The organism is Xanthomonas euvesicatoria, assembly GCF_013112235.1.
GTDB classification, from domain to species: Bacteria; Pseudomonadota; Gammaproteobacteria; order Xanthomonadales; family Xanthomonadaceae; genus Xanthomonas; species Xanthomonas euvesicatoria.
The window spans coordinates 513,245-628,587 of sequence record NZ_JABFFS010000001.1; the positions used below are offsets into that span (position 1 = coordinate 513,245).

The following is a 115,343-nucleotide window of genomic DNA, read 5'->3' on the forward strand; positions in this document are numbered from 1 at the left end:
CGCGATTGGCTTCGAAAATACGTGGCCACAGATTGCCGTCGCCCAGATGGCGCTTGGCAATACTGGAGAGGCTGTCGCCGGCCTGGACGGTGACCGATTCTTCAACAAGCTGCGCGGTGCTTTGCACACTGGTGCGCACGTTGGAAAAATCCGGCGCAGGCGTCACTTCAGCGGTGCTATCGACCGATGAGGTGACGTTGGAGAAATCTGCTTTCTTGTCGACACTCATTGCTGCAATCCCTGTGCATCGCGGTGTCAGCAGGGTGCGCGGGGCGCTGTTAAGCGTGGATCGCGCCGCCGTGAAGCCCGCGCGATCCCGCATGAGCGCGATCTATTGGCGCAGGTCGCGGAAGATCGACAGCGGCGTCGGCACGCTGGCCGAACTGCGCAGCGGGTTGATGTCCAGGCCGCCACGACGTGTGTAGCGCGCTTCCACCACCAGCCACTGCGGCGCGCACTGGGTCAGCACGTCGTTGAAAATGCGCTCGACGCATTGCTCATGAAACTCGGCGTGGTCGCGGAAACTCACCAGATAACGCAGCAATCCCTCGCGATCGATCGGTGCGCCGCGGTAACGCAAGGTGACGCTGGCCCAATCCGGCTGACCAGTCACCGGGCAATTGGATTTGAGCAAGGCCGAGGTCAGCACTTCTTCCACCGCTGGCTGCGCGCGTGCGCAGAGATAGGCCGCGTTCGGCGGGCCGTAATCGTCGATGCTGACATCCAGCGCATCGATCGATTCGCCCTCGCCCACCGCGTCGATCGGCGGTAGGCCGAACTCCACCGCCACATCGGCACCAGCGCGCGTGGACAGGTCGGTGGCAATGCGCGTGCGTACCGCTTCGGCGCTGTTGAAGCGGGTGGCGTTGAGCGAGTTGAGATACAGCTTGAGCGACTTGGATTCGATCAGCGAAGGCGAATCGCAGGGCACATGCAAGGTGGCGGTGGCCACGCAGGGCTTGCCTTGCGCATCGAGCCAGCTGAGTTCGTAGGCATGCCAGCGATCGCGGCCGATAAACGGCAGCTCACCGGTCAGCCCGATGGCCTGGCGCCCGGCCGCACGCGGAATCGGAAACAGCAACGACGGGTCGTAGCCGCTCGGATAGGCGACCTCACGACCGAGGGTGGAATCTTCTGGGGTATTCATGCCGCCATTTTAGGCCGCACGGGCTGGCCGTGAGGTGTATGGCGAGGCGTATCACGGGCCAAGGGAGCACTCGCAGAGCATCGCTCGTGCCCAATCACCCCGCACCGCCGCCGGAAGCGAGAATCGCCCAGCCGCAGACGATTCCCGATTCCCGATTCACCCCTGCTGCAGATAATCCAGCGACACCTGCAACAGCGCGCGCAAGCCCACATCCAGCGACGACTCGTCCAGCAGGAACTGCGGCGAATGGTTGCTGGGTGCGGTGGCCGGATCGATACCCTTGGCGGTGGAGCCGACGAAGAAGAACATCGACGGCACCTGCTGGGCGTAGAACGAGAAATCTTCCGCGCCCATCTGCAACGGCGGCTCGTACACATTGTCGGCACCCACCACGGCCTGCAGGCTGGGCAGCATCTTCGCAGTCAATGCAGGGTCGTTGACGGTAGCCGGGTTGCCTGGCTGATCCGGCACCTGCGCCTGGACCTTGGCCCCGTGCGCGGCGGCGGTGTGTTCGGCCACGTTCTTGAGATCGGCAAAGATCTGCTGCCGCATGCCCTCGTCGAAGGTGCGGATGGTGCCCACCATTTCCACATCATCGGGGATGATGTTGTAGCGGATGCCGCCCTTGATCGCGCCGAAGCTGAGCACCGCCGGCTGCTTGGAGAGGTTGGCGCGGCGGCTGATCACCGTCTGCGCGGCGCCGATCATGTCGGCGCTGGCCACGATCGGGTCGATGCCGTTCCACGGCGCCGAGCCGTGGGTCTGGCGGCCGATCATCTTGATCGCGAAGCGGTCCGAGGCCGCCATCAGCGGGCCGCTGCGCACCGCGATCTTGCCGGCCTGCACGCTGGAGAACACATGCAGGCCGAACACCGCCTGCGGCTTGAAATCGGCGAACAGGCCTTCCTTGAGCATCAGCGAGGCGCCGCCCTCTTCGTTGCCGGGCGCGCCTTCTTCGGAGGGCTGGAAGATCAGCATCACTTCGCCGGGCAACTGCTCGCGCATGCCCACCAGCGCTTCGGCCACGCCGAGCAAGATCGCGGTATGCGCATCGTGGCCGCAGGCGTGCATCACCCCGACCTGCTCGCCGCGGTATTCGGCGGTGGCCCTGGAAGCGAACGGCAGCCCGGTCTGTTCTTTCACCGGCAGCGCGTCCATGTCGGCACGCAGCGCGATCTTCGGCCCCGGCCTGCCGCCCTTGATGATGGCCACCACGCCGTGATGGGCGATGCCGGTGCGCGGCTTGAGGCCCAGCTTGCGCAGCTGCGCGGCCACGGTGGCGGCAGTGCGCTCCTCGCGGTTGGACAACTCCGGATGCTGGTGGAAGTCGCGGCGCCATTGCACCAGCTTGGCCTGCAGCGGGGCGGCAGCGGCCTGAACTTCGGGCCGCTGCGCGGTCTGCGCGGTGGCGAGCGTGGGCAGGGCGAGCAGCAGCGCACTGGTCAGCAGGCGGGAGGGGCGCATCGGTAATCCTCGATAGATGGTTGCTTAATGTAGTGCAGGCGCGCGCCGGATGGGCTGCAGTGGGGCCCGATTCAGCCCGGCGGTCAACCGCGGCAGCCGTGGCGCGTTGCCGCTGCAGTGCACCTGTGACCGTTGCGGTCATTTCGCCAGCCGAGCCGTTACTTCAGTAACGCTCAATTGGCAGAGCGCAACGATATGCTTTGCACCGCCGCCCCCACGGTCGCATCCACGCGCCCGGCCCGCCCTCAGGAGTTGTCGCATGTCGCGTTTTTGGAAGATCACACTGCTGGTTGTCGCGGTGCTTGTCGTGGTGTTCGTCGCAATGCGGATGATGGGTGGGGGCAATCACGGCAAGCGCGCGGGCGCACCGGACGGCAATGACCCGGACAACAGCGGCCCGGTACCGGTGACGGTGGTGGCGGCCACCACGCAGGATGTTCCGGTCTATGCCAGCGCGCTTGGTACGGTCACCGCGCTCAATACGGTCACCGTCAGCCCGCAGGTGGGCGGCCAGCTGATGAGCCTGAACTTCAAGGAAGGCCAGGAAGTGAAGAAAGGCGATCTGCTCGCGCAGATCGATCCGCGCACGCTGCAGGCCAGCTACGACCAGGCGCTGGCGGCCAAACGCCAGAACCAGGCGCTGCTGGCGACCTCGCGGGTGAATTACCAGCGTTCCAACGACCCGGCCTACAAGCAGTACGTCTCGCGCACAGACCTGGACACCCAACGCAACCAGGTTGCCCAGTACGAGGCCGCGGTTGCGGCCAACGATGCGCAGATGCGCTCGGCGCAGGTGCAATTGCAGTTCACTCGCGTCACTGCGCCGATCGACGGCATCGCCGGCATCCGTGGCGTGGACGTGGGCAACATCGTCACCAGCAGCTCCACGATCGTCACCCTGACCCAGATCCGCCCGATCTACGTGTCTTTCAACCTGCCCGAGCGTGAGTTGCAGGCAGTGCGTACCGGTCAGACGGCGGCGCCACTGGCCGTGGCGGCATTGGATCGTGGCGATGCGCATGTGATCAGCAGCGACGGCAAGCTGGATGTGATCGACAACCGCATCTCCGCCGACAGCGGCACGTTCGGCGCACGCGCGATCTTCAACAACACCGACAACGCGCTGTGGCCGGGCCAGTTCGTCAATGTGCGCCTGCAGCTGCGCACCATCGCCGGCGGCACCGTGGTGCCGTCCCAGTCGGTGCAGCGCGGCCCCGACGGCGATTACGTGTACGTGGTGGGCAGCGACAACACCGCACAGATGCGCACCGTGGTGCAGGGCGTGGAGGTGGACGACAGCCATGTGCAGATCACCAAGGGCCTCAAGCCCGGCGAGCGCGTGGTGACCGAAGGCCAGTTCCGCCTGAAACCGGGCAGCAAGGTCAGCGCGCTCAAGCCGGGCGAGACGCCGCCGGAACCGACCGAGGCCGAACTCAAGGCCGCGAAGGACAAACAGAGCCGTGGCGGTGGCCCAGGCGGCCGTCGTGGCGGCGGTCCGCGCTAATCCTCGACCACCGGCGGCGGAACCTCCGTCGCCGATGTGCGCCGGCGCTGCATGCGCCGGCTTCGCTTGACGTCTTCAGCAAGGACACCCCCCGTGGGCTTTTCGACCATCTTCATCCGCCGCCCGATCGCCACTTCGTTGTTGATGGCCGGCGTCCTGCTGCTGGGCATCCTGGGCTACCGTCAATTGCCGGTCTCGGCATTGCCGGAAATCGACGCGCCCAGCCTGGTCGTCACCACCCAGTACCCCGGCGCCAATGCGACCACCATGGCCTCGCTGGTGACCACGCCGCTGGAGCGCCAGTTCGGGCAGATTTCCGGCCTGCAGATGATGACCTCCGATTCGTCGGCGGGCCTGTCCACGATCATTCTGCAGTTCTCGATGGAGCGCGATATCGATATCGCCTCGCAGGACGTGCAGGCGGCGATCCGTCAGGCCACCCTGCCCTCCTCGCTGCCGTACCAGCCGGTCTATAACCGGGTCAATCCGGCCGATGCGGCCATTCTCACGCTCAAGCTCACCTCCGATTCGCTGCCGCTGCGCGAGGTCAACCGCTACGCGGATGCGATCCTGGCCCAGCGCCTGTCGCAGGTGCCGGGCGTGGGCCTGGTGTCGATCGCCGGCAACGTGCGCCCTGCCGTGCGCATCCAGGTCAACCCGGCGCAGCTGTCGAACATGGGCCTGACCATGGAGTCGCTGCGCAGCGCGCTGACCCAGACCAACGTCAGTGCGCCCAAGGGCTCGCTCAACGGCAAGACCCAGTCCTACAGCATCGGCACCAACGACCAGCTCACCGACGCGGCGCAGTACCGCGAGACCATCATCAGCTACAAGGACGGCCGCCCGGTGCGGCTTGCCGACGTGGCCAAGGTGGTCGACGGGGTGGAGAATGATCAGCTGGCCGCCTGGGCCGACGGCAAACAGGCGGTGCTGCTGGAGATCCGCCGCCAGCCCGGCGCCAACATCGTGCAGACGGTGGAGCAGATCCGCAACATCCTGCCGCAACTGCGGTCGGTGTTGCCGGCCGATGTGCATCTGGAGGTGTTCTCCGACCGCACCGAAACCATCCGCGCCTCGGTGCATGAGGTGAAGTTCACCCTGGTGCTGACCATCGCCCTGGTGGTGGCGGTGATCTTCGTGTTCCTGCGCCGGTTGTGGGCCACCATCATTCCCTCGGTGGCGGTGCCGTTGTCGCTGGCCGGCACCTTCGGGGTGATGGCCTTCGCCGGCATGTCGCTGGACAACCTCTCGTTGATGGCGCTGGTGGTGGCCACCGGGTTCGTGGTCGACGATGCGATCGTGATGATCGAAAACATCGTGCGCTACATCGAGCAGGGCAAGAGCGGGCCGGAAGCGGCCGAAATCGGCGCCAAACAGATCGGCTTCACCGTGTTGTCGCTGACCGTGTCGCTGGTGGCGGTGTTCCTGCCGCTGCTGCTGATGCCGGGCGTCACCGGGCGGTTATTCCACGAGTTTGCCTGGGTGCTGTCGATCGCGGTGGTCATCTCGATGCTGGTGTCGCTGACGCTGACGCCGATGATGTGCGCCTACCTGCTCAAGCCCGATGCCTTGCCCGAAGGCGAAGACGCGCACGAGCGCGCAACCGCCGCCGGCAAGACCAACCTGTGGACGCGCACCGTGGGCGCCTATGAGCGCAGCCTGGACTGGGTGCTTGCCCATCAACCGCTGACCCTGGGCGTGGCGATCGCTGCGGTGGCGTTGACGGTGGTGCTGTATGTGGCCATTCCCAAGGGCTTGCTGCCCGAGCAGGACACCGGCCTGATCACCGGGGTGGTGCAGGCCGACCAGAACGTGGCGTTCCCGCAGATGGAGCAACGCACCCAGGCGGTGGCCGCCGCGTTGCGCAAGGACCCGGCGGTGACCGGCGTGGCAGCCTTCATCGGCGCCGGCACCATGAACCCCACGCTCAACCAGGGCCAGCTGTCGATCGTGCTGAAGACGCGCGGCGACCGCGAGGGCCTGGACGAGGTGCTGCCGCGGCTGCAGAACGCCGTGGCCGGCATTCCGGGCGTGGCCTTGTTCCTCAAGCCGGTGCAGGACGTCACCCTGGACACGCGGGTGGCCGCCACCGAATACCAGTATTCGATCTCGGACGTGGACAGCAGCGAGCTGGCCACCTGGGCCGGGCGCATGACCGAGGCAATGCGCAAGCTGCCCGAGCTGGCGGATGTGGACAACAACTTGGCCAACCAGGGACGTGCGCTGGAACTGAGCATCGACCGCGACAAGGCCAGCATGCTCGGCGTGCCGATGCAGACCATCGACGACACGCTGTACGACTCCTTCGGCCAGCGCCAGATCTCCACCATCTTCACCGAGCTCAACCAGTACCGCGTCGTGCTGGAAGTGGCGCCGGAATTCCGCACCAGCACGGCCCTGATGAACCAGCTGGCCGTGGCCAGCAACGGCAGCGGCGCGCTCACCGGCACCAACGCCACCAGCTTCGGCCAGGTCACCTCGTCCAACTCGTCCACCGCCACCGGCGTGGGCGCGCAGAACACCGGCATCGTGGTCGGTGCCGGCAGCATCATTCCGCTGGCCGCGCTGGCCGAAGCCAAGGTCACCAATACACCGTTGGTGGTGAGCCACCAGCAGCAGCTGCCGGCCGTCACCATCTCGTTCAACCTGGCGCCGGGGCATTCGTTGTCGCAGGCGGTGGCGGCAATCGAGAAGGCGCGCGAAGAACTCAAGATTCCGACCCAGGTGCATGCGCAGTTCGTCGGCAAGGCCGCCGAATTCACCGGCAGCCAGACCGACATCGTGTGGCTGCTGCTGGCCTCGATCGTGGTGATCTACATCGTGCTGGGCGTGTTGTACGAAAGCTACATCCACCCGTTGACCATCATCTCCACGCTGCCGCCGGCCGGTGTCGGTGCGTTGCTGGCGCTGATGCTGTGCGGGCTGAGCCTGTCGGTGGACGGTATCGTCGGCATCGTGCTGCTGATCGGCATCGTCAAGAAGAACGCCATCATGATGATCGACTTCGCCATCGACGCACGCCGCGAAGGGGCGAGCGCGCACGATGCGATCCGGCGCGCCTGCCTGCTGCGCTTCCGCCCGATCATGATGACCACCGCTGCCGCCATGCTGGGCGCGTTGCCGCTGGCGCTGGGCACCGGCATCGGCTCGGAACTGCGCCGCCCGCTGGGCATCGCGATCGTCGGCGGGCTGCTGCTGTCGCAGCTGGTCACGCTGTACACCACCCCGGTGATCTACCTGTACATGGAACGCGCCGGCGAGCGGCTGCGCGCCTGGCGCGCGCGCCGCGCAGCGCGCCATGACGGCGCAACCCCGGCATCTACCTCGGAGCGATCGGCATGACGACTGCTGACGTCTTCGCTGATCGCTCTGCCTGCCCACCGCATCGCCTGCGCACACGCACGCGTGGAGGCCGCGCTGGCTGTTGCCTTTACCGATTCCCGAATCCCGAATCCCGATTCCCGGCAGTCACCCGATGAACATCTCCGCGCCCTTCATCAAGCGCCCGATCGGCACCTCGCTGCTGGCGATCGGTTTGTTCGTGATCGGATTGATGTGCTACCTGCGGCTGGGCGTGGCGGCGCTGCCGAACATCCAGATTCCGATCATCTTCGTGCACGCCACCCAATCCGGTGCCGACGCCAGCACCATGGCCTCCACCGTCACCGCGCCGCTGGAACGTCACCTGGGCCAATTGCCCGGGATCGACCGCATGCGCTCGTCCAGTTCGGAGAGCAGTAGCCTGGTCGTGCTGGTGTTCCAGAGCAGCCGCAACATCGATTCGGCCGCGCAGGACATCCAGACCGCCATCAACGCATCGCAATCGGACCTGCCTTCCGGGCTCGGGACGCCGATGTACTCCAAGGCCAACCCGAACGACGACCCGGTGATCGCCATCGCGTTGACCTCGGAGACGCAATCGGCCGACGAGCTCTACAACGTGGCCGATTCGCTGCTGGCGCAGCGGCTGCGCCAGATCACCGGCATCAGCTCGGTGGACATCGCCGGTGCGTCCACCCCGGCAGTCCGCGTGGACGTGGACCTGCGCGCACTCAATGCGCTGGGCCTGACCCCGGACGATCTGCGCAATGCGGTGCGCGCGGCCAATGTGACCTCGCCGACCGGATTCCTGTCCGACGGCAACACCACCATGGCCATCATCTCCAACGATTCGGTGTCCAAGGCCGCCGATTTTGCGCAGCTGGCCATCTCCACCCAGTCCAACGGACGCATCGTGCGGCTGGGCGATGTGGCCACCGTTTACGACGGCCAGCAGGATGCCTATCAAGCCGCCTGGTTCGACGGCAAACCGGCGGTGGTGATGTACGCCTTCACCCGCGCCGGCGCCAACATCGTCGAAACCGTCGACCAGGTGAAGGCGCAGATTCCCGAACTGCGCAGCTATCTGCAGCCCGGCACCACGCTCACGCCCTATTTCGACCGCACGCCCACCATTCGCGCCTCGCTGCACGAGGTGCAGGCCACGCTGATGATCAGCCTGGCGATGGTGATCCTGACCATGGCGCTGTTCCTGCGCCGGCTGGCGCCCACCCTGATCGCCGCAGTCACCGTGCCGCTGTCGCTGGCCGGCTCGGCGCTGGTGATGTACGTGCTCGGCTTCACCTTGAATAACCTCAGCCTGCTGGCGTTGGTCATTGCGATTGGCTTTGTCGTCGACGATGCGATCGTGGTGATCGAAAACGTCATGCGGCATCTGGACGAAGGCATGTCGCGCCTGGACGCGGCGTTGGCCGGTGCGCGCGAGATCGGGTTCACCATCGTGTCGATCACCGCCTCGCTGGTGGCGGTGTTCATCCCGATGCTGTTCGCCAGCGGCATGATCGGTGCGTTCTTCCGCGAGTTCACCGTGACGTTGGTGGCGGCGATCGTGGTGTCGATGCTGGTGTCGCTGACCTTGACGCCGGCGCTGTGCAGCCGTTTCCTGTCGCCGCACGCCGAGCCTGAAAAACCCGGCCGTTTCGGCGCCTGGCTGGACCGCATGCACGAACGCATGCTGCGCGTGTACACGGTGGCGCTGGATTTCTCGCTGCGCCATGCACTCCTGCTGTCGTTGACGCCGTTGTTGCTGATTGCCGCCACCCTCTTCCTGGGCAGTGCGGTCAAGAAGGGCTCGTTTCCCGCGCAGGACACCGGCCTGATCTGGGGCCGCGCCAATTCCAGCGCCACGGTGTCCTTCGCCGATATGGTCAGCCGCCAGCGCCGCATCACCGACATGCTGATGGCAGACCCGGCGGTGAAAACCGTCGGCGCACGCCTGGGCTCCGGCCGTCAGGGCTCCAGCGCATCGTTCAATATCGAGCTCAAAAAGCGCGATGAAGGCCGTCGCGACACCACCGCCGAAGTGGTCGCGCGCCTGAGCGCCAAGGCCGACCGTTACCCGGACCTGGACCTGCGCCTGCGTGCGATCCAGGACCTGCCCAGCGACGGCGGCGGTGGCACCAGCCAGGGCGCGCAATACCGCGTGTCGCTGCAGGGCAACGACCTGGCGCAACTGCAGGAATGGCTCCCCAAACTGCAGGCGGCGCTGAAAAAGAACCCGCACCTGCGCGATGTCGGTACCGACGTGGATACCGCCGGCCTGCGCCAGAACATCGTGATCGACCGTGCCAAGGCGGCGCGCCTGGGCATCTCGGTGGGCGCCATCGACGGTGCGCTGTATGGCGCGTTCGGCCAGCGCTCCATTTCCACCATCTATTCCGACCTCAATCAGTACAGCGTGGTGGTCAATGCATTGCCGTCGCAGACGGCCACCCCCAAGGCGCTGGATCAGATCTTCGTGCCCAACCGTGCCGGCCAGATGGTGCCGATCACCGCGGTCGGCACCCAGGTACCGGGCCTGGCGCCGCCGCAGATCATCCACGAAAACCAGTACACCACGATGGATCTGAGCTACAACCTGGCGCCGGGCGTCAGCACGGGCGAGGCGGATCTGATCATCAAATCCACCGTGGAGGGCCTGCGCATGCCCGACGGCATCCGCCTCAGTGGCGACGACAGCTTCAACGTGCAGCTCAGTCCCAATTCGATGGGCATCCTGCTGCTGGCCGCGGTCCTCACGGTCTACATCGTGCTGGGCATGCTCTACGAGAGCCTGATCCATCCGGTGACCATCCTGTCCACCTTGCCGGCCGCCGGCGTGGGCGCGCTGCTGGCGTTGTTCATCACTAACACCGAATTGTCGGTCATCTCGATGATTGCGCTGGTGCTGCTGATCGGCATCGTCAAGAAGAACGCCATCATGATGATCGACTTCGCGCTAGTGGCGCAGCGCGTGCACGGCATGGATGCGCGCGCAGCCGCACGCGAGGCCTCGATCGTGCGCTTCCGCCCGATCATGATGACCACGATGGTGGCGATCCTGGCCGCCGTGCCGCTGGCGGTGGGCCTGGGTGAAGGCTCGGAGCTGCGTCGTCCGCTGGGCATCGCGATGATCGGCGGGCTGGTGTTCTCACAGAGCCTGACCCTGCTCAGCACCCCGGCGCTGTACGTGATCTTCTCGTGCCTGAGCGAGCGCTGGAAGGCGCGTCGCGCCCGTGCGCGCGCACGCCGTTCAGAACGCGCGGCAGCGCGTCGCCCGGCCACCCCGGCGCATTGAGGTTTCGCGTCGACTGACCCGCCCGGCCCGGCAGCGCAGCCTCGGTGCGAGCAACCGGAAACACGCAGGCGCTCGTCTGCGTGTGGACCCATGCCGTGGGGCGAGGACACCTGCGCAAAGCAAGCACAGACGCATGCGCTAAGCCCGGCTTGATACCGCCGACGCATGCGGCATGCGGCATGCCGCGATGCTACGCAAGCAACCCCTGCAAGGACTCCCGCTCCAGCTGCGCATACAGCGCGAATTCGTCGTGCACCTGCGCACCGAGCGCCTGCTCGAAACTGCGCTTGCTCGAATGGGCGGCATAGGCGCGTTGCTCGGCACCACCGAGGTTGGATTGGAAGATGCCGGCCGCGCTGACCGGCAAAAAATCTTCGTAAATGATCGGGTCGGCACTGACCAGGCCGAGCGCGATCGCGGTTTCTGCCGGCATGGCGGCCACCTGCGCTGGGTCGGCGCGGCCGGCATCGGTGAGCGCATAGCGGAAATAGCCCAGCCCTTCCTGCCGCAGCAACGCCTCGTCGTCGGGGAAGGCCACGAAGGCAGTCTGCAGCCGGGTGGCGTAATCGGTGCCGGTGCTGCCGGCGCCATCGGCATCGCGCGCCTGCGCCAGCAGCGCGTCGTACAGCGCGCGACCCTTTGGCGTAAGGGCAAGGCCGCGCTGCTCGATCTCGCCGAAGCGTGCGGTATGCGTGCCGTGTTCCGCTTGCCCGCCATCGCCGACAAAACGCACCGGCTCTTCCAGCGCCTTGAAACTGGTCTGCCGCAACAGGATCGGTACGCGCCGACGCGGCGGCCCCTCGATCACCGCCTTGGCATCGATACCGGCGCGCTGCATCTGTTCCTGCGCGGCATCGATGTCCAGCGTGCGTGGCGTGAGGTGATTGATGTGCGGGCCGTGGAAGCTCACCACATCGGCAATCAACTTATGCGCCTGGCTCAGCGCGCGATAGGTCGGCAACGACACCGTGGCATCGCCATGCCAGCGGAAGGTTTCCAGCGCTTCGGCCACGAACTGCCGTGCCTGATCGGCATCCAGCCCGCCCTGCTGTTCGTAGCGCTCGATCAACTGCAAGGCGCCGGCGGTAAAGATCTGGCGCTGCTGCAGGATCTGCTCGGCCTGTGCGCGCAGGGCGGCGTCTTCGATCAGTTCCAGCCGCAGCAGCGAGGTGAACACGCGAAACGGATTTGCCGACAGCGCCGCCTCGTCGATCGGGCGGAATGCGGTGGAATGCACCGGCACGCCGGCCACCGACAGGTCGTAATAGCCCACTGGCTGCATGCCCATCACTGCGAACAACCGACGCAAGGTCGCCAGTTCGGCCGCCGTGCCGACGCGGATGGCGCCGTGCCGTTCCAGATCCAGCCGCGCGCGCTCGTCGTTGCGCTGCAGCCGCTGCGCCAGCGCCGGATTGGCTTGCAGCGTCTGCGCGTTGACCTGCGCCACCAGCGACATCAGGTCGCCATACAACGGCACCTCGGTGCGATACATGTCCGACATCGCCTGGGCGAACCAGCTGCGGATCTGATCGGGAGAGACAAAGGCGGTATCGCGCATGGGCTGGTCTTGGGCAGGTGCCGGCCGAACGCCAGCGGTAGCGCATTCTCGCCGACCGCGGCCTGGGTCGACCAGCGGCACGGCAGCATCGCAGGCGACGTGTTGTTGCGCAGACAGCCGCGCCATGCCGGCAAGTGCATGGCGCGACGACGCAGCGACCGCGTCAGAGCCCGGCCTTCACCGCCGCTTCGGCCGCTTCGCTCGCCTGGCGCGCCGCTTCCAGGCGCTGCGCATGATCGCCGAGCTGACGCCGCAGCAACGCGTCCAGGGTGATCGGACGTTCCCAGCGGTCGTAGCTGGCCACGATGGCATGCCGCAGTGCGCGCATGTGCAGGTTGTCCGGTGCCACCGACAGCCGCGTGACCACACCCTCCCAGCCATCGCGATGGTCGCGGCTGTAAGCGCGTACCGTGTCCCGGCACGACAGCTGCACGGTCTGCGCCCAGAAGCACGCGAAATAGATGTCCCCGGCATGCCAGCCGTGCACCTGCAGCAGCGCCTGCACATACGCGCGCGGCGTGCCGGTATAGCGCGCCACCTCGTCGATGAAGCTGGCCGGATAGCGCTGCGCATAACTGCCCATATCGGCCAGGTGCTGATCCACCCAGGCGTCGCCGGTGCCTGGCGTCACCGCTGGCGCCGCTTCTTCCGTTGCAGCTGCGGTCGCCGATGCCGGCGAGGCCTGCGCTGCGCCCAGCGCCGGCCACAGCGAGGCCACCAGCAATGGCACGGAGCGCAACACGGATGAGCAAGAGACAGGCATGCAGCGATGATGCCGCATGCGTGCGGTGCTGTCAGGCCGGCGCCGGGTCAAGCGCCGCTGCTGGGCGCCTGGCACACCCGCGTATCAACGCCCACGCCTGGCGAGGAAGCGCAGCGCAGTGCCCCAGGTGCGCTATCGGGCATAGATCAGCGCGTCGGCCGCAGCGGCCCCGTGCGCACTGATTTCAACCAGCCATTGCAGTGGTCGTCAGCCGCGGCGCGCAGTCCAAGGTCCGGCGAAAGATCGGCCACGGCGATCTGCGCGGCAATGACACGGTACGTCCAATGGATGGCGTGGGCCGCACCCTGACTCCTAGCGCAGCTCGTAAAACCCGAACTGGTGAACCTCGCGGCAACCGCTCAGATCGCAGGAGCCGATGTAGCCGGGGCCGATGTAACGCTGGCGTGCGTCGCGGTTGTGCGGACTGCTGTACGGATCCGTACCATACAGACCATTGCCATAATACATCTGGCCGTAGGGGCGGTTGCGCGAAGCACCAAGGCGAAGTGGGCCACCAACGGCCCGATATCCGCCATCGCCCACATACCGGTCGTCGTACCCGGCGCCGACAAACCCGGTGCTGCGAACGCGCTCGCTCGCTCGAGCCTGCGACCTGGCGACACTCTCGCCGTGCGCATCCACATAGCCCTGCTCACGATCGAAGCGCACCTTACGGAAATACACCAACTCACCGCCCACACGGCGCGTTTGCAGGCGTACGTAATCGCCGCCGTCGTCGTAGTAAGGCTGCCCGTCGCGAAAGGTGACTTCGCTCGGGTTGATGATTTCCTCTTCCAGCTCGGCGGCAGCCAGCGGTGCGGCACCGATCAGCAGCCCGAGCAACAAGGCCAAACCGGCGCGCTGGGCAACGGACACCATGGTCATCGGCACTCCCTCCAAGCTCCGGCCGCGCACGCATGCACAGCCATAAACATCCTGTCGTTGGGCGCGTGAGGCGCCCGCGCGTTGACGCATCAACTTACCAAACCAGCATTGCCGCAACAACGGCGCCCCATCCCAGCTTAGCCCTGCCGCCGCGCCAACGCATCCAGCGCCTGCACCGCTGCCGGCCAGCCGGCAGCGTCGGGCACTTCGCGCATGCGCGGTTCGTCGGCCGCGACCCCATGCTCTTGTTCGTGCGCCCAGGTCACCGCGTACGGGGTGTAGATGCCCCAACCACCGATGGCCAGTACCGGTTCCACATCCGAACGCAACGAATTGCCGATCATTGCAAACTGCTGCGCCGGCAAACCGAATTCGCCGAGCACGCGCGCATAAGTCCGGGGATCCTTTTCGGACACCACTTCCACCCGCGGGAACAGATCGGCCAGGCCAGATTGCTCGATCTTCTGCTCCTGGTGAAACAAGTCGCCCTTGGTGATCAGCACCACCTGGTACTCGGCGGCAATCGCACTGACTGCCTCGCGCACGCCGGCAATCACATCCACCGGATGCTGCAGCGTGGCGCGGCCGATCTCGACGATGCGCTGGATATCGTGCGCGGCGATGCGCGCCTGGGTCAGTTCGATCGCGGTTTCGATCATCGACAGCGTCATGCCCTTGGCGCCATACCCGAAGACCTTGAGGTTGCGCCGCTCCACCGCCAGCAAATGCTGCTGCATGCGGCTGTCGCCCAGATCCAGGTACCCGGCCAGGACCGCTTCGAAATCCGCTTCGGCAGTGCGGTAATAGTCCTCGCTTTTCCAGAGGGTATCGTCGCCATCGAAGCCGACCAGTTGGATCGCCTGGCCGTCGCGCTGTGCAAGTGAGCTCATCGGGCAAGTTTAGCAGCGCACGGTATGGCGCCGTGCTCAATCGCCTGCAGCATCGCCCGGGCCAGGCTGATAACTGGCGAATTCCTCGCGCGACAGGCGCCCGTCGCCATTGCTGTCGAAGCTGGCGAAGTTTTCGCGCAACACCGGGTCGGCGCTTGCTTCGGCCAGCGTCAGCGATCCGTCGGCGTCTGTATCCAGGCTACGGAAACTGCGCGGTACCAGGCTGCCGGCGGCGGCAGCGGACGCCTCGGCACCGCTCGTGGACTTGGCGGGCCCGGGTGCCGTCGGCAGCAGGGGCGTGGTGGCCGGAGCCGGCGGATCGATCGGCAACGGCGACATCGCCGGTGTGGTGCTGCCAGCAGTTGCCGGCACCGACGTCGTCGGGGTGGCGGGCGGCAACACCGGCGGTGCGGCGAGCGCAAGCACGGGGTTCGCCAACCCGAGCAGAAGGGCAAGACGTAAGTGCGACATGATCGATGAGCGCTCGACACGGAACGGCTCACCCTAACCCGGCAGACGTCAACAAAACGGGAGCGACCCTGGCAGATCGCTCCCGCGTGTCCATCCTGTTGCAGTTGCAGGTCAAAGCTGGTCGCTTAGCGCCGACGGGACTCTGTGCCGGCGCGTTGCTTGCCTTACTTCCTCAAACCAGCGCTATGTCGAACGTGGCTTAGTTGCCCTGCGAACCGGTGGCACCGCCACCCTGCTGCTTGGCGACGAAGGCCTTGTACTCATCCGGGGTCAGCTTGCCATCGGTGTTGCCGTCGGCCTGATCGAAGATCTGCGCGAGGCCGGCGTTGACCTGCGCTTCCTGCTTGCTGATGGCGCCATCGCTGTCGGTGTCCACGCTGGCCCAGGTCTAGCCACCACCGGAGCTTGCACCGCTCGATTGTGCGGAGGTGGCCGAACTGCCCGATTGCGCCGCTGCGTCCTGAGAAGTGCTTTGCGCCATCGCCGGCAGCGCCAGGGCGGCAGCAAGAGCGGTGGTAGCGGCGAGCAGCGAGGTGCGGTTGCGATTCTTCATTGGGGTGGTCTCCTTATGCTTGGGAATGCGCGGTGTCGCCGCACATGGCACCACCCTACCCATCGCAAATGAACGCCCAACCCGGCGCAATTTCGCGCGAAACAGGCTTTTAACCACCACCTGAATATTTGCGGCTAAGCGCCTGTTAGGCGTAAGTGAGTCAAACCGAAGCGCCTCATTCAATGCATGGAATTTTGCGACCTGCCCCGCGCTTTATGCCGCATGCTCAGGCACTTGGCGGGTCGTTTTCCCAGCTCCCGGAACTGAACAGTTTCCAACCCAGCACCACGCCAGCGAGCGCGCCGGCCACTTCCAGCACCACGCGCGAGCCCAATTCGTTGGGGTCGTGGATCTTGGCCAGCGCCAGGTGCGCATACAACGGCGATTCCAGCCGCACGATGCTGGTGTAGACGAGATGCCAGATGTCGTATCCGGCACCGATGGCCACGGCCAGCAGGCACGCAATGCCCAGCGTGTGGCCATGGTTGAACTGCAACCGTCGCCCGCCCCGCTCCACTGCCGCAAAGACCACCACGCCCAGGACGAGCGCAATCAGCCCGGCCTCCAGTGAACCGAGCAGGCCGAAATGCAGGGGCAGATTCATTGTGACGATCCAGGCAGCAGGCGCACCAGTCTAGCGGCTGCAGCGCCTGGATCCGCGCGCCTTGCAACGCGGGTGCCCTGAACGAACCGGAGGCTGCCAGGCCCATGGCGCGGCCGTGACGACCTGCAGATGACAGGCGATTGCCGGCATACGCATGCCACCGGGCGCGCTACTGTCGCGTATCACAATCACAGGCGGGCCAGATGCGGCCGCCCGCACAATGGCTCAGGCGTCGTCCTGACCACGCGCAGTCACCTGCGCTTCGCCTTCTTCGTCCCAGCGCACGCTTACCGCAATCGGCTTGCAGCAGACCTGGCAATCTTCGATGTAATGCTGATCGCCGCCCGTCAGGTCCAGCGCCAGCGTGATCCACTCCCCGCAGTACGGGCAGGCGATATCGACAAAGCGTTCCGGGTCGGACATGACGGTTCCTTGGATCTATCGAAGCCAGTGACCGGACGTGGCGGGCGACCCCGGCCGATGCTGCTGGCGGACATCGGAGTGTACGACCGGCGCTGCGCTGGTGCTTGCGCCGTGCCGGTGAGGTGACCGATGCCAGCACGATCTGCATGAGGCGAGCGCGCGCCCGACCATGTAAGTGCGGCCGACGTCGACACGATGCCTGCCTCCACGGCTCTCGCGAGCGGCCAACCGATCGCGAGCACGACCAGATCGATCAGCGACCAAGAGCGTGTTGCCTGGTCGCTGTCAGTCTACCGGAACATCGTAGGCCGTCTCGGGCGTGGGTTCGGGACGCAACGTGAAATGCCACCATTCCATCGGATAGTTGGAAAATCCTTCGGCCGCCATCGCCTGCAACAGGCGCTGGCGGTGCGCGCGTTGCGCTGCGCTGATGTCGGGCGTGTTGGTGTGCGCCCGCGCATCGAAGAAGTCGAATCCTGTGCCCATGTCCACTGCACGGCACCCGCCCGGCAGGCACTCCAGCAAGCCCAGGTCCAGCGTCGCGCCACGGCTGTGCCCGGAGGTGGGCGCAATGTAATCGCCCAGCAGTGCGCGCTTGTCCACCCGCGGGTAGTACTGCGCCTTGGTCGATTGATCCTGCAGATCCGCAGCCCAGGTGACGAATGCCTTCACCGACCGCACCGGCCGATAGCAATCGAACACCTGTAGCCGATAGCCCTCGGCCTTGAGCGTCTGCGCTACCCGCGCCAATGCGTCGGCAGCCGGCCGCAACAGGTAACACCGCGGCGCGTCATAGCCCGGTACCATCCGCCCAGTGAAGTTGTTGCTGCTCGCATACCGCATGTCCAATGCGATATCCGGCGCGAGGGCGTGCACGTCCACAAGGCCGGCCTCTGCCGCGGTCCTTGCCGAGGACATATGCACCTGGCCGGCGACCAGCGCAAATGGCGCCACGGCGCTCATCAGCAAAGCGCCTTGAACAAAGCACTGACGCCAGCAGCGCCCATTCCGGAACAGCAGGTTGTCGGTCATTTCGGTTCCCTTGCAAGAGGCCGCATTTGCGCGGTAGATCAAGCCGCGCGTCTTTCGCCACCGGCTACAGCGTGGCGCGATCCCTGTGGGCCTAGTGGTCGTCGCCTTCAGTTGGCTCAAGCGCCGGTCGCGGGCTGGAAGGTCTCGCGTGGTGGGTCAACGCAGACAAGATGCGCAGGTCTTCGGCATCCAGGGTGGTGGCGCTGTTGCCGCGATAGTGGTGGTGAAACGCCTGCAGGGTGGCGGCCGGATCGTCGATGCTGTAGCCGATCAGGGCAAGCGCCTGCCGCGGGTCGAAACCTTCCGGGGCTGCGGGCGCGTCGGCAGCGGGCCAGCGGCCGAAACCGGCGTCGGCCAGGCGCTTCCAGGGGAACAACGGTCCGGGGTCGTTCTTGCGCGTCGGGGCCACGTCTTCATGGCCGACGATCTGCGTACGCGGGATACGCAGGCGCTGACACAGATCGTCCAGCAACACCAGCAGGCTGTCGATCTGCGCCGGCGCGAATGGCTCGCTACCGTCGTTGTCCAGTTCGATGCCGATCGAGGCCGAATTGATGTCGGTGATGGTGCCCCAGCGCCCGGCCCCGCCGTGCCAGGCGCGCTGCCCATCGCTTACCAATTGGTAGCGCTGGCCGTCTTCGCCGATCAGGTAGTGCGCACTGACGCGCCCGCCACTGTTGCGGCCGCGCAGGGTACTCAGGCTTTGCCGGACTGACTGCTGATCGGTGAAATGCAACACGATCAGGATCGGTCGCCGCGTGTCGTAGTTGGGCGATGGCACCCACTGCGCCAGCGGATTGCGCTGCGGTGCGTGGGCACAGGCGCCCAGCGACAGAGCGGCCAGGCAAACAGCTGCACGCAGCCAGGCCGATGACGAGAGAGAAAAGCTGGGCAGCACGGATTACTCCTGGGAAGGCCGGACGACCTGCGCAGCACCATTATCGGCCGAGTCGTGCTTGCGCGGCCGTCTGCCGATGGGACCGTCGGCAGCGCGGTGCCTTACGCGCTGCCATCGGTGAGTCGCAGGTGGTGTCTCCCAGCTTGGCAAGCATCGCCGTTGCGGAGACGGCAGTAGCGGCCACTCGCGTATCTACGGCTGCGGCAAGGAGGGTCACGGGCTTCCTGCACGCTCTGCACCGACGCGCCCCCACACGTCCCCTGCCGGCAAGAGTCGCCACGCAGTTAGGACATGTGGATACGCTCTGCGCCGCATGCCACTATCGGCCTTGCCTCGCAGCGCGCCAGCGGCTGCCTTCCTCCCGAGCCCTGCATGCCATTGTCGCGCCACCTGCTGATGTTGCTGCTGATCGCGCTTGCCCTTCCCAGCGGCGCCGCACCAGCGCCTGCTGCCACGCCGGCCGCGCAAGCACCGCCCTTTGTCGTCAGCGATGTACAGTTCACCGCAGAGTACTGGATCCGGCGCAGCCGCAACGCACAGCTGCCGCGGATCGACCCCGCGCAGATCGCCGACGTCAATACACGCATGCTGCGCGACGATGCATCGATGCATGACATCGCGCAACTTCCCCAGACGCTGCCCGCAGCCGATGTGAGAGCGCGTATCGACGCGTTATCGGCAATACCGACGCGTCCGCTCTACGACGCAGACGGGCGGCGTCTGGATACCGCACGCTTGGCGACATTGCGCACGGCCTTGGCATTGGATGCGATACCCGCACAGGTGCCACTGCGCTTTGCGCTGGTCGTCACACGTGGCGCATTGCGCACCTTCCCCACTGCGCAGCGTGTGTTCACCAGTACCGACGACCGCGATATCGACCGCTTCCAGGAATCGGCGCTATACCCCGGCACGCCGGTGGCGGTCCTGCACAGCAGTGCCGATGGCGCGTGGAAGTTCGTGATCGCCGCCAACTACGCTGCCTGGATCGCAAGCACGCAGCTTGCCGAAGGCAGCCGCACCGAGGTGCTGAATTACGCACAGCGCAGCCCGCGCCTGATCGTCACCGCAGCCCGCGGGCAGACCGCCTACACACCCGAACGTCCGGCAATTTCTGCACTGACCCTGGACATGGGCACCAGCCTGCCCTTGCTCGGCGACTGGCCGCCGCAGCAGCCAGTCAACGGACAGTTGCCGCTAGCGGCCCACGTGGTGCAATTGCCGGTGCGCAGTGCCGATGGGCATCTGCAGCTGGTGCCCGCATTGATGCCGCGCGGTGCCGATGTGCGCATCGACGCCTTGCCCGCCACCGACGCCGCACTGCTCCAGCAGGCCTTTAAATTCCTTGGCGAACGCTATGGCTGGGGCAACGACTACGATGCGCGCGATTGCAGCGGCTTCGTGCTGGATGTCTATCGCAGCCTCGGTCTCGCGTTGCCTCGCAATACCGGCGACCAGGCGCGCAGCGCGGTGTTGCACGGTGTTGCGTTCGACGCTGGCGCGCCGTTGGCGCAACGCCTGCAACGGCTCGCACAGCTGCAGGTTGGCGATCTGATCTACATTCCAGGCCATGTGATGCTGGTCATCGGGCATGCAGATGGCACGCCATGGGTGATCCATGATGTGGCCGGGGCCAGTTACCGCGCCGTCGATGGCAGCGTGCAGCGCGCGCGTTTGAATGGTGTGTCGGTCACCCCGTTGCTGCCGTTGCTTGCCAGCGATGGCACTGCATTCATCGACCACATCACCCGCATTCAACGCGTTTTTCCAACGGCCACCTTATGAAGATCACCGGCTTTCGGCTTGGCATGCTGCGCGTGCCCTTGAAAACACCGTTCAAGACCGCCGTGCGCACGGTGCAGGCAATCGAGGACGTGGTGGTGCTGTTGCAGACCGACAGCGGCCATATCGGGTATGGCGCCGCGCCCGCCACCGCGCCCATCACCGGCGACACCCATGGCAGCATCATTGCCGCGATCGAACACTGCATCGGCCCCAAGCTGATCGACCAGGACGTGGCCGATCTCAACCGGCTATGCGGGCGCGTCCAACACGCGATCGAACGCAACACCAGCGCCAAGGCCGCCGTGGAAATCGCACTGTACGATCTATGGGCGCAGGCGTTTGGTGCGCCGCTGTACCAGTTGCTCGGTGGCGGCACGCCGCGTATCACCACCGACATCACCATCAGCGCCGATGCGATCGACACCATGGTGGCGCAGGCGCAGGCCGCGCTCGCACGCGGCTATCGCGCACTGAAGATCAAGGTCGGCAAGGACATCGAGTCGGATGTCGAACGCGTCACGGCAATTCATGCGGCAGTGGCCGGGCGCGCATCGCTGCGGCTGGATGCCAATCAAGGCTGGACGCCCAAACAAGCGGTGCGCACCATGCGCACGCTGGAAGATGGCGGCGTCGCGCTGGAGCTGCTGGAGCAGCCGGTCAAGGCCGCCGACCTCGACGGGCTCGCCTTCGTCACCGCACGCATCGACACGCCGGTGATGGCCGACGAGAGCGTCTTCTCGCCCACGCAGGTGATCGAGCTGATTCAGCGTCGCGCCGCCGACATCATCAACATCAAGCTGATGAAGACCGGCGGGCTGTCCAATGCCATCCGCATCGCCGACATCGCCGGGGTGTACGGGTTGCCATGCATGATCGGCTGCATGATCGAATCCAGCATCAGTGTGGCTGCCGCGGTGCATCTGGCGGTGGCCAAGGCCGACAGCATCACCCTGGCCGATCTGGATGCACCTGCGCTCGGGCAGTTCGACCCCGCCGAGGGCGGCGCGCATTTCGACGAGGCGCAGATCCACATCGACGATTCGCCGGGACTGGGCATCCGCCGCATTCGTGGGCTGGAGCTGTTGCCGGCGTGAAAGCGGCCGACGCGGTGCAGCGCACGGCTCCCAAGTGGAGCAGACCGCGCTGAAACGTTGGTATGACCAGCGTTACTCGCCGATTCCGGGCAACGGACGCGCCTGCCTGCTGCGCGGCACGCATATGCACCACCGGGCGGCATTGCTGAGTACAGTAACGACGAGGCGGCGTCGATCACGCGACACCTGCGTGACCCCGTCTTCAGCAACGTGTGTCGCCCCTAGATTCATCCCGCTCGACCCAACACCCGGAGCCTGCATGCGCCTTGCCACCGTGTTTCGATCCCTTGTGCTGTTGGCGCTGACAAGCTGTAGCAGTCGCGCCATCGCGGCCAGCCCGGTCGATGCGTTGAATCAGGCACGCACGTTGATCGTGGTGACCACCGCGGACTGGGACAGCACCCAGGCGCATCTGCACACCTTCACCCGTGTGGATGGCAAATGGCAACCGGCTGCCCGGAGCTTTACCGTCGCGCTCGGGCGGCATGGCAGTGCCTGGGGCGAGGGCCTGCATCCGGCGCAGACGCAAGGCCCGCAGAAGCGCGAAGGCGATGGCCGCAGCCCTGCCGGCGTCTTCGCCATCGGCCCGGCGTTCGGCTATGCCTCGAAGATCGACACCGCGATGCCGTACCAGGCGATGAGCGCCACCCATTACTGCATGGATGTGCCCAGCTCGCCGCTGTACAACCGCATCGTCGATGCCGCGCAAGTGGGCGAGGCCGCCGTCGCCGGCTCGACCGAGCCGATGCGTCTGGATCTGCGCCACCCAGGCGATGCGCGCTACAGCGAGGGTTTCGTGATCGCGCACAACCCCAAGGCCATTCCCGGGCGCGGCAGCTGCATCTTCGCGCACTTGTGGCGCACGCCGGGCCAGTTCACCGCCGGCTGCACTGCGATGGCGGCGGCCGACATGCAACGCCTGCTCGCCTGGCTGAAGCCGGAAGATCGCCCGTTGTTCGTGCTGCTGCCACGCACCGAATACGCACGCCTGCACACTGCATGGCAATTGCCTGCACTGACCGAGGACGCGCCATGAGCACGCCGCAACCTGCGCCGGACGCGACGGGGTTGGTCCGTGTCGTCAGCCGATGGCAGATCGTCGGCCTGTCGATCAACGATGTCATCGGCAGCGGCATCTACCTGCTGCCTGCCGCAACCGCCGCGCTGCTCGGGCCGATGAGCCTGTGGGCCGTGATGCTGGCCGGCCTCGCGGTCGCCTTGCTGGTGCTGTGCTACGCGCAGGCGGGCAGCTACTTCGATACGCCGGGCGGCAGCTATCTCTATACGCGCGAAGCATTCGGCCCGTTCGTCGGTTTTCAGATTGGCTGGATGATCTGGCTTACCCGCATCAGCTCGGCCGCCGCCTTGAGCAATGGCCTGGCCGACGCAGTGGCGCGGTTCTGGCCCACGGCCTCCACCGATCCCTGGGCGCGCTTGCTGGTGGTCGTCGGCTCGCTGGGGCTGCTCACCGCCATCAACGTGATCGGCGTGAAGTCGGCCGCGCGCACCGGCATCGCGCTGGTCATCGGCAAGCTGGTGCCGTTGTTGCTGTTCGTGGCGATCGGCCTGTTCTATGTCGATTGGTCGTGGGCCTTTGCCGGCACCGCGCCCGATCTGCGCGACCTGGGCAATCTCGGTGAAGCGGCCTTGCTGCTGCTGTTCGCCTACGCGGGTTTCGAAAACATTCCGGCGGCCGCTGGCGAATACCGCAACCCGCGGCGCGATGTGCCATTTGCGTTGATCACCATGATCGTCACCGTCACCCTGATCTACGCCGCCGTGCAGGTGGTGGCGCAGGGCACCCTGCCCAACCTTGCGGCCTCGCCGACGCCGCTGGCAGATGCCGCAAGCCGATTCGGTGGCGAAGCGTTGGCACTGATCCTCACCGTGGGTGCCACCATTTCCATCCTCGGCACCACCAGCAACACCGTGATGCTCGGCCCGCGTTTTCTGTTTGCGCTTGCGCGCGATGGCTATGGCCCTGCGTTTCTCGCACGCGTGCATCCGCGCTTCCACACGCCCGCCGCGGCGGTGCTGACGCAGGGTGCATTGTCGCTTGCATTGGCGTTGTCGGGATCGTTTACGCAGCTGGCATTGCTGTCGATGGTCACCCGCCTGTTCGCCTACATCGGCACCGCCGCAGCAGTGATCGTGCTGGCGCGCAGGTACCGGCAGCGCACCGACGCGTTGCGCCTGCCCGGCGGCCCGGCCATCCCCATTGCCGCCTTGGTGCTGTCTTTGGGCCTGCTGGCCAGCGCCAGTTGGCAGAATCTGGCCGCAGCAGGCGTCGCACTTCTGGTCGGCTGGGTGTTTTATCTGTTTCCGCGCAAGCAGGTCGAAAGCGGCTGAGGGCACGACGAACTGCGGTTGAGCAGCCTTCGAGGCGGCATGCGCGCACGAACGCATGTTTGCTGCACGTTCCCGTCCATCGGGCAGTGAGCCGCGCGCCCGGCGATGACCTGCGATTTCGCGGCATGCTCGCGCAGCGCTCACGCACGCCTAACCGCGCGCACCCAACGCTGCGCTTCTACCTGCATGGGAGCTTGCGATGAAACTGCGCCATGTCTACAGCACCGCCGATCTCGACAGCGCCCAGCGCGTGCTGCAGGCCGCGCGCAGTACCGGCATCGACAATGATGCGCTGTCGTTGATTGCCCGCTCCGATATCGAGCTGCAGGAGGTGCCGGACGAACGTAAGGACGTCAAGACCGACTTCCTTCCCGCTGCCGCACGCGGCGCCGCCACCGGCGGTGCCGCCGGCCTGGTGGCTGGCCTGGTCGCCATCGCAGTACCGCCGATCGGGCTGACCTTGGCCGGCGCGGGCGTCATGGCACTGGCTGGTGCGCTGGTCGGCAGTTGGTCGTCGGCGTTGATCGGCGCCACGGTGCCCGATCCGGTGCGTCGTCAGTTCGAAGATCAAATCCAGGCCGGGCGCGTGCTGGTGATTATCGACGCAGAGCAGCCGGCGCTCCAGGACGCCGAGGCCGCCATGGTGGCGGCAGGTGCCACCCCATTGCCGTATGAAGCGGCCTCAGCGACCACGTGAAGCGACCGACCAAGCGCCTGCCATGCCACGCAACGTTGCAGCGATCGCGCGTTGAAAAGCGTGGCCGACGCCGCCCTTTGAGCATGCTGCGTTGATGTACTCCTCACCTGCCCTGGCAATGAAATTAACGGCAATCGGCCTAGGGTAATTCGCACATCCACCACGGAGACAGGCATGAACGTGCCGTATCAGATTCCGGGCCGGGCACCGGACGAAGACCGCAGTCAGAACATATCGACGTATTGGCGCGAACGCTTCACCGAAGAGCCGTATTACACCGAAGGTGATCGCTACGAAGATTATGAGGGCGCTTATCTTGCAGGTCATGAAGCGCGCATCCGCGACAATGCAGGTGCCTACGACCAGGTCGAAGCCGAATTGCATCGCGATTGGGAAGCCAAGCGCGGCACCTCGTCGCTGAGTTGGAGCAAGGCGCGGCATGCGGTCAAGCGCGCCTGGGAAAACGCAGCCGATTTCGTTACCGGCGACGATACGCATAAGCGCTGAGACGACAACGCCACCGTCAAGGTGGCGTTGTTGCATCCTACGATCTGCAATGGATCAGTCGAGTACTGGCGGCACGCTACGCGCACTGCGCGGTGCGTCGGTGATCTCCATCGCCTCGCGGGTATTGTTCTGACCGCAACCGCACCGAACAGGCTCAACGCATAAGCCATGGCATCAAAGCCTTTTTCGCTCAGCAACAGCGTCGCATTGATCAGGCCGATGGTCAGCAGCACCAATGCGACGATCAGCGAACACCAGTAAATGGCGTAGTACAAGCCAGTGACCGGAATCCCATCGGCACGGTCACGCACGCTCTTCTGCAATGATACCGATGCGAATAAACCGAACAGTAGCAGCGTGAAGTAGTAACCCTTTTCGTTGAGCAACCTCTCGGCATTCCACAACTCGATCAGATATGCCGCACTGCCTAGCAACAAGGCGGTCCAGGATGCAGTGATAAAAGCAGGCGAGGTTTTTTGCGTGGCTATGGAAACGTCTTTCCATGGTGAAACGATGCACGACATACAACGATGTGAGACGCGGGCGTCGTGCAGACAGTGATCTGCAACAAGGGTGCCCCCGGCGACGTCGTGTAAGGTACTTGAAAACCCGACGCGGGACACGTTGCGGGAGGGCTGCAACGTACCGCGCCCATCCCCAGGAGGACCCCATGTCTGTCCGTCGTCTGCTTGCCCTGGCCTGCTCGGCCACCCTGTTTACTGCCGGCACTGCAGTTGCTGCGCCCGCAGCCGCCCCCGCGGCCTCCATTCCCAAGGCACAGTGGCCATTTCAGGCCACCACGGTCGCCGATTTCGACGAACCGTGGGCAATGACCTTTCTGCCCGATGGCAGCTTGCTGGTCAGCGAAAAGCGCGGCGCCTTGATGCGACTGGACTTAAAGACCAAGCGCAAGAGCGCCATTACCGGTATTCCGGCCGTTGCTTATGGTGGCCAGGGCGGTTTCGGCGATGTGCTGGCGCATCCGCGCTTCGCCAAGAACGGGCTGGTCTACGTGAGTTATGCCGAGCCCGGCGAGGGCGACACGCGGGGCGCCGCGGTGGCGCGCGCCAAACTCACGCTGGATGCAACCGGCGGCGGCACGCTGTCGGACCTGAAGGTGATCTGGCGCCAGGATCCCAAGGTCACCGGCAATGGCCACTTCGGGCATCGGCTCGCGTTCGGGCCCGATGGCAAACTGTGGATCAGCTCCAGCGAACGGCAGAAATTCACTCCTGCCCAGGACATGAAAGCCAACCTCGGCAAGCTGATCCGGCTCAACGACGACGGCAGCGTACCGACCGACAACCCGTTCGTTGCGCAAGGCGGCGTTGCTGCGCAGGTGTGGTCGTTGGGTCACCGCAATATTCTTGGCCTGGCCTTCGACAGCAGGGGCCGCCTGTGGGAACACGAAATGGGCCCGCTCGGCGGCGATGAGTTGAACCTGATCCAGCGTGGCGCCAACTATGGCTACCCGATCGTCTCCAACGGCGACAACTATGACGGCACGCCGATCCCCGACCACTACACGCGCCCGGAGTTCGCCGCGCCCAAGATCAGCTGGACACCGGTGATTTCGCCGGCAGGCTTTGTGATCTACAGCGGCAAGCAGTTCCCGGCGTGGCGCGGCAATGGCTTCATCGGTGGGCTGTCGTCGATGGCGCTGGTGCGGGTGTCGCTGGGCGACCAGCCGCGCGAAGTGGCGCGTTACGACATGGGCGCACGCATCCGCGAAGTGGAACAAGGTCCGGACGGCGCGCTCTGGCTACTGGAAGACGAAGCCAGTGGCAGCACCGGACGTCTGCTGAAGCTGACGCCCAAGAGCAAGGCCGCGGTCGAGAACGACGCCTGATCGATTCCGCAGCATGAGCCGGTGTAGCTGACGCAGCGCACCGGCAGACGCGATGACGACATGAACAGTCGTCATCGCGTCTGAGCACCGCATCAGCGGGGGCTTCGTGTTGTAGCCGTGGTCATCCGTTCGCACGATAGCCGCTGGCTGTCGGTGCCAAGCGCGCCGCTATCAGCGTTCCAGCAGCTCGAAGCTGACGGCCTCGCCGCTCTTGGCCGACGCGCACACCCATAGATCGAACAGACCCGGCTCCGCACCGAAGATGCCCTTGTGGTTGGTGAATGCCAGCGCGTCGCGCTCCAGTGTGAACACCACCTCCTGGCTCTCGCCGGGCTGCAGCAACACCTTGCGAAATCCCTTGAGTTCGCGCACCGGGCGCACGCGGCTGGCCACGCGATCGTGCACATACAACTGCACCACTTCCTCGCCGGCGACCTTGCCGGTGTTGGTGACGCGCGTGGTAATGGTCAGTGTCTCATCCCAGCCGAGTTGCGCCGCGCTCAACTGCGGCTGCGCATACGCAAAGGTGGTGTAACTCAATCCATGTCCGAACGGATACAACGGTTCGTTTGGCATCTCGCGCCAACGCGCCTTGTACTCGGACAGGGCCGGCAATTCCGGGCGCCCGGTGCGCAGATGGTTATAGAAATACGGCTGTTGCCCGGTCACCTGCGGGAAGCTGATCGGCAGACGCGCCGACGGGTTGTAGTCGCCGAACAGCACATCGGCCACGCCGGTCCCGGTTTGCGTGCCCAGATACCAGGTCACGGCAATCGCATCGGCATCGCGCACCGCACCACTCAAGGCCAGCGCGCGGCCATTGCGCAACAACACCACCATCGGGGTACCGGTCGCTGCAATCGCTTCGGCCAGTGCCTGTTGCGCCGGCGGCAAGGTGATTTCGGTGCGCGATTGTGCCTCGCCACTGAAACGCTGCGGCTCGCCCAACGCCAGCACCACCACATCGGCCGCCTGCGCTGCATCGATCGCAGCGGAAATGCCACCCGGCAGCGCCTCTTCCAGTCCGCAACCGGCCACCACGCTCAGATCTTCAGTGCCGACCACCGCACGCACGCCCTGCTCCAGGGTCACGTAGCGTTCCTTGTCGCCGAACAAGGTCCAGCAGCCCTCGATGTTCTCGCGGTCCTGCACGAACGGGCCGATCAACGCGATGCGCTGGCCGCTCTTCTTCAGCGGCAACACGCCGCCTTCGTTTTTCAACAGCACGATCGAACGCCGCGCCGCATCGCGCGACAGCGCATCGTGCGCTGGCAGGTGCGTGGTGTCGGCTTCGCGCGCCGGGTCCAGCGAGCGATACGGATTGTCGAACAGCCCGATCGCGTCCTTCAGCTGCAGGATGCGCCGCACGCTGGCATCCAACGTGGCCATCGGCACCTCGCCGCTTTCCACCAGCGCAGGCAGATGCGCGGCATAAAAGCCGCTCTGCATGCTCAGGTCCAGGCCGGCCAGGAAGGCCTTCTTGGTCGCGTCGCGCTCATCGGCGGCATAGCCATGGGCGATCAATTCCATGTCGGCGGTGTAATCGGAAATCACCACGCCGGGGAATTGCCATTCCCCGCGCAGGATCTCGGTCAGCAACTCATGGTTGGCGCTGGCCGGCACGCCGTTGATGTCGTTGAAGGACGACATCACGGTCAACGCGCCGGCCTCGAAAGCGGCCTTGAACGGCGGCAAGTGCACATCGCGCAGCGTCTGCGGCGCGATGTCGACGGTGTTGTATTCCATGCCCGCCGCCACTGCGCCATAGGCGGCGAAATGCTTGGGCGTGGCCAGCAGGCAATCGTGGGCGGTCAGGTCGCTGCCCTGGAACCCGCGCACACGGGCAGCGGCAAAGGCGGCGCCCAGCATCACGTCTTCGCCGGCACCCTCGGCACCACGGCCCCAGCGCTGGTCGCGGGCGATGTCCACGGCCGGCGCGTAGGTCCAGTGCAGGCCGGCAGCGGTGGCCTCGATCGCGGTGGCGCGCGCGGTGCGCTCGGCCAACGCCGGCTCGAAACTGGCCGCCTCGCCCAGCGGGATCGGGAACACCGTGCGCATGCCGTGGATCACGTCGGCGGCCAGGATCACCGGGATCCCCAGGCGACTCTCTTCCACCGCGACTTTCTGGATCTGCACGCCCAGCGCGGCGCCCACCCCGTTGAACAGCGAGCCGACCCGACCCAGGCGCACCTGCTGCAGCACCTCGTCGGCATTGAGCACGTTGGCCTCGGGATTCACGTCCGGCGCGAACGGCCGCACCATGTCGGCGAACACACCCAACTGTCCGACCTTCTCTTCGACGGTCATCCGGGCAATCAGGGTTTCGATGCGATCAGCAGCCATGAGATCCTTGAGAAAACGTTTACATGGCCGTCAATTCTAGCCTGACGCACCTGCGCGCAGGCAAGTTTCGAGGGCCGGGAGTGGGATTTGGTGATTTGTAGAGGCCGGTTGCAACGCACAGTGCGCGCCAGAATGCCGCAGCGGCGCAGCCCTCTCCGCCAGGCGCCTCCAGCCCTCCCGGCTTCCGCCATGGAGTGAATGGCCGGCAGGCGGGTGCGCAGGCGGCGATCAGACCGCTCGTTCCCGTTCGATGATCACGCCCACCGCCTGCGCGCCGCGCACCGCCCCCGGCTTGCTCAGCTTCAAACGCAGCCAGTGCACGCCGAATTCGTCCAGCACGAGCGCCGCGCAGCGCTCGGCCAGCGTCTCCACCAGCCCGAAGTCCGAGGTTTGCACGAACTCGATCAAGCGCTTGCTCACCGCCTTGTAGTTCAGCGTATCGGCGATGTCGTCGCTGGCCGCCGGAATGCGGTTGTCAAAGCCCATTTCCAGATCGAACCGCAAGGTCTGCCGGATGCGCCGTTCCCAATCGTAGATGCCGATCAGCGCATCGATGTCGAGACCTTCAATAAACACTTTATCCATGGGGAATCGGGAGTCGGGAATAGGGAATGGGGAGGAGCAAAGACAACAGCGCACGTACGGACAGGATCGGCGTAAAGCTCTTCACTATTCCCGATTCCCCACTCCCGATTCCCGCGCCGCCGCCAGCGGCGGCAAGCCCGCCATATCCCACCGCGGCGTCACATGCACCGCCGCATCCGCATGCTCGCCGGCCTGCAGCCGCAGCGCGCCGGCGAAGGCGATCATCGCGCCGTTGTCGGTGCACAAGGCCGGGCGCGGGAAGCAGACCCGGCCGCCGCGGCGCTGGGCGGCCTCTTGCAGGCGCGCGCGCAAGCGCTTGTTTGCGCCCACGCCGCCGGCCACCACCAAGGTGTTGCAGCCGGCCGCATCCAGCGCGCGCAGGCACTTGATGGCCAGGGTTTCCACCACCGCGTCTTCGAAGCCACGCGCGATGTCCGCGCGGGTGGTGTCGGACTGGTCGCTGGACCGCCAGGCCAGCAGCACCTGGGTCTTGAGCCCGCTGAAACTGAAATCCAGGCCGGGCCGGTCGGTCATCGGACGCGCGAACTTATAGCGCCCCGGCGTACCGGTTTCGGCCAAGGCCGCCAGCTGCGGGCCGCCCGGGTACGGCAGGCCCATCATCTTGGCGGTCTTGTCGAAGGCTTCCCCGGCCGCGTCGTCCAGCGTCTCGCCCAGCACTTCGTAGCTGCCCAGCGCCTTCACCGACACCAATTGGGTATGCCCGCCGGAGACCAGCAAGGCCACGAACGGCGCCTGCGGCGGGTCGTCCTCCATCAACGGCGCCAGCAGGTGGCCTTCCATGTGATGCACGCCGATCGCCGGCACATCCAGTGCCCAGGCCAGCGAACGCGCCACCCCGGCACCGACCAGCAAGGCCCCGACCAGGCCCGGACCGGCGGTGTAGGCCACGCCATCGAGTTCGTCGATCCTCAACCCGGCTTCGCCCAGGGTCTGGCGGATCAGCGGCAGCAGTTTGCGCACATGGTCGCGGCTGGCCAGCTCGGGCACTACGCCGCCGTATTCGGCATGCAGCGCAATCTGGCTGTACACCGCGTGGGCGCGCAGCGCCGGCACGCCCGACAATGCGGTGTCATAGACCGCCACACCGGTCTCATCGCACGATGATTCGATCCCAAGGACTTTCACGGCAGCTCGGCATGCAGGGAGATGCCACTATTTTCGCAGCTTTTGCACTGCGCAGATCGGCCGATTCCCAGATGCTGCTCGGCCCTGCCGTGCCGGCCGCATATGGCCCGGGCGCACGCTTTATCAGTGTCGCGGCGGGAAATTCTGCCGGGGGCTTGCAGGTCGTCGGCAAGTCGTTATAATGCGCGGCTCGCCGGGGCAACCCGGAAATTCCGTCACGCGAGTCCGCTCGCACCCGCCCGGGGCTCCCGGACGGAAATCCCATTTCTGGAGAACACATGCCCAGCGTTAAAGTCCGCGAGAACGAGCCCTTCGAATTTGCGCTCCGTCGTTTCAAGCGCACCTGCGAAAAGGCCGGCGTGCTGGCCGAAACCCGCAAGCGCGAGTTCTATGAAAAGCCGACCCAGGAGCGTAAGCGTAAGGCTGCCGCTGCCGTGAAGCGTCAGCTGCGTCGTTCCTCGCGCGACGTCACCAAGCGCCAGCGCTTGTACTGATCGAACGCGGTTCCTTGCCGGTAGGTCTGCGCTGAAGGCGCGACCTGGCGTGAGCGAACCCAAGAGCCGGCACGCGCAAGCGTCGCCGGCTTTTTGTATTGGCCTGCCACAAGGCATTGCGCTGGAGACATCAGGCAGTCCGCGCCACGCGCGAGGCGCTGCAAGACATCTCTCCACGCACGCCCTGCCCCCGTTCGGCCGAGGTACCCAGCCCGCTTGGGCGCCTTGGCCACCACTCGATCCCTACACTCAGGAGTTACCGCATGTCCCTGAAGCAGCAACTCACCGATGACATGAAGGCCGCGATGAAGTCCGGCGACAAGCACAGCCTGGGCGTGATCCGGCTGATCAACGCCGCCATCAAGCAGAAGGAAGTGGACGAGCGCATCGAGATGGACGATGCCGCCGTGATCGCCGTGCTGGACAAGATGGTCAAGCAGCGCAAGGACTCGGTCACCCAGTTCCAAGCCGCCGCGCGCGACGACCTGGCGCAGATCGAGCGCGAGGAGATCGTGGTGATCGAGCGCTATCTGCCGGCCAAGATGGGCGAAGCCGAGATCGTGGCCGCCATCCGGGCCGCGATCTCCGAGACCGGGGCAAGCAGCCCGGCCGATATCGGCAAGCTGATGGGCGCACTCAAGCCCAAGCTGGCCGGTCAGGCCGACATGGGCCTGGTCTCGAGCCTGGTCAAGCAGCAGCTGGCAGGCTGATGGATCGCCGCAGCGCCCTGTGCCACGGCCAGGGCGCTGCGACCGGTGCGCAGCGCGCGCTGCGGCACTGCCTGCCGCATCACCGAGCGGCTTTTCCAGTGGAAGGCGGACCTTCCAACGAACAGTGATGGTGCAAGACGCCGCTGGAGCGCCACGGCCGTTGCACATCTGCCACGCGCAACGCATCAGGCAAGGCGCAATGCCGTCTTCAGACGCGTCTGGCCCAGCATGCGGACCAAGCGCTCTGCACAGTCTGCGCTCTCGTCATCGCGTGGACAGCCGGCAGTGCCTGGCGCGGTCTGATACAGGTAGATCGGCACCTGGCGCACATTGAATGCGCTGACAGACACACCGCGCACCTTGCTCCCGACGAGCAACAGGACTGCGCCTACCAGATGCGCCGCCTCCTGCTTTACCCACACCGCGTGCGCGCTTTCACCCGTCCTTCGATCCGGCCCTGCTAGAACGGGTGCGCCAGCGCAGGCATGGGCAAGGTCCTTCCGCATACCGACCTTGCCCTGACGTCGCCTGCGCGCCAACGGTATGCGCCAAGGATTCTCCCGCCGGTGACGACGCTTTCATCCGCCTATCTGCACAAGCATCTGAGCCGTCTGCAGCGCAGCGTGCCGATGGCGCTGCTGAACCGCTTCATCGAGATCGACGTGATGACGCAGGCAGCGTCGCTGTCGTTCTATGCGCTGCTGTCGCTGGCCCCGTTGCTGGTGCTGCTGTTGTGGCTGACCGCCTCGCTCTATCCGCCAGCGCAAGAAGCGTTGGTGCAGCAAATCGGGCAATTGGCCGGCGGCAGCGCGGCCGAAGTCGCCCAGACCATCATTCGCAATGCCACCGATCAACCTGGCGTTGGCTCGCTGGCCGGCGTGTGGAGCACGCTACTGCTGTTCATCGGCGCCACGGCGGTGTTTGCGCAGTTGCAGAACGCCTTGAACCTGATCTTTCGCACCGACAAGCAACGCCTGGACGGCTTGATGGCCTGGCTGCAGAAGCGGGTGTTCTCGTTCGGGGTGATCCTGGCGCTGGGCTTCTTGCTGATCGTGTCGATGATCGCCACCACCGCACTACAGGTGGTTTTTGCGCGCCTGCCCTCGGTCCTGCCGGCGGTCGGCTACGTGACAACGCTGGCCCTGTATTCGCTGGCGTTCGCGTTCCTGTATCGCTACCTGCCCGATCGCACCGTCGACTGGCGCCAGGCATTTTTGGGCGGCGTCATCACCGCGGTGTTGTTCGCGCTGGGCCGCTACGCCATCGGCGTGTACATCGCCACCGCCGCGCCGGGTAGCGCCTACGGTTCGATGGGGACATTGGTCATTTTGCTGGTGTGGATGTACTACGCCTCGGTGGTGTTCTTCGTCGGCGCCTTGATCACTGCGGTGATCGACGAGCGGGTGCGCTCGCATCGCAAGCTGCGCGAGGCGGGGGTGGACCCGGAGCATCCGCCGGTGATCGTGCCGCCTGCCGATGCGGCGCCTGCATCTTCAACGTCTGACTCGCACGCGCTGCCACGCGGCTGAGGACTGCTGCAAAGCCTGCCTCGCCGGCCTCGTCAGCGGGGGCGACGAAGTGCTGGCAGGCCGCTGGGATATCCTATCGGGATGGCCCGCATCCCCGACGCATTCATCGACGAACTGCTAGCACGCACCGACATCGTCGAGGTGGTGGGCGGTCGTGTGCCGCTCAAGCGTCAGGGCAAGGAATATTCGGCGCGCTGCCCGTTCCATGACGAGCGCTCGGCCTCGTTCACGGTCTCGCCGACCAAGCAGTTCTATCACTGCTTCGGCTGCGGTGCGCACGGTACCGCCATCAGTTTCCTGATGAATTACGACCGCCTCGAATTTCTCGATGCGGTCGACGAGCTGGCCAAGCGCGCCGGCATGGACATCCCGCGCGAGACCCAGCAACGCACCCCGCAACAGCAGGACGACAGCCGCGAGCTGTATTCGGCACTGGACGCGGCGACCAAGTTCTTCCAGCGCCAGCTCGAGGGCAGCGAACGCGCCCGCGACTATCTGGACGGTCGCGGCGTGGATGCCGACAACCGCGCGCGCTTCCAGATCGGTTACGCGCCCGATGGCTACAGCGCACTGAAGGACACCCTGGGCACCGATGCGCGCCGCATGAGCGTGCTCGAACGCGCCGGGCTGTTTTCCAAGAACGATCGCGGCCATGTGTACGACAAGTTCCGCGACCGGGTGATGTTCCCGATCTTCGACCGCCGCGGCCGCGTGATCGCCTTCGGCGGGCGCATCATGGGCGCGCCGGCCGATGGCCGCGACCCGGGTCCGAAGTACCTCAATTCGCCGGAAACCGCGCTGTTCCACAAGGGCCGCGAGCTGTATGGCCTGTGGCAGGTGCGCCAGGCCAATCAGAAGATCGAGCGGCTGATCGTGGTGGAGGGCTACATGGATGTGGTCTCGCTGTTCCAGTTCGGCGTGACCCAGGCGGTAGCCACGCTGGGCACCGCCACCACGCCCGAACATGCCGAGCTGCTGTTTCGCAACGCGCCGGATGTGTATTTTTGTTTCGATGGCGATAACGCCGGGCGCAAGGCCGGCTGGCGCGCACTCGAATCGGTGCTGCCGCGCATGAAGGATGGCCGCCAGGCGTTTTTCCTGTTCCTGCCCGATGGCGAGGACCCGGACACCATCGTGCGCAAGGAAGGCGCGCAGGCCTTCGATCAGCGCCTGAAGCAGGCCACGCCGCTGTCGCAGTTCTTCTTCGACGAGATGTCGCGTGAGATCAACCTGCACACGCTCGACGGCAAGGCGCGCCTGGCCGAACGTGCGCGCCCGCTGTTGGCGCAGATCCCCGAAGGTGCGTTCGGCGATCTGATGAAACAGGAACTGGCGCGCCTGACCGGGGTCGGTGCCACCGCGTCTGCGCAGCAGTCCGCACCCAGGCCACGGCCGCCCGCGCGCATGGGTGCGCCCACGCAGAAACGCAGCCTGGTGCGTGCGTCCATCGCCATCCTGCTGCAACGGCCGTCCTTGGCGATGAGCCTGGAGGGCGTGCATGATTTTTCCGGGCTGCGCCTGCCCGGGATCGACTTGTTGATGGAGTTACTGGACCTGGTGCGGCAACGCCCGGAAATCAGCACCGGCGCGCTGCTGGAGCACTTCGCCGAGCGCCAGGAGCTTGCTGCCTTGCAGAAGCTGGCGGCGCAGGAGCTTCCCGGCGACGAGCACAGTTGGACGCTTGAACTGCATGACGTCGTCGCGCAACTCGACAAGCAGTTGCTGCGTCAACGCGTGGAGGAGCTGCAGGCCAAACAGCGCGCGCAAGGGCTGGACGACACCGACAAATACGAAATGCGCGAACTGCTCAAGGCGCTCGCAGCGTTGTGATGCAGTGCTGCCTGGCCGAAGGCAGCGCAAGGCCATCGCGCACTGCCGTGCCGTTTCAGGCCTGACCGGTGACGTCGATGCCACAGCCAAGGCCTGCACGCATCGTAGAATGGCCCATACCAGGCGCAAGATCGCGCGCTACCGTTGGACCTCGATGAAGAAGCTGCTGGCGCGGTTGCGCATTGACCCCTTCACCCTCGCGCTGCTGTGCACAGTTGCACTGGCCTCGTTTCTCCCGGTCACGGGCACGGCTGCGGCGGTCATGGACGATGTCACCGACGTGGCGATCGCGGCGCTGTTCTTCCTGCACGGCGCGCGGCTGTCGCGCGAAGCGGTGAAGGCCGGCGCGTTGCACTGGCGCCTGCATCTGGTGATTCTGGGCTGCACCTTCGTGCTGTTCCCGCTATTGGGGCTGTTGTTCAAACCACTGGCGCATCTGGCACTGACGCCGGAGCTGTATGTCGGCGTGCTGTTCCTGTGCGCGTTGCCGTCCACGGTGCAGTCCTCGATCGCGTTCACCTCGATGGCGCGCGGCAATGTGCCGGCCGCAGTCTGCGCCGCTTCGCTTTCCAGCCTGCTGGGCGTGTTTTTCACCCCGTTGCTGATGGGCGCACTGGTCGGCAGTCAGGGCGCCATGGCGCATCCGGCCGAAGCGATCGGCAAGATCCTGCTGCAGTTGCTGGTGCCGTTTCTGGCCGGCCATTTCATGCGTCCGTGGATCGGCGGCTGGGTCGAACGTCACCGCGCCGTGCTGCGTTACACCGATCAAGGCACCATCCTGCTGGTGGTCTATACCGCCTTCAGTGCATCGGTGAACGAAGGGCTGTGGCAGAAGACGCCGCTGCCTGCACTGCTGGCGGTACTCGGCGCTGCAGCGTTGTTGCTGGCCATGGCGATGCTTTCGATCACCTTCATCGCCCGGCGCCTGCACTTCAGCCGCGCCGATGAAATCGCCATCGTCTTCTGCGGCTCGAAAAAGAGTTTGGCCACCGGCGTGCCGATGGCCAAGGTGATGTTTGCCGGCGGCGGGCTGGGCGCGATCGTGTTGCCGATCATGCTGTATCACCAGTTGCAGCTGATCGTCTGTGCCGTTGTGGCCGCACGGTATGCGCGCAGTGCATTGGGCCAGCCGCAAGGCGCAGCCGAGCGTCATTGACGCTGCACCGCGCCAGCACCTGCCCGCTGCGTATCGCATGACAGCAGTTCGCATCGCTGCACATCCAGGTTGTAAGCAGATGTACAACGGTGATGACGCACGCCCGCCCAGGTCCGCCAGCGGCCGCTAGAGTGCGCGATCGACCTTCTGCCGCCCCACGGTGATTTGCCATGACGCTGTCGCTGCCACGCCCTTCCCCTTCCTTGATCGCGCTGCTGGCAGTGCTGGCTGCGCTGACTGCCTGCGACAAGCCAGCACCGCCTGCGGCGCCCGCACCACCCAAGACGGCGTCCACGCCGGCACCCGTTGCCGGCATCGCCTGGCGCGAGGGCGACGTGGAAGACGCCTTTGCCGAAGCCAAGGACAGCGGCAAGCCGATCCTGTTGTATTGGGGCGCAGCCTGGTGCCCGCCCTGCAATCGCCTCAAGGCCACGCTGTTCAAGGATCCGGCCTTCATCGCGCGCACCCAGCAGTTCGTCGCCATGCACCTGGACGGCGATTCGGAGGGCGCGCAGGCCTGGGGCGAGCGTTTCGGGGTCAAGGCGTATCCCACCATCATCGTGCTGCGCCCGGACCGCAGCGAGATCACCCGGCTGGCCGGCAATGCCGACAACGCGCGCCTGGCCGAGGTGTTGCGGGTTGCGGCCAAGAGCACCAGTACCGCCCAGCAATTGCTCGACAAGGCGCTGCACACACCACAACAGCTCAGCGCGGACGATTGGGCCGTGCTCGGCAACTACGCCTGGGGCACCGACGATACGCTGGTCAAACCCGATGCCGCCGCCGACGTGCTCACCCGGCTCTCCACCTCGGCGCCACAGCCGGCACTGCAACGCAGCTTCGCCCTGGCCGCCATCAGTGCCGCCAGACACCCACCGGCTGCCAGCAGCGCCAACCGCACGCTGTTGGAAGCGGTGTTGGCCGACCCGGCAGAAGTGCGCGCCAATCTCGGCACGCTGAACTATGTGCCGGCACGCCTGGTCACCGCCGCCAGCAACGAGGCCGACGTGCGCAGCACGCTCTCCAACGCATTGAATCAGGCCTTGGACAAGGTCTACGCCGATCCTTCATTGCCGATTTCCGACCGGCTTGGCACCGCATACGCGCGCATCCAGCTGGCACGCCTGGCACAAGGCCAGCCCACCGAAACCGAAGCCGAAGGCCCGCAACCACCGTTGCCCAAAGACGTGGTGGAGGTGGTGCACCAGCGCGTGCAGTGGGCCACCGACACCGCCAAGACCGACGAGGAGCGGCAATCCACCATCAGCATGGCTGCCGCGTTGCTGAGCGAGGCGGGCGATCGCAGCGCGGCAGAGCAATTGCTGCTGGCCGAGTTGTCGCGCAGCAAGACGCCGTACTACTACATGCCCGAATTGGCGGATCTGGCCGAACAACGCGGCGACAAGAAGACCGCCCTGTTGTGGCTCAAACGGGCCTACGACAGCGCGCAAGGTCCCGCCACACGCGTGCAGTGGGGCGTGATGTACGTGGATGGGCTCATCCGGCTCAGCCCCGATGACACCGTCGGCATCGAGGGCGCCGCCACCCAGGTGATCGGCGAGTTGGCCGGTCAACCGGATGGTTACCGGCAACGGACCCGTCAGCGCTTCGCCACCCTCGGCACCGCATTGAAGACCTGGAGCAAGCAGCATCGCCGCGAAGGCAGTGCAGTGCTGGCGCGTCTGCAGCAGAAAATGCAGTCCAGCTGCGACAGCAAAACTCCCAGCGAGTGCGCCAGTTGGCTGAGTTGAGTCGACACAGTGCCGTGTGCCGGCAACGCATGATGATCAGAGCGTGGCAAGCCGCAAACCGCGGCGTCTGCTGACATGGACGCCGCTGGTGACCTCGACGCGGCGCACGCGGCACGCATCCGGCACCTTTCGCCACACGCGGCAGGCGCTGCAGGCGTGATCCATCCATCCGCCTGATTGCCACGCAAGTCATCGGGCAGAGCTACCGCATTGCCGCTCGTCTCGCTGCGGCGACTAGCGCACCCACGGCAGCAGCAGATGGTCGACCATCAGGAAGGCGAACAACGCCATCAGGTACACGATGGAGTACCCGAACATCTTCATTGAAAACAGTTCGTCCGGCGGGTTCAGCATGCGCCACGCGTACCAGAGGAACACCGCATTGAGCACGATCGCACCGCCCAGATAGAACACCCCGCTCATGCCCACCGCCACCGGCGCCAAGGTCACGATCGCCAGCAATACGGTGTACACCAGGATCTGCTTGCGCGTATGCGGCACGCCATGGGTCACCGGCAACATCGGGATCGCGGCCTTGGCGTAATCGGCACGGCGGAAGATCGCCAGCGCCCAGAAATGCGGCGGCGTCCAGATGAAGATGATCAGCACCAGCAGCGAGGCATTGATCCAGTCGGCGCTGGTCGGCAGCCCGGTCACCGCGGCCCAGCCCAGCATCGGCGGGGTGGCGCCGGCCAGGCCGCCAATCACGATGTTCTGCGAGGTCGCACGCTTCAGGTACACGGTGTAAATCACCGCGTACCCGATCAGCGAGGCGAAGGTCAGCACCGCGGTGATGACATTCACCCACACCACCAGAATGGTCATGGAGATCACGATCAGCGCGCCGGCGAACACCAGCACCTGCCAGGGCCGCACCTTGCCCACCACCAGCGGGCGCCATGAGGTGCGCGCCATCTGTGCGTCGATCTTGGCGTCGAGCAGTTGGTTGATCGCTGCCGCCGCTGAAGCCGCCAGCCAGATACCCAGGAAGCCCAGCGCGCCGGTGCGTACCTGCAGCCAGGTCGGCATGTCGGGAATGGCCAGGAACATGCCCACCAACGCGGTGAACACGATCAGTGCCACCACCTTGGGTTTGGTCAGATCCCAATAATCGCGTGCGCTGACAGCCATGCTCACTCCGGCGCGCGCAGCCGCGCCAGCAGCGAGACCAGCACGAACAGCAACGCCACCGCCCCGCCGTTATGCATGACCGAGACCTCCAGCGGCAGCGCCAGCTTCACGTTGAGCATGCCCAGGCTCACCTGCACGGCCACCAGCAGCGCCAATGCGCCGGCCCACACCCGCATGCCCGGCGAGCGCGACAAGCGCCAGGCCAGCCACCACAAGTACAGCGCGGTCGCAATTGCCCATAGCCGATGCGCCATCTGGATCGCGATACGCGCCGCACCGTCCAGCACGCCACCTTCGTAATCCACTCCGATGCCGCGCCACAGCGTGAAACCTTCACGGAAATCGTGCGGCGGCCACCACTGGCTGACACAGCGCGGGAAGTTGTCGGCCGACCAGCTGCCGCCGCCACACGCCAGCGCGGCGTAGTTGGCGCTGACCCAGCCACCAAGCGCGATCTGCAGGCCCAGCACCGCCACTCCCAGGCGCAGCAGCCACTTCAAGCGCGATGCATCGGCCAGGGTGATCGGCAAATGCGTCGCGCGCCAGGCCATCCACACCAGCAGCGAGAACATCAGCATGCCGCCCAGCAGGTGTCCCATCACCACGATCGGCTTGAGCAGCAACGTCACCGTCCACATGCCCAGCAACGCCTGGAAGATCACCACCGCCAGCGTCAGCACCGCTGCACGCGCCAGATCGATGTTGCTCCAGCGCAATGCCGCCAGCAGCAGGATGGCCTCGCCGGCGATCGCCACGCCGAAGGCCATGGCGTGCCAGCCGGACATATAGAGCGGGATCGACAACGCCACTAGCACCGCGGCCGACACCACCTGGGCAATGCCCATGCGACGGCGACGCACCGCCAGTAACGACAGCACCAGCACTTCCACGCCCAACGCACCGGCCAGGAAGCGGTGGACCTGTTCGCGCCAGGCCTTGTGCGATTCCAGCGGGCGGATCTTGCTGGCCACGTGCGTGTTGGCTTCGTCGCTGGTCTGCGGCCAGGTCACGCGGCCGTAGCAGGTCGGCCAGTCCGGGCAGCTCATGCCGGCATCGGACAAACGGACGAACGACCCGAACAGGATCGTGCTCGCAGTGAACAACGCGGCCAGCCAGGCCATGCGATGGAAGTGACGGAACAACGCCGGTGGCGCAAACAGGTTCATCGAAACGGGCTCACATCAGTTTCAGCAGCTTGACCAGATCCGACCGCAGGCCGGCCGGGTCGAAACCCGGGGCATACCGCAGGATCACAAAGCCATTGGGGTCGATCACATACACCGGCACGCCGGCCGCATCGGTGCCGCGCGGCAATGCCTGGCGCAGGCGGGTATCGTCGCGCAGCACGCGCAATGCAGGCATCGGCGGCAGCCCGGCCGGCGGTGGGCCGATCCACAGCACCTCCACCTTGTCGGCGCGGTGCCCGAGCAACTGCCACACCTTGTCCAGTTCCGCGGCCAACGCCACGCACTGCTGCGTGCAATCGGCCGGCGGCGCCACTGCAATGCGCCAGATGCGCTCGCTCGGGGCCCATGCATACGGTTGCCCGTTCGCACGGACCGGCACCAGCGCCCGCAGATCCGCGGGCGGCTTCAGCAGCTCGCCGTGATTGCGCATCGACGCCGGCTGCCATCCGGAGAAGCGCAGCACGCCGGCCAGCAACATCGAGCCGAAGAACAGCACCGCCAGGGCAATCAGCATCCTGCGGCCGCGTTTGACCGAATGCGGCGTGGCCGATGTGGAGGAGGTCATGCCGGCGATTTTCTCATGCCGCAGGCGTCAGTGCCCGCGGTCGCGGCGGCGCGCACGCCATGTCAGCAGCATTGCGGTCGCCAGGACCGCGACGGCCAACCCGAACCATTGCACCGCGTAACCCAAGTGCCGCGCGGGTGGTAGCGTGTTTGGCAGCATGTCCAGATCGCGCGCGTAGCCAACCGGCAGTGCAGGGTCCAGGCGCAGGACCTGCGACGAAATGTCGCGCCTGCCCAGCGTGCTGCGTAAGGCCTGCAGATCCAGTCGTGTGGCCAGCCAGGTCTGCGCCGCAGCCCCCGGCGCCAGCGCCGGTCCGATCGCCAGCCCCGCCGACGGCGGAGCGCTCAAGAGCCCCTGCACGGTCTGCACGCCTTTCAGCGCAACGATGCCGGGCAACTGCCGATCGGCCGGTAATGGCAGCCAGCCCAGATCCACCAGCACGTCTGTCGATCCACCTTCGGGCACTGCCAGTTGATACACGCGCACACCGGCACGCCCGTCATGCAGCTGATTGTCCAGCAAGACCAGTTGCGGCAAAAAACGCACTTGCCCACGTACCCATGCCAACTCATTCTGCGTCGCCAGCGCCGGTGCCAAGGGCAGCGTGGTGTCGCGCACATGTGCGGCACGGTCCAGCAAGGCTTGCTTGCTCTGCATGCGCTGCAACTGCCAATGCCCAAGCGCCGCGAAACCCGCGCTCACCAGCAGCGCCAGACACCAGCCAAACACCGCCGTGTGCTTGCGCGTCATGACAAGCGACGCAAAAAGGCGTGCAATGCCATCACCACGCCGACTGCACCCGGGGCTGTTGTGAACGATTCGCTCAAGACGCTGCTGATTGTCGCCTTCCTGATCGTGATCCTATGGAACCTGGGCGCCGGCCTCTACTACCTGCTGACCGACCGTGGCCAGACCAAGCGCACCGTCAACGCCCTGACCTGGCGCATCGGTCTATCGGTGGCATTGATCGCCATCGTGATCCTCGGCATCTACACCGGCTGGATCAAGCCACATGGGCTTGGCCGCTGAGGAGCCGGGATTGGGGATTCGGCATTGGGGATTCGTGAAAACTAAAGCCTTCCGCTTTTACGAATCCCAAATCACCAATCCCGAATCCCCGCCTCAAAGGACATACACGAACAAAAACAGCGCCAGCCACACCACGTCGACGAAGTGCCAGTACCACGCGGCCGCTTCGAAAGCGAAGTGGTTGTCGCGGCTGAAATGCCCCTTCGCGGCGCGCAGCCACATCACTGCCAGCATGATGGTGCCCAGCAGCACATGCATGCCGTGGAAGCCGGTCAGCATGAAGAAGGTCGAGCCATAGATGCCCGAGCCCAGGGTGAGATTGAGCTCGGTATAGGCGTGGATATATTCCTCGGCCTGCAGGAACAGGAACACGCAGCCCAGCAGCGCGGTCAACCCCAGCCACAACAGCAGCGCGCCGCGGCGCCCTCCCTTGAGCGCGTGGTGGGCGATGGTCAAGGTCACGCCGGAACTGAGCAGGATCAGCGTGTTGATCAGCGGCAGGCCCCAGGCCGGAATGGTCTGAAACTGCCCACCGATGGTGCCCGGGCCATTGGTCGGCCACGCAGCGGAATAACCATTCCATAGCAGCTCGTTGGTCATCACGCCGTCGCCTTCCCCGCCCAGCCAGGGCAGCGTCAGCACACGGGTGTAAAACAGCGCACCGAAGAAAGCGCAGAAAAACATCACCTCGGAGAAGATGAACCACACCATCCCCATGCGGAACGAGCCATCCACCTGGCGGTTGTAATGCCCGGCATTGGATTCGCGGATGACATCGCCAAACCACATGAACAACGTCGCCAGCAGCATCGCCACGCCGGCGAAGAAGGTCCAGCGCCCCCATGCCGCGTCGTTGAGCCAGCTGGCCACGCCGATCATCATCACGAACATCGCAATCGACCCGACAAAGGGCCATTTGCTCTGGCTCGGGACGAAATACGCATCGGCGTTGGGACTGTGATCGGCCATGGCGTTGCTTCCGTGTCGTGGTACGGGTGGATGGAAGGTTACGGCGCAGCGCGTGGCGCGCCAGCTGCGCCTCCGCCCTGCAGTTCGGAGGTCAGCGCGTCGTTGCGATAGAACGTGTAGGACAGGGTGATCGTAGTGACTTCCGGCGGCAGTGCCGGGTCGACGATGAAACGCAGCGGCATGTCGCGCGTTTCGCCGGCCTGCAAGGTCTGCGCGGTAAAGCAGAAGCACTCGGTCTTGTTGAAGTAGCCCGACGCACGCGCAGGTGCAACCGAAGGCACCGCACTGCCCACCACCGCACGTGCACCATCGTTGCGCGCGAAATACAGCGCCTCGTTGAGCTCGCCCGGCACTACGTCCATCGTCATCTGTTCGGGATGGAAGGTCCACGGCAGTTTGGAATTGACCCCTCCATCGAACTCCACGCGCACCGTGCGCTTGCCGGCGGCAGGCGGCGCGCCCGCGTTTGTGCGATTGCTCCCAGGCGCACGCTCCATGCGGATGCCAAACACTTTCTCGCAGGCGATGCGGTAGAGCGGCACCAGGGAAAACGTCAGCACGAACACGCCCAGCACCACGCCCAGCAGCTTGAACAAGCCGGCTGTGGGTGCGTGTGCGGGCGCGCGTGCACTCACCGCCCGATGACTCCCGAGGCGATGAAGCCCGCATAGATCAGCAACGCGATGATGCCGACCGTGATCGCGGTGCGGCGTACCGCACGGCGCTGCTGCGCCTGCCGTTCCGCAGCAGATAACAGACGCGTCACCGCCGGCTCCGAGGCGGACTCAGTGGCCGATGTCTTCATGTGCAAGATCTCCAGGCTTGATCACCGGCGGCACGGTGAAGGTATGCGCCGGGGCAGGTGACGGCACCGTCCATTCCAGACCCTTGGCACCTTCCCAGGAGCGGGCCTGTGCACGCGCGCCACTGCGCAGCGAGGACAGCAGGATCGCGGCCATCAGGAACGGCGTGACGAACATGCCGAACGCACCGATCGAACTGACCAGATTCCAGTCGGCAAACACCACGTTGTAGTCGGGAATGCGCCGCGGCATGCCGGCCAAGCCAAGGAAGTGCTGCGGGAAGAACAGCAGGTTGACGAACACCATCGTCCACCAGAAGTGCACCTTGGCCCAGGTCTCGTTGTACATCCGCCCGGTCCACTTGGGCCACCAGTAGTACACCGCCGCGATCAGCGCGAACACCGCACCGGTCACCAGCACGTAGTGGAAGTGCGCCACCACGAAGTAGGTGTCGTGGTACTGGAAGTCGGCCGGCACGATCGCCAGCATCAGGCCGGAGAACCCACCGATGCTGAAGAGGATCACGAACGCCACCGCCCACAACATCGGCGATTCGAAGGTCAGCGAGCCCTTCCACATCGTGCTGACCCAGTTGAACACCTTCACCCCGGTCGGGATGGAGATCAGCATGGTGGCGAACATGAAATAAATTTCGCCGCCCAGCGGCATGCCCACGGTGAACATGTGGTGGGCCCAGACGATGAAGCTCAGGAAGGCGATCGCGGCAATGGCGTAGACCATCGCCTGGTAACCGAACAGCGGCTTGCGGCTAAAGGTCGGAATGATCTCGCTGACCACGCCGAACGCCGGCAGGATCATGATGTACACCTCCGGGTGCCCGAAGAACCAGAAGATGTGCTGGTACATCACCGGGTCGCCGCCGCCGGCCGCGTTGAAGAAGCTGGTACCGAAGAACTTGTCGGTCAGCAGCATGGTCACCGCGCCGGCCAGCACCGGCATCACCGCGATCAGCAGGAACGCGGTGATCAGCCAGGCCCAGCAGAAGATCGGCATCTTGAGCAGATCGATGCCCGGCGCGCGCATGTTCAGCACGGTGGCGATGATGTTGATCGCGCCCATGATCGAGCTGACGCCGGCCACATGGATCGCAAATACGCTGAAGGCGACGTTGTAGCCGCCCTGCAGCGACAGCGGCGGGTACAGCGTCCAGCCGCCTGCTGGCGCGCCGCCCGGCAGGAACAGCGTCAGCAGCAGCAGGGTAAAGGCGACCGGCAACAACCAGAACGACCAGTTGTTCATGCGCGGCAACGCCATGTCCGGCGCACCGATCTGCAACGGAATCATCCAGTTGGCCAGGCCGACGAAAGCCGGCATCACGCCGCCGAAGATCATCACCAGTGCATGCACGGTGGTCATCTGGTTGAAGAACTCCGGTTTGACGAACTGCAAGCCGGGCTGCATCAATTCGGCGCGAATCACCACACTCATCGCCGCGCCGATGATGAACATCACGAAGGAAAACAGCAGATACAACGTGCCGATATCCTTGTGATTGGTCGAAAAGAACCAGCGCTCGACGAAACCGGGCTGGTGGTGTCCGTGGTGATCGACTGCGGTATGCGCCATGACGGAACGACCTCTGCGAAGCGAGCGGTTGCGGGCGATTAAAGAGCGGCGGTCGGTGTTGCGGCCTGGGCCGGTGCCGCCGCAGGCACGGCGTCACCTTGCGGAGCGGCCTGTGCACTGGTCGGCGTCGGTGCGGCCGCTGGCGCCGCTGCTGGAGCAGTGCCTGACGCACTACGACGCGACGCCAGCCAGCGCTGGAAGTCAGCCTTGGGCAGCGCCTCCACCACGATCGGCATGAAGCCATGATCCTTGCCGCACAACTCGGCGCACTGCCCGCGATACACGCCCGGTTGTTCGATGTTGGTCCAGGCTTCGTTGACGATGCCGGGAATGGCATCTTGCTTCCATCCCAGCGCCGGCACCCACCAGGCGTGGATCACATCGTCGGCGGTAATCACGAAGCGGATCTTGGTGTTGACCGGCAGCACCAGGCGGTTATCGACATCCAGCAGATAGTGCGGCTGCGAGGCCGCGGTGGGGCGCTCGCCGCTTTGGCGGATACGATCGGATTCGCGTGCCAGGCGGCTGGTAAATTCCACGCCCTGGCCCAGATATTCGTACTTCCACATCCACTGATAGCCGGTCACCTTGACCGTCATTTCCGATTCGCGGGTGTCGTACATCGCGATCAGTTTTGCCGTCGCCGGCCACGCCATCGCAATCAGCACCAGGACCGGAATCACCGTCCACAGCACTTCCGCGGTGGTGTTGTGACTGAATTGTGCGGCCACCGCGCCCTTGGACTTGCGGAACTTGAACATCGCATAGCCCATCGCCGAGAACACCAGCGCGCCAATCACCACGCACACCCACAGCGCCACCATGTGCGCCTCGTAAGCCATCCGCGCGGTCTGGGTCACCCCGCGCCCCATGTTGAGCTGCCATTCCTTGGGATCGGCCGATTGCGCCCAGGCCACCGGCGCGCTCAGCAGCGCCGCCATCGCCAGGCCCACGTGTCTGCAGGTGTTGATCGACTTCCAGCTGCTGCGTTGCGTCATTGCCTAGACCCTTACGTCATCGGTGACGGCCATTGGCGGCCGCGAGCAAGCGTTTGAGCGTTGTTGCCAGTTCCACACGTTCGGCCGGCCCGAGAAAACTTCCGATCTCGATCTGCTTGCCGCTGCTGACCAGCAACACCCTGTCATCGCGTCCTATGCAAAGCCGCACCCAGTGCGGATGTGCCTGAAACGCTGGTGGCGCATGCCCGGACGGAAACACCTCGACAACGGCTTCCCCCACCCGGATCGCTTCTTCGCGCTCGCCACTTCGCCACAACTGCCGTAGCGCCAGCGCCACCACACCACTGTGCACCAGGGCAAAGACCGGCGCGAACGCATTGCCGGTCCACCACCCCAGGCCTGCAAATAACCACATTGTTCCCGCCAGCACTGCGAACAGCTGCACGAATTGCCTGGCCGACAGTGCCCGCGGAGGCCGCAACCGCAGCTGCGTCCCAACCCCTTCGGACATCAACGGCAGCACTTCGATCATAAACGGCACGCAGCGCACTGCGGGAATAGCCCGATGGTAGACCCGCGCCAACGCATGGGGCAAGCATTTCCGGCGATCAAGAATTTGCTGCAGTGCAGCTAAAAGTGCGCACAAATCAATCACTTCCGCGTTGTTCGCCAATGGCCGTGCCGTCACTCTGCGCGATGGCGGCATGCACAAAACGGCGGGAAAGCCGCCGCTTCCACACAAGTGCGCAAGCCGTCTGGCTCACTAGAATGAGCACGGAATCCAAGGCACCTTTCGCATGAACGCACAGCTCGACCCGCTTGCCTCCACCTCAGTTGCGCGCCCGCTGTTGGCGCCCGAACTGCCCGCCGCACCTGGCGCATTGCGTGCCGCCATCACCGCGGCCTGGCTCAAGGACGAAGCCGAACACGTGCGCGAATTGCTCGAGCAGGCACGCCTGCCCGCCGCTGAGCAAGCCAAGGTGCAGGCGGTCGCGGCCGACCTGGTTACCCGTGTGCGGGCACGCGCGCAGGACCAGGGCGCCATCGAAGCCTTCATGCGCCAATACGACCTGGGCAGCGAAGAAGGCGTGCTGCTGATGTGCGTGGCCGAGGCACTGCTGCGCATTCCCGACCAGGACACCGCCGACAAGCTGATCCGCGACAAGCTCGGCGATGCGGATTGGAAGAAGCATATGGGCGGAAGCGATTCGGTGCTGGTCAACGCCTCCACCTGGGGCCTGATGCTGACCGGTCAGCTGGTGCAGCTCAACGACCTCACCCGCGCCGATGTGCCGGGCGCCTTCAAACGCCTGATCGGCCGCGTCGGCGAGCCGGTGATTCGCCTGGCCGTGCGCCAGGCCATGAAGATCATGGGCCATCAGTTCGTCATGGGCCGCACCATCGGCGAAGCGCTGTCGCGTTCGCGCAAGGGCGACAACGCCAACTACCGTTATTCGTTCGACATGCTGGGCGAAGGCGCGCTCACCATGAAGGATGCGCAGCGCTATCTGCAGGCGTATCGGGATGCGATTCATGCGATCGGCCGCAGCGGCAACTTCGTCGGTACCGATGTATTTGCCGCGCCCAGCATCTCGATCAAGTTGTCGGCGCTGTATCCGCGCTACGAACATGCCAAGCGTGCGCGAGTGATGGCCGAGCTAGTTCCGGGCGTACTGGAGTTGGCGCAGCTAGCCAAGTCCTATGGCATCGGCTACACCGTCGACGCCGAGGAAGCCGACCGGCTGGAACTGTCGCTAGACATCATCGAGGCCACCTTCTCCGACCCGTCATTGGATGGCTGGGAAGGCTATGGCCTGGCCGTGCAGGCCTATCAAAAACGCACGCCGTACACGATCGATTTTCTTGCCGATCTGGCGCGCCGTGTCGGGCGACGCATTCCGGTGCGCCTGGTCAAAGGCGCGTACTGGGACGCAGAGATCAAGCGCGCCCAGATCGAAGGGCATCCCGGCTACCCGGTGTTTACGCGTAAGCAGAACACCGACGTGTCGTACCTGGCATGCGCACGTCGCATGTTCGCGCACAGCGACGCGCTCTACCCGATGTTCGCCACGCACAACGCGCAGACCATTGCGGCGGTACGTGCGATTGCGGCAGGCAAGACCTACGAGCACCAGAAACTGCACGGCATGGGCGACGACCTGTATGCCGAGGTGATTCCTGCCGATCGTCTCGATCTGCCGTGCCGCGTCTATGCACCGGTCGGCTCGCACGAAGATCTGCTGCCGTATCTGGTACGTCGCCTGCTCGAAAACGGCGCCAATTCCAGCTTCGTCAATCGCATCACCGACGAGGATGTCGCCATCGAAGACCTCATCCGCGACCCGGTCGAGGCAGTGACGTCATTTACTTCCATCCCGCATCCCAAGATTCCGCTGCCAGCTGACTTGCTGCGTAGCCAGAACCAGAACAGGAAAAACTCCATGGGCGCCAATCTCGCCAACGACAACGATCTGCGCCAGCTGGCCGAGCAACTCAACGCCGCGATCAAGCCGTGGAAGGCCACGCCCCTGGTACCCGGTGCGCTGATCAGCACGCCCGGCCAGGCGGTGTTGAATCCGGCAGATCGCCGCGAGACGGTTGGACAGTGGCACCCGGCCGATCCGGATACCGTCCAGAAGTCGCTGGCCAGCGCTGCGGCCGCGCAACCGGCCTGGAACCGCACGCCTGCAGCGAGCCGCGCCACCATCCTGGAACATGCAGCCGATCTGCTCGAAACGCGCATGCCCGACTTCATGGCGATCTGCGTCAAGGAAGCCGGCAAGACGCTGCCCGACGCAGTGGCCGAAGTCCGCGAGGCCGTCGATTTCCTGCGCTACTACGCCGGCCAGGCGCGTGCGCAGTTCGGTGCGCCGGAGCGTCTGCCCGGACCGACCGGCGAATCCAACGAGCTGCAGCTGCACGGGCGCGGCGTCTTTGTCTGCATCAGCCCATGGAACTTCCCGTTGGCGATCTTCCTCGGTCAGGTCGCCGCAGCGCTGGCGGCCGGCAATACGGTCATCGCCAAGCCGGCCGAGCAGACCAACCTGATCGGCTTTGCAGCGGTCAAGCTGCTGCATGAAGCCGGCGTGCCGGAAGCGGCCGTGCAGTTCCTGCCAGGCGATGGCGCTACCGTTGGCGCTGCGCTGACCAACGACCCGCGCGTTGCCGGCGTAGCCTTCACCGGCTCTACCGAAACCGCGCGCATCATCAACCGCACCCTGGCCGCACGCGATGCTGCCATCGGCGTCTTGATCGCCGAAACCGGCGGCCAGAATGCCTTCATCGCCGACTCGTCCTCGCTGCCCGAAGCAGTGGTCAAAGACGCCATTTCCAGTGCCTTCATCTCGGCCGGGCAGCGCTGCTCCGCGGCGCGCGTCCTGTTCGTCCAGGACGACATCGCCGACAAGGTCATGACGATGCTGGCCGGCGCGATGGGCGAGTTGAAGATCGGCGATCCGGGCCTGCTCTCGACCGACGTTGGCCCCGTCATCGATGCTGATGCACTCAGGATTCTCGACGATCATGCGGCACGCATGGATCGCCAAGCGCGTCTGATCGGCAGCACCAACCTGGACGCCAGCACCGCGCATGGCAGCTTTTTCGCTCCACGCGCCTATGAGCTGACATCGCTGTCCCAGCTGCAGCGCGAGATTTTCGGGCCGGTGCTGCACGTGATTCGCTGGAAAGCCGACCAGCTCGATGCCGTCATCGAGCAGATCAACGCGACCGGTTACGGCCTCACGTTGGGTGTCCACTCGCGTATCGATGAGACGATCGACCGCATCACCTCGCGCGTGGCGGTAGGCAACGTCTACGTCAATCGCAACCAGATAGGCGCCGTGGTCGGCGTACAACCGTTCGGCGGGCAGGGCCTGTCCGGCACCGGTCCCAAGGCGGGCGGCCCGCATTACTTGCTGCGCTTCGCAACCGAGAAGGTCGTCACCGTCAACACTACCGCGGCAGGCGGCAACGCCTCGCTATTGACGTTGGGTGACTGATACCGGCCAGCAGATAGCGGCGTCCGCCCGCTGGTCGGTCCGTCATGACCCGATTGCAGCCAGATGTAACGGCAGTACCAACAAAAAACCCCGCTCAGGCGGGGTTTTTTGTTGGTTGGGCGCAACGTTTCAAGCCGTCAGTCGTAGTGAGTATCCCAACGACATAAAGCATCGCCCCCAGCATGGCGAAAACGGGGTGCCTTCGCGGTGCTTTGCCAGCTGTTCGAGTCGAAGGCTCCAGGCGTGCGCCCCGCGATGCACATCACTGGCTTCGAACCGAGATTTATCGAACACCTTCACCGCGCCTGGCGCTGCCACTGGTCTTGCATTTGGTCTCAACAAAGATGTGTGAAACATCTGCCTTGCATCTTGTCTCACCAAGGATGTGGGACCCATCGCTGATGCCGTGATCGATCCGCTCCAGGCCGTTCTTTGTATTGAGGATATGCGCACTAGGACGTCGGCCGAGCGAGGCTGTCATGGGCGACGTCTGTTATCGGCTTCAGCCACTACCGCACCCGTGCATCTGGCATTGGCCAGGCAGGTTTTTTGGCCAACAGATGGATCGCGCCCTTTTCTCCAAGAGATGGGCGCGTGGCGTGTGTGGCGAGGCTTGGTGCCAGCGTCCTGACGGGCTACCGGCCTCGGCGGTACTGCACGTACGGCACGACATCGGTACCGGTCGGCAAGCGGCGCAGGTGCGCCAGCGCCTTGCGCGGTAACGCGGGGCGGATGCAAGGCGCATTTACGCGCGGCGCAGCCCAGCGCTTGCGCAAAAAAGAAACCCTCAGTCCGTTTGGACTGAGGGTTTCGGGGTAAAGCCCCTGGCGATGACCTACTCTCGCATGGCTTGAGCCACACTACCATCGGCGCAGCTGCGTTTCACTTCCGAGTTCGGGATGGGATCGGGTGGTTCCACAGCGCTAATTTCACCAGGGAGACGGTTGGAGCGTCGCCATCCAAGAAACGGATTAAGGCGCCCAGTCTCGCAGAGTTAACTTGTGACGTAGCTTGCATTTGATGATCTACCAACGTTCGTTGGGACCAAGGCAACTTGAGGTTATATGGTCAAGCCGCACGGATCATTAGTATCAGTTAGCTCAATACATTGCTGTACTTACACACCTGACCTATCAACCACGTAGTCTACATGGTTCCTTTAGGGGGCTTGTGCCCCGGGAAGTCTCATCTTGAGGCGCGCTTCCCGCTTAGATGCTTTCAGCGGTTATCGCTTCCGAACATAGCTACCCGGCAATGCCACTGGCGTGACAACCGGAACACCAGAGGTTCGTCCACTCCGGTCCTCTCGTACTAGGAGCAGCCCCTCTCAAACTTCCAACGCCCATGGCAGATAGGGACCGAACTGTCTCACGACGTTCTGAACCCAGCTCGCGTACCACTTTAAATGGCGAACAGCCATACCCTTGGGACCGACTACAGCCCCAGGATGTGATGAGCCGACATCGAGGTGCCAAACACCGCCGTCGATATGAACTCTTGGGCGGTATCAGCCTGTTATCCCCGGAGTACCTTTTATCCGTTGAGCGATGGCCCTTCCATACAGAACCACCGGATCACTAAGACCTACTTTCGTACCTGCTTGATCCGTCGATCTTGCAGTCAAGCACGCTTATGCCTTTGCACACAGTGCGCGATGTCCGACCGCGCTGAGCGTACCTTCGTGCTCCTCCGTTACTCTTTAGGAGGAGACCGCCCCAGTCAAACTACCCACCATACACGGTCCCTGATCCGGATAACGGACCTAGGTTAGAACGTCAAGCACGACAGGGTGGTATTTCAAGGATGGCTCCACTGCAGCTAGCGCCACAGTTTCATAGCCTCCCACCTATCCTACACAGACGAACTCAACGTTCAGTGTAAAGCTATAGTAAAGGTTCACGGGGTCTTTCCGTCTTGCCACGGGAACGCTGCATCTTCACAGCGATTTCAATTTCACTGAGTCTCGGGTGGAGACAGCGCCGCTGTCGTTACGCCATTCGTGCAGGTCGGAACTTACCCGACAAGGAATTTCGCTACCTTAGGACCGTTATAGTTACGGCCGCCGTTTACTGGGGCTTCGATCAAGAGCTTCGCCTTGCGGCTGACCCCATCAATTAACCTTCCAGCACCGGGCAGGCGTCACACCCTATACGTCCACTTTCGTGTTTGCAGAGTGCTGTGTTTTTGATAAACAGTCGCAGCGGCCTGGTTTCTGCGACCCTCTTCAGCTATAGCTCGCACGAGCCACCAAAAAGGGTGCACCTTCTCCCGAAGTTACGGTGCCATGTTGCCTAGTTCCTTCACCCGAGTTCTCTCAAGCGCCTGAGAATTCTCATCCTACCCACCTGTGTCGGTTTACGGTACGGTCTTCGTGAGCTGAAGCTTAGGAGCTTTTCCTGGAAGCGTGGTATCAGTGACTTCGCCATAAAGGCTCGTCTCGGTGCTCGGTCTTAAAGGATCCCGGATTTGCCAAAGATCCAAACCTACCGCCTTTCCCCGGGACAACCAACGCCCGGTACACCTAACCTTCTCCGTCCCTCCATCGCACTCACGCGAGGTGCAGGAATATTAACCTGCTTCCCATCGACTACGGCTTTCGCCCTCGCCTTAGGGACCGACTAACCCTGCGTCGATTAACGTTGCGCAAGGAAACCTTGGGCTTTCGGCGTGCGGGCTTTTCACCCGCATTATCGTTACTCATGTCAGCATTCGCACTTCCGATACCTCCAGCAGACTTCTCAATCCACCTTCGCAGGCTTACGGAACGCTCCTCTACCGCGCATAAAACAAGTTTTATGCACCCCAAGCTTCGGTTCACTGCTTAGCCCCGTTAAATCTTCCGCGCAGACCGACTCGACCAGTGAGCTATTACGCTTTCTTTAAAGGGTGGCTGCTTCTAAGCCAACCTCCTGGCTGTCTATGCCTTTCCACATCGTTTTCCACTTAGCAGTGAATTTGGGACCTTAGCTGTGGGTCTGGGTTGTTTCCCTTTTCACGACGGACGTTAGCACCCGCCGTGTGTCTCCCATACAGTCCGTCTCGGTATTCGGAGTTTGCAATGGTTTGGTAAGTCGCGATGACCCCCTAGCCATAACAGTGCTCTACCCCCGAGAGGATACATATGAGGCGCTACCTAAATAGCTTTCGAGGAGAACCAGCTATCTCCGGGTTCGATTAGCTTTTCACTCCTAATCACAGCTCATCCCCGTCTTTTGCAACAGACGTGGGTTCGGGCCTCCAGTACCTGTTACGGCACCTTCACCCTGGCCATGACTAGATCACCCGGTTTCGGGTCTACTGCCCGCGACTATGCGCCCTTATCAGACTCGGTTTCCCTTCGCCTCCCCTATACGGTTAAGCTTGCCACGAACAGTAAGTCGCTGACCCATTATACAAAAGGTACGCAGTCACTCTTGCGAGCTCCTACTGCTTGTACGCACACGGTTTCAGGATCTATTTCACTCCCCTCTCCGGGGTTCTTTTCGCCTTTCCCTCACGGTACTGGTTCACTATCGGTCGGTCAGGAGTATTTAGCCTTGGAGGATGGTCCCCCCATATTCAGACAGGGTTTCACGTGCCCCGCCCTACTCGTCTTCACTGGAGTGGCCCTTTTAAATACAGGGCTATCACCTTCTATGGCCAATCTTTCCAGATTGTTTTTCTAAAGCCATTCCAGCTTAAGGGCTGCTCCCCGTTCGCTCGTCACTACTTAGGGAATCTCGGTTGATTTCTTTTCCTCCGGTTACTTAGATATTTCAGTTCACCGGGTTCGCTTCCAGCAGCTATGAATTCACTGCAGGATACTGCCGAAGCAGTGGGTTTCCCCATTCGGATATTGCCGGATCAAAGCTTGTTGCCAGCTCCCCGACACTTTTCGCAGGCTACCACGTCCTTCATCGCCTCTGACCGCCTAGGCATCCACCGTGTGCGCTTATTCGCTTGACCATATAACCCCAAGTTGCCTCAGGGTCATATGCCGTGTTGTGTGGGGTACAAAGCCACCAACGCGAACATACGACTCAATTATTTAGGGACTCGAAGTCCCCGCCTTAGCCTCAACGACACGTTTAGATAGATATCTCAAACGCTCGCTACGTCACAAGTTATAAAAGAACATGTCTCAGCCTCAACGCTGAGCCATATAAATTCTTAAGTGTGCACTACATTCAGAGTGGTGGGTCTGGGAGGACTCGAACCACCGACCTCACCCTTATCAGGGGTGCGCTCTAACCACCTGAGCTACAGACCCAAAGTCGTTTCACTCAAATGGTGGAGCCTGTCGGGATCGAACCGACGACCCCCTGCTTGCAAAGCAGGTGCTCTCCCAGCTGAGCTAAGGCCCCATGATGGGACTTTCGCATACCGGCCTGTGCCGATACGCATCTCTGAATGCAGGTAATTTGTGAGGACGCCCGACAGGACGATGACGTCATGCTCAAAAGGAGGTGATCCAGCCGCACCTTCCGATACGGCTACCTTGTTACGACTTCACCCCAGTCATCGGCCACACCGTGGCAAGCGCCCTCCCGAAGGTTAAGCTACCTGCTTCTGGTGCAACAAACTCCCATGGTGTGACGGGCGGTGTGTACAAGGCCCGGGAACGTATTCACCGCAGCAATGCTGATCTGCGATTACTAGCGATTCCGACTTCATGGAGTCGAGTTGCAGACTCCAATCCGGACTGAGATAGGGTTTCTGGGATTGGCTTGCCCTCGCGGGTTTGCAGCCCTCTGTCCCTACCATTGTAGTACGTGTGTAGCCCTGGTCGTAAGGGCCATGATGACTTGACGTCATCCCCACCTTCCTCCGGTTTGTCACCGGCGGTCTCCTTAGAGTTCCCACCATTACGTGCTGGCAACTAAGGACAAGGGTTGCGCTCGTTGCGGGACTTAACCCAACATCTCACGACACGAGCTGACGACAGCCATGCAGCACCTGTCTCACGGTTCCCGAAGGCACCAATCCATCTCTGGAAAGTTCCGTGGATGTCAAGACCAGGTAAGGTTCTTCGCGTTGCATCGAATTAAACCACATACTCCACCGCTTGTGCGGGCCCCCGTCAATTCCTTTGAGTTTCAGTCTTGCGACCGTACTCCCCAGGCGGCGAACTTAACGCGTTAGCTTCGATACTGCGTGCCAAATTGCACCCAACATCCAGTTCGCATCGTTTAGGGCGTGGACTACCAGGGTATCTAATCCTGTTTGCTCCCCACGCTTTCGTGCCTCAGTGTCAGTGTTGGTCCAGGTAGCCGCCTTCGCCACGGATGTTCCTCCCGATCTCTACGCATTTCACTGCTACACCGGGAATTCCGCTACCCTCTACCACACTCTAGTGATCCAGTATCCACTGCAATTCCCAGGTTGAGCCCAGGGCTTTCACAACAGACTTAAACCACCACCTACGCACGCTTTACGCCCAGTAATTCCGAGTAACGCTTGCACCCTTCGTATTACCGCGGCTGCTGGCACGAAGTTAGCCGGTGCTTATTCTTTGGGTACCGTCAGAACAATCGGGTATTAACCGACTGCTTTTCTTTCCCAACAAAAGGGCTTTACAACCCGAAGGCCTTCTTCACCCACGCGGCATGGCTGGATCAGGCTTGCGCCCATTGTCCAATATTCCCCACTGCTGCCTCCCGTAGGAGTCTGGACCGTGTCTCAGTTCCAGTGTGGCTGATCATCCTCTCAGACCAGCTACGGATCGTCGCCTTGGTGGGCCTTTACCCCGCCAACTAGCTAATCCGACATCGGCTCATTCAACCGCGCGAAGCCCGAAGGTCCTCCGCTTTCACCCGTAGGTCGTATGCGGTATTAGCGTAAGTTTCCCTACGTTATCCCCCACGAAAGAGTAGATTCCGATGTATTCCTCACCCGTCCGCCACTCGCCACCCATAAGAGCAAGCTCTTACTGTGCTGCCGTTCGACTTGCATGTGTTAGGCCTGCCGCCAGCGTTCACTCTGAGCCAGGATCAAACTCTTCACTTAAAACTACATGCCCGAAGGCAAATACTTTAGCTGCAGAAGTCCAACCACTGGCAACTTATCGCTTGCAAAGCAATTAATATGTTGCTTGATTAAACGTCTGCAAGATGGACAATCATCCTTCCTGCAGGCGTCCGCACAAATTACCTGCGCACACTGTCAAAGAACATGGGGAAGTGGCCTCAGCGCCGTTCCCGTCAGCTTCGTCGTTTCCGTCGAAGCGAGCCGCCCATTATAGCGGACTTTTTCTTGCCGTCAACACCTCATTTCGAGGCGGTTGACGCTGCTTCGTTTGAACCCGAAGGTTTTCTGCGAAGCGAGCCGGCCATATTAGCAGGCTTTTCATCCTCGTCAACCCCTCGTGAAGAGGAAGTTGCCGCCGCTGCACCTCAATCCGCCGTAGCGCCTTTCCGTGTAGCGAGCCGCCCATCATAGCCGGCTTTTTCGTTTCGTCAACACCTTATTTCAAGGCGTTTTCGAACCCTTTCGCTCTGGTTCCGCGTTTGCGGAGGCCGTTGCGTCGGGGGAGGCGAACTATATGCCCACCGATCCGATTTGGGAAGCGTTTTGTGAAAAATTTTTCACGAAGTTGCCAAAAACTTGCGCTACGCCCCAGTCACGCCAGCAGAAAAGCTTTGAGGGCCTTGGGACTGTCACTTCTATCCAACGTGTAAGACGCGTGAGATCACCGAGATTGCCGCCCTGCGGCAACCTCGGTGCGCTTTAGGCAGTGACGAGCAATACGCGGGCAAAATTACGCTTGCCTACCTGGATGACCCCTTCAAAGCCGTGCGTAAAGACGCGGCTGGGATCCTCTACCACTTCGCCGTCGATCTTGACCGCGCGTTCCTTGAGCTTGCGGGTGGCTTCGGAGTTGCTGGGCGTCAGGCCGGCGGCGGTCAGGAGCCCGGCAAGGCGCAGGCCCTCATCGGGAACCACCACTTCCTGCAGCGGTAGCAGGCTGGTGTCGCCCTGCCCCGTTACCACCGCGTGCCAGCCGGCAATGGCCTGCTCTGCGGTTGCGGCATCGTGAAACCGGGTGGCCAGCTCGCGTGCCAGGCGCAATTTGACCTCGCGCGGATGCAGCTCTCCCGCAGCGACCTGCTCTTTCAGGCGCGCCGCTTCGGCCAGGCTGATATCGAAGGACAGCAAGTCGATCCAGCGCCAGGTCAGCTCGTCGCCGATCTTCATCGTCTTGGTGACGATGTCGATGGCCGGCTCGTTGATGCCGATGTAATTGCCCAACGACTTGGACATCTTGGCTACGCCGTCCAGGCCTTCCAGCAGCGGCATGGTCAGCACGATCTGCGGCGCCTGACCGTAATGCTCCTGCAAGCCGCGCCCCATCAACAGGTTGAACTTCTGATCGGTGCCGCCCAGCTCGACGTCCGCCTTCAGGGCGACCGAATCGTAGCCTTGCACCAACGGGTAGAGGAATTCGTGGATGGCGATCGGCTGCTGGCTGCCGAAGCGCTTGGCGAAATCGTCGCGTTCGAGCATGCGCGCGACGGTGTGCTGGGCAGAGAGCTTGATCATGTCGGCCGCGCTCATCTGGCCGAACCATTCGGAGTTGAAACGCACCTCGGTGCGTTCGCGGTCCAGGATCTTGAAGACCTGCTCTTCGTAGGTCCGTGCGTTGGCCAGCACATCCTCGCGGCTGAGCGGCTTGCGGGTGGCGTTCTTGCCGCTCGGGTCGCCGATCATTCCGGTGAAGTCGCCAATCAGGAAGATCACCTGATGGCCAAGCTGTTGGAACTGCCGCATCTTGTTGAGCAGCACGGTATGGCCCAGATGCAGATCCGGCGCGGTGGGATCGAAGCCGGCCTTCACCCGCAGCGGCTTACCGGTGGCGAGCCGCGCCTGCAGCTGATCGAGCTTGAGGACCTCTTCGGCACCACGGCCGATGAGTGCGAGGGATTCTTCGATAGTGGCCAACCACAGACTCCAGCGGCGCTTGCCGTCAAAAACGTGAATGATGTTAAACGCGGGTTAATTCCGCGCCAAGTGAAAATAATGAACAGGCTCAATGGTTTGACGCGCTGTTACAGGCTGTCTATGGTACCGGCGATTGGGCTCGCACTTCGAGCCAGCGAGGAATTTGAACGATGCAGAACTCAGAGCAGGGCCGTGCACGCAAGCGGCGCTTTCACGAACGCCTCCACGTCCTCCACGACACTGCACTGCATCGCAAGCTCAAGGCGCATCTGCCGGCGGCATTCAATGACCGCTGGACCCGCCGTCACTGGATTCACGCCAGCCTGTTCGCCACCATCGGTGCGCTGGTCGCCACGATCGTGCCGGGTTTTTCCAACGCCATCGACGCACCGCTTTCCAGCCATTCCACGCTGGCATTGCCGTTGCCGCCGCTGGTTCCCAGCCGCAAGCAGCTGGCACCGAGCACCGATTGGGAAATTCTGCAGGTCAAGCCGGGCCAGACCCTGAGTACCTTGTTCGGCGAGCTGGGAATCCCGACCACGGTGATGTACCAGGTGTTGGCGCACCCGGGGACCAAGGAGGCGCTGACCAAGCTGCGTCCGGGTACCGAGATCGCCTTCGACATGCCGACGCCGGGGCAGCTGCGCGCACTGCGCTTCGATCGCGACGACAGTCATCGGGTGGAACTGCGCCTGCTGGGCGACGCCGTGCGCGAGAACGTGACCGAGCGGGCGACGACCACGCGCACGGTAGTGGCCAGCGGGGAGATCAGCAGTTCGTTGTATGCCTCGGCCGGCAAATCCGGACTGTCGCCGGCGGCGGTGGCGATCATGACCGACGAGATCTTCAAGTACGACATCGACTTCGACAAGGATCTGCAGCCCGGCGACCGGTTCAGCGTGGTCATGGATGAAACCTGGCGCGAAGGCGAGCGGATCAGCACCGGCGACATCCTGGCGGCGACGTTCACCACCGGCGGCAAGACCTATACGGGGTTCCGCTTCGAGCGCGCCGGCAAACCGGCCGAGTACTTCGACATCACTGGCCGCCCGCTCAAGAAGAGCTTCATCCGCATGCCGGTGGCCTATAGCCGGATCAGCTCCACCTTCGGTGCGCGCAAGCATCCGGTGCTGGGCACCATGCGCATGCACAAGGGTGTGGACTATGCGGCCGCCTCGGGCACGCCGATCATGGCAGCCGGCGATGCGCGGGTGGTGTTTGTCGGGACCCAGCGCGGTTACGGCAACGTGGTGATCCTGGATCACGGCAAGAACTACAGCACGCTGTACGGGCACATGTCGCGCTTTGGCAAGATCAAGGCCGGGCAACGCATCAACCAGGGCACGGTGATCGGCTATGTCGGCATGACCGGCCTGGCGACCGGCCCGCATCTGCATTACGAATTCCGCGTGGGCGGGCAGCAGCGCAACCCGATGTCGGTGACGATGCCGCCGCCGGAGCCGCTGCAGGGCGCCGAACTGGCGGCGTTCCGCGCGCAGACGGCGCCGGCCATGGCCCGTATCGAGGGCATGGAGAAGCTGATCTACGCCGACGCCGGCAAGCCGGCCAAGGGCAAGTCGCGCAGTTGAGGCCTGCGGCTGGTCACTGCCTCAGCTGCGTTGCGGCTGCGCAGGTGGGTGGCGGGCAGGTTCGGCGCTGCCTCCAGCCGTGTCGCCTGGTAGTTGCCGTGCAGCTACGGGTTGCGGCGCACTGCAGGTGTTGAGCGCTGCGATGTCCAATGCGGCACCTGGTCTTGGCTGTCGACCGACAGCTTCTGAGGCGACTGCAGACCTTGACGATGCCTGAGGTGGGCGGGGAATCTCGAGGCATGGGTCATTGTCGCGGCAGCGATTGGCGCGCGTGGCCCGACGATGACGCGCCCGCTGCACGGCTGCTGCCACCGGGGTAAGACCGGTTGACGGACCCGGCCCGGCTGCACAAGCTGGCCGGCCGTGTCTTTCTGGCTTCGGCATGTCTGTCTTGGAACACGTTGACTCCCCCTTGTATCTGGGCCTGATGTCGGGAACCAGCGCCGATGGCATCGATGCCGCGCTGGTGCGCTTTGCCGACGCCACCCACCGCCGCTGCGAATTGGTGGCCGGGACGACGGTGGCGTGGGAGCCGCAACTGCGCGAGACCTTGGTGGCGCTCGGCCAGGGCGCCGAGACGGTGGCCATCGATGCGCTGGGCCAGCTGGACGCGCAGGTGGGGCTGGCATTCGCGGCGGCGGCCAATCGATTGATCGGCGACAGTGGCGTGGAGCGCCGGCAGATTCGTGCGATCGGCTCGCATGGGCAGACCATCCGCCACCGGCCCAACGCCAATCCAGCGTTCACCTGGCAGATCGGCGATGCCAGCCGGATTGCAGAGCACACCGGCATTACCACGGTGGCCGATTTCCGCCGCCGCGATGTGGCCGCCGGTGGCCAGGGCGCGCCACTGATGCCGGCCTTCCATCTGGCCATGCTGGGCGCAGGCGATGAAGACCGCGCGGTGCTCAATCTGGGCGGCATCGGCAACCTGACCTTGATTCCGCGCGACGGCGCGGTGCTGGGATTCGATACCGGCCCGGCCAATGCGTTGCTGGACAGCTGGTGCCAACGCCATCACGGCACGCCGTTCGATGCCGAGGGTGCGTTTGCCGCCAGTGGGCGCGTGGATGCGGTTTTGCTGCAGGCGCTGTTGGCCGATCCGTGGTTTGCGTTGCCGCCGCCCAAGAGTACCGGCCGCGAGCAATTCCATCTGGACTGGGCCGTGCAGGCGATGGGCAGCGCGCGGTTGGATGCTGCCGATGTGCAGGCGACCTTGCTCGAACTCACCGCTGTCAGCGTGGCCGATGCCTTGTTGCGGCTGCAGCCAACCACGCGACGGGTCCTAGTCTGCGGCGGCGGCGTGCGCAACCCGGTGCTGTTGGCGCGACTGGCGGCGCGGCTGCCGGGCATGGTGGTGGAATCCAGCGCGCGGTACGGACTGGACCCGGATTACCTGGAGGCGATGGGCTTTGCCTGGCTGGCGGCCGAGCTGCTGGCCGGACGCGCGGCCAACCTGCCCGCGGTGACCGGGGCGGCCGGACCTCGGCTGTTGGGGGCGATCTATCCGGCGTGAGCCCGTGGGCCTGTGCTGGCCGGGATGAAGCTGCGGGAGCGCTAGGGATTATTTCCCGCCGGCAGCGCCTTGAGCGCGGCAATCGCCTCGGCCAGGGCATCGACCTCCGGGTGCTGCAGGCCGCCGGTGACTTCGTATTCGCTGGCGAACAGGCCTTGTTCGAGCAGATGCATGACGGTCTGGTGCTGGGTCCAGCCCCGAGCGACGGAAATGCGGCGAATACGGTCCACCAGCACCGGGTCGATGTCACGCAATACCAGATCGGTCATGCCCTGCCTCGTGCAATGCGCTGCTCCGCGCGCATCATCGGCAACCTTGGCGGACGTTTCAATCCGGCCGCCTGTCGTGCGCCAATAGCCGCGGCCATAGCCAGGCCAGCAGCATTAACGTGGGAATGACGGTCAGGGCGCTGAGGATGAAGAAGGTGCTGTAGGAGGTCGCCTGGACGACGAACCCGGACACGCCACCGGCAAACTTGCCCGGCAGGTTGGCCAGCGAGACCAGCAACGCATACTGGGTTGCGGTGAAGTTGCGGTCGGTCAGCGAGGACATGAAAGCCACCAGCACCGTGGCGGCGAACCCCTGGAAGAGATTATCGGCACTGAGCGCGGCATAGAACGCCCACAGCTTGCCGGGGTTGTGCGCCATCAGCAGGAACGCCAGGTTGGACAAGGCCACCCCCAGCGCGGCCACCAGCAACATGCGCCGGAACCCGAACGCGGCAATTGCCGCGCCGCCAGCGAAGGCGCCGACAATGCCCATCCAGACGCCGAACAGTTTGGAGACGGTGGCGATATCGGCCTTGGTGAAGCCCGAATCCAGATAGAACGGACCGGCCATGACGCCGATCACCTGGTCGGGAAACTTGTACAGGCCCACGAACAGCAGCAGCACGATGCCCAGCGCCAGCCCATTGCTGGAAAAGAAGCTGGAAATCGGTTGCCAGAACGCACCGGCGACGTCCACGCGGCGCACGACCGTCGCCTCGGGACGGTCGGGCTCGCGGCATAGCAAGGTGGTGGCGATCGGCACCAGCATCAGTGCGGCCATGCCGACGTACGCCCACGTCCAGCCGAGGTATTGGGCCATGTACAACGCACCGGCACCGCCCAGGATCAGGCCGATGCGGTAGCCCAGCGTGTAGGTCGCCGCCAACGCGGCCTGCGCGGCATCCGGAGCGATTTCGATGCGGTAGGCATCCACCACCGAGTCCTGGGTCGCGCCCCAGAACGAGGCGAACAACACCCAGCCGACCAACCCCGTAACGCTCAGGTCCGGGCGCGAAAATGCCAGCGCGAACAGGCCGATGGTGACGCCGATCTGCGCCACCAGCAGCCAGGAGCGACGGCGCCCCAGAAACGCGGTGAGCGGAAACGCATAGCGGTCGATCAGCGGCGCCCACAGGAACTTGAGCAGATAGAAGAAGCTGGCCAGGCTGATCAAGCCGATGCTGCCCAGGTCCAGCCCCACATCGCGCAAGCGCGTCGACAAGGTCTGCGAGGCGATCAGCAGGAACGGCAAGCCGCTGCCGAAGCCCAGCAGTGCCATGGTCGCCGCCGATGGCGTGGCGAAGGCGCGCTGGATACCACGCCAGCCCTTATAGCCCGGTGCAGACGTGGTCATGCGTCACTCCGGCGAGCACGAACGCCCGTGGTCGTGGCCGGCGCGGCCCACGGCACCGCTGCATGCAGCCCGCCGCGGAGGGCCGTCATCGCGTCACGCGTCCTGCCTTGAGCGGTCTGTGCAGGACCGTAACGTCGCACTCCCGTGCCGAAGCAGAACGTTGCGAAAGGCATCGGCCGACTGCGTAAGGGCCAATGAGAGCCGCCGCGCGTGCTGCAGTGGCCGAGCTGCCGCCGGATGGCGATGTTGCCGGCGAAGTCTTGGCCCCGTTCTGCAACATGCCGGCGCGCTATGACCGAAACCATAGCCTTGGCCTGCCTCACTGCGCGTAATCCACGATGTACGGCGCGTGGTCGGAGAAGCGCTCTTCGCGGTAGATCGAGCAGGCCTTCAAGGTGTCGCGCAGGCCGGGGGTGACCAATTGGTAGTCGATGCGCCAACCGACATTGTTGGCGCGCGCCGCGCCACGGTTGCTCCACCAGGTGTAGTCCTGGCCCTGCGGATGCAGCACGCGGTAGCTGTCGACCCAGCCGCGGCCTTCGGCGGGGTTGGTGTCTTCTGGCGCGTCGGCGCACAGGCCGTTGAGCCAATCGCGCTCGGGCGGCAGGCAGCCGGAGTTCTTCTGGTTGGATTTCCAGTTCTTGATGTCCAGCGCCGTGCGCACGATGTTCCAGTCGCCGCACAGCACATACTGGCGGCCACTGGCCAGCCACTGCTCCAGGATCGGCCGCAGCCATTGCATCACCTGGAACTTGTAGTCCTGGCGCAATTCGCCCGAGGAACCGGAGGGGATGTAGAAGGACACCACGCTGAGGTTGCCGAAGCGCGCTTCGATATAGCGCCCCTCTTCGTCGAACTCCGGCCAGCCCAGCGCGGTGCGCACCTCGTCGGGCTCGTGCCGGCTGTAGATCGCCACGCCGCTATAGCCCTTCTTGGTGCTGGCGTCGCGAAACCAGGCCTTGTAGCCGGTGGGCAGGAAGTCTGGCCCGGCCAGTTGATGCTCCTGGGCCTTGGTTTCCTGCACGCACAGCACGTCGGCGTCCTGGGCGGCGAACCACGCGAAGAAACCCTTGCTGGCGGCCGAACGCAGGCCGTTGGCGTTGAAACTGATGATGCGCATGGATGAAGAGCCGGGATTCGGGAATGGGGATTGGAGATTCGTCAAAGCGTACCGCATCAGCGGATGCCGCAAGGCGCGACCGGCTATGCTTTCCAATCCCGAATCCCTACTCCCCAATCTCGTCACATGACCGACCACCGCACCCGTTTCCTGCAGCTGGCCCTGGACGCCGATGCCCTGCGCTTTGGCGAGTTCACGCTCAAGTCCGGGCGGCTCAGCCCGTACTTCTTCAATGCCGGGCGCTTCGATTCGGGAGCCAAGACCGCGCAGTTGGCGCAGTGCTATGCCGATGCGATCGATGCGGCCGGGCTGGACTTCGACCTGGTGTTCGGGCCGGCCTACAAAGGCATTCCGTTGGCAACCGCGCTGGCCTGCGCCTACGCGGGGCGCGGGCGCGACCTGCCGCTGGCGTTCAACCGCAAGGAAGCCAAGGACCACGGCGAAGGCGGCACCCTGATCGGCGCGCCGCTGGCCGGCCGTAAGGTATTGATCGTCGATGACGTGATCACCGCCGGCACCGCGATCCGCGAGGCGCTGGCCATCATCCGCGCCGCCGGCGGCATGCCGTCGGGGATCGTGGTGGCGCTGGACCGGCAGGAGATCGCGTCCGATCAGGACCGCCGTTCCGCCGCCCAGGCAGTAGCGGCCGAGGCCGGCATACCGGTGATTGCGGTGGCCAACCTGGGCGACCTGCTTGCTTTTGCGGCAGGAAACGCCGACCTTGTGGGCTTCCAGGAACCGCTGCTGGCCTATCGTGGCCGCTACGGGACCGACACCACAGGCTGACGGCAGGCGACAGGGGGCTGCGATGATGCCAATACATACACGTTCGGCATTGTTCGCCGTTGCGGCGGCTGTCGCTGCGACCTTGGTCATGGCGCCGCCGGCCGGCGCGCAAGACAAGCCGGCCGGCAAGAAGCTGTATTGCTGGAACCAGAACGGCGCCCGCGTGTGCAGCGATACGCTGCCCCCGGAGGCGGTGAACCAGGCGCGCGACGAATTCAACGTCAAGAGCGGGATGCGCAGCGCCGAGGTGCAGCGCGCCATGAGCAGCGACGAGCGCGCTGCCGCTGCGGCCAGCGAGCAGCAACGCCAGGCCGATCTGGCCGCCGAGCAGATGCGCCAGCGCACCGACCAGGCGATGCTGATGTCCTATCAGAGCGAGGACGACCTGCGCCGGGTGTTCAAGGAGCGCATCGCCATCGTGGACAACAACATCCATACCGCGCGCTTCAACGTGACCAGCCTGCGCGAGGGGTTGGCCAGCCTGCTGCGCAGCGCCGGCGACCGCGAGCTGGCCGGCCAGGCAGTGGCCGACAAGCTGGCCGGCGACATCCAGCAGCGCCATCGCGATCTGATGGCGCAGTTGCGTCTGCAGATCAGCTTCGAGCAGCAACGGGTGGCGCTGGATGGCGAGATCGCCGACATCCTGCAGCGCTACCGGGCCATGAAGGAGCCACCCGCCGGCGCCCCGCCCGCCGGCTGACCGGCGCCTGCGTCATTCCGGCCGTGCGGCGCACCGCCGCGGGCGGCATTTCCCGATCCGACGCCCTGCCCGCATAATGGCCGGTCTTACTCTTTGCCCACGAGGCTCTCCCGCATGGCCCGGATCATCGCCATTGCCAACCAGAAAGGCGGCGTCGGCAAGACCACGACCGCGGTCAATCTGGCGGCCGGCCTGGCGCGCGCGCCCAAGCGTGTGTTGCTGGTGGATCTGGACTCGCAGGGCAACGCCACCATGGGCAGCGGCATCGACAAGCGCGATGTGGCCGCCTCCACCTGCGACCTGTTGCTGGGCGAAAACACCGCCGCGCAGATCCGGGTGGCCGCGCCGGAAGGCTTCGACCTGCTGCCAGGCAACATCGACCTGACCGCTGCCGAGATCCAGCTGATGGACCAGGGCGAACGCGAACAGCGGCTCAAGCGCGCCCTTGCGCCGATCCGCGACGAGTACGACTTCATCCTGATCGATTGCCCACCAGCGTTGTCGTTGCTCACGCTCAATGCGTTGACCGCGGCCGATTCGATCATCGTGCCGATGCAGTGCGAGTACTACGCGCTGGAAGGGCTGACCGCGCTGCTGGAAACCATCGAAGCGTTGCGCGCCAACCTCAACCCGACGCTGGAAATCGAAGGCGTGCTGCGCACCATGTTCGACATCCGCAACAACCTGGCCAATGCGGTATCGGCCGAGCTGACCGAGCATTTCGGCGACAAGGTGTTTCGCACCATCGTGCCGCGCAACGTGCGCCTGGCCGAGGCGCCCAGCCATGGCCAGAGCATCGTCGGTTACGACCGCACCTCACGTGGCGGGGTGGCCTACCTGGGCCTGGCCGGTGAGATCGTGCGCCGCCAGAACGACCGCAACAAGGCCGTCCGGCCCGTGGAGACCGTCTGATGAGCAAGCCGCCGCTGGCAAAGAAGCGTGGCCTGGGCCGTGGTCTGGAAGCGCTGCTGGGGCCCAAGGGCGCGGCCGCCGCCGCCGCACCGGCCGGTGCCGACGAACAGGCCTTGCAGCCCGGCGATACCCTGCGCACCTTGGTGGTGACCCAGCTGCAGCCGGGCAAGTATCAGCCGCGCCGGGAGATGGACGAGGTCAAGCTGGCCGAGCTGGCCGAGTCGATCAAGGCGCAAGGCGTGATCCAGCCCATCGTGGCGCGCGAGCTGGCGCCGGGGCAGTTCGAGATCGTGGCCGGCGAACGCCGCTGGCGCGCTTCGCAGCTGGCTGGGCTGACCGAAGTGCCGGTGGTGGTGCGCGAGCTGGACGACCGCACCGTCATCGCGATGGCGCTGATCGAAAACATCCAGCGCGAAGACCTCAACCCGCTGGAAGAAGCGCAGGCGTTGCAGCGGCTGATCGACGAATTTTCGCTGACCCATGCCGAGGCCGCCGGCGCGGTGGGACGCTCGCGTGCGTCGGTCTCCAATCTGCTGCGGTTGCTGGAATTGCCGGTGGCCATTCGCGTGTTGCTGGAAACCCGCCGGCTGGAAATGGGCCACGCGCGCGCGCTGCTCACCCTGGCGCCGGAGCTGGCCAGCAAGCTGGCCCAGGAAGCAGCCGACCAGGGCTGGTCGGTGCGCGAGGTCGAACACCGCGCGCAGCAGTTTGCCGCCGGCAAGGTGCCCGGCTCGCTGCGCAAGGGCAAGCCGGCGCCGGTGGCCCCACAGGCCGATATCGCCTCGCTGGAAACCGAACTGTCCGAGTCGCTGGGCACCAAGGTGGTGTTCAATCATGGCCGCGGCGGCAAGGGCAAGCTGGTGATCCATTACACCGATCTGGACACGCTGGACGGCGTGCTCGAACGCCTGCGCATGCAGCGCAGCTGATCGCTTGCACATCCAACAGGATCTTCGTCGGCCATGAATCCCGCCAAGGTGGACCGCCAGCACCTGCTGCAGCTGACCGACCTGCCCAACGTCGGGCCGGCCTGCGAAAAGGACCTGCGCCTGATCGGCATCCGCGTGCCTGCGCAGCTGCGCGGTCGCGATGCCTACGACATGCACGCACAGCTGTGCCTGCGCACCGGCGTGCTGCACGACCCCTGCGTGATCGATGTGTTCCTGTCGATCGTGCGCTTCATGGACGGCGAGGCGGCGCAGCCGTGGTGGAAGTTCAGCGCCGAGCGCAAGGCCAAGCTTGCCAGCGAAGCGCCGCTCGCGCTGCGGTGAACGAAGACGCGTGGCGCGCTGCAGCCTTTGTTTCGAGCGCCGCATGCGCTGCGACCGCGGCAAATCGCGCCTGGCACGCCGCGCACGGCAGGCGCGTTGGCAGCATAGAGATGCCGAACCCGCTCGCAGCGGCGCCTGCAATGCGCCGCGCATGCGCATCCGGAGCGCCAGCCTTTTGTTTCCGCATTTCCCAGGATCACAGCCATGACCATTCTCGTCACCGGCGCTGCCGGTTTCATCGGTGCCTATACCTGCCGCGCGCTGGCGGCCCGCGGCGAGACGGTGGTGGGGCTGGACAACTACAACAGCTACTACGACCCGCAGCTCAAGCACGACCGGGTGGCGGCGCTGTGCCCCGGCATCGATATCCGCACGCTGGACCTGACCGATCGCGAGGGTCTGGCCGCATTGTTCGATGAGATCCAGCCGACCCGCGTGGTGCATCTGGCTGCGCAGGCGGGCGTGCGGTATTCGCTGGAAAACCCCCACGCCTACGTGGACAGCAACCTGGTTGGCTTCGTCAACATGCTCGAGCTGTGCCGGCACCGCGGCGTGCAGCACCTGGTGTATGCCTCGAGCAGTTCGGTCTACGGCGATTCGGCCACCCCGCCGTTTTCCGAAGACCAGCGCGTGGACCAACCGCGTTCGTTGTATGCGGCAACCAAGGCCGCCAACGAATTGATGGGCTACACCTATGCGCAGCTGTATGGCCTGCGCGCGACCGGGCTACGCTTTTTCACGGTGTACGGGCCGTGGGGCCGGCCGGACATGGCGCCGCTGATCTTCAGCCGTGCGGTGCTGGCGGGGCGGCCGATCGAGGTGTTCAACCACGGCAAGATGCAGCGCGATTTCACTTTCGTCGACGATATCGTGGCCGGTGTGCTGGGCGCGCTGGACACGCCCAGCACCGCGCCGGTGCCGCACCGGGTGTTCAACCTGGGCAACCACACGCCGGTGGAGCTGGAGACCTTCATCGACGTGATTGCGCAGGCCGCCGGCCGCGCAGCCGAAAAGGTCTACCGGCCGATGCAGCCGGGCGACATGATCCGCACCATGGCCGATACGCAGCGTGCGCAGGCGGCCTTCGGGTTCGATCCGGCGACCCCGGTTGAGCGTGGTTTGCCGCAGGTCGTGGAGTGGTGCCGGCAGTATTTCGGCGAGCGCACCTAGCGCTTGGCGGGATTTACGGGGGGAGGTGCGAAGGCTCGATGGGCGCACGGAGCGCGGAGCGCCGAGGCTGCCATGCGAGCCAGATGCAGGGCCTACCTTCCAGCAGCCGCCCGGGCGTACGACCGCATGGCAGCCACGCAATGCATGGCGATGTGCCAGCTGATGCACCGGAAGAGGACGCGTGATCGGCCCGCTCGCCCACGCCTTCGCAGCCCTGCCACGTTCCCACCGTACGCTACAGGCTGCTTCCAACCGGTCCAATGCGCATAACGCGTGCATGCTTCATGCCTGACTCAGAGAGTCAGGGCACAATGCCCGATCTTTTTCGCTCAGCCTTCATCCGGCTACCCCGCATCCATGAGCCAACCTCAGCTGTCCGTCGTCGTCCCGGTATTCAACGAGCGCGATAACGTCGCCACGCTGGTGGGCGAAATCGTCCGCGCCCTGCGCGGCGTGGTGGCCTTCGAAATCGTGTATGTCGATGACCATTCGCGTGACGACACGCTCGCGGTGCTGCAAGACCTGAAGAGCACCACGCCGGAACTGCGCGTGCTGCATCATGTGACCCAGAGCGGCCAGAGCACGGCGGTGCGCAGCGGGGTGAAGGCCGCGCGCGCCAGCTGGATCGCCACGCTCGATGGCGACGGCCAGAACGACCCGGCCGACATCCCAAAGCTGCTCATCGCGCGCAGCCAGGCCGAGCCGCAGGTGAAGCTGTTCGCCGGCTGGCGGGTCAACCGCCAGGATTCCGGCTCCAAGCGCTGGGCCAGCAAATGGGCCAACGCGATCCGCTCGCGCATGCTCCGCGACAACACGCCCGACACCGGCTGCGGCATCAAGTTGTTCGAGCGCGAGGCGTTCCTGGACCTGCCGTACTTCGACCACATGCATCGCTATTTGCCGGCGTTGATGCAGCGCGCCGGCTGGCGCACGGTGAGCGTGCCGGTCAACCACCGCCACCGCACCGCCGGCGTGTCCAAGTACAACAATCTCAATCGCGCCCTGGTCGGCATCCGCGACCTGCGCGGCGTGGCCTGGCTGATCACCCGCAGCAAGCGCACCGTGGTGCAGGAACGCTGATGGACCCGTCCTTGCTCGACCAACAACTGACCTGGCTGTACTGGACCGGCATCCATGTGACCGGGTGGAAGCTGATCGGCTATGTCGGCGCACTGATGTTCGGTGGCCGCTGGCTGGTGCAGTTCGTTGCCTCCAAGCGCGCCGGCAAGCCGGTGATTCCGCGCCTGTTCTGGTACATGAGCGTGGTCGGCAGCCTGATGACGCTGAGCTATTTCGTGTTTTCGGCCAAGCAGGATTCGGTCGGTGTGCTGCAGAACCTGTTCCCGGCGTTTACCGCGTTTTACAGCCTGTATCTGGATGTGAAGCATCGCGGGTGGAAACGCGACCGGGCCGGTCATTGAGGCGGGGATTCGGGATTCGGGATTCGCATTGCCTGGTCCGGATGGTTGCTGGTGATCGAACGCCGTTGGTGAGCCGTGGCGGGTTGAGATGATCCCGGTGCGCTGCAAAGCGCGTTGCTGCATCCGATGTTCGGTGATCCATCGTGGTTGGCGATGCCTCAGCGTACGCAAGCGATACGGCTGCACTGCATCTCACTGACAAGGTTTTGGGCTGCGATGCAGCGTGATTGATGTGCGCCTACGCGCCTTGACGCCACCTGCGGCATCCACCCCATGCAGCGCAGCTTGCCGGAGGCGTGGCGATAGCGCTGACCGCTGATGCCCGCTTTTCGGACACGCCATTGCGCGCGCGGCCGACGCGATGATGGACTGCCCGCCGATGTTGCCGCTCTCGCGCCGCGGGCAACCTGTGACCATGTCCACTGCGCTCCGTCATCGCCTCCTGTCCACGCCGACGCTTGAAGCCACGTATTGGCATCTGCGGCTGCCCACGCATCAGCACGTGCCGCTATTCGCCGATTGGCGCTGCGCTCGCGCCGCGGCGGCCAGCCTGGCGCTGCCACGCCATTGGCAAGGTGCGCAGTTGCTGTGCTGGGTGCTGTTGCCTGAGGCGTGGTGCGGGTTGCTGCAGGCACCGAGCAAGGCGGTGTTGCTGCAATTGGCCGCGACGGCGCGACTGAGGACCGCCGATGCAGTCAATCGCGCACGCGGGCGTGGTGGAACGGTGTGGCAGCCGCAGATGCAGGTCTCGGCGCTCCCGCAGCAAAGCGATCATCGACAGTTCGCGCGCACGCTGGTCGCATTGCCCCTGCGGGCGGGCCTGGCCGAGCAGGTGGGCGAGTATCCGTACTGGGACGCAGTCTGGCTATTGACGGACGGTCACGACGCCGCGTCGATCACCACGCACTGCGATCGTGCCGAGCCAACCGGAACAGGCGCAACACACGGTTGATCGCGTACACCGAAGCGAGCCGGATAACGGCCCGCCGCGTCGCCCGCCGGCCCAGCTGCGCTGCCCCTGCCCAGGCAACGCAGCGGACGGTCCGCGCATCCGGCGATCAAAACGCCAATGGATGCTCCGGCAACAACGTCTGCAGTTCGTTGCGGAACAGCGTGCGAATCCGCTGCAATGCGGCCTCGCTGTCGGCTTCGAACCGCAGCACCAGGATCGGCGTTGTATTGGAGGCGCGTACCAGCCCCCAGCCGTCGATGAAGTCCGCGCGCAGCCCGTCGATGGTCGACAGCCGCGCCGATTCGAACGGCGATTCTTCGCCGGTCTGCGCACGCGCGACAAAGCGCGCCACCAGCGCATGCGCATCGCCTTCCACCGGCACCTTGATCTCCGGCGTGGAGACGCTCTCGGGCAGGGCGTCCAGCACGTCGGACGGGGTTTCCTCGCGCTGGGCCAGGATTTCCAGCAGGCGTGCGGCGGCGTAGATGCCGTCGTCAAAGCCGTACCAGCGCTCCTTGAAGAAGAAGTGGCCGCTCATCTCGCCGGCCAGTTCGGCATCGGTCTCGCGCATCTTGGATTTGATCAGCGAATGCCCGGTCTTCCACATCAGCGGACTACCGCCGTTGCGCAACACGTAGTCGGACAGCTTGCCGGTGCACTTCACGTCGTAGATGACCAATGCGCCAGGGTTGCGCTGCAGGACATCGGCAGCGAACAGCATCAGCAGGCGGTCGGGGAACACCATCGCGCCTTCCTTGGTCACCACGCCCAGGCGATCGGCATCGCCATCGAACGCCACGCCGATATCCGCATCGAAACGCTGCACCATCTTCACCAGATCGTTGAGGTTGTGCGGCTCGCTCGGATCAGGGTGATGGTTGGGGAAGGTGCCATCGATGTCGCAGTACAACGGCACCACTTCGGCGCCGATCGCTTCCAGCAGGCGCGGTGCGATCTCACCGGCCACGCCGTTGCCGGCGTCCACCACCACCTTGATCGGGCGATCGAGCTGGACGTCGTCGGCGATACGCTGGATGTAGGCATCGCTGATGTCGCGCTGTTCCAGTTCGCCAGGCGTGGCGGCGGTATGCAGGCGACCTTCGTTGATGCGCTGGTGCAGTTCGGCGATGGCGGCGCCGGACAAGGTCTCGCCGCCGATCACGATCTTGAAACCGTTGTAGTCCGGCGGATTGTGGCTGCCGGTGACCGCCACGCAGCTGCCGGCACGCAGCTCGTAGGCGCCGAAGTACACCACCGGCGTCGGTGCCAGGCCGATGTCGGTGACATTGCAGCCGGCGCGGCGCAGGCCTTCGATCAGGCCGTTGCTCAGCTCCGGCCCGGACAGCCGGCCGTCGCGACCGACCACCACATCGCGCAGTCCCTGCGCTTGCATCACGCTGCCGATGGCCTGGCCCACCAAGGCGGCAACGCCGGGGTTGAGGTCCTTACCGACCACGCCGCGGATGTCGTAGGCACGGAACATCTCGGTGGCGACCTGCACCGCCGGCACCAGCTCTGGCGGTGCCGGCGGTGCCTCGGCGTCCAGCGCGCGTGCCTCGCTGGCAACGCTGGCGTCGTGCTGCAGGCTCTGACTGAAGGTGGGTTCATCGGCGCCGGATTGGTCGGCAACCCGGCGCCGTGGCAAGGCCACCTGACCCCGGCTGGCCAGCACCAGCAGTACCGCAATGATCAGCAGCAATGCCGCCACGATGGCGCAACCGACGGCGCCCAGGCCCAGTGGGCCGCTGTCGCCTTGCGGCACCGCCGCAGCCACGCGCAAGCCGCTGGTCCCAAGCGGCCTGGCCAGCGTTTCGGCCGCATCGGCCAGTGCCATATCGCCCTGCTGGGCCACGTTGTAGCTGCCCTGGCGCACGGCCAGGTAGGCGCTGTCCGGTGCCGCGATTGCATCCAGCGGGCCGGTCAGGCGCAGTAACGGCAACCGCGCATACGCCACCGCCGGCTGCCCGCCAAGGCGCACCGCGGCAGCCACGCCCAGGCGGACTTGTTTGGCCTCGCGTACCACCCGGACCTGCGCCCGGTCGGCCACCTGCGCCGATTCGAGCAGGCTCAGACGCGCGTAACCGAAATCCTTGGGGTTGGCATAGGCCGCGGCAAGGTCGCCAGGCAGCACCTGCACATCCTCGGCGCCCTTGAAGCGCTCGCGGATGGCCGATGCGGCCGCCAGCGCGTCGCCACCGGCCAACGCAGCGATGACCGGCGGCTGCTTGAGCACCGCGTCGAGCTGGCTGGCCTGGGTGGCCATGGCCTGGCCCACGTCCTGCACCGCGCGGTCGCGCGCCTGCTCCAGCCCTTGCGCCACCGCGTCCTGGCGCCATTGCGCATAACTGTTCCAGCCGAACCAGGCAGCCAGCAGCAGCAATATGCCTCCCAACACCGGACCACTCGTACGCACGCTGGACATCCCCTGCCTGCGCTCGTTCGCCTTGCTCATGTAATTTCCCCTGTCAGCGCACGCCGGTGTGGCCGAATCCACCCGCTCCCCGCGCGCTGTCGACGAAAGTATCCACCACTTGCAAGCCCATACGCACGATCGGCAGGATCACCAGCTGCGCGATGCGGTCGCCCGGCTCGATGGTGAAGGCCTCGCGGCCGCGATTCCAGGTGCTGATCAGCAGCGGCCCCTGGTAATCGGCATCGATCAAACCGGTGCCGTTGCCGAGCACGATGCCGTGGCGATGGCCCAACCCCGAGCGCGGCAGGATCACCGCGCACAGCTGCGGGTCGGCCAGATGGATCGCGATACCGCTGGGGATCAGCGCCGCATCGCCCGGCTGCAGCGTCATCGGCGCCTCCAGCGCGGCGCGCAGGTCCATGCCGGCGCTGGATTCGGTGGCGTAGGCCGGCAGCGGCCACAGATCGCCGAAGCGCGGGTCGAGCAACTTCACCTGCAAGGACTGGGTTGGGGGGCTCATGCCTGCAATCTCTCCGCGATCAGGGCCAGCAGTTGGTCTGCCAACTCGGTCTTGCTGCTGCTGGGGAACACACGCTCGCCGCCCTGCCAATAGGCCGTAGCTGCGTTGTTGTCGCTTTCGAATCCGCCGCCTTCGATCCCCACCTGGTTGGCGATGATCAGGTCCAGCCGCTTGGCCGCCAGCTTGCCACGGGCGTAATGCTCCACATCGTGCGTTTCGGCAGCAAAACCGACCACCAGTTTCAGCGCCCCGGTCTGCGCGGCGACCTCGGACAGGATGTCTGGGGTGCGTACCAGCTCCAGGGTCAACGTTTCGCCGGTCTTCTTGATCTTTTGCGACACCACCCGCTTGGGGGTGTAGTCGGCCACGGCGGCAGCGCCGATGTAGATGTCGGCCGGGAATGCACCCAGCACCGCGTCGCGCATCTGCGCGGCCGAGCGCACGTCGATGCGCTGCACGCCCTCCGGGGTGGTCTGATGCACCGGCCCGCTGACCAGCACCACATCGGCACCCTGCCTGGCAGCGGCGGCGGCCAGGGCGTAGCCCATCTTGCCGCTGCTGCGGTTGCCGACGTAGCGCACCGGGTCCAGGTCCTCGAAGGTGGGGCCGGCGCTGATCACGATGCGCAGGCCTTCCAGCTGGGTGCTGCTGGGGATGAACACGGGCGCGGCAACGCTCTTGGTGCCCTCCGGGGCTGCGCTGGCGACCGCCGCGCCGCCGGCCAGCGCCGCAAGGATCGCGGCCGGTTCGGCCAGCCGGCCGGGGCCGGATTCGCCCTCGGCCAGCGGGCCGTCGTCAGGGCCTACCACCGCCACCCCGCGCGCGCGCAGGGTGGCGATGTTGGCCTGGGTGGCCGGATGCAGCCACATGCGGTGGTTCATGGCCGGCGCCACGGTCAGCGGCGCGGTCGTGGCCAGGCACAGCGTAGTGACCAGATCGTCGGCCAGACCATGCGCCAGACGCGCCAGCAGGTCGGCGGTCGCCGGGGCAACGATCACCCGGTCGGCCCAGCGCGCCAGTTCGATGTGGCCCATCGCCTGCTCGGCGGCGCTGTCCCACAGCGTGGTGCGGGTGGGCTGCCCGGACAATGCCTGGAAGCTCAGCGGGGTGACGAATTGTTGCGCACCGCCGGTCATGGCGACCTGCACCTGCGCACCGGCGTCGCGCAGGCGACGGACCAGTTCGAGCGATTTGTAAGCGGCGATGCCTCCGCCGACGCACAGCAGCAAACGCTGTCCGTCCAGGGGGCGGGCCTGAGTGGAGCCGATCACGTCGGAGTCGTCCTACGGTTACAAGGACAACTAGATTAGCCGATGCCTCTGCTTGGCCTGATGGGCGTCGGCGATGAGCACCGGCAATCTCGCCATATGCACATACACGACTGGCCCACCCACGAACGCCCGCGCGAGAAACTTCTGGCGCGCGGGGCCACTGCCTTGTCCGATGCCGAGCTGCTGGCAATCTTCGTCGGCTCCGGCCTGCGCGGCCAGGATGCGGTGCAGACCGCGCGCGATCTGCTGCACCGGCACGGCCCGCTGCGTCTGTTGCTGGACCGCCCGGCCAAGACGCTGGCGCGCCTGCCCGGGCTGGGCCCGGCCTCGGCCTGCAAGCTTGCCGCCGCGATGGAGCTGGCCCAGCGGCACCTGATGAGCGCGCTGGAGCGCGGCGAGGCGCTCAGCGACCCGCCCAGCGTGGGCCGCTATTTCTCGCAGCGGCTGCGCGCGCGGGCCTATGAAGTGTTCGCCGCGCTGTTCCTGGACAACCGCCACCGCGCCATCGCCTTCGAGGAACTGTTCACCGGCACCATCGACGGGGCCGACATCCACCCGCGCGAAGTGGTCCGGCGGGCGCTGCTGCACAACGCGGCGGCGGTGATCGTCGGGCATAACCACCCGTCGGGTAATCCGGAGCCCTCCGAGGCCGACCGCGCGGTCACCAAGCGGCTGCTGGACAGCCTGGAGCTGGTGGATATCCGCCTGCTGGACCATTTCGTCATCGGCGATGGTCGACCGGTGTCGTTCGCCGAGCGCGGCTGGCTGGAATGAGCAGTGGTGCGCTGACCTGAACCATCGGTCGGACCCTGCGCCGCGCGGTCGGGTAAAATCGCTGGTTTGGTTCCAAGCAGATCCCACGTGAAAGCCCTACTCCGCGCACTGATCGGCCAAGGCATTGAAGCCTTGCGCGCCAATGGCACCCTGCCCGCCGACACCCTGCCGCCGGATTTTGTGGTCGAGCGACCCAAGACCCGCGAGCACGGCGACTTCGCCACCAATGCCGCGATGCTGCTGGCCAAGGCTGCGCGCAGCAATCCGCGCGCACTGGCGCAGGCGCTGGTTGCCGCGCTGCCGGCCAGCGACGACGTAGCCAAGGTGGATATCGCCGGTCCGGGCTTCATCAATTTCCATCTGGCCCCCACCGCGTATCAGCGCGAAGTGGCGCATGTGATCAAGCAAGGCCACGACTACGGCCGCGGGCTGGCCGGCAACGGCCGTTCGGTGGGCGTGGAATACGTCTCGGCCAACCCGACCGGCCCGCTGCATGTCGGCCACGGCCGCGCCGCGGCGATCGGCGACAGCCTGGCGCGCGTGCTCGACGCCAACGGCTGGAACGTCAAGCGCGAGTTCTACTACAACGATGCCGGCGTGCAGATCGAGAACCTGGCGCTGTCGGTCCAGGCACGCGCGCAGGGGCTCACCCCCGACAGCGACGGCTGGCCGGAAAACGGCTACCGCGGCGACTACATCGCCGATGTGGCCAGTGCCTACCTGGCCGGCGACACCGTCGACCTGGAAGGCCATCTGGTCACCGGCACCAAAGACCCAGCCGATCTCGAATCGATCCGTCGCTTCGCGGTGGCGTACCTGCGTAACGAGCAAAACCACGACCTGGCCGCGTTCCGGGTCGATTTCGACATCTACTTCCTGGAAAGCTCGCTGTACAAGGACGGCAAGGTCGAAGAAGCGGTGCAGAAGCTGATCGCCTCCGGCCATACCTACGAAGAAGGCGGCGCGCTGTGGCTGAAGTCCACCGACTTCGGCGACGACAAGGACCGCGTCATGCGCAAGTCCGACGGCACCTACACCTACTTCGTGCCGGACGTGGCCTATCACCTGACCAAGTGGCAACGCGGCTATGAGCGCGCCATCACCGAACTGGGCGCCGACCACCACGGCTCGCTGACGCGCGTGCGCGCCGGCCTGCAGGCGATGGAACTGGGCATCCCGCAAGGCTGGCCGGAATACGTGCTGCACCAGATGGTCACGGTGATGCGCGGCGGCGAGGAAGTGAAGCTGTCCAAGCGCGCCGGCAGCTACGTCACCCTGCGCGACCTGATCGAAGAAACCAGCGCCGATGCGGTGCGCTGGTTCCTGATCGCGCGCAAGCCCGATTCGCAGCTGACCTTCGATATCGACCTGGCGCGCGCGCAAAGCAACGACAACCCCGTGTTCTACGTGCAGTACGCGCATGCGCGGGTGTGCAGCGTGCTGCGCCAGGCGCAGGAAAAGGGCTACAAGTACGACCAGGCCCACGGCCTGGCCGAGCTCGCTTGCCTGGACGACGAACACTCGCTGGCGGTGATGCTGGAGCTGTCGCGTTACCCGGAAGTGGTGGAAATCGCCGGCCAGGCGCTGGAGCCGTACCAGATCGCGCAATACCTGCGTGAATTGGCGCACGCCTTCCACACGTGGTATCACAACAGCAAGGTGCTGGTGGACGATGCCGCCGAGCGCGACGCCAAGCTCACCCTGGCGGTCGCCACCCAACAGGTGCTGGCCAATGGCCTGGAACTGCTCGGCGTCAGCGCTCCGGAAAAGATGTAGACAGGCGGCAGCTCCCGGGTGCCGGCGCAGGCAGCGGCGCGGCGCGTGGCACTGCGGCAGGCGCCGGCCTGCCACCTCGGGCGCCGATGGCGCTCACCGGGCAATCAGCGCAGCGGCGCGCATTGCCACAGCAAGCCGGGCCAGCGGGCCCGCAACGACACGATTCGGAGAAGTGGTAGATGGCAGCACGACGCGGTAAGAGTCAGGCCCGGCGCAACACCAGCAATGGCACCCCCGGTTGGGTGTGGCTGGTGGCTGGCGCCGCGATTGCGGCAGTGATCTTCCTGGCCGCACCCAACCTGTTCAAGAAGGACGGCGACGGTTTCCTGCGCGTGGGCCCGCGTGCCAATCCGGATGCGCAGCCCGAGCCGGTGGCCGATGCCGACGTGGACACGCCGGCCGAACTGCCCAAGCCCAGCGCGCAGCCGCCCAAGCCGCAGGCCAAACCCGGCGATGCGCAGACCCAGTACGACTTCTATACCTTGCTGCCCGGCAAGGAAGTGCAGATGTCCGATGCCGAACTGGCGGCCAGCGCACGCGCCGAAGAGGCCGCGCGTGCGCGTGCGGCGCTGGAAGGCAAACCCGTGCCCCCCGCACCCGGCGCCAGCGTGGCAGCCGCCACACCGGCGGCCAGCGTCCCGACGCCGTTGAAGGAAACCGCCGTCAGCGCACCCAAGCCGCTGCCGGAAACCGCACCGGCACGCCCGGCCGCCACGCCGGCTCCGGCCAGCACCGCCGCACTCACCACACCGGCCGCTGCCGCGCCCAAGCCCGCCGCAACCGCCGCCGCTGCAACAGCGCCCGCGGCTGCAGCGCCGGCGGTCGCCGACAACACCCGCTACATCCTGCAGGCCGGCTCGTTCGGCGCCTCCGGCGATGCCGAATCCACCAAGGCCAGGCTGGCGATGATGGGCCTGGCCGCACGCGTGGAATCGGCCGACATCAGCGGCAAGACGGTCTACCGCGTGCGCATGGGGCCCTATGGCAGTGCCAGCGAGCTTGCCGAGGCCAAGCAGAAGCTCACCGGCAGTGGCCTGTCCGCCATTGCGATCAAGGCGCAGTAAACGCCCGTGTTGCGACGTAGCGCTGGCGTGTTGCTGGGCGTGCTGGCGTGGGCCGGCCCGGCGCAGGCCACCGATCAACTTCCCGACCTGATCCAGATCGACGGCCAGCAGGCGACGCTGCTGGCCGAACCCTTGTCCGGCCCACTGGACGACCCGGCCACCTGGAAGCGTTTTGCGGCGCACGCAGGCAGCGCGCTGGGCAGCTGCAGCGCCAACTGGCGCGGCTACCGCGCCCATTGGCGTCTGGACGGGCAACAGCTGGTGCTCGACCGCGTGGTCCTGGGCGCCTGTAACGACGCGCCGCCCACGCTGCCGCTGGATGTGCTGTTCCCTGGCCAGCCAGCGTCCGTGCCCGCCGTCTGGGTGGATGGTGAGTTGATCGTCGCGCTGCCCGCCACCGCGACGAGCGCTGCGCACGCACCGGCCCCGTACGTGGTGCTGCAGCTGCGGCGTGGCCAGGTCGTCGCACGCCAGACCCTGACCGAAGAGCGACTGCGTGCGCAGCATGCCGCAACGGCGAAGCCGCGGCCTGCTCACTGAATCTGGTTCCCGCCCCCTGTCCCCCTGGAGTTCCCCATGTCCAAGACCGTCCTGATCACTGGTGCCACCTCCGGATTCGGCAGCGCCGCCGTGCGCCGCTTCGCTGCAGCCGGCTGGAAGGTCATCGCCACCGGCCGGCGCGCCGAACGCCTGCAGGCGCTGGCCGCTGATCTGCCGGCCGGGCAGGTCCACACCGCCGCGTTCGACATGCGCGATGCACACGCCTTGTCGGATGCGATCGACGCGCTGCCGCCGGCCTTCGCCGACATCGACGTACTGGTCAACAACGCCGGCCTGGCGCTGGGCACCGCGCCGGCGCAGCAGGCCGACCTGGCGCAGTGGCAGCAGATGATCGACACCAATGTCACCGCCCTGGTCACGCTCACCCACCGCCTGCTGCCGGCGTTGATTGCGCGCCGCGGCGCCATTATCAACATCGCCTCGGTGGCGGCAACCTACCCATACACCGGCGGCAACGTCTACGGCGGTACCAAGGCCTTCGTGCAGCAGTTTTCGCTGGGCCTGCGCTCTGACCTGCACGGCACCGGCGTGCGCGTGACCTCGATCGAACCGGGCATGGCCGAGACCGAATTCACCCTGGTGCGCACCGGCGGCAACCAGGCCGCGTCCGACACGCTATACCGTGGCGCCACCCCGATGACGGCCGAAGACATCGCCGAACAGATCTTCTATGTCGCCAGCCTGCCGGCGCATTTGAACATCAACCGCCTGGAAATCATGCCGGTGACGCAGTCTTTTGCGGGGTTCCAGGTGGCCCGCGACGCGCAGTGAGGCGTGCATCGAAGCAAGGGCTTAGGCGGTGGGCGTGCAGCGCGCCAGCCGCACCCCCCGCTGCGCCGCGCAAGCCCTACCGAGCATCGAACGAAGCATCGAAAAGCCGCGTACTGCGCGGCTTTTCGTTACATCAGCGCTGCATGGTCGCAGCAACTGCGCAGACCGGTTGCCCGACACCAGGTGCTGCAGCGGCGGCCGCCACGCCGCCACCCGTGCACGCTCGCCGTTCTCCGCAACCATCGCATCACGCACGTTCGGCATCGCGGCGCACGGCTGCGCGCCGCCGCAGCAACGCGCCGCGCAGCTGCAGGAACGGACGTTCCACCACGTAATGCAGCAGCGCACCCGCCGCCAGCGCCACCACGCCATACACTGCAAAGGCCAGGACACCACGGCCGTCCAGCGTGGCGCCGAGCCAGCCCTGGGTCACATGGAACATCGCCTTGTGGGTCAGATACACGCTGTAGGAAATGGCGGCCAACCAGGCGGCACCCGGCACGCGTAGCCGGCCCAGTGCGCTGTCGGTCGCGGTGCCTGCCAATACCAGCAAGGCCAGCCCCAGCGAAAGCACCGGCCAGCCCACCGCGTTGCCGATCAAACCGGTGCGCTCGCGGAACAACCACATCGCCAGTGCCAGCATGGCCACACCGGCCAGCGCCCAGGTGTTGCCGCGCTGCTGCAGCCATTGCCATGTGCGGGGGCGGAAGACCTTCGTCATTGCCAGCACCACACCGGCCAGCAAACCGTCCAGCCGGTTCCAGGTGGGGTAATAGAGATCTTCGACAAACCAGTTGCGCTGCTGGCCGCTGCCGATCTGATCCAGCGCCGTGTTGTGCAGCCACACGCTAGTGCGCAACGCGATGCCGGCGACCACCACCGCCACGCACACCGCGACCACGCGTGCCGCCGATGGACGCCGCAACAACAACGTGGCCAGCAACGGAAACACCAGATAGAAATGCTCTTCCACACAGAGCGACCATGCGTGCGAGAACGCCGCCTGCTCGGCGTAATCGACGAACAGATTCAAGGTGAAGGTGAGGAACATCCACCATGGCGCCAGCCCGGGCGATTCGCGAAAACCCGGCCATGCCATGTAGATCGCCAACACCACCAAAAACGCCGGCAGGATGCGGAATGCGCGGCGCAGGTAGAAATCGGCGAAGTCCAGTGGCTTGCCGCGCGACAGCGGGGTCAGCACCTGGGTGCCGATCAAAAAGCCGCTCAGCACGAAGAACAGGTCCACCCCCATCCAGCCGTAGCGCGATAGCCATTCCCAGTCCGGACCCAACCCGCCGACCACGAACGAATGGAACAGCATCACCCAGACGATAGCGATGCCACGCAACAGGTCCAAAGCGGGATAGCGCATGCGGGCCAGATCAACCGAGGGAGCCCGATTGTGCCGCATGCAGGCAGCGCGCAGGGCGTCGCCGCCAACCACGCACTGCTTCCACCGCGCCGCAGTGCGCGCATCAGCGCTGCGGCGGATGCGCAGCATCGCCATGCTTATGCGATGGCGTGCTGTGTGGTCCGTACGGCCGCCGCAGGCGTCACTGCCGCGGGTTCAAGCAATTGCCAGGCTTCCAGCTGATCGACCGCATTGCGGACGCCGTCTTCCTGGCCGATCCGTTGACCGAGTGCGCGCGCAGCCGCACGCATGGCCGGCGTGCCCGCCTGCCGGATGGCAGCGGCCAGGGCTTCGGGCTGCAGCCCGGCACGCGCCAGCGCTGGCGGCGCAACGCCGCGCTGGGCCAGGCAATGGGCCCAGAACGACTGGTCGTAGCCAAAGGGCAGCACCACCGAGGGAATGCCCGCCGCCAACGCGGCACCGCTGGTGCCGGCGCCACCGTGATGCACGGCCACCGCCACGCGCGGGAACAGCCAATCGTGCGGTGCCTGTTCCAGATGGAAGAAGCGCTCGGCATCATCGGCGACAGCGGCGTCCCCGGCCCCCAGACCGCCCCAGCCGCTGGCCAGCAACGCGCGCTGCCCGGTCAGTCGCACCGCTGCCTTGACCGTGGCAGTGAGCTGCGCGACCGCGCTGCTGGTCATGCTGCCGAAGCCGATATACAGCGGCGGCGGCCCGGCCTGCAAAAACGCCTGCAGCGCGGCCGGCGGTTGCCACTGCGATAGCGGCAGCTGCCAGAAGCCGCACACCTGCGCGCTCTGCGGCCAGTCCGGCGGACGCGGACACACGTGCGCGCTATAGCCGTAGATCACGCGTAGTGCGCTGCGATCCGGACCGCTCCACGGATATCCCGGCAGCCCCAACGCCGGACGCACGATATCGTTGAAGGCCGGCCGCATCAGCTGCCAGCCGACAAAGCGCATCAGGCGATGCAATGCCACGTTGACACGTCCCGGCAGACGCAGGTTGGGCATCAGCATCAACGGCAGGTGGCGCGACTCGGTGAGCGGCTGCAACTGCGCAAACGCCACCGGCACGCCATACGCCTCGCCCAGGCTATGGACGAGGAAACTGGCACTGCCCACGCCCAGGATCAAGCCGGCATCGGCACACGCCGCGCGGCCCTGCGCGGGCCAATCGCGCGCCCACTCCAGCAACTTCTTGCGCAAGATGCCAGGGGCACCGCGCATCTCGGCAACGTCCGGATGGTCGTGCAACAGTTGCTGGAGATCGCCGCTGAGCGGGAAGAATTCCAGGCCGTGCGCACGGATCAACGACTCGAAGTTGGAACTGGTCAGCACCCGCGCCGGATAACCGCGCCGCTGCAGGCCAAGGGCCAGCGCAATGATCGGGCGCACGTCCCCATGCGTGCCAAGGGTGGCGATCACCACCGGGCGCTGGCGTAACGGATCGGCGCTGGACTCAGGCATATTCGGTCACTCCGTCGCCGGCGACCGCGCCACGGCCGGCCTGTCCCACCGGCCGCACAGCCCGGGTGGCCTCTGCGGTGGCCGCGTGCAGCAAGGTGCTGAGCGTGGCCGCATGCGTCGGCGAGAGCATTGAATGGTGGTCGCTGTCCAGAACGTGCAGCTGCAGGTTACGCACGTATGGGTGCCACGCCTGGGGACGGTAATCCACCCACAGCGCATCGTCGCCGCCGGAGCTCATGCGCACGCTCGCTTCGACAAAGACCACATCCTGGTCCAGCTGCCTGGGCCGATGACGCCGCGCCAGCTGCAGGTGATGCTGGGTGAGGGCGCCCAGATCGTCCAGCAAGGTGGGACGTTGCTCCAGCAACTGGCGCACCGCAGGCAATTCGTTCAGCCCGTAGTGATCGCACAACAGGCTCGCCAGCTCGGCGACCGTGGTCGGCATCGACTGGCCCGGCGCCAGATGCAAGGCCAACGCGTGCACCGAGGCGCGCACGTTCTCCGATTCCGACAACGCTGCGGCCTGTTCCAGATGCGGGTAACTGTCGAGCATGGCCAACACCTCGACCTCTTCGCCCAGTGCATGCAATTCGGCGGTGATGGCGTGCGCGATCAAACCGCCCAGCGACCAGCCCAGCAGACGGTAAGGCCCCCTCGGCTGCACGCTGCGCAGACGCGCCAGGTAATCGCGCGCGATCGCCTCGATGCTCTCCGGACGGTGCTGCGGGTCGCTCAAGCCCGGCGATTGCAGCGCATACACCGGCCACTGCGGATCCAGCTGACCCAGCAAGGTGAGATACGACCAGCCCAGACCGATGACCGGATGGATGCAGAACAACGGCGTGCTGCCGGCGGTGCCTGCACGCAGCGGCAGCAGCACGCTCAACGGGTCGTTGGGCGTGTGTGCGCTGCGCTTGATCACCTCGGCCAGGCCGGCGATCGTCGGCGCATGGAACAACGTGCCCAGCGGCAGTTCCACCCCGAACATCTGCGGGAAACGCGCGGCCATTTCCGCCGCACGCAGCGAATCGCCGCCAAGCTCGAAGAAATTGTCGTCCACGCCCACCACTTCGATGCCCAGCACCTCCTGCAGCATCGTTGCCAGCTGGCGTTCGAGCGCATCGCGCGGCGCCAGGTGCGCGCGTTGCGGCAATGCGCCAGGCGCCGGCAACGCGCGCCGGTCCAGCTTGCCGTTGGGGGTCAGCGGCAACGCCTCCAGCGGCACCCACAGGGTGGGAATCATCGATGCCGGCAGGCGCTGCTGCAGATGCGCGCGCAACAACTCGATCGACGGCGCGTTGCCGTGCTTGCCCACCACATAGGCCAGCAGTTGCAAGGCATGCTCGCCATCGCCATCGCCGTGGCCCACCACCACCGCCTGCGCCACCTGCGAATGCAACAGCAGGGCGCTTTCGATTTCGGCCGGCTCCACCCGATGTCCGCGGATCTTCAGCTGCGCATCGGCGCGCCCGATGAATTCCAGCAGGCCATCGCTGCGTTGACGCACGCGGTCGCCGGTGCGGTACATGCTGCTGCCGTCGTCGGCGAACGGGTCGCGCATGAAGCGCTCGCTGGTCAGCTGGCGCTTGCCGCGATAGCCCTTGGCCACGCCTGCGCCACCGATATACAGCTCGCCGATCGCACCGGTCGGCAGCGGTTGCCGCTGCGCATCCAGCACATAGACGCGCGTATTGAGCAGCGGCCTGCCGATCGGCGGTGCGGCGGCATCGGTCAGCTGCAACGGCATGATGGTCGACCAGATCGTGGTTTCGGTAGGCCCGTACAACTGGGTCAGGCGCCCCACCCGGCTGAGCAGTTGCGTGGCCAGTTCCGGCACCAATGCCTCGCCGCCGATCAACGCATGAATGCGATCCAGCACCAGATCCTCATTGGCCAGCAGGATGCGCCACAGCGATGGCGTGGCCTGCACCACGCTGATGTGTTCGTCGGCGATCAACCGCGACAGGCCGCGCGGGTCGTGGCTGATACCGGCCGGTGCAATGACCACGCGCGCGCCCACCAGCAACGGCAGGTACAACTCCAGCCCGGCGATATCGAAGGTGATGGTGGTGACGGCCAGTACACGGTCGCGCGGGCGCAATGCCAGCTCGTGTTCCATCGCATGCAGGAAATTGAACAGGTTGCGATGGCTGATCTCCACGCCCTTGGGCGCACCGGTGGAGCCGGAGGTGTACAGCACGTACGCGGTGCCGTCGGGCGTCGCCAGCGGTGCGATTGCCTCCGGCAACACGGCCGGGCGCGGATCCAGCCAGACCATGCCACCGAGCAGATAGCGCTCGCACAGCGCTGGCTCGCAGACCAGGCCAATGGCACCGGAATCGTTGAGCATCTGGCGGTTGCGTGCGGCCGGGCTCTCCGGATCCAGCGGCAGATACGCCGCCCCGCTCCACATCACCGCCAGCAACGCCACCAGCAAGTGTTCGCTGCGCGGCAACGCCACCGCGACCACATCGCCAGGGCGCACGCCATCGGCCACCCATTGCGCAGCGATGCGCGAGGCAAGCTCGCACAGCGTGGCGTAGTCGAGCGTGCGGTTGTCGTATTGCGCCACCAAGGCCGCAGGCATCAACTCGGCGCGTTGCAGCATGCCGTGCAACAGCGTGGCCGGTTCCGGCAGCGGCGCTGCGGTGTTGTTCCAGGTATGCAGCAAACGCCGGCGCTCGCTATCGCCGAGCACATCGACCTGGCCCAGCGCGCATTCCGGATCGGCCAATACCGCGTCGGCCAGATGGGTCAGACGACGGCAGTGTTCGGCCAGCTCCTCGCTGTCGTACAGCGCCGGGTTGGCATCCAGATCGAAACGCAGCGCTGCCCCATCGCCGCGTTCGTAGCAGAAGATGGTGAGGTCGTCGGCCGGGCCGTTGGAAAGGTTATGCGGCACCGCGTACGCCTCGCCGAAGCGCAAGGTGTAGTCGAAGGCCTCGATGTTCACCGCCAGGCGCGCGAACTTCTGCTCCATCCCGAACATGCCCAGATCGCGGCGCACGTCCTCGAAGCGATATTGCTGATGGCGCAATGCATGCCGCACCACCGACGACACCTGCGCGAACAAGGTATGGATGGGCTGCTGCGGATCCATCTTCAGGCGCAGCGAAATCACGTTGGCCACCAGGCCTGCGGTTTGCCGGTAGCGCGCGTTGATGCGGCCGGTCACCGGCATCGCCAGCACCAGATCCTCGGCACCGGTGCAGCGGTAGTAGTACGCGGCAATCAGCGAAATCAGCATCTGCGGCAGGCTGGCGCCGTACTCCTTGCCCAGCGCGCGCAGACGCACCACCTGCTGCGGCGAGAACTGCCCGGTGCCGCGCAACAACCCGGTGGACAGCTGATTGCCCGGCCGCGCCAGCGTCGCCGGCGGCGGCAGATCGGCCAACTGCTGCATCCAATACTCGCGATCGCGTTGGAACCGATCGGAGTTGCGATAGTGCTGTTCCATTTCGAGCAGCGACAGTGCACTGCCGTACTGCGCGGGCGCAGGCTCCACGTCGGCCAGGTAGGCGTTATAGAGCACGGCCATGCGCTGCATCATGATCGACGCGCAATAGCCGTCCATCACCAGATGACTCACGCATTGCACCCACAGATGATGATCTTCGCCAAGACGGAACACCGCGCAATGCCATAACGGCCCGTTCTGCAGATCTTCCGGCTTGCGGATTTCTTCGTCGATCCAATGTTCGGCGGCATTACGCGGAGCAGGATCTGAGCTGACGTCGAAGTATGGAATCGTGCCGTTGTACGCGGGCAAGACCACCTGCGAAGGCACGCCCTCGCGCTCGACGATACACAGGCGCAGCGTATCGAACTCGTGCGTCAGCTGCATGCTGGCGCGGATCAGCACCTGGGGATTGAGCGGGCCGAACATTTCCAATACTTCGGCCAACATCAAGGTGTTGTCGGTATGCAACTTGTTGGCCACCCAAAGGCCACGTTGCGCCTTGGTCAGGGGAAAAACGGGAGAGGCGTCAGCGTGCATTGCGTGCATCCTTCTGGTGTGGCGCGCAGTCCGTCGACACCCCTCAACCGTCATACGGTCGATGGACGCCGAATCAGCACCTGGCCTAAGAAAACGAGGGGTAAGAAACACCGCCGACCACCGACAATTGCCGGTAATACGCGATGGAAACGCATGATGAAGACGCACAGCACAGCGACTCGCACAATCGAACAACGGTGTGCGGGTGACTCGTTGAAGCACTTGTATCCCGACAAGTTAAACGAACACTAACAATTCGCGCGGGGCCGAAACCGTGCAAAAAATCACGGAAATCGCGTGATACCTAAAATTTTTTCACTGAAGTGTGATTTGAACTAGTGTTCTGCATGCATACATCCGATCAATTTCCGCGCCGCATCCGGCGTAGGGCATGGCCGACGATACGCATGGGCTTCAAGACAAATATGCGCGCACCACGGCAGATAAAAAGCCGCATTGAATAAGACCAATTCCAAATCAGCGTTGTCGGAATTAGGTTATTCGGCAAATCACTTCAGGAGAAAAAAGACGCGTTCAACGCGTCTGCCTCGACAAGCGCACGATCACGCGATGGTCGCCTGATTGTCATCGGCATGCAGCACAAACGCGCGAAAAGCGTGAGTCGAACCGATCGACGGCGTCGCGCAAGGTAAGCGCAGGCGCTCTTGCTCGATGCGACGAAGCAGGTCGACTTGAAGTGCGAGATCGCACCCGACGTCGGCGCGATGGCGCATCGACGCGTTGCAGAACCTGCAGCGTCCATGTCGGTGATGTCCCTGCTGCTGCAAGCGGCGCTCGCGGCAGGAGCGCGTGCAAGATGGGCCATGTCGCGCACAGCCAGCGCTGCGGCCCAGCCGCAGCGTACTGCGGATCAGCCCAGCGGCTCGTCGGACAGATAGGTGTAGCCGGTCAGCCCCGCTTCCAACGCAGCGCCGAGTTCCTGCGCCCGCTCGGGCGACAGATTTGCGGCAGCAATGCGCTCGGCATAGGTGGCACGCAGCGTGTCCAGCTGATAGCCCACGTAGTCCAGCATCACGTCGGTGGTATCGCCGCGGCGCTGCTGTGCGATGCGATAGCCATCGCGATTCACCACGACTTCCACCGCATCGGTATCGCCGAATAGGTTATGGATATCACCCAGGATTTCCTGGTAGGCGCCCACCAGGAAGAAACCGATGCGATAGCTCTCGCCGGCATTCAAACCATGCAGCGGCAGCGAGCTGTCCAGGCTTTCGTTCTCGACATAGGTCTTGACCATGCCGTCGGAATCGCAGGTCATGTCGGCGATGATGCCGCGCCGCTGCGGCGCTTCGTTCAAGCGCTCGATCGGCACGATCGGGAACACCTGATCGATCGCCCACACGTCCGGGATCGATTCGAACACGCTGAAGTTGACGAAGTACTTGTCCACCAGCCGCTCGTTGAGCTCATCCAGCACCGGGCGATGGCTCTTTTCATCGAAGCTCAGGCGTGCGCGCACGCCATGTGCGATGGCGTAGAACAGATCGTCGATGCGCGCGCGCTGCGGCAGGTCGATCTGGCCCAGCGCATACGCGCTCAAACCTTCGGCATGGAAATGCTGGGCTTCCTGGAACAGCTCCACCGCCGGGCGCACATCGAGCTCGTCATGGATCTCGCGCAGGTGGCGGATCGCGGCCGGCTCATCGTCGTGCGCATCCGGCACGCGGCCTTCAGGCGCCTGCTCCACTTCCGACACGTTGGCGATCAGCACCGCATGGTGCGCCGTCATTGCGCGCCCGCACTCGGTGACGATGCGCGGCGGAGCCAGGCCATGCTCTTCGCAGGCGCTGGCCAACGGCTGCACGATGTTGCTGGCGTACGAGTGCAGGCCGTAGTTGATCGAGCAATAGCTGCGCGAGCGCGTGCCTTCGTAATCGATGCCCAGGCCGCCGCCCACGTCCACATGGCTGATCTTTGCGCCCAGGCGCGAGAGCTCCACGAAATAGCGCGTGGCCTCGCGCATGCCGTTGGCGATGTCGCGCACGTTGGAAATCTGCGAGCCCATATGGAAATGGAGCAGGTTCAGGCTGTCGGCGTACTCGGTGTCGCGCAGGGTCTTCCACAGGTCCAGCACCTGGCGCGGCGAGAGACCGAACTTGGCCTTGTCGCCACCGCTGTTCTGCCACTTGCCCGCGCCCAGCGAGGCCAGGCGCATGCGCACGCCCAGGCCGGGCTTGACGTCCAGCGCGCGTGCTTCTTCCAGCACCAGGGTCAGTTCGGAGGGCTTTTCGATGACGATGAAGGTCTGCAGGCCGAGTTTGCGGCCGATCAGCGCCAGGCGGATGTATTCGCGGTCCTTGTAGCCGTTGCACACGATCAGCCCGCCCGGACGCGACAGCGCCAGCACCGCCATCAGCTCGGGCTTGCTGCCCGCTTCCAGCCCGAAGCCCTCACCGTGGTGACCGGCCAGGGTGCCGGCCACGCCACGATGCTGGTTGACCTTGATCGGATACACCGCCGTATAGCCGCCGGCGTAGTCCCACTCCGACTGCGCCTGCGCAAACGCTGCCTGCAGCTTGCCCAGGCGCTGGCCCAGGATGTCCGGGAAGCGCACCAGTAGCGGCAGCTTGGCACCGGCTGCGCGCGCGACATCCACCACCTCGGGCAGCGACACCGCCGGGCCATCGGCGGTCGGGGTGACCACCACGTGTCCGGCAGCGTTCACATCGAAATACCCGTCGGCCCAATGCGGGATCGAATAGGTCTTGCGGGCTTGGTCGAGGGACCAATCGCTCATTTCGCTGTCTCGGCTGGAATAAAAAAGGGCGTGAAGTGTAACGCCTGGCATGCGCAGGGTCCGTTACAATCCGCGCCGACTTCACGCCCCGCTCCTGGTTGGAGCGGGGCCGAGCAAGGGTCAGCCGCCGTGCAGTTTGACTGCACGGGGCTGCACCCGACCCTCATCCGGCGCTTTGCGCCACCTTCTCCCGCCGGGAGAAGGAACTGCCCGCTTCTTTTCGATTAGGACGTCCGCATGAGCACCAACGACAACTGGTACATCGAACACTTCCAGCCGACCGGCTCGGCGATCGGCTTCCGCGTCAGCGGCAAGCTGGACGAGGTGCAGTCCCCGTTCCAGAAGATCGAGATCTACCAGACCACCGATTGGGGCAAGCTGATGCTGATCGATGGCGCGGTGATGCTCACCAGCCGCGACAATTTCTTCTACCACGAGATGATCAGCCACCCGGCGCTGTTCACCCACCCCGCGCCCAAGCGCGTGGTGATCATCGGCGGCGGCGACTGCGGCACGCTGCGCGAGGTGCTCAAGCACCCGGGCGTGGAAAGCGCCACCCAATGCGATATCGATGAGCAGGTCACCCGCATGTCGGAGAAGTATTTCCCCGAGCTGTGCGATGCCAACCACGACGCGCGCGCCGAACTGCTGTTCGACGACGGCGTGGCCTATATGGCCAATTGCCCGGCCGGCAGCGTGGACATCGTGATCGTCGATTCCACCGACCCGGTCGGCCCGGCCGAGGGCCTGTTCAACAAGGCCTTCTACGAAAGCTGCTTCAAAGCCTTGAAGGACGACGGCATCCTGGTGCAGCAGTCCGAATCGCCGCTGGCGCTGCTGGACCTGATCAACGAAATGCGCACCGAAATGGGCAAGGCCGGCTTCCAGTCGTTCAAGACCCTGCCGTTCCCGCAGCCGTGCTACCCCACCGGCTGGTGGAGCGTGACCATGGCCAGCAAGCAGGCCAACGCCGATTTCGCCTTCCGCCAAGCAGACGCGCAGGCCAAGGGCTTCGACACCTTGTACTACACCGCCCATTTGCACACCGGCGTGCTGGTTGCGCCGCCGTTCGTGGCCAAGGCGCTGGGCGAGTAATCGCGGTTGGCCGAGCATCGCCGGCAAAAAGCGCAGACGACATTCGTTGAATCGCGGCGCTTGGATGGACGTGGCGGGTTACGGCAGCCGGCCGCGCCCGCTTGGCGATAAGCCCGGCCGGTTTGCTAGTTTTCTGAATGACATGGCCTGCGTGCTTACGGCGCGGGCTGATGCATTCGCACCGATCAGGCTGCCGTGGTCGCGCGGCGCTGCTGGAGCGTGAGGCCAGTGCGCGGCCAGCAGCCTTCTGGCGCGGCGATCCACCGACAGCGCCGCCGTGCGATGGACGCGTCAGTTGCTGCGTCACTGCGATCCATGGGCCGACGTAGTTGAAGCCGACCGATGCGCGGATGTCCTGCGCACGCTATAAGCGCGCCAGCACCTCTGTCTTCTTGGCGTCGAATTCGTCCTGCGTGATCAGCCCCGCATCCAGCAATTGCTTGAGCTTGCTCAGCACCTGCACCGGATCGTCGATTGCAGGAACGGCACTGGCTTGCAAGGGCACTGCTGCGCCGTGCGCACCAGGCGCATGCACCACCACGCCACCGGCCGCCGCGCGCAACTTGTCGATCTCCAGCTGCTGGCGCTGTTCGTAGGCGGATTCTTCCACCTGCTGCGCATAGGCGTACACGCGCCGCGCCTGTTTCTTGGGCAGGCTGTCGATGGATGCGTAGGCGCCCTGCGTGGTGCGGCACATGATGGTGGCTCCGAGCATCTGTTCGCTCATGTGCACATCGAGCACCTTGCGCCAGGGGAAATCGCGGAAGGTCATGCCGAGCAGCTTTGGGTAGACCACGATGAAGCGGCGGTTGGTCAGCACCACCGCATCCGGCGACAGGTTCATCACCATCTTCTTCTGCACGGCGATGTACTCGACCTGCTCGTCGCGGGTCAGCAACTCGGTGATCTTGGGCAGGATCTTGCCCACCGCCACCGGGTCCTGTTCGTCTGTCAAGAACTGCGCCAATGCGTCCATCTGCCCTCGCCCATAGCTGAATCAGTGCGTTGACCAAGACACTACAGCAAGCCGCATGGATGGCTGTGCAATGCCGATGACCGTTTGCGGTGCAGCTTCAAACGGATTGCCGTCCGCGGCATCGCGCTGCATGCCGCGTGACCCAGAAGGGCGAGCGCTGCTGCCCGCCCTTCGACCGTTGCTAGTTAAAAGCGGACTTCCACTACTGCGTTCAGTACCTCTGCACGGTTGATGGTGGTGTCTTGGGCATAGTCGTAGTAGTCATTGGCGTAGACGTAGTTGGTGTACATCGCGCTCACGCTCGCATGCTTGCCGATATCGACGCCCAGGCCGAGGCTTGCGTAACCACCAAAGATTTCGTCGCTCATGTCTGCGACCTCGGCATACCATGAGCCGAGGCGGACTACCGCGAACAGCGGAGTGTCACCAAAATTGAAACGTGCCGTACCCCCGATGCCGCCAAACTTCACTGCGGGGATAAAGACATCGTCGGTTGTATCGCCGCGTTCCAGGCGTCCAATCGATCCCTCAAGTCCGATCAACGTGACCGAGCCAGCACGCCAGCGATAGCCGGCGCTGAGGCCAAGCATGTCTTGCTTATAGCCACTGAAAACCTCACCTCGACCACGCTGCACGCCGATGAACGCGCCCCTTTCAATGCGCGATTCCTCCACCCGTGTGTAGCGCGCTGCGGGGACAGGCGCTGCAGGGTAAGCAGCGGCAGGCTGAACTGCCACCGCCTCAGTCTGCTCGGTCACCGTAGTGAACCCGCCGGACGCACCAGGTTGGCCGCCGCTTCCACCGACAGCGGCCGGCGCTCCGCCAACGCCCGCTTGCGCCGGGCGCGAGGATGGCGCTGCAGGCGCGGTGGCGCGCTGGGTGCCGGTCTGCTGCTTTTGCTGTTGACGGTAGCTGTCCCAGCCGCGCGACAACGACTGCGCCGAGGCCTGAGCCGTGACGCCGAACGCCGTGCAAGCCAACAGCACTGTTGCGGTCCTTTTCATTGCATCCCCCATGAGTCGTACTCCATCGTTTCCGCATCCTTGCGCACGCAGGTGGCACCTGACGGGGTCTGGAAGTGGCGCAGTTGCGGTCGCATTCGGAGGCGCACCCGGCATCACCTGGATGTCGTACGACATCGATGCAGGCGACGCTCGAAGAGCGTGCCCGTGTTAACGCGTGCTGCAGCCCCCTGACCGCAGCCGGCACAGTGTCTGGAGTCTCAATCGCTGTCAAGAAGCGGCGTGACCGCTACCGCACGCCGGGTTGCGCTAACAGTGCCTGTCTTGAGGCAGGACGCAACGCTGGCGGGACGACACCGTGGCCTGGAGTGGCAGGTCTGCATGCATTCGCTGGCACATGCCGATTCTGATGGGGTCCGCCAAACACCTGATTCCAAAAGCTGTTCCACTCCCGGAACATTTCATTTGTTAAATAAATATAATTTCCATACTCACAAGTTCTAAAATTGGGCAGACCGATCCTCGCGATCACCGTGAACCTGCGCAACGCGTGACAGCTCCGCGCCGCCAAGGTCTGGAGAACTGCCATGCACTACCAGCCGCTGGACGTGTCCAGCCTGCACCTCGTCACTCCCGTTCTGCTCAAGCAAGGCACCCGGCTGCTCGAGCCGGACGTCTACCGCACCCATGTGAACGGGCAACCGGCAGTGGTCAAGGACTACGGCCGCTATCGCCGCACGCTGTTGTCGCCGATCGCCCGGCTCATGGTGCGCCACGAGGCCAGGATGCTGCGGCAGTTGCAGGGTTGGCGGCATGCACCGGCCTTGCTCGGCACGCTGGGCGGGCTGGCGCTGGGCATGGAATTCATTCCAGGCGACACGCTCAGCGCCAGCACCGTCGTGGGCCAGGAGGTCTTCCAGCAATTGCAGCAGGCGCTGCGCAGGCTGCATGCGTTCGGCATCACCCATAACGATCTGCACGGCACCAATGTGGTGGTCAGTGCCGGCGTGCCGGTGCTGATCGATTTCACCTCCGCGTGGCGATTTCCGCGCTGGCTGCGGCGCGGCACGCTGGCGCGTCAGCTGCAGCGCAGCGACGTGGCCAATTTTCAGAAAATGCGCCAGCGCCTTGCCGGCATCGCACCGACTGCCGACGAATCGGCCCGCAGTGCCGAACCGCGCTGGGTGCATGCGATTCGCAGCGGCTGGAAGCGGCTATATCGGCGTTTGAAAGGCAAGGCGTGATCAGCGCTGCTGGCTAACGGCGGCTGGGCACACCGTTACGCCCAGCTACTGCGCTGATGTCGTCGGTTTGATCTGCAGCACAGACGTCCTTCCAGCGCGCCATGCCGGGTGCTGCGATGCAGTGGCAATGGCGCTCCCGCATTTGCAGGCACAGCGACGCGAGCAATTCCCGATGCGCGTCGCTGTGTTATTGCACTCCCCCATCACTTTGCTGCTGCCGAGTCGGCAACCGCCGGCACGCGATAGGCGATCAAGCGCGGCGCTTGCGCGATGAAGCGGTCGAGCACGCCGTCAGCGAGCTTGACCGGGCCGCCGAAGCGCGTGGCGCCGGGAATCGTTGGGATCTGGCTTGCGACGGCGGCGATCGCAGCCGCCTCGGCAAACAAGGCCGGCGCCTGCGTGTGGCCGCGATTTGCCGCATCCAGCCCGGCTGCCGTCTTCTGCAGGGCCTGGCCCCAATCCTCCATTGCCTCCAGCCAGGGGCGCGATTGCTCGGCAAAGCCCTTGTCGGCGACGCCGTCGCGGATGATCTGCGGTGCCGCAGCCAGTTCGTCGGCAGCGCGTGCCAGTTCGGCAATCGCCTGCGTGCGCGTTGCCGCATCGCCAAGCGCGATTGCCTCGCGCACATGATCGAGCACGGCCTTCAAGCGTGGAGCCTGTTCCTGCCACGGCTGGCTGCCAAAGGTTGGCGCCAGATGCTGGGTGTCGAAGAAGGTCAGCAAGGCCGCAGCCACGCGCGCATCGCCGCCGGCCAGATCGCGCGCCGCCGCATGCCAGGTGCGTTGCGCGTCGTAGTCTTTGTCGTTCCAGGCGAACGCGGTCACACCCATCACCGCGACGCGGCTGGGCGCTTCCTGGTTCATCGGGTTGGAGACGATGCCCGACAACTCGGCCGACAGACCCGCCTCGCGCCGCGCATACGGCGCCATCAGCAGGCGCCCGGCCGACGTTTCGAAATCGTTGACCGGGTAGTTGTCCCACAACAGCGTCTTGCGACCGAACGCCTTGGTGGCCGCACGCGCATCGGGGATGGAAATGGCCGGCGGCACCACATCGGTGCCGGTCCACTGCACCACGATCTTCGGATCAAGATGCTTGCGCAAGGCTTCCTTGTACGGACTCTCTTTGGCGTCGTAGTACTCGGTCGGCACCATGATGAGTTCAGCGGCCGCATCGTGGCGCGCGACCAGATCGGCCTGCACCAGATTGAGCAGATGCGACTGCGCGATACCGGCCGCCTGCGCGCCGGACTCGCCAAAGGTGGTCTTGTCGCGTTCGCAATTCCACTTGGTGTATTCGATATCGTCCAGCGCCACGTAGAAGCTGCGCACGCCCAGCGCACGGAACGCATCGAACTTGCGCAACAAGGCCTTGGCATCGGCCGGATCGGAGAAGCACACGGTGGGGCCAGGCGAAATCGCATAGACGAAATCGACGTGATTGCGCTTGGCGGTAGCGGCCAGCTGGCCAAGCGCCTTCAAGGTCGCCCTCGGGTACGGCTCGCGCCAGCGATCGCGCGCGTAAGGGTCGTCCTTGGGGCTATAGATGAAGGTGTTGGCCTTGGTGCGGGCGAGGAAATCGATGTGCTTGCTGCGATCGCTCATCGACCACGGCGCGCCGTAGAAGCCTTCGATGGTGCCGCGGATCGGCATGGCCGGGTAATCCTGGATCGTCAACGTCGGGATGGCCGGCCGCTCGACCAGCTGCCGCAGCGTCTGCGCCGCATGGAACAGGCCATCGTCGTCGTGGCCGGCCAGCGTGATCAGGCTGCCGCGATCGAGCGCAACGCTGGCCAACGTGTAGCCTTCCTTATGGGTGTCCTGGGTCGCCTTGCTGCGCGTCAGCGCATCGCGCACCACTGCCGCATCGCCGGTGCCGAGCACGATGTGCGGGCGGTCCAGCGCGGCAGGCAGGCGTGTGGCGGTCGCAATCTTGGTGACGCCGGCGCTGTCGAGAATGCGGCGCACCAGCGCCACCGTGGCCTTGTCCGCGCCAGGGGCGACCACCAGCACCACCGAGCGGCCCAAGGTCACGGTTGCGCCATCCAGCGTGATCGAGACCGGCGTCGGATAGATCGCCGGCTGGGTGACCGGTTCGGTCACGGCCTGTGCCAACGCCGGAGCAGCCAGGCCCAACGCCACCAATACCGAAAGCAGGCGCACGCCCGGCGTACTGTTGCGTGGCTTCATCTCGAACTCCGGTATTGGAATGGTATTACGCCCTAGAGTAGGCAAGTCGGGCGGCGGCGACAAGCGCGGCCGGGATTTCCATCTGGCCAGCGCTAGGCTTCCGTGCGGTGACTTCAGCCTGTTTCTGCATCGCAATCCAGAAAGGTGCGGCAGCGATACATGGCGGTATTGAAATGGTATGAAACGTGGGGCGTTTGCGCCTGACAGCGGCCTGGCGCGGATGCACCCAGCCATGCATCAGCCGCGGTGATGCGCACCACAGCCAACGCAGTCAGCGCACGTGGCGCGCCGCAGGGCTTGGGCGGTCGAGTTCCTGTGAGCCGTGCGATGCCTGCAATGCGCCTGATCCAGCGCCACTAACTGCGGTGCTGGCTCAGCAATACGTGGCCCGGGCATCGTCGTTGCGCCGGCAGAGGGCAGCAAACCCCTCGCCACCCACCGCGCATCCGGCAAGCAGCGGGCGCCGCGTTGCGAACCTACAGCGCGTCGCTATCCAGCTCGCCGGTACGGATGCGTACCACCGTGCCCAGGTCGTACACGAACACCTTGCCGTCGCCGATCTTGCCGGTACCGGCCGCCGCGACGATCGCCTCGACCACACGCTCGGCCTGGTCGTCGGTCACCGCCACTTCGATCTTCACCTTGGGCAGGAAATCGACCACATATTCGGCGCCGCGATAGAGCTCGGTATGGCCTTTCTGCCGGCCGAAGCCCTTGACCTCGGTCACCGTGATGCCCGCCACCCCGCAGCCGGCGAGCGCTTCGCGCACATCGTCGAGCTTGAACGGTTTGACGATGGCCATGATCATTTTCATCGGTGCAGGTCCCAGGGCATGACGGCCGCGCAGCATACCGTGGACGGGCGCAACACTCATCCAACCGCGCGCCGCCATCACCGCGGACGACAGCCGAATGGGACTATCCTTACCGCCTGCCGACTGCCTTGCCGATGTCCCGCGTGTCCCGGCCTGCACTAGGCTTCCTACGGACCTGCGGAGAACACCATGATCGATTTCAACCAGCTCGACGACCTCGCCCGCCGCCTCAGCGACCTGGTGCCGCCGGGCCTGCGCCAATCGCGCGAAGAACTGCAAAGCACCTTCAAGGGCGCGCTGCAGGCCGGCCTGGGCAAGCTGGACCTGGTCACCCGCGAAGAGTTCGACGTGCAGCGCGCGGTCTTGCTGCGCACCCGCGAAAAACTCGACGCGCTGGAGCAGACCGTCGCCGCACTGGAGGCGCGCGCGCCCGGCACGCCACCCGCTGCACCGCCCACCATCCCCTGAGCGAAGGCCACCACCATGAGTCTGGCGCTGGTGCACAGCCGTGCCCGCGTGGGAGTGCATGCGCCTGAGGTTCGGGTGGAAGTGCATCTCTCCGGCGGTCTTCCTTCCACCCAGATCGTGGGCCTGCCCGAAGCGGCAGTGCGCGAATCGCGCGAACGCGTGCGTGCCGCCCTGCTGTGCGCACAGTTCGAATTTCCCGCCCGGCGCATCACCATCAACCTGGCACCGGCCGATTTACCGAAAGAAGGCGGCCGGTTCGATCTGCCGATCGCCCTCGGTATCCTGGCTGCCAGCGGGCAGATCGACCGCCAGGCCCTGGCCGATTACGAATTCCTCGGCGAGCTTGCGCTGACCGGCGAGCTGCGCGGCGTCGACGGCGTGCTGCCCGCGGCGCTGGCGGCCGCGCAGGCCGGACGACGGCTGATCGTCCCGCTCGCCAACGGTGCCGAAGCGGCCATCGCCGGACACGTCGAAGCCTTCACCGCGCGTACCCTGCTGGATGTCTGCGCGACGCTCAACGGCAGCCAGAAAGCGCCCGCCGCCGAGCTGGCAGTGCAGGCGCTCGGCGCCCGCGCCCTGCCCGACATGGCCGACGTGCGCGGGCAACCGCACGCCCGCCGCGCGCTGGAGATCGCCGCTGCCGGTGGGCACCACCTGTTGCTGGTCGGCAGCCCTGGCTGCGGCAAGACCCTGCTGGCCTCGCGCCTGCCCGGTCTATTGCCCGAAGCCAGCGAAGCAGAAGCACTGGAAACCGCTGCGATCACCTCGATCAGCGGCCGTGGGCTGGATCTGGCCCGCTGGCGGCAACGCCCCTACCGCGCCCCGCACCACACCGCCAGCGCAGTGGCCCTGGTCGGCGGCGGCACGCACCCGCGCCCCGGCGAGATCTCGCTGTCTCACAACGGCGTGCTGTTCCTGGACGAATTGCCCGAGTGGCAACGGCAAACCCTGGAAGTGTTGCGCGAGCCCTTGGAGTCGGGCGTGGTCACGATCGCGCGCGCGGCACGCAGCGTGGATTTTCCGGCGCGCTTTCAATTGGTCGCCGCCATGAATCCCTGCCCGTGCGGCTGGGCAGGCGATGGCAGCGGGCGCTGCCGCTGCAGTAGCGACAGCATCCGTCGCTACCGCAGCCGCATCTCCGGCCCGTTGCTGGACCGTATCGATCTGCATGTCGAAGTGCCGCGCCTCCCTCCGCAGGCGCTGCGCAGCGGCAACCTCGGTGAAGACAGCGCCAGCGTGCGTGCCCGCGTGGTCGCCGCGCGACAGCGACAGCTTGCACGCGGTGCGCTGCCCAATGCGCAACTGGACCAGGCCGACACCGACCGCCATTGCCGCCTGCAACACGACGATCAGGTGCTGCTGGAGCGCGCCATCGAACACCTGCAGCTGTCCGCACGCTCGATGCATCGCATCCTGCGCGTTGCGCGCACCATCGCCGATCTCGACGACAGCCCGGACATCGCCACACCCCATCTCACCGAAGCGATCGGCTACCGCAAACTGGATCGTGCGCTTGGCACCGCCAGCGCGGCGTAGCGTGCTCGGCAGGTCGACAGGCGCGCGCGATTCGCACGCCATCCGCTGGCGTGACACCTTGGTACCGCAAAGCGCCCGCATTGTCAGGGCATCGTTTCGGTTTCGGTTTCGGTGTCGGTGTCGGTGCGCAACCTCATTCGCCGCCACGGAGTTCATCGGATGCAGCCAATTGATCGCTCGCGCGGCATCGGCCCACGAGCGGCATCGTGCCAACCGGCCGTGCGCACCGAGCCGGTGCCCTCGCGGACGCCCGTCCTTGCTGCACGACCGCTGGCGCCACATCCCAACATGCATTTCATGGCGCTACACGTACAACAGGCGCCACTCCATTGTGCAGAGGCCTGTATGAGCCACCATCCCGAACTCGCCACGGTCCCTTCGCTGGATCTGAATCGCTACCTGGGCACGTGGTACGAAATCGCCCGCCTGCCGACCCGCTTCGAGGATGCCGACTGCACCGATGTGTCGGCGCACTACACCCTGGAAGAGGACGGCAGCGTGCGCGTCCAAAATCGCTGCTTCACCGCGGAAGGCGAGCTGGAAGAAGCGATCGGCCAGGCGCGCGCCATCGACGACACGCACAGCCGCCTGGAAGTGACCTTCTTGCCCGAAGGTCTGCGCTGGATCCCTTTCACCAAGGGTGACTATTGGGTGATGCGCATCGATGCCGATTACACCGCTGCACTGGTCGGCAGCCCGGATCGCAAGTACCTCTGGCTACTGGCACGCTTGCCGCAGCTGGACGAAAACATCGCCCAGGCCTATCTGGCGCATGCGCGCGAACAGGGCTTCGACCTGGCGCCACTGATCCACACCCCGCATACCGGGCGGCTGACCGAGCAACCGCTTCCGTAGGCGACCCCGGCTGGTTGGGGAACTGGTCAAACCGGCAACGGCAGCACCGTCGCGCCTGCAACCCCGGTCGCATCGAGGCACCGACCAAGGGACGACAGGCACGCGATGCTCTCAACGACCAGCCAGACGACACTCGCCCACCGACGCAATCGCCATGTCCACGGCCATGGCGACCCAGCGTACTGGCCTAGCCGTTCCATCGCGCAGGCCAGCGCTCGTCCTCTCAATCGTCGAGCGTGCCGAGATCCCTGGCAGCGGCCTGTGCACCTTCCAGGCTGTCGAAGGCCACGCCGGTATCGCCGACCACGTACTTGGTCAGCTCGCCGTCGCGTGTTGTTTCCTGCATCTTGAAGATCGGCACCGCATCGGTGCCGCCGACGCGTTCTTTCTGCGTTGTCATGCGTGATTCCTCCAGTGAAAGCGCCTTGCGTGGGACCGTTGTCCCGCCGCTCCCGGGCGGGAGCGCAGACGATCCGACCGTAGCGCGGTAGTGCGTGCAGTGGCGTGAATCCGCAGGCGGCCCCGACTGCCAGGATGCGACGCAGGACGATCGGAAAAAAATCACAGCCGCTTCGCTCCGCAAACGCGCGCAATGCACGCGTGTGTCGTACATTCGCGACGTGCAGCCTCATCAATCAATGCCGTGCGTCACCAATCGCTACGTGCGCCGTTCGCGCGTACCCGGTTGGCGTGCACCTTCCATCTGCCCAAGCCTGCGCTGGCGGCATTTCTCGAGGAGCCATGCGTGAACCGGCAGCACAGCCGTCGCAGGTGGTGAGGTGAAGCGCCAACGCATCATCAGTGTCACCGTGCTGCTGGTGTTGCTGAGCGCAACGCTGCCGATCGGCCTCTCCTACTACCTGGCCTGGCGGCTGGCCTTGGCGCGCGAAGAGGGCAGGCTGAGCCAGCTGGCTGCGCTGTCGATCCGGCGCACTGAAACCGCCTTCGACGAGGCGCATGGGGCATTGTTGAGCATGGCCGCCTCGCGGTTGCCACCGTGCTCGCCTCCGCACCTGGCACAGATGCGCGCCCTGGTGCTGACCAGCCACTACATCGTCGAGCTGGGACGGTTTCAACAAGGTCGCCTCAGCTGCACCTCATGGGGCCAACTGCGCAATACCATTCCGCAGCGCACCGCCGATTTCGTGGTCAAGCGCGGCATCGCGGTGACCACGCGGCTGCTGCCGTTGGCCAATCCGCAGCGTCCGCTGATGGCGCTGCAACTGGGCGACTACAACGCCCTGATCAACCCCGACACGCTGGCCGACATCAATATTCCGCCTGGCCTGCAACTGGCGATCGGCACGCCGGACGGGCAGATCCTCAGCAGCACCGGTACCGCCGCCGAACGCTTGCTGACCGACCCCCCAGCCACGCGTGAGCCGGGCGACCTCTTGCTGTCGCAGGTGTTGTTCGGGCGCGACCGTCGTGGCGACTGGGCCGCGGTGGTCACCGAACCGGTGGCCTATCTGCGCGGGCCGCTGGCGGCGGCACGGTTGCAGCTGGTACCGGTCGGCATTGCAGTGGCGCTGCTGCTGGTCGGTGCAGTGCTGTGGGTCTCGCGGCGGCGGCTGTCGCCACTGGCGCGGCTGGAGATCGCCGTGCAGCGTGGCGAGTTCATCGTGCACTACCAACCGATCATCGCGCTCGACAGCGGTGCCTGCGTCGGTGCCGAAGCGCTGGTGCGCTGGCAGCAGCCCGACGGCGTGCTGGTGCCGCCGGACGCCTTCATCCCGCTGGCCGAACAAAGCGGGCTGATCCTGCCGATCACCGATCTGGTGGTGGCCGAAGTCATCCGCGAACTCGGCCCCACCCTGGCCGCCGATCCAGCGCTGCACGTGGCCATCAATGTCTCCGCCGACGACATCAAGAGCGGCCGCGTGCAGGGCGTGCTGGCGCAGGCGTTGCGGGGCACCGGCGTGGACAGCGGCCAGCTGTGGGTGGAGGCGACCGAACGCAGCCTGATGGACATCGATGCGGCACGCACCACCATCACCCATCTGCGCGGGGCCGGCCACACGGTCTCCATCGACGATTTCGGCACCGGCTATTCGAGCCTGCAGTATCTGCAGGGCCTGCCGCTGGACGCGTTGAAGATCGACAAGTCGTTCGTGGATACCATCGGCACCCACTCGGCCACCAGCGCCGTGACCGCGCACATCATCGAGATGGCCAAGACACTGCGGCTGCGCACCATCGCCGAAGGGGTCGAGCGGCAGGAACAGCTCGATTATCTGCGCGCCCATGGCGTGGATCTGGCGCAGGGCTGGCTGTTCTCGCGCGCGTTGCCGGCCACTGGTTTCATCGCCTACTACGCACAGGCACGCAGCGCGACGCAGTGAACCGGCAAAAAAAAAGGCCGCCATTGGCGGCCTTTCGATGTCGATCATGCGTTGCGCAATCCGATCACGCGCCCTGCAATGCAGCGCTGCTCTGCCGCACCGGCTTGGGCCGGCTCGGGAAGGCATGGCGCACGATTCGCCACATCACCTGGCCGAACTGGCGCGGCAGCGAGCCGGTGTTGTAGTGCTGGCCGTAGCGCGCACAGACCTGCTTCACTTCGACAGCGATCTGCGCATAGCGGTTGGCCGGCAGGTCCGGATAGAAGTGATGCTCGATCTGGTGGCTCAGGTTACCCGACAGCACGTTCATCAGCTTGCCGCCGGTCAGGTTGGACGAACCACGCAGCTGACGCAGATACCAGTGGCCACGCGATTCGTTGCGGATGGATTCCTTCGGAAACACTTCCGCATCGGCCGTGAAGTGGCCGCAGAAGATGATCACGAAGGTCCAGATGCTACGCAGCACGTTGGCCGTCAGATTGCCCAGCAGCACGGTCAGGAAGAACGGGCCGGCCAGCAGCGGAAATACGATGTAGTCCTTGAGCATCTGGCGGCCCATCTTGCGGCCGACCGGCAGGAACGAGGCACGCAGTTCGGCCGCCTTCATCTTGCCGGCGAACCAACGGCCCAGGCGCAGGTCCTGGATCGCCACGCCCCATTCGAACAGCAGCGCGAACACCACCGCAATGAAGGGCTGCAGCAGGTAGAACGGGCGCCAGCGCTGCTCGGGGAAGATGCGCAGCAGGCCGTAGCCGATGTCGTCGTCCATGCCGCGCACGTTGGTGTAGGTGTGGTGCTTGAAGTTGTGCGTCTTGCGCCAGTTGTCGCCGGTGGCAACGATGTCCCACTCGTAGGTGTTGCCGTTGAGCTGCGGGTCGCCCATCCAGTCGTACTGGCCGTGCATGACGTTATGGCCCAGCTCCATGTTCTCCAGGATCTTGGACAACGCCAGCAGCAGCACGCCGGCGATCCATGCCGGAACCAGCACGCTGTGCACGAACGCACCCAGGAACAGCAGCGCACGACCGGCCACGCCGGTCCAGCGCACGGCGGCCACGATGCGGCGGATGTAGCGCGCATCGGCGGCGCCCACCTGGCTCAGCACGCGCGCGCGGATGGCATCGAGTTCGTCGCCGAAAGACTGCAGTTCGGCAGCGGACAGGGCACGGTTATGGACTCGGCTCATGAAGATTCCTTACAGATCCAGGATCAGGTCAGTGCTTGGCGCACTAATGCACAGGCGCACCTGTGCGGTGGGTTCGTTACTGCGTTCACCGGTGAGCAGGTGCCGGGTGGTGCCGGATTGGCGCGGGCAGGCGCAGGTGTTGCAGATGCCCATGCGGCAGCCATGTTTGGGCCGCAGGCCTTGCGCTTCCAGCCCTTCCAGCAGCGACTGGCCGCGCGGCAGGGTCAGGGTACGGCCGCTGCGTGACAGTTGGACCTGCACCTGGCCGGTCTCGGCCTGGTCCAGTGCCGGCACGCTGAAGGCTTCGGCCTGAAATGCAGCCACGCGTCCCTGCAGCCGTTCGCGCGCGGCCTGCACAAAACCACCCGGCCCGCAGGCCATCAAATGGCGCTGCTCCAGCGCGGCAATGTGGTCCAACGAATAGGTGTCCACGCGTTCTGCAGGAGTCTCGCCTTCGCGGGTGGTCAGCAGTTGCACACGCAGGCGCGGATGCGCCGCGGCCAGCGCGGCGAATTCGTCGACGAAGCAGGCTTCGTCGCGCTGGCGCACCCAATACAGCAGGTCCACGTCCATCGGCATGCCGGCTTGCGCGGCGGCCTGCAGCAACGCACGCATCGGCGTGATGCCGGAGCCGGCGGCCAGCAGCAGGAGCGGGGTAGGCGTGGTCGGCAGCAGCATGTCGCCGAAGGCCGGGGCCAGCGAGACCACCGTGCCCAAGGCCGCATCGTGCGCCAGGAAGCGGCTCACCAGCCCACCCTCGATCGCCTTGACGGTGATCGCCAGCCGGCCGTCGGCCTGCACCGTGGGGCTGTAGCTACGCAACAGCCGGCGGCCGTCGATCTCCACGCCCAGGCTCACGTGCTGGCCGGCCTGCAGGCCGCGCCAGTGGCCGTTGGGCTGCAACACCAGGGTCACCGCGTCCCGGCTGGCCGGGGTGCGCTGGACCAGCCGCGCCATCGGCTGTTCCAGCGTCCACAACGGGTTGAGCCGGGTTGCCCAGAAATCGAACAGTTGCGGCGACACCAGTCGGCGCGCCAGGCGTGCCGGCAGCGGGGACTTGGACTTACGAGGAGATGCCAGGTTCATGGGCCGCACTATACGCATGCATGCACACCCGTGTATACACTTGTATATTGCCAGAGGGGCTATGATTCAGGCCCACGCCCGGCTGCAGCCCCATGACCTCTATCGCCCTGCCTTCCCACGACGCGCCGCCGTCCCGCAAGCCGGCGATTTCACGGGAGGATCTCATCGCTGCAGCGCTGTCCTTGATTGGCCCGCACCGTAGCCTGTCCACGCTGAGCCTGCGCGAAGTGGCACGCGAGGCAGGCATCGCGCCGAACAGCTTCTATCGCCAGTTCCGCGACATGGACGAGCTCGCCGTGGCCTTGATCGATCGGGCCGGGCGTTCGCTACGCACCATCATCGGCCAAGCGCGCCAGCGCGCGACCTCCACCGACCGCAGCGTCATCCGTGTCTCGGTCGAAGCCTTCATGGAACAGCTGCGCGCCGACGACAAGCTGCTGCACGTACTGCTGCGCGAAGGCGCGGTGGGCTCGGACGCCTTCAAGCAAGCGGTGGAGCGCGAACTCACCTATTTCGAAGACGAGCTGCGCGTGGACCTGATTCGCCTGGCCGCGGCCGACAACGCCAAGCTGCACGCGCCTGCCCTGGTGTCCAAGGCGATCACCCGGCTGGTATTTGCGATGGGCGCGGTGGCAATGGATTCGCCACCGGAAAAAGATCCCGAGCTGATCGAGCAGATCTCGCAGATGCTGCGCATGATCCTGACCGGCGCGCGCACGCTGGGCACCCACGCAGGCTGATTGTCTGCACTGACGTTGGCGCGCGCGCTGGCGTGCGGGCGGAAGGAGCACCGCAGGCGGTCAGCGTCGTGCCGAATCACGGATCTTCAAAGACGTGGCGGGCGCGGCATCGCTCTTGCGAGCCACTCTGATCCAACACTTCAGGCCATCCTGCGTGACTGGCGACATGCGGGCGCACACAACGCGCGGTGACGTGTCGTCCCTCTGTCATCGGCACAGAGGCGAAACGGCCCGCAGCATCGATGCGCGACGAGCGATGCCTCGCCGAATGCGACGCATGCGGCATCTGGGCAAAAACTCTAGCTGCCGCCCCCTTCTCTCGAAGCGATGGAAGCGCTGCAGGCGAAGGCTTACATGGCCTACAAATCCACAAGGCTGCAGGCCGCGTGAGCGCGTCCAGTGTCCGCGTGGACATGGGGCGCGGGCTGCACCGGCCAACAGCGCGCCGCTTGAATTGCATGTCGATTGCTCGCCGCGCGCAGCGTCGGCTCGCCTGGTCCTGAATTTCGAAATCGTGGCATCGCTTGTGCCGACCATTCCACGCAATGGCTCTCGCCTGCTGCCGCGACGCGATTTTGATTCTGTTTCCGACGACCGACTCCGACCACCAGAGAGATAATCCAGAACATAATTGCATAAAGTGCTTGCATCGCTAAAAAGACACGGGTAATGTTCGCGCCCTCGGCAGCCACGTCTGCACTTTTACCCAATCGGCCTCATGTCCCTGCTCAACTCCGCCACACTCAACCGACTGCCCAGCGCCCACCGCGCGGCATCGTGTGTGCGCACGAAGAAAGCAGACGTGCGCATCACCCTCTTCGACTGATGTCCTGACAAGGAGATCGGTCACCCGATCTCCGAGGCAAGCGAACGCCCTCGGATGCAGCATCCGGGGGCGTTTTCGTATGCGTTCGCACCGACTCTTGTGGATGACCCTCCAGGTACCCGGGCATGGATTTCCCGACAGCACGGACGTTGCACGCGAACAGGCGTCAAAGCGCTATGTGCCGGGCACGGGTGGCGCGTGGTCATGCGCATACAAGAATTACCGTTTGAATAAAACGGTAATCAGAAACATTGCGAAAGATATTCAGCGGCCTGGAATTTATTCCAGCTGGTGCGCGCGGCAATGCCGTGGCGTATACCGAACTCTTTTTCGTGTTTCTCGCTACGGGTATCGGCTCCTGGTGGAGCGGCGGCGCAAGCCGTAGGCCTGGTTCAATTCCGGAATACCCACCACTGGATAGCTCAATTGGTAGAGCAGCAGATTTGTAATCTGTTAGTCGCGGGTTCGAATCCCGCTCCATGCATGACCTTTTCGGTCATTCCTCGGGACGCAAGTCCCTTTACGGAAACGCCCATGCCACAGGCAAACAGGCAAGCCATCGCCTGACTGCCTGCAGCAGCGGCGCCCCTGCCGGGCCTTTGTCCTGAACGCGCGTGCTGCGCCGTTCGCTGCCGTTGTGCAAGACATCGCACCGCATCAGCCACGCACCTGCAGGCGCCAACAGCGCATTGCGCCCCGCACGGCCGCCGTCACGGGCGTTTCCACCCTTCAACGCCGCGTTGCATCGGCACACGTTCCGCCAGCAGTCCGATCCGGGCGGCGGAACGCTTGCATTCCCGGATCGGACCACCAGAGCCAAACCTAAGGAGAAGTGCCATGTTCTGGACCAAGAGGGTCGTGATCGGTGACGGCGAGCGCGGCCTGGTGTATCGCAATCGTCGGTTCGAGCGGGTGCTCGTCCCCGGCGTCTATCGCCTGTTCGACCCGTTGGGTCGCAGCGAGGTCATCGTCCACGCCATCACCCAAGGCGCCTATGTGGGCCGCGATGCGGAGATGCTGATCGATACGCTCGGCAACACCCTGCCGCAACACTTCGTGCTGGCCGACATCGGCACCGCGCAGGTCGGCTTGCTGATCCGCAACGGCAAGCTCGAGGACGTGCTGCCACCGGGCACACGCACGCTGTACTGGCGTGGTCCGGCGGCAATCGAGGTGCAGACCCTGCCATTGGGCGATGGGCTGCAGGTGCCCACCGATGTGCAGCGCAGGCTGCGTCAGCTCGGCACGCTGTCGCGTGTGGCGGTCTGCATGGACGTGCCAGCCGAGTCGCAAGGGCTGGTGTTCGTCGACGGCAAGCTGTTTGCACCGTTCGGGCCGGGGGCGTATGCGTTCTGGAATTTCCAGAAGAACATCACCACCGACGTGATCGATCTGCGCGTGCAGTCGGTCGAAGTGTCCGGGCAGGAGCTGTTGACGCGCGACAAGGTGTCGTTGCGCGTCAACCTGGCCGCCAGCATGCGCGTCACCGATGCGGTGGCAACGCGCACGCGCGTGGCCAAGGCCGGCGATTACCTGTATCGCGAGTTGCAGTACGGCTTGCGGCGCGCGGTCTCGTCCAAGACGCTTGACGAGTTGTTGGGCGACAAGGCCTGCCTGGATGCGGATATCTTCGGGTATGTGCGTGGCAGCGTGAGCGGCTTCGGCATCGAGGTGCTTGGCGTCGGCGTCAAGGACGTGATCCTGCCGGGCGAGATGCGCGAGATCCTCAATGCGGTCGTGCAGGCGGAGAAGCAGGCGCAAGCCAACGTCATCCGTCGGCGCGAAGAGGCCAATGCCACGCGCTCGTTGCTCAACACCGCCAAGTTGATCGAAGACAGCCCGGCGCTGATGCGTTTGAAGGAACTGGAGGCGCTGGAAAAGGTCACCGAAAAGATCGACAAGCTCACCGTGTTCGGCGGCCTGGATGGCGTGCTGAAGCAATTGGTGACGATCAGGCAATGAAGGCTGCGCGTGGCGGAAGGATCTGCCACGCACTGCCGCAAGGCAATGACAACAATGAGTACATCACAACACTTTGAATTTCTGCATGCCGAGGGCAGCACCACCCCGATCAAGGGCTGGGTGCGCGGCGTGCCCCTGGAAGAGCAGGCGCATGCGCAGCTGCGCAATATCGCGGCGGTACCGTTTGTCGGTCCGTGGGTAGCGGTGATGCCCGACGTACATCTGGGTAAAGGCGCAACCGTGGGCTCGGTCATTCCAACCCGTGGCGCCATCATCCCGGCAGCGGTCGGCGTGGATATCGGCTGCGGCATGGCTGCGGTGCGCACCACGCTGCGCGCCAACGACCTGCCCGACAATCTGGCGCAATTGCGCTCCAGCATCGAGCGCAGCGTGCCGGTGGGTAATGGACGTGGCGGCGAGCATCGCAAGCTGCCGGACAGCATTGAGACCCGCATTGCGCAGTCCGGGCTGGTGCAGCGTCTGGATGCGATCAAGCAGCAGCACAAGCGCATCCGTACCGACAAGCTGGACTGCCAGATCGGCACGCTGGGCGGCGGCAACCACTTCATCGAGATCTGCCTGGACGAAACCGATGCGGTATGGGTGATGCTGCACAGCGGTTCGCGCGGCACCGGCAACCTGATCGGCACGTACTTCATCGAGCGCGCGCGCGAACAACTGGCGCATCGCGTGTTGGGTTTCCATCTGCCCGACAAGGACCTGGCCTTCTTCATGCAGGGCGAGCCGTTGTTCGACGAGTACGTCGAAGCGGTGTCGTGGGCGCAGGATTACGCCCGCGAAAATCGCGAGGCGATGATGGCGCGCGTGCTGGCCGAGATGCGTCACCGCTTGCCCAAATTCCAGCTGGAAAAGCTCGCAGTCAATTGCCACCACAACTACGTGCAGAAGGAAACGCACGCTGGTGAGGAATTGTTGATCACCCGCAAGGGCGCAGTGAGCGCTCGTGTCGGCGAGCTGGGCATCATTCCGGGCAGCATGGGCACGCGCAGCTACATCGTGCGTGGGTTGGGCAACGCCGACAGTTTCCACAGCTGCAGCCACGGCGCGGGGCGTGTGATGAGCAGGACCGCTGCACGCGCGCAGATCACCCTGGCACAGCATCGTCAGGCCACCGCACATGTGGAATGCCGCAAGGACGCGGCGGTGCTCGACGAGTCGCCTGCAGCGTACAAGTCCATCGATGCAGTGATGGCGGCGCAGCAGGACCTGGTCGAGGTGCTGCACACCTTGCGCCAGGTGGTGTGCATCAAGGGATAGAAAAGGGCCGCGCCAGCGGCCCTTTTCGCTACAGACACGTTGCAAGTGCGAGTGAGCAACCTCATCCGCAATGCAATGCACAGTTCAGTCATGTCGCGATCGCGCTCACATCAAAGCACGCACGTTTCACTCTTGCGACGCCATCGTTGCGCCTCGTTCGCGGTCTGATCTACAGGGCGCATCCATCAGATAATCCGGAGGCGGTATGAGCAATCTCGACAAGCAGGAACGCAAGGAAGAAGCAAAGGACTTGAACCGCGACCCGATCTCCGGTGCGCCTGGTTCGCATCCAGTTGGCGTCGGTGTGGGCGGCATCGCCGGCGGTGCGGCGGCAGGGGCGCTTGCAGGCACGGTGTTCGGGCCGCTCGGCACCTTGATTGGTGCAGCGGCCGGCGTGGTTGCTGGCGCAGCGGCTGGCAAGGGCGTGGCCGAACGGCTCGACCCCACTGTGGAGACCGAATACTGGCGCCAGGAGCATCGCAACCGCCCCTACTACAAGGAAGGCACCGACTACGATCGCGACTACGCCACCGTCTACGGATTCGGTTTGCAGGCACGCGAAACCCGCCCGACCAGCACCTGGGAAGAAACCGAAGCCACGCTGGCCGGCGAATGGCCGCGTAACCGCGGGCAATCGCGCCTGGAATGGGATGAAGCCCGGCTTGCAGCACGCGATGCATGGGAGCGTGCGGACCGTACCCACACTGTCTATCGCGACAGCGACACGCATTACGCAGGCCGCTTCGACAGCGCCAGCTACCGCGATGTCGACTATTCGTACGACGACTATCGCCCGGCCTATCGCTATGGCATGCAGGCACGGCAGCAGCACGCCGGCCGCCAGTGGGACGACCACCTGGAACGCGATCTGGGCGATGGCTGGGACCGCTTCAAGGCCAATTCGCGCCTGAGCTGGGAAAAGGCCAAGCATGCGGTACGTGAGGCATTCGACTCGGATCATCACGATGCAGCGGCGCGCCGTCACCCGACCGACCCGCGCGTCTAACGCGTGATCGCCGCGGCGCGGTCACAAGTGCCGCGGCCAGCGCACGACGTTGAACCAGAACGGGCCCATTCGGGCCCGTTCTGCCTTATGGAGTGATGCAGGTTCCTGCTCACTCGGCGGCGCTCAGGACAAAACAGTGCCGAGATGGCCTCAGGCTGACGAACCCACACGCCAATCCGCGCGCCCACCGGGTCTTCAACACACAGAAAGAGCGACGCGTGCGCGACCCCATGGCTTTGCACGCCACGTTTTCCCGGATCACTACCCTGCGGTCTTCTCCACCGCACGGATGTCGCCGCGAAATACCGCAGTAGTCTGTTCCGACGGGGCCGCAGCAGCGCCCTGTTGATCTTTGAGCAACTGCTTGCGCGTGGCCACCACCTCCTTGGCCAATGCAATGCGCCGGCCGACGACCATTTCGGTCAGCCAGTCGATCAGGGCACGCGTGTATTGCTGCTGGTGTTCCTTGATGCTGAGCGCATGGTCCGCGCCAGCGATGACACGCGATGTGAGCGAACGCGCCTGCACGAACGCTTGCGCATAGTTGTGCAGCACCGGCTGCGGCACGATCGCATCGTGCTCGGCTTCCACCAACAGCACATCGCCCTTGTACTCGGCGCAGGCGGCCAAGGCGATGTTGTCTGCCGGACGCAGGCGCTGCTGGCGGTACGCCATCAGGTCCGGGTCGGCGTTGAGGCTGACCTTGGGTTGATCCCAGTGGGCATCCTTGTAGAGCGCAGGCGAACGCAACGCCAGCCATTCCACCGGGCGCTCGCGCGTCAGCAATGCGGACAGATAGCCACCGTAGCTCAGGCCGACCACTGCGATCGACTGCGCATCCACGTAGGGCAGACCTGCCAGTTGATCGTAGGCAGCCTTGATGTCGTCCAGGTTCTGCCCGCGTGTCACGGTCTGGCGCATCGATGCGTAACCCTCATGCCCACGCAGATCGAAGGTCATGCAGATGCAGCCCAGGCCTGCTGCCTCGCGCGCACGTACCAGGCTGTGGTGCTGGCTGCCGCCCCAGCCGTGCACGAACAACACTGCAGGCATGCCTGAGGGCGTGAGCAAGGTGCCGCTGAGTGCGTCCTGGCCGACCGGAATGTCGATGCTAGAAAGTTTGGCTTCCATTACGTCGCAGAGATCCTCCTGTATTTGTAGCGCGGCCCTGGACCGGATTGGGTTGCGCGATAGTAGACCTGTGCATCGGCCGGCGGCTGGCCCTGATAGATTTCGTGTGTGGACGCCCTTACCCACTGCAATGCGGGATCTTGCTGAAAGGCGGCGATTGCAGCGAGTTCTGCCGGGGTTGCACCACCGATTCGCCAGGATTGTTCCAGCACGCCGCATACCGGGACATCGCCAGCATCTTGACCGCTGACCACATCGTAGTTGCGGCGGGAAATCTGCAGCTCAGGATAAGCGGCGGTGACGCATCGATCGTACCTGCACGCCTGCTCGACCACCCGTCGCTCCAGCGATGGCAAAGCTGTGGCCATCAGTGCCTCCAACGACCCGCGGTACACGCACAGCGACGAGCCGCCATACACATCGCTGCCGTCCGCATCGGGCACGCTGCATTGCGTGCCGTAATACGCAATCTGGACGCCGGCAAGACACAACTCGCCTACGCTGTGCGTCGTTGGCTGCAAGATATTGCGTTCCAGCACGCCGCCATGCGTGCCTAGATAGGTATCGGGCAGGCTATCCAGTACCTGCGCCAGCTGCGATGCGTCGGCAATGCGCCATTGGTCGTTGCCGCCCACGCCGGTGGGCAGCTTCAGACGCACGTTTCCACCATCAGACAGCGCCTCGAACGCATGCATCGCATCCGGGCGAGAAAACGCGGTGTAGCCCGGCAGCGTGGCGGGAATCAGCGACATGGCCAGCGCCTGGTCCCAGCCCGCAGTGCTTGCCGCGTCGTCAGAAACCAGTGGGTGACCGATGACCTTGGTGGCCAGAAACGCATGCGGCACGATACCGCCGAGCAAGTCACCGACGCCGTGGATGCCCAGCCCGCGCGCTTGCGCGGTAGTGAGCGTGTCATCGGGTACGTGGAATGTTCCAACTTCGATCACGCCATCGCCAGCGACGCCGGCATCGGGCACGCCCAGCAAATGCGCGACCTCGCGACAGACCCATGCGTGCGTTGCACGCTCATGACCATGCTCGGGCACCACGCGCGTGGCATGCCCAAGCACCTGCCGATAGTGTGTCTGTGCCATGACATCTCCCCTGCGGCGTGATCGCGCGTCGTTGCTGGCCTCGGTCGCAGCTGAGGGACGAGTCGTGGCAGTGGGTATCGCTGGAGCCTTACTTCAGTGCCAGATACAAGCCAAGCACAATCAGGAACACCACGATCAAACTGATGGCAATACGCCCGCCGCGCAACTCCAACAAGGCATGCCACCACACGCGCGCTTCAGGTGTGCCGCTTGCATGATGCGGCTTAGGGCTACGGGTCTCGCTGTCCTGCATCCTGGGTACTCTCGCTCCATTACGTCGCCGCCTACCTTAATGATCAGACGTTACACAGGTGTGGAGCGGTTCAGAATCTTCCGTGAAATGCGGCATTGCGAAAGCGATTTTGCCCGATCGGCGATCACCTGCCTGGTGTGATCAGGCCACGTTGCAGTCGTGACATCGAAACGCATGCGAGACCAACGCGTCGCTTCGACCACACGGGTTCAAACGCGTCACTTGGTACGCATTGACCACATGCACGCACCTGCATGCATTGCGTGTAGATGCACTCGAACAATCTGACCAGTTAAGCGTGCAATGCACCGAAGTGCTGCAATGGTCGGGTTCGATGATCAATCGTTGACATACCCGCAGTTACTCTGCAGGTCAAGTTTGTTTATACCGGAACACCCCAAGTCATGAGCAGAGATCCATCCGTCATCGATGTACAGGCCGAAATCGCGCATTGGCAGGCGCGGCATGCCCAGGGCAACCTCGGCGCAGGCAAGTTCAGCGAGTTGTCCCCGGTGGTGAAAATGGCCTGCGATATCTACCTGCAAGCCCCGCGTTCGAGCGACCAGGAACGTCTGCGCCTATTTCGGGACCGCTTGGAGCACCACTTCATTTCATCCAGCACACAGTCCAACTACGAACAATTGGCAACCGATTGCTGGCAGCGCTTGGGCGCGCGCAATAGTTGAGTCCGCAGTATCGAGCAACATCTGTTTTTCATTGGAGATCGTCATGAAAACCCCGTATCAAGTGCAGCAGGAGCTGGAACGACTGGAGCGGTTGGTACCGCACATCGTCAGCGACCAGGGCGACCGCGCGGAGGAAATCCTTGGCTTCCACGTGGCCAGTCTGTTGGGTAGCGCGCCGATCAGCGAACATGCGCTGATTCGCGAACGCACCGCTCGCATGGCACGTACCTGCCGCAGTGCGCAGGACGCCGTGCGCGCACCCAAGGCGCCCGCCAGACCATTGGGCATGGCGCCCGTTGCCCAGCCGCAGTGGGCCTGACCGACCTCCCCGGAGCCGCCTAGCGGCTCCTTTGCATTCCACCCCCGGCAATTGCCGATTCATTCCAGGATCTTCATGAAAGTCACGCTTCTCACCGCTTCGCTGTTGGCCATGCTCTCTCTGACTGCCTGCGACCGCCCCGGCGGCGATGCTTCGCGCACCGCGCCAGCGGTGTCGCCCGAGCCGACGGCTGCGCCCGTCAGCGGAAGCGGCGCGACCGAGCTGGCCAAGGGCGATGGCGCGGTGCTGGGCGTGCTGGCTGCGATCGACGACAACGAGATCGCACTTGCCAATCAGGCCATCGAACAGGATCTGGGCGGTGCCACCGGCGAGTTCGCGCAGCAGATGCTGCACGACCACGAGGCCAACCTTGAAAAGACCAAGTCGCTTGGCGCAACCGAGAGCCCGCGCGCGCAGGCCGTACGTGCCAAGGGCAAGGCGGCAGTGGAAGCGCTGTCCAAGACGCTGACCTTGCCTGACGGCAAGGATGCCTACCGCAATGCATTCATGCGCAACATGGTCATCGACCATGGCGACACCATCAAGATCATCGATTCGGAACTGCTGCCCGCCGCCGAAAGCGCGCCGGTCAAGCAACATCTGGAAGAGACGCGTCGCGTGGTCTCGGCGCATTTCGAACGCGCCCACGCGGTGTCTTCGTCCAAGTAAGCAGCCGATCAGGCGCTTGCCCTGCAAACGCGCCGGCC

General features: G+C 65.0%; 94 protein-coding genes, 2 tRNA genes, 3 rRNA genes and 2 pseudogenes (1 of these 101 cut by a window edge). 47 read left to right on the top strand and 54 right to left on the bottom strand.

Annotated features, from left to right (window positions below):
- The 3 genes from HLH45_RS02225 to HLH45_RS02235 all read right to left on the bottom strand — a co-directional run.
- Window positions 1–229: the 5' portion of a LysM peptidoglycan-binding domain-containing protein gene (locus HLH45_RS02225; RefSeq protein ID WP_003484545.1), read on the bottom strand. It extends 65 nt beyond the left edge of the window; only the first 229 of its 294 coding nucleotides appear in the window; its start codon is at window positions 227–229; its stop codon lies beyond the left edge, outside the window.
- 102 nt (window positions 230–331) lie between these two features.
- A complete protein-coding gene (gene queF, locus HLH45_RS02230; protein ID WP_008577380.1) occupies window positions 332–1,147 on the bottom strand; it encodes an NADPH-dependent 7-cyano-7-deazaguanine reductase QueF in 816 nt (271 codons plus the stop codon).
- A gap of 156 nt (window positions 1,148–1,303) precedes the next feature.
- A complete protein-coding gene (locus HLH45_RS02235) occupies window positions 1,304–2,611 on the bottom strand; it encodes a M20 family metallopeptidase (protein ID WP_008577382.1) in 1,308 nt (435 codons plus the stop codon).
- Window positions 2,612–2,870: 259 nt separating this feature from the next.
- On the opposite strand from HLH45_RS02235, the gene HLH45_RS02240 reads away from it, so the two are divergent.
- From HLH45_RS02240 to HLH45_RS02250, 3 genes are all read left to right on the top strand, one after another.
- Entirely contained in the window at window positions 2,871–4,115 is a 1,245-nt protein-coding gene (locus HLH45_RS02240; protein ID WP_008577384.1) for an efflux RND transporter periplasmic adaptor subunit, read from the top strand.
- A 93-nt stretch (window positions 4,116–4,208) separates the two neighbouring features.
- Window positions 4,209–7,457, top strand: a complete 3,249-nt coding sequence (locus HLH45_RS02245) for an efflux RND transporter permease subunit (RefSeq protein WP_008577386.1) — start codon at window positions 4,209–4,211, stop codon at window positions 7,455–7,457.
- 133 nt (window positions 7,458–7,590) lie between these two features.
- Entirely contained in the window at window positions 7,591–10,731 is a 3,141-nt protein-coding gene (locus HLH45_RS02250; RefSeq protein WP_008577388.1) for an efflux RND transporter permease subunit, read from the top strand.
- A gap of 190 nt (window positions 10,732–10,921) precedes the next feature.
- Here HLH45_RS02250 and hglS read toward each other — a convergent pair whose 3' ends face one another.
- From hglS to HLH45_RS02300, 10 genes and pseudogenes are all read right to left on the bottom strand, one after another.
- Window positions 10,922–12,289 (bottom strand): 2-oxoadipate dioxygenase/decarboxylase HglS, encoded by a 1,368-nt coding sequence (gene hglS, locus HLH45_RS02255; protein ID WP_008577389.1) that lies wholly within the window; start codon window positions 12,287–12,289, stop codon window positions 10,922–10,924.
- Window positions 12,290–12,452: 163 nt separating this feature from the next.
- Window positions 12,453–13,070, bottom strand: a complete 618-nt coding sequence (locus tag HLH45_RS02260; protein WP_046932126.1) for a hypothetical protein — start codon at window positions 13,068–13,070, stop codon at window positions 12,453–12,455.
- A gap of 294 nt (window positions 13,071–13,364) precedes the next feature.
- Window positions 13,365–13,937, bottom strand: a complete 573-nt coding sequence (locus HLH45_RS02265) for a hypothetical protein (RefSeq protein WP_008577392.1) — start codon at window positions 13,935–13,937, stop codon at window positions 13,365–13,367.
- Between the two features lie 137 nt (window positions 13,938–14,074).
- Window positions 14,075–14,827 carry an HAD family hydrolase gene (locus HLH45_RS02270; protein WP_008577394.1) on the bottom strand — a complete coding sequence of 251 codons (753 nt, stop codon included), beginning with the start codon at window positions 14,825–14,827 and terminating at the stop codon, window positions 14,075–14,077.
- Window positions 14,828–14,863: 36 nt separating this feature from the next.
- Window positions 14,864–15,265 carry an EF-hand domain-containing protein gene (locus tag HLH45_RS02275; protein WP_033479311.1) on the bottom strand — a complete coding sequence of 134 codons (402 nt, stop codon included), beginning with the start codon at window positions 15,263–15,265 and terminating at the stop codon, window positions 14,864–14,866.
- Window positions 15,266–15,497: 232 nt separating this feature from the next.
- Window positions 15,498–15,851 (bottom strand): annotated as a pseudogene (locus HLH45_RS02280) (EF-hand domain-containing protein).
- Window positions 15,852–16,077: 226 nt separating this feature from the next.
- On the bottom strand, window positions 16,078–16,455 hold the full coding sequence (locus HLH45_RS02285) for a hypothetical protein (protein WP_008577401.1): 378 nt from the start codon (window positions 16,453–16,455) through the stop codon (window positions 16,078–16,080).
- A 225-nt stretch (window positions 16,456–16,680) separates the two neighbouring features.
- On the bottom strand, window positions 16,681–16,878 hold the full coding sequence (locus HLH45_RS02290) for a CPXCG motif-containing cysteine-rich protein (RefSeq protein WP_008577403.1): 198 nt from the start codon (window positions 16,876–16,878) through the stop codon (window positions 16,681–16,683).
- Between the two features lie 285 nt (window positions 16,879–17,163).
- Complete coding sequence (locus HLH45_RS02295; RefSeq protein ID WP_008577405.1) at window positions 17,164–17,910, bottom strand: M15 family metallopeptidase; 747 nt, start codon at window positions 17,908–17,910, stop codon at window positions 17,164–17,166.
- 91 nt (window positions 17,911–18,001) lie between these two features.
- Window positions 18,002–18,808, bottom strand: coding sequence for an N-acetylmuramoyl-L-alanine amidase (locus tag HLH45_RS02300; protein ID WP_008577407.1), 807 nt, complete (start codon window positions 18,806–18,808; stop codon window positions 18,002–18,004).
- A gap of 372 nt (window positions 18,809–19,180) precedes the next feature.
- On the opposite strand from HLH45_RS02300, the gene HLH45_RS02305 reads away from it, so the two are divergent.
- The 6 genes from HLH45_RS02305 (at window position 19,181) to HLH45_RS02330 (ending at window position 25,240) form a co-directional block, all read left to right on the top strand.
- Complete coding sequence (locus HLH45_RS02305; RefSeq protein ID WP_008577409.1) at window positions 19,181–20,593, top strand: C40 family peptidase; 1,413 nt, start codon at window positions 19,181–19,183, stop codon at window positions 20,591–20,593.
- Entirely contained in the window at window positions 20,590–21,687 is a 1,098-nt protein-coding gene (locus HLH45_RS02310) for a dipeptide epimerase (protein ID WP_008577410.1), read from the top strand. The genes HLH45_RS02305 and HLH45_RS02310 overlap by 4 nt, the downstream gene beginning before the upstream one ends.
- Window positions 21,688–21,946: 259 nt before the next feature.
- Complete coding sequence (locus tag HLH45_RS02315; RefSeq protein WP_029820517.1) at window positions 21,947–22,723, top strand: L,D-transpeptidase family protein; 777 nt, start codon at window positions 21,947–21,949, stop codon at window positions 22,721–22,723.
- Window positions 22,720–24,036 carry an APC family permease gene (locus tag HLH45_RS02320; protein WP_008577415.1) on the top strand — a complete coding sequence of 439 codons (1,317 nt, stop codon included), beginning with the start codon at window positions 22,720–22,722 and terminating at the stop codon, window positions 24,034–24,036. The genes HLH45_RS02315 and HLH45_RS02320 overlap by 4 nt, the downstream gene beginning before the upstream one ends.
- Before the next feature lie 199 nt (window positions 24,037–24,235).
- Window positions 24,236–24,733, top strand: coding sequence for a hypothetical protein (locus tag HLH45_RS02325; protein ID WP_008577417.1), 498 nt, complete (start codon window positions 24,236–24,238; stop codon window positions 24,731–24,733).
- A 174-nt stretch (window positions 24,734–24,907) separates the two neighbouring features.
- Window positions 24,908–25,240 carry a hypothetical protein gene (locus HLH45_RS02330; protein WP_008577419.1) on the top strand — a complete coding sequence of 111 codons (333 nt, stop codon included), beginning with the start codon at window positions 24,908–24,910 and terminating at the stop codon, window positions 25,238–25,240.
- 54 nt (window positions 25,241–25,294) lie between these two features.
- Here the strand turns inward: HLH45_RS02330 and yiaA are convergent.
- Window positions 25,295–25,728: pseudogene (gene yiaA, locus HLH45_RS02335) on the bottom strand (inner membrane protein YiaA).
- 182 nt (window positions 25,729–25,910) lie between these two features.
- On the opposite strand from yiaA, the gene HLH45_RS02340 reads away from it, so the two are divergent.
- A complete protein-coding gene (locus HLH45_RS02340; protein WP_008577424.1) occupies window positions 25,911–27,089 on the top strand; it encodes a PQQ-dependent sugar dehydrogenase in 1,179 nt (392 codons plus the stop codon).
- A gap of 171 nt (window positions 27,090–27,260) precedes the next feature.
- Here HLH45_RS02340 and HLH45_RS02345 read toward each other — a convergent pair whose 3' ends face one another.
- From HLH45_RS02345 to tsaD, 3 genes are all read right to left on the bottom strand, one after another.
- Window positions 27,261–29,432 carry a glycoside hydrolase family 3 N-terminal domain-containing protein gene (locus HLH45_RS02345; RefSeq protein ID WP_008577425.1) on the bottom strand — a complete coding sequence of 724 codons (2,172 nt, stop codon included), beginning with the start codon at window positions 29,430–29,432 and terminating at the stop codon, window positions 27,261–27,263.
- A 228-nt stretch (window positions 29,433–29,660) separates the two neighbouring features.
- Entirely contained in the window at window positions 29,661–30,017 is a 357-nt protein-coding gene (gene folB / locus HLH45_RS02350) for a dihydroneopterin aldolase (RefSeq protein ID WP_008577426.1), read from the bottom strand.
- Window positions 30,018–30,101: 84 nt separating this feature from the next.
- Window positions 30,102–31,163, bottom strand: coding sequence for a tRNA (adenosine(37)-N6)-threonylcarbamoyltransferase complex transferase subunit TsaD (gene tsaD, locus HLH45_RS02355; protein WP_031425137.1), 1,062 nt, complete (start codon window positions 31,161–31,163; stop codon window positions 30,102–30,104).
- Between the two features lie 278 nt (window positions 31,164–31,441).
- Between tsaD and rpsU the strand changes: the two genes are divergently transcribed.
- Entirely contained in the window at window positions 31,442–31,657 is a 216-nt protein-coding gene (rpsU, locus tag HLH45_RS02360; protein ID WP_002808376.1) for a 30S ribosomal protein S21, read from the top strand.
- A gap of 263 nt (window positions 31,658–31,920) precedes the next feature.
- Window positions 31,921–32,367, top strand: coding sequence for a GatB/YqeY domain-containing protein (locus HLH45_RS02365; protein WP_008577431.1), 447 nt, complete (start codon window positions 31,921–31,923; stop codon window positions 32,365–32,367).
- A 185-nt stretch (window positions 32,368–32,552) separates the two neighbouring features.
- Here HLH45_RS02365 and HLH45_RS02370 read toward each other — a convergent pair whose 3' ends face one another.
- Window positions 32,553–32,717 carry a hypothetical protein gene (locus HLH45_RS02370; protein WP_155004274.1) on the bottom strand — a complete coding sequence of 55 codons (165 nt, stop codon included), beginning with the start codon at window positions 32,715–32,717 and terminating at the stop codon, window positions 32,553–32,555.
- Between the two features lie 216 nt (window positions 32,718–32,933).
- On the opposite strand from HLH45_RS02370, the gene HLH45_RS02375 reads away from it, so the two are divergent.
- The 4 genes from HLH45_RS02375 (at window position 32,934) to HLH45_RS02390 (ending at window position 38,633) form a co-directional block, all read left to right on the top strand.
- Entirely contained in the window at window positions 32,934–33,896 is a 963-nt protein-coding gene (locus HLH45_RS02375; protein ID WP_033479312.1) for a YihY/virulence factor BrkB family protein, read from the top strand.
- Between the two features lie 81 nt (window positions 33,897–33,977).
- Entirely contained in the window at window positions 33,978–35,726 is a 1,749-nt protein-coding gene (gene dnaG, locus HLH45_RS02380; protein ID WP_008577436.1) for a DNA primase, read from the top strand.
- Window positions 35,727–35,835: 109 nt separating this feature from the next.
- The gene (locus tag HLH45_RS02385) at window positions 35,836–36,882 is read left to right on the top strand and encodes a bile acid:sodium symporter family protein (protein WP_008577438.1); all 1,047 of its coding nucleotides are present in this window, start codon (window positions 35,836–35,838) and stop codon (window positions 36,880–36,882) included.
- Between the two features lie 170 nt (window positions 36,883–37,052).
- Entirely contained in the window at window positions 37,053–38,633 is a 1,581-nt protein-coding gene (locus HLH45_RS02390) for a thioredoxin family protein (protein ID WP_008577440.1), read from the top strand.
- A 234-nt stretch (window positions 38,634–38,867) separates the two neighbouring features.
- Here the strand turns inward: HLH45_RS02390 and cyoE are convergent, their stop codons facing one another.
- Genes cyoE through HLH45_RS02410 form a run of 4 tightly spaced genes read right to left on the bottom strand, consistent with a single transcriptional unit; the run spans window position 38,868 to window position 42,266 of the window.
- Window positions 38,868–39,764, bottom strand: coding sequence for a heme o synthase (gene cyoE / locus HLH45_RS02395; protein WP_011348837.1), 897 nt, complete (start codon window positions 39,762–39,764; stop codon window positions 38,868–38,870).
- A 2-nt stretch (window positions 39,765–39,766) separates the two neighbouring features.
- Entirely contained in the window at window positions 39,767–40,930 is a 1,164-nt protein-coding gene (locus HLH45_RS02400) for a COX15/CtaA family protein (RefSeq protein WP_008577446.1), read from the bottom strand.
- Between the two features lie 10 nt (window positions 40,931–40,940).
- Complete coding sequence (locus tag HLH45_RS02405; protein ID WP_008577447.1) at window positions 40,941–41,516, bottom strand: redox-active disulfide-containing membrane protein; 576 nt, start codon at window positions 41,514–41,516, stop codon at window positions 40,941–40,943.
- 27 nt (window positions 41,517–41,543) lie between these two features.
- The gene (locus HLH45_RS02410) at window positions 41,544–42,266 is read right to left on the bottom strand and encodes an SURF1 family protein (protein ID WP_008577449.1); all 723 of its coding nucleotides are present in this window, start codon (window positions 42,264–42,266) and stop codon (window positions 41,544–41,546) included.
- A 60-nt stretch (window positions 42,267–42,326) separates the two neighbouring features.
- Between HLH45_RS02410 and HLH45_RS02415 the strand changes: the two genes are divergently transcribed.
- Window positions 42,327–42,545 (top strand): twin transmembrane helix small protein, encoded by a 219-nt coding sequence (locus tag HLH45_RS02415; protein ID WP_003484642.1) that lies wholly within the window; start codon window positions 42,327–42,329, stop codon window positions 42,543–42,545.
- Between the two features lie 93 nt (window positions 42,546–42,638).
- Here HLH45_RS02415 and HLH45_RS02420 read toward each other — a convergent pair whose 3' ends face one another.
- From HLH45_RS02420 to HLH45_RS02445, 6 genes are read right to left on the bottom strand one after another with little or no spacing between them, the layout of a single operon-like run.
- Window positions 42,639–43,514 carry a cytochrome c oxidase subunit 3 gene (locus HLH45_RS02420; RefSeq protein WP_008577452.1) on the bottom strand — a complete coding sequence of 292 codons (876 nt, stop codon included), beginning with the start codon at window positions 43,512–43,514 and terminating at the stop codon, window positions 42,639–42,641.
- Window positions 43,515–43,552: 38 nt separating this feature from the next.
- Window positions 43,553–44,149 (bottom strand): cytochrome c oxidase assembly protein, encoded by a 597-nt coding sequence (locus tag HLH45_RS02425; RefSeq protein WP_008577454.1) that lies wholly within the window; start codon window positions 44,147–44,149, stop codon window positions 43,553–43,555.
- Entirely contained in the window at window positions 44,146–44,319 is a 174-nt protein-coding gene (locus tag HLH45_RS02430) for a hypothetical protein (protein ID WP_003484652.1), read from the bottom strand. Before HLH45_RS02430 ends, HLH45_RS02425 begins: the two co-directional genes overlap by 4 nt.
- Window positions 44,300–45,904 carry a cytochrome c oxidase subunit I gene (ctaD, locus tag HLH45_RS02435; RefSeq protein ID WP_005911527.1) on the bottom strand — a complete coding sequence of 535 codons (1,605 nt, stop codon included), beginning with the start codon at window positions 45,902–45,904 and terminating at the stop codon, window positions 44,300–44,302. The genes HLH45_RS02430 and ctaD overlap by 20 nt, the downstream gene beginning before the upstream one ends.
- A 38-nt stretch (window positions 45,905–45,942) precedes the next feature.
- Complete coding sequence (coxB, locus tag HLH45_RS02440; RefSeq protein WP_008577457.1) at window positions 45,943–46,902, bottom strand: cytochrome c oxidase subunit II; 960 nt, start codon at window positions 46,900–46,902, stop codon at window positions 45,943–45,945.
- A gap of 16 nt (window positions 46,903–46,918) precedes the next feature.
- Window positions 46,919–47,395, bottom strand: a complete 477-nt coding sequence (locus HLH45_RS02445; protein WP_008577459.1) for a DUF2244 domain-containing protein — start codon at window positions 47,393–47,395, stop codon at window positions 46,919–46,921.
- Window positions 47,396–47,660: 265 nt separating this feature from the next.
- On the opposite strand from HLH45_RS02445, the gene putA reads away from it, so the two are divergent.
- Window positions 47,661–50,861, top strand: coding sequence for a bifunctional proline dehydrogenase/L-glutamate gamma-semialdehyde dehydrogenase PutA (putA, locus tag HLH45_RS02450; RefSeq protein WP_008577461.1), 3,201 nt, complete (start codon window positions 47,661–47,663; stop codon window positions 50,859–50,861).
- Between the two features lie 822 nt (window positions 50,862–51,683).
- Here the strand turns inward: putA and rrf are convergent.
- The 6 genes from rrf to tyrS form a co-directional block, all read right to left on the bottom strand.
- Window positions 51,684–51,798, bottom strand: a 5S ribosomal RNA gene (gene rrf / locus HLH45_RS02455).
- Window positions 51,799–51,925: 127 nt separating this feature from the next.
- A 23S ribosomal RNA gene (locus HLH45_RS02460) occupies window positions 51,926–54,806 on the bottom strand.
- 227 nt (window positions 54,807–55,033) lie between these two features.
- A tRNA-Ile gene (locus HLH45_RS02465) sits at window positions 55,034–55,110 on the bottom strand.
- An 18-nt stretch (window positions 55,111–55,128) separates the two neighbouring features.
- Window positions 55,129–55,204: transfer RNA gene (locus HLH45_RS02470), tRNA-Ala, on the bottom strand.
- Window positions 55,205–55,299: 95 nt separating this feature from the next.
- Window positions 55,300–56,846: ribosomal RNA gene (locus HLH45_RS02475) — 16S ribosomal RNA — on the bottom strand.
- The 16S, 23S and 5S rRNA genes sit together here with 2 tRNA genes alongside, the layout of an rRNA operon.
- A gap of 720 nt (window positions 56,847–57,566) precedes the next feature.
- Window positions 57,567–58,778, bottom strand: coding sequence for a tyrosine--tRNA ligase (tyrS, locus tag HLH45_RS02480; protein ID WP_008571182.1), 1,212 nt, complete (start codon window positions 58,776–58,778; stop codon window positions 57,567–57,569).
- Window positions 58,779–58,948: 170 nt separating this feature from the next.
- On the opposite strand from tyrS, the gene HLH45_RS02485 reads away from it, so the two are divergent.
- Together HLH45_RS02485 and HLH45_RS02490 are read left to right on the top strand one after the other, a co-directional pair.
- Window positions 58,949–60,367: a M23 family metallopeptidase gene (locus tag HLH45_RS02485; protein ID WP_008571183.1), complete on the top strand. Its 1,419-nt coding sequence runs from the start codon at window positions 58,949–58,951 to the stop codon at window positions 60,365–60,367.
- 382 nt (window positions 60,368–60,749) lie between these two features.
- A complete protein-coding gene (locus tag HLH45_RS02490; protein WP_008571184.1) occupies window positions 60,750–61,883 on the top strand; it encodes an anhydro-N-acetylmuramic acid kinase in 1,134 nt (377 codons plus the stop codon).
- Window positions 61,884–61,924: 41 nt separating this feature from the next.
- Here the strand turns inward: HLH45_RS02490 and HLH45_RS02495 are convergent, their stop codons facing one another.
- From HLH45_RS02495 to HLH45_RS02505, 3 genes are all read right to left on the bottom strand, one after another.
- The gene (locus HLH45_RS02495) at window positions 61,925–62,152 is read right to left on the bottom strand and encodes a hypothetical protein (RefSeq protein ID WP_003489057.1); all 228 of its coding nucleotides are present in this window, start codon (window positions 62,150–62,152) and stop codon (window positions 61,925–61,927) included.
- A 58-nt stretch (window positions 62,153–62,210) separates the two neighbouring features.
- Window positions 62,211–63,506 (bottom strand): AmpG family muropeptide MFS transporter, encoded by a 1,296-nt coding sequence (locus HLH45_RS02500; RefSeq protein WP_008571185.1) that lies wholly within the window; start codon window positions 63,504–63,506, stop codon window positions 62,211–62,213.
- Between the two features lie 319 nt (window positions 63,507–63,825).
- Window positions 63,826–64,626 (bottom strand): exodeoxyribonuclease III, encoded by an 801-nt coding sequence (locus HLH45_RS02505; RefSeq protein ID WP_008571186.1) that lies wholly within the window; start codon window positions 64,624–64,626, stop codon window positions 63,826–63,828.
- Between the two features lie 126 nt (window positions 64,627–64,752).
- Between HLH45_RS02505 and pyrE the strand changes: the two genes are divergently transcribed.
- From pyrE to HLH45_RS02550, 9 genes are all read left to right on the top strand, one after another.
- Entirely contained in the window at window positions 64,753–65,412 is a 660-nt protein-coding gene (gene pyrE, locus HLH45_RS02510) for an orotate phosphoribosyltransferase (protein ID WP_008571188.1), read from the top strand.
- 49 nt (window positions 65,413–65,461) lie between these two features.
- Window positions 65,462–66,112 (top strand): hypothetical protein, encoded by a 651-nt coding sequence (locus HLH45_RS02515; protein ID WP_008571189.1) that lies wholly within the window; start codon window positions 65,462–65,464, stop codon window positions 66,110–66,112.
- 114 nt (window positions 66,113–66,226) lie between these two features.
- Window positions 66,227–67,024 (top strand): ParA family protein, encoded by a 798-nt coding sequence (locus HLH45_RS02520; RefSeq protein WP_008571190.1) that lies wholly within the window; start codon window positions 66,227–66,229, stop codon window positions 67,022–67,024.
- Window positions 67,024–67,953, top strand: a complete 930-nt coding sequence (locus HLH45_RS02525; protein ID WP_008571191.1) for a ParB/RepB/Spo0J family partition protein — start codon at window positions 67,024–67,026, stop codon at window positions 67,951–67,953. Before HLH45_RS02520 ends, HLH45_RS02525 begins: the two co-directional genes overlap by 1 nt.
- A gap of 33 nt (window positions 67,954–67,986) precedes the next feature.
- Complete coding sequence (locus tag HLH45_RS02530; RefSeq protein ID WP_008571192.1) at window positions 67,987–68,295, top strand: helix-hairpin-helix domain-containing protein; 309 nt, start codon at window positions 67,987–67,989, stop codon at window positions 68,293–68,295.
- Window positions 68,296–68,499: 204 nt separating this feature from the next.
- Complete coding sequence (locus tag HLH45_RS02535; protein WP_008571193.1) at window positions 68,500–69,465, top strand: SDR family NAD(P)-dependent oxidoreductase; 966 nt, start codon at window positions 68,500–68,502, stop codon at window positions 69,463–69,465.
- Between the two features lie 357 nt (window positions 69,466–69,822).
- On the top strand, window positions 69,823–70,545 hold the full coding sequence (locus HLH45_RS02540; protein WP_008571194.1) for a glycosyltransferase family 2 protein: 723 nt from the start codon (window positions 69,823–69,825) through the stop codon (window positions 70,543–70,545).
- Complete coding sequence (locus HLH45_RS02545; protein ID WP_008571195.1) at window positions 70,545–70,886, top strand: lipid-A-disaccharide synthase N-terminal domain-containing protein; 342 nt, start codon at window positions 70,545–70,547, stop codon at window positions 70,884–70,886. Before HLH45_RS02540 ends, HLH45_RS02545 begins: the two co-directional genes overlap by 1 nt.
- 379 nt (window positions 70,887–71,265) lie before the next feature.
- Window positions 71,266–71,838 carry a hypothetical protein gene (locus HLH45_RS02550; protein WP_033478400.1) on the top strand — a complete coding sequence of 191 codons (573 nt, stop codon included), beginning with the start codon at window positions 71,266–71,268 and terminating at the stop codon, window positions 71,836–71,838.
- Window positions 71,839–71,944: 106 nt separating this feature from the next.
- Here HLH45_RS02550 and HLH45_RS02555 read toward each other — a convergent pair whose 3' ends face one another.
- The 3 genes from HLH45_RS02555 to coaBC are packed head-to-tail and all read right to left on the bottom strand — an operon-like array spanning window position 71,945 to window position 76,042.
- Window positions 71,945–74,290 (bottom strand): phosphomannomutase/phosphoglucomutase, encoded by a 2,346-nt coding sequence (locus tag HLH45_RS02555; RefSeq protein ID WP_008571197.1) that lies wholly within the window; start codon window positions 74,288–74,290, stop codon window positions 71,945–71,947.
- Between the two features lie 13 nt (window positions 74,291–74,303).
- Complete coding sequence (gene dut / locus HLH45_RS02560; RefSeq protein ID WP_007964142.1) at window positions 74,304–74,771, bottom strand: dUTP diphosphatase; 468 nt, start codon at window positions 74,769–74,771, stop codon at window positions 74,304–74,306.
- Window positions 74,768–76,042 (bottom strand): bifunctional phosphopantothenoylcysteine decarboxylase/phosphopantothenate--cysteine ligase CoaBC, encoded by a 1,275-nt coding sequence (coaBC, locus tag HLH45_RS02565; RefSeq protein WP_046932101.1) that lies wholly within the window; start codon window positions 76,040–76,042, stop codon window positions 74,768–74,770. The genes dut and coaBC overlap by 4 nt, the downstream gene beginning before the upstream one ends.
- A gap of 96 nt (window positions 76,043–76,138) precedes the next feature.
- On the opposite strand from coaBC, the gene radC reads away from it, so the two are divergent.
- The 5 genes from radC (at window position 76,139) to HLH45_RS02590 (ending at window position 80,988) form a co-directional block, all read left to right on the top strand.
- The gene (radC, locus tag HLH45_RS02570) at window positions 76,139–76,816 is read left to right on the top strand and encodes a RadC family protein (protein WP_011348857.1); all 678 of its coding nucleotides are present in this window, start codon (window positions 76,139–76,141) and stop codon (window positions 76,814–76,816) included.
- A gap of 87 nt (window positions 76,817–76,903) precedes the next feature.
- Window positions 76,904–78,592: an arginine--tRNA ligase gene (gene argS, locus HLH45_RS02575; RefSeq protein WP_008576503.1), complete on the top strand. Its 1,689-nt coding sequence runs from the start codon at window positions 76,904–76,906 to the stop codon at window positions 78,590–78,592.
- A 179-nt stretch (window positions 78,593–78,771) separates the two neighbouring features.
- Complete coding sequence (locus HLH45_RS02580) at window positions 78,772–79,656, top strand: SPOR domain-containing protein (protein WP_046932099.1); 885 nt, start codon at window positions 78,772–78,774, stop codon at window positions 79,654–79,656.
- A gap of 6 nt (window positions 79,657–79,662) precedes the next feature.
- Window positions 79,663–80,196: a hypothetical protein gene (locus HLH45_RS02585; RefSeq protein WP_033478612.1), complete on the top strand. Its 534-nt coding sequence runs from the start codon at window positions 79,663–79,665 to the stop codon at window positions 80,194–80,196.
- A gap of 36 nt (window positions 80,197–80,232) precedes the next feature.
- The gene (locus HLH45_RS02590; protein WP_008572040.1) at window positions 80,233–80,988 is read left to right on the top strand and encodes an SDR family NAD(P)-dependent oxidoreductase; all 756 of its coding nucleotides are present in this window, start codon (window positions 80,233–80,235) and stop codon (window positions 80,986–80,988) included.
- Between the two features lie 247 nt (window positions 80,989–81,235).
- Here HLH45_RS02590 and HLH45_RS02595 read toward each other — a convergent pair whose 3' ends face one another.
- From HLH45_RS02595 to speA, 5 genes are all read right to left on the bottom strand, one after another.
- On the bottom strand, window positions 81,236–82,363 hold the full coding sequence (locus HLH45_RS02595) for an acyltransferase family protein (protein ID WP_033478901.1): 1,128 nt from the start codon (window positions 82,361–82,363) through the stop codon (window positions 81,236–81,238).
- Between the two features lie 137 nt (window positions 82,364–82,500).
- Window positions 82,501–83,832 carry a glycosyltransferase gene (locus tag HLH45_RS02600; protein ID WP_008574859.1) on the bottom strand — a complete coding sequence of 444 codons (1,332 nt, stop codon included), beginning with the start codon at window positions 83,830–83,832 and terminating at the stop codon, window positions 82,501–82,503.
- Complete coding sequence (locus HLH45_RS02605; RefSeq protein WP_033478898.1) at window positions 83,825–87,829, bottom strand: non-ribosomal peptide synthetase; 4,005 nt, start codon at window positions 87,827–87,829, stop codon at window positions 83,825–83,827. Before HLH45_RS02605 ends, HLH45_RS02600 begins: the two co-directional genes overlap by 8 nt.
- 563 nt (window positions 87,830–88,392) lie before the next feature.
- Entirely contained in the window at window positions 88,393–88,563 is a 171-nt protein-coding gene (locus HLH45_RS02610; protein WP_008574856.1) for a hypothetical protein, read from the bottom strand.
- Between the two features lie 137 nt (window positions 88,564–88,700).
- Complete coding sequence (gene speA / locus HLH45_RS02615; protein WP_008574854.1) at window positions 88,701–90,587, bottom strand: arginine decarboxylase; 1,887 nt, start codon at window positions 90,585–90,587, stop codon at window positions 88,701–88,703.
- Window positions 90,588–90,824: 237 nt separating this feature from the next.
- Here speA and speE point away from each other — a divergent pair, with 237 nt between their 5' ends.
- Window positions 90,825–91,682, top strand: a complete 858-nt coding sequence (speE, locus tag HLH45_RS02620; protein ID WP_008574851.1) for a polyamine aminopropyltransferase — start codon at window positions 90,825–90,827, stop codon at window positions 91,680–91,682.
- A gap of 364 nt (window positions 91,683–92,046) precedes the next feature.
- Here the strand turns inward: speE and HLH45_RS02625 are convergent, their stop codons facing one another.
- Complete coding sequence (locus HLH45_RS02625; protein ID WP_008574850.1) at window positions 92,047–92,658, bottom strand: PH domain-containing protein; 612 nt, start codon at window positions 92,656–92,658, stop codon at window positions 92,047–92,049.
- A 185-nt stretch (window positions 92,659–92,843) separates the two neighbouring features.
- Complete coding sequence (locus HLH45_RS02630) at window positions 92,844–93,662, bottom strand: hypothetical protein (protein WP_008574847.1); 819 nt, start codon at window positions 93,660–93,662, stop codon at window positions 92,844–92,846.
- A gap of 545 nt (window positions 93,663–94,207) precedes the next feature.
- Between HLH45_RS02630 and HLH45_RS02635 the strand changes: the two genes are divergently transcribed.
- Complete coding sequence (locus HLH45_RS02635) at window positions 94,208–94,864, top strand: RIO1 family regulatory kinase/ATPase domain-containing protein (protein ID WP_008574844.1); 657 nt, start codon at window positions 94,208–94,210, stop codon at window positions 94,862–94,864.
- Window positions 94,865–95,067: 203 nt separating this feature from the next.
- Here the strand turns inward: HLH45_RS02635 and HLH45_RS02640 are convergent, their stop codons facing one another.
- Both HLH45_RS02640 and HLH45_RS02645 read right to left on the bottom strand, forming a co-directional pair.
- Window positions 95,068–97,053: a glycoside hydrolase family 84 protein gene (locus HLH45_RS02640; RefSeq protein WP_008574843.1), complete on the bottom strand. Its 1,986-nt coding sequence runs from the start codon at window positions 97,051–97,053 to the stop codon at window positions 95,068–95,070.
- Between the two features lie 476 nt (window positions 97,054–97,529).
- On the bottom strand, window positions 97,530–97,904 hold the full coding sequence (locus HLH45_RS02645; protein WP_008574841.1) for a P-II family nitrogen regulator: 375 nt from the start codon (window positions 97,902–97,904) through the stop codon (window positions 97,530–97,532).
- A 153-nt stretch (window positions 97,905–98,057) separates the two neighbouring features.
- On the opposite strand from HLH45_RS02645, the gene ubiK reads away from it, so the two are divergent.
- From ubiK to HLH45_RS02660, 3 genes are all read left to right on the top strand, one after another.
- Complete coding sequence (gene ubiK, locus HLH45_RS02650; RefSeq protein WP_008574840.1) at window positions 98,058–98,336, top strand: ubiquinone biosynthesis accessory factor UbiK; 279 nt, start codon at window positions 98,058–98,060, stop codon at window positions 98,334–98,336.
- A 15-nt stretch (window positions 98,337–98,351) separates the two neighbouring features.
- Complete coding sequence (locus HLH45_RS02655) at window positions 98,352–99,872, top strand: YifB family Mg chelatase-like AAA ATPase (protein ID WP_008574838.1); 1,521 nt, start codon at window positions 98,352–98,354, stop codon at window positions 99,870–99,872.
- Between the two features lie 345 nt (window positions 99,873–100,217).
- Window positions 100,218–100,727, top strand: a complete 510-nt coding sequence (locus HLH45_RS02660; protein WP_008574836.1) for a lipocalin family protein — start codon at window positions 100,218–100,220, stop codon at window positions 100,725–100,727.
- Window positions 100,728–100,950: 223 nt separating this feature from the next.
- Here the strand turns inward: HLH45_RS02660 and HLH45_RS02665 are convergent, their stop codons facing one another.
- Window positions 100,951–101,127 (bottom strand): hypothetical protein, encoded by a 177-nt coding sequence (locus HLH45_RS02665; RefSeq protein ID WP_008574834.1) that lies wholly within the window; start codon window positions 101,125–101,127, stop codon window positions 100,951–100,953.
- 379 nt (window positions 101,128–101,506) lie between these two features.
- Here HLH45_RS02665 and HLH45_RS02670 point away from each other — a divergent pair, with 379 nt between their 5' ends.
- Window positions 101,507–103,069, top strand: a complete 1,563-nt coding sequence (locus HLH45_RS02670; RefSeq protein ID WP_008574831.1) for an EAL domain-containing protein — start codon at window positions 101,507–101,509, stop codon at window positions 103,067–103,069.
- Window positions 103,070–103,133: 64 nt separating this feature from the next.
- Here HLH45_RS02670 and HLH45_RS02675 read toward each other — a convergent pair whose 3' ends face one another.
- Window positions 103,134–104,255 carry a fatty acid desaturase family protein gene (locus HLH45_RS02675; RefSeq protein ID WP_008574829.1) on the bottom strand — a complete coding sequence of 374 codons (1,122 nt, stop codon included), beginning with the start codon at window positions 104,253–104,255 and terminating at the stop codon, window positions 103,134–103,136.
- A gap of 9 nt (window positions 104,256–104,264) precedes the next feature.
- On the bottom strand, window positions 104,265–105,341 hold the full coding sequence (locus HLH45_RS02680; protein WP_008574827.1) for a ferredoxin reductase: 1,077 nt from the start codon (window positions 105,339–105,341) through the stop codon (window positions 104,265–104,267).
- A gap of 92 nt (window positions 105,342–105,433) precedes the next feature.
- On the opposite strand from HLH45_RS02680, the gene fabR reads away from it, so the two are divergent.
- From fabR to HLH45_RS02700, 4 genes are all read left to right on the top strand, one after another.
- On the top strand, window positions 105,434–106,081 hold the full coding sequence (gene fabR / locus HLH45_RS02685) for an HTH-type transcriptional repressor FabR (RefSeq protein WP_008574825.1): 648 nt from the start codon (window positions 105,434–105,436) through the stop codon (window positions 106,079–106,081).
- Window positions 106,082–107,744: 1,663 nt separating this feature from the next.
- On the top strand, window positions 107,745–108,869 hold the full coding sequence (locus tag HLH45_RS02690; protein WP_008574821.1) for a slipin family protein: 1,125 nt from the start codon (window positions 107,745–107,747) through the stop codon (window positions 108,867–108,869).
- A 54-nt stretch (window positions 108,870–108,923) separates the two neighbouring features.
- Window positions 108,924–110,147, top strand: a complete 1,224-nt coding sequence (locus HLH45_RS02695) for an RtcB family protein (protein ID WP_008574819.1) — start codon at window positions 108,924–108,926, stop codon at window positions 110,145–110,147.
- Between the two features lie 205 nt (window positions 110,148–110,352).
- Complete coding sequence (locus tag HLH45_RS02700; protein WP_008574817.1) at window positions 110,353–111,153, top strand: hypothetical protein; 801 nt, start codon at window positions 110,353–110,355, stop codon at window positions 111,151–111,153.
- Window positions 111,154–111,414: 261 nt separating this feature from the next.
- On the opposite strand, the gene HLH45_RS02705 is transcribed toward HLH45_RS02700, so the two are convergent.
- Both HLH45_RS02705 and HLH45_RS02710 read right to left on the bottom strand, forming a co-directional pair.
- On the bottom strand, window positions 111,415–112,284 hold the full coding sequence (locus tag HLH45_RS02705) for an alpha/beta hydrolase family protein (protein WP_008574816.1): 870 nt from the start codon (window positions 112,282–112,284) through the stop codon (window positions 111,415–111,417).
- On the bottom strand, window positions 112,284–113,378 hold the full coding sequence (locus HLH45_RS02710; protein ID WP_008574814.1) for a DUF3182 family protein: 1,095 nt from the start codon (window positions 113,376–113,378) through the stop codon (window positions 112,284–112,286). The genes HLH45_RS02705 and HLH45_RS02710 overlap by 1 nt, the downstream gene beginning before the upstream one ends.
- A 657-nt stretch (window positions 113,379–114,035) precedes the next feature.
- Between HLH45_RS02710 and HLH45_RS02715 the strand changes: the two genes are divergently transcribed.
- From HLH45_RS02715 to HLH45_RS02725, 3 genes are all read left to right on the top strand, one after another.
- Window positions 114,036–114,317 (top strand): hypothetical protein, encoded by a 282-nt coding sequence (locus HLH45_RS02715; protein WP_003486531.1) that lies wholly within the window; start codon window positions 114,036–114,038, stop codon window positions 114,315–114,317.
- Window positions 114,318–114,360: 43 nt separating this feature from the next.
- Window positions 114,361–114,636: a hypothetical protein gene (locus HLH45_RS02720; protein ID WP_008574808.1), complete on the top strand. Its 276-nt coding sequence runs from the start codon at window positions 114,361–114,363 to the stop codon at window positions 114,634–114,636.
- Window positions 114,637–114,711: 75 nt separating this feature from the next.
- Window positions 114,712–115,305, top strand: coding sequence for a DUF4142 domain-containing protein (locus HLH45_RS02725; RefSeq protein ID WP_081397847.1), 594 nt, complete (start codon window positions 114,712–114,714; stop codon window positions 115,303–115,305).
- Window positions 115,306–115,343: the final 38 nt, after the last annotated feature.

What these genes read in the sequence shown, in the direction of transcription:
- HLH45_RS02400 (WP_008577446.1), bottom strand. Translation starts at nt 40,930, where the DNA reads ATGAACCTGTTTGCGCCACCGGCGTTGTTCCGTCACTTCCATCGCATG.
- radC (WP_011348857.1), top strand. Translation starts at nt 76,139, where the DNA reads ATGCACATACACGACTGGCCCACCCACGAACGCCCGCGCGAGAAACTT.
- HLH45_RS02430 (WP_003484652.1), bottom strand. Translation starts at nt 44,319, where the DNA reads ATGAAGACATCGGCCACTGAGTCCGCCTCGGAGCCGGCGGTGACGCGT.
- HLH45_RS02345 (WP_008577425.1), bottom strand. Translation starts at nt 29,432, where the DNA reads ATGGCTGCTGATCGCATCGAAACCCTGATTGCCCGGATGACCGTCGAA.
- HLH45_RS02715 (WP_003486531.1), top strand. Translation starts at nt 114,036, where the DNA reads ATGAGCAGAGATCCATCCGTCATCGATGTACAGGCCGAAATCGCGCAT.
- HLH45_RS02725 (WP_081397847.1), top strand. Translation starts at nt 114,712, where the DNA reads ATGAAAGTCACGCTTCTCACCGCTTCGCTGTTGGCCATGCTCTCTCTG.
- HLH45_RS02580 (WP_046932099.1), top strand. Translation starts at nt 78,772, where the DNA reads ATGGCAGCACGACGCGGTAAGAGTCAGGCCCGGCGCAACACCAGCAAT.
- HLH45_RS02700 (WP_008574817.1), top strand. Translation starts at nt 110,353, where the DNA reads ATGAGCAATCTCGACAAGCAGGAACGCAAGGAAGAAGCAAAGGACTTG.
- HLH45_RS02365 (WP_008577431.1), top strand. Translation starts at nt 31,921, where the DNA reads ATGTCCCTGAAGCAGCAACTCACCGATGACATGAAGGCCGCGATGAAG.
- HLH45_RS02705 (WP_008574816.1), bottom strand. Translation starts at nt 112,284, where the DNA reads ATGGAAGCCAAACTTTCTAGCATCGACATTCCGGTCGGCCAGGACGCA.
- HLH45_RS02690 (WP_008574821.1), top strand. Translation starts at nt 107,745, where the DNA reads ATGTTCTGGACCAAGAGGGTCGTGATCGGTGACGGCGAGCGCGGCCTG.
- HLH45_RS02550 (WP_033478400.1), top strand. Translation starts at nt 71,266, where the DNA reads ATGTTGCCGCTCTCGCGCCGCGGGCAACCTGTGACCATGTCCACTGCG.
- HLH45_RS02320 (WP_008577415.1), top strand. Translation starts at nt 22,720, where the DNA reads ATGAGCACGCCGCAACCTGCGCCGGACGCGACGGGGTTGGTCCGTGTC.
- HLH45_RS02555 (WP_008571197.1), bottom strand. Translation starts at nt 74,290, where the DNA reads ATGAGCAAGGCGAACGAGCGCAGGCAGGGGATGTCCAGCGTGCGTACG.
- HLH45_RS02595 (WP_033478901.1), bottom strand. Translation starts at nt 82,363, where the DNA reads ATGCGCTATCCCGCTTTGGACCTGTTGCGTGGCATCGCTATCGTCTGG.
- HLH45_RS02630 (WP_008574847.1), bottom strand. Translation starts at nt 93,662, where the DNA reads ATGAAAAGGACCGCAACAGTGCTGTTGGCTTGCACGGCGTTCGGCGTC.
- HLH45_RS02505 (WP_008571186.1), bottom strand. Translation starts at nt 64,626, where the DNA reads ATGCGCATCATCAGTTTCAACGCCAACGGCCTGCGTTCGGCCGCCAGC.
- HLH45_RS02665 (WP_008574834.1), bottom strand. Translation starts at nt 101,127, where the DNA reads ATGACAACGCAGAAAGAACGCGTCGGCGGCACCGATGCGGTGCCGATC.
- HLH45_RS02490 (WP_008571184.1), top strand. Translation starts at nt 60,750, where the DNA reads ATGTCTGTCTTGGAACACGTTGACTCCCCCTTGTATCTGGGCCTGATG.
- coxB (WP_008577457.1), bottom strand. Translation starts at nt 46,902, where the DNA reads ATGACGCAACGCAGCAGCTGGAAGTCGATCAACACCTGCAGACACGTG.
- HLH45_RS02385 (WP_008577438.1), top strand. Translation starts at nt 35,836, where the DNA reads ATGGCCCATACCAGGCGCAAGATCGCGCGCTACCGTTGGACCTCGATG.
- ubiK (WP_008574840.1), top strand. Translation starts at nt 98,058, where the DNA reads ATGATCGATTTCAACCAGCTCGACGACCTCGCCCGCCGCCTCAGCGAC.
- HLH45_RS02545 (WP_008571195.1), top strand. Translation starts at nt 70,545, where the DNA reads ATGGACCCGTCCTTGCTCGACCAACAACTGACCTGGCTGTACTGGACC.
- HLH45_RS02625 (WP_008574850.1), bottom strand. Translation starts at nt 92,658, where the DNA reads ATGGACGCATTGGCGCAGTTCTTGACAGACGAACAGGACCCGGTGGCG.
- dnaG (WP_008577436.1), top strand. Translation starts at nt 33,978, where the DNA reads ATGGCCCGCATCCCCGACGCATTCATCGACGAACTGCTAGCACGCACC.
- HLH45_RS02520 (WP_008571190.1), top strand. Translation starts at nt 66,227, where the DNA reads ATGGCCCGGATCATCGCCATTGCCAACCAGAAAGGCGGCGTCGGCAAG.
- HLH45_RS02290 (WP_008577403.1), bottom strand. Translation starts at nt 16,878, where the DNA reads ATGTCCGACCCGGAACGCTTTGTCGATATCGCCTGCCCGTACTGCGGG.
- pyrE (WP_008571188.1), top strand. Translation starts at nt 64,753, where the DNA reads ATGACCGACCACCGCACCCGTTTCCTGCAGCTGGCCCTGGACGCCGAT.
- rpsU (WP_002808376.1), top strand. Translation starts at nt 31,442, where the DNA reads ATGCCCAGCGTTAAAGTCCGCGAGAACGAGCCCTTCGAATTTGCGCTC.
- HLH45_RS02295 (WP_008577405.1), bottom strand. Translation starts at nt 17,910, where the DNA reads ATGACCGACAACCTGCTGTTCCGGAATGGGCGCTGCTGGCGTCAGTGC.
- HLH45_RS02645 (WP_008574841.1), bottom strand. Translation starts at nt 97,904, where the DNA reads ATGCTGCGCGGCCGTCATGCCCTGGGACCTGCACCGATGAAAATGATC.
- cyoE (WP_011348837.1), bottom strand. Translation starts at nt 39,764, where the DNA reads ATGGCTGTCAGCGCACGCGATTATTGGGATCTGACCAAACCCAAGGTG.
- HLH45_RS02315 (WP_029820517.1), top strand. Translation starts at nt 21,947, where the DNA reads ATGCGCCTTGCCACCGTGTTTCGATCCCTTGTGCTGTTGGCGCTGACA.
- HLH45_RS02710 (WP_008574814.1), bottom strand. Translation starts at nt 113,378, where the DNA reads ATGGCACAGACACACTATCGGCAGGTGCTTGGGCATGCCACGCGCGTG.
- speE (WP_008574851.1), top strand. Translation starts at nt 90,825, where the DNA reads ATGAGCACCAACGACAACTGGTACATCGAACACTTCCAGCCGACCGGC.
- HLH45_RS02445 (WP_008577459.1), bottom strand. Translation starts at nt 47,395, where the DNA reads ATGATCGAAGTGCTGCCGTTGATGTCCGAAGGGGTTGGGACGCAGCTG.
- HLH45_RS02535 (WP_008571193.1), top strand. Translation starts at nt 68,500, where the DNA reads ATGACCATTCTCGTCACCGGCGCTGCCGGTTTCATCGGTGCCTATACC.
- HLH45_RS02530 (WP_008571192.1), top strand. Translation starts at nt 67,987, where the DNA reads ATGAATCCCGCCAAGGTGGACCGCCAGCACCTGCTGCAGCTGACCGAC.
- HLH45_RS02605 (WP_033478898.1), bottom strand. Translation starts at nt 87,829, where the DNA reads ATGCACGCTGACGCCTCTCCCGTTTTTCCCCTGACCAAGGCGCAACGT.
- HLH45_RS02485 (WP_008571183.1), top strand. Translation starts at nt 58,949, where the DNA reads ATGCAGAACTCAGAGCAGGGCCGTGCACGCAAGCGGCGCTTTCACGAA.
- HLH45_RS02610 (WP_008574856.1), bottom strand. Translation starts at nt 88,563, where the DNA reads ATGCGCCATCGCGCCGACGTCGGGTGCGATCTCGCACTTCAAGTCGAC.
- HLH45_RS02525 (WP_008571191.1), top strand. Translation starts at nt 67,024, where the DNA reads ATGAGCAAGCCGCCGCTGGCAAAGAAGCGTGGCCTGGGCCGTGGTCTG.
- HLH45_RS02600 (WP_008574859.1), bottom strand. Translation starts at nt 83,832, where the DNA reads ATGCCTGAGTCCAGCGCCGATCCGTTACGCCAGCGCCCGGTGGTGATC.
- HLH45_RS02250 (WP_008577388.1), top strand. Translation starts at nt 7,591, where the DNA reads ATGAACATCTCCGCGCCCTTCATCAAGCGCCCGATCGGCACCTCGCTG.
- HLH45_RS02405 (WP_008577447.1), bottom strand. Translation starts at nt 41,516, where the DNA reads ATGACCTCCTCCACATCGGCCACGCCGCATTCGGTCAAACGCGGCCGC.
- folB (WP_008577426.1), bottom strand. Translation starts at nt 30,017, where the DNA reads ATGGATAAAGTGTTTATTGAAGGTCTCGACATCGATGCGCTGATCGGC.
- HLH45_RS02340 (WP_008577424.1), top strand. Translation starts at nt 25,911, where the DNA reads ATGTCTGTCCGTCGTCTGCTTGCCCTGGCCTGCTCGGCCACCCTGTTT.
- HLH45_RS02540 (WP_008571194.1), top strand. Translation starts at nt 69,823, where the DNA reads ATGAGCCAACCTCAGCTGTCCGTCGTCGTCCCGGTATTCAACGAGCGC.
- HLH45_RS02495 (WP_003489057.1), bottom strand. Translation starts at nt 62,152, where the DNA reads ATGACCGATCTGGTATTGCGTGACATCGACCCGGTGCTGGTGGACCGT.
- HLH45_RS02590 (WP_008572040.1), top strand. Translation starts at nt 80,233, where the DNA reads ATGTCCAAGACCGTCCTGATCACTGGTGCCACCTCCGGATTCGGCAGC.
- speA (WP_008574854.1), bottom strand. Translation starts at nt 90,587, where the DNA reads ATGAGCGATTGGTCCCTCGACCAAGCCCGCAAGACCTATTCGATCCCG.
- putA (WP_008577461.1), top strand. Translation starts at nt 47,661, where the DNA reads ATGAACGCACAGCTCGACCCGCTTGCCTCCACCTCAGTTGCGCGCCCG.
- HLH45_RS02695 (WP_008574819.1), top strand. Translation starts at nt 108,924, where the DNA reads ATGAGTACATCACAACACTTTGAATTTCTGCATGCCGAGGGCAGCACC.
- ctaD (WP_005911527.1), bottom strand. Translation starts at nt 45,904, where the DNA reads ATGGCGCATACCGCAGTCGATCACCACGGACACCACCAGCCCGGTTTC.
- HLH45_RS02635 (WP_008574844.1), top strand. Translation starts at nt 94,208, where the DNA reads ATGCACTACCAGCCGCTGGACGTGTCCAGCCTGCACCTCGTCACTCCC.
- HLH45_RS02680 (WP_008574827.1), bottom strand. Translation starts at nt 105,341, where the DNA reads ATGAACCTGGCATCTCCTCGTAAGTCCAAGTCCCCGCTGCCGGCACGC.
- HLH45_RS02270 (WP_008577394.1), bottom strand. Translation starts at nt 14,827, where the DNA reads ATGAGCTCACTTGCACAGCGCGACGGCCAGGCGATCCAACTGGTCGGC.
- HLH45_RS02675 (WP_008574829.1), bottom strand. Translation starts at nt 104,255, where the DNA reads ATGAGCCGAGTCCATAACCGTGCCCTGTCCGCTGCCGAACTGCAGTCT.
- HLH45_RS02325 (WP_008577417.1), top strand. Translation starts at nt 24,236, where the DNA reads ATGAAACTGCGCCATGTCTACAGCACCGCCGATCTCGACAGCGCCCAG.
- hglS (WP_008577389.1), bottom strand. Translation starts at nt 12,289, where the DNA reads ATGCGCGATACCGCCTTTGTCTCTCCCGATCAGATCCGCAGCTGGTTC.
- HLH45_RS02305 (WP_008577409.1), top strand. Translation starts at nt 19,181, where the DNA reads ATGCCATTGTCGCGCCACCTGCTGATGTTGCTGCTGATCGCGCTTGCC.
- HLH45_RS02420 (WP_008577452.1), bottom strand. Translation starts at nt 43,514, where the DNA reads ATGGCCGATCACAGTCCCAACGCCGATGCGTATTTCGTCCCGAGCCAG.
- HLH45_RS02330 (WP_008577419.1), top strand. Translation starts at nt 24,908, where the DNA reads ATGAACGTGCCGTATCAGATTCCGGGCCGGGCACCGGACGAAGACCGC.
- HLH45_RS02500 (WP_008571185.1), bottom strand. Translation starts at nt 63,506, where the DNA reads ATGACCACGTCTGCACCGGGCTATAAGGGCTGGCGTGGTATCCAGCGC.
- HLH45_RS02265 (WP_008577392.1), bottom strand. Translation starts at nt 13,937, where the DNA reads ATGACCATGGTGTCCGTTGCCCAGCGCGCCGGTTTGGCCTTGTTGCTC.
- HLH45_RS02390 (WP_008577440.1), top strand. Translation starts at nt 37,053, where the DNA reads ATGACGCTGTCGCTGCCACGCCCTTCCCCTTCCTTGATCGCGCTGCTG.
- HLH45_RS02240 (WP_008577384.1), top strand. Translation starts at nt 2,871, where the DNA reads ATGTCGCGTTTTTGGAAGATCACACTGCTGGTTGTCGCGGTGCTTGTC.
- HLH45_RS02285 (WP_008577401.1), bottom strand. Translation starts at nt 16,455, where the DNA reads ATGAATCTGCCCCTGCATTTCGGCCTGCTCGGTTCACTGGAGGCCGGG.
- fabR (WP_008574825.1), top strand. Translation starts at nt 105,434, where the DNA reads ATGACCTCTATCGCCCTGCCTTCCCACGACGCGCCGCCGTCCCGCAAG.
- HLH45_RS02720 (WP_008574808.1), top strand. Translation starts at nt 114,361, where the DNA reads ATGAAAACCCCGTATCAAGTGCAGCAGGAGCTGGAACGACTGGAGCGG.
- HLH45_RS02655 (WP_008574838.1), top strand. Translation starts at nt 98,352, where the DNA reads ATGAGTCTGGCGCTGGTGCACAGCCGTGCCCGCGTGGGAGTGCATGCG.
- queF (WP_008577380.1), bottom strand. Translation starts at nt 1,147, where the DNA reads ATGAATACCCCAGAAGATTCCACCCTCGGTCGTGAGGTCGCCTATCCG.
- dut (WP_007964142.1), bottom strand. Translation starts at nt 74,771, where the DNA reads ATGAGCCCCCCAACCCAGTCCTTGCAGGTGAAGTTGCTCGACCCGCGC.
- HLH45_RS02660 (WP_008574836.1), top strand. Translation starts at nt 100,218, where the DNA reads ATGAGCCACCATCCCGAACTCGCCACGGTCCCTTCGCTGGATCTGAAT.
- HLH45_RS02410 (WP_008577449.1), bottom strand. Translation starts at nt 42,266, where the DNA reads ATGACGCGCAAGCACACGGCGGTGTTTGGCTGGTGTCTGGCGCTGCTG.
- HLH45_RS02640 (WP_008574843.1), bottom strand. Translation starts at nt 97,053, where the DNA reads ATGAAGCCACGCAACAGTACGCCGGGCGTGCGCCTGCTTTCGGTATTG.
- HLH45_RS02260 (WP_046932126.1), bottom strand. Translation starts at nt 13,070, where the DNA reads ATGCGGCATCATCGCTGCATGCCTGTCTCTTGCTCATCCGTGTTGCGC.
- HLH45_RS02310 (WP_008577410.1), top strand. Translation starts at nt 20,590, where the DNA reads ATGAAGATCACCGGCTTTCGGCTTGGCATGCTGCGCGTGCCCTTGAAA.
- HLH45_RS02235 (WP_008577382.1), bottom strand. Translation starts at nt 2,611, where the DNA reads ATGCGCCCCTCCCGCCTGCTGACCAGTGCGCTGCTGCTCGCCCTGCCC.